The organism is Tautonia marina, from assembly GCF_009177065.1.
GTDB lineage: Bacteria > Planctomycetota > Planctomycetia > Isosphaerales > Isosphaeraceae > Tautonia > Tautonia marina.
On the sequence record NZ_WEZF01000011.1, the window covers coordinates 1 to 115,343 of the forward strand.

82 protein-coding genes, 2 tRNA genes and 2 pseudogenes (1 of these 86 running past the window's edge) are annotated in these 115,343 nt (G+C 64.5%); 45 read left to right on the plus strand and 41 right to left on the minus strand.

Going from position 1 to position 115,343, the window contains the following annotated elements:
* Window positions 1–158 precede the first annotated feature (158 nt).
* From GA615_RS28830 to GA615_RS14295, 3 genes and pseudogenes are all read right to left on the minus strand, one after another.
* Window positions 159–332 (minus strand): annotated as a pseudogene (locus GA615_RS28830) (IS3 family transposase); the annotation flags it as partial.
* Between the two features lie 8 nt (window positions 333–340).
* Window positions 341–1,231, minus strand: coding sequence for a tyrosine-type recombinase/integrase (locus GA615_RS14290; RefSeq protein WP_152051991.1), 891 nt, complete (start codon window positions 1,229–1,231; stop codon window positions 341–343).
* A gap of 219 nt (window positions 1,232–1,450) precedes the next feature.
* Window positions 1,451–1,523: transfer RNA gene (locus GA615_RS14295), tRNA-Phe, on the minus strand.
* Between the two features lie 519 nt (window positions 1,524–2,042).
* Here GA615_RS14295 and GA615_RS14300 point away from each other — a divergent pair.
* Window positions 2,043–2,116: transfer RNA gene (locus GA615_RS14300), tRNA-Ile, on the plus strand.
* A 205-nt stretch (window positions 2,117–2,321) separates the two neighbouring features.
* On the opposite strand, the gene GA615_RS14305 is transcribed toward GA615_RS14300, so the two are convergent.
* The 3 genes from GA615_RS14305 to GA615_RS27505 all read right to left on the minus strand — a co-directional run bounded on the left by GA615_RS14305 (window position 2,322) and on the right by GA615_RS27505 (window position 3,807).
* A complete protein-coding gene (locus GA615_RS14305; protein WP_152051992.1) occupies window positions 2,322–2,834 on the minus strand; it encodes a hypothetical protein in 513 nt (170 codons plus the stop codon).
* 153 nt (window positions 2,835–2,987) lie between these two features.
* Complete coding sequence (locus GA615_RS27500; RefSeq protein ID WP_161602337.1) at window positions 2,988–3,371, minus strand: response regulator; 384 nt, start codon at window positions 3,369–3,371, stop codon at window positions 2,988–2,990.
* A 136-nt stretch (window positions 3,372–3,507) separates the two neighbouring features.
* Window positions 3,508–3,807 carry a hypothetical protein gene (locus tag GA615_RS27505; RefSeq protein ID WP_161602338.1) on the minus strand — a complete coding sequence of 100 codons (300 nt, stop codon included), beginning with the start codon at window positions 3,805–3,807 and terminating at the stop codon, window positions 3,508–3,510.
* Window positions 3,808–4,226: 419 nt separating this feature from the next.
* On the opposite strand from GA615_RS27505, the pseudogene nuoB reads away from it, so the two are divergent.
* The 13 genes and pseudogenes from nuoB to GA615_RS14370 all read left to right on the plus strand — a co-directional run.
* Window positions 4,227–5,495: pseudogene (nuoB, locus tag GA615_RS28715) on the plus strand (NADH-quinone oxidoreductase subunit NuoB); the annotation flags it as partial.
* 240 nt (window positions 5,496–5,735) lie between these two features.
* Window positions 5,736–6,827: an NADH-quinone oxidoreductase subunit D gene (locus tag GA615_RS28720; protein ID WP_390622234.1), complete on the plus strand. Its 1,092-nt coding sequence runs from the start codon at window positions 5,736–5,738 to the stop codon at window positions 6,825–6,827.
* Window positions 6,828–6,834: 7 nt separating this feature from the next.
* Window positions 6,835–7,209 carry a hypothetical protein gene (locus GA615_RS14320; RefSeq protein ID WP_152051994.1) on the plus strand — a complete coding sequence of 125 codons (375 nt, stop codon included), beginning with the start codon at window positions 6,835–6,837 and terminating at the stop codon, window positions 7,207–7,209.
* 94 nt (window positions 7,210–7,303) lie between these two features.
* Window positions 7,304–8,038: a 4Fe-4S binding protein gene (locus tag GA615_RS14325; RefSeq protein ID WP_152051995.1), complete on the plus strand. Its 735-nt coding sequence runs from the start codon at window positions 7,304–7,306 to the stop codon at window positions 8,036–8,038.
* Between the two features lie 157 nt (window positions 8,039–8,195).
* On the plus strand, window positions 8,196–8,501 hold the full coding sequence (locus GA615_RS14330; RefSeq protein WP_152051996.1) for a hypothetical protein: 306 nt from the start codon (window positions 8,196–8,198) through the stop codon (window positions 8,499–8,501).
* Window positions 8,502–8,689: 188 nt separating this feature from the next.
* Complete coding sequence (locus tag GA615_RS14335) at window positions 8,690–9,061, plus strand: NADH-quinone oxidoreductase subunit A (protein ID WP_152051997.1); 372 nt, start codon at window positions 8,690–8,692, stop codon at window positions 9,059–9,061.
* A gap of 49 nt (window positions 9,062–9,110) precedes the next feature.
* Entirely contained in the window at window positions 9,111–10,424 is a 1,314-nt protein-coding gene (gene nuoH, locus GA615_RS14340) for an NADH-quinone oxidoreductase subunit NuoH (protein WP_235905431.1), read from the plus strand.
* A 28-nt stretch (window positions 10,425–10,452) separates the two neighbouring features.
* Window positions 10,453–12,240 carry an NADH-quinone oxidoreductase subunit J gene (locus GA615_RS14345; protein ID WP_152051999.1) on the plus strand — a complete coding sequence of 596 codons (1,788 nt, stop codon included), beginning with the start codon at window positions 10,453–10,455 and terminating at the stop codon, window positions 12,238–12,240.
* A complete protein-coding gene (nuoK, locus tag GA615_RS14350) occupies window positions 12,237–12,575 on the plus strand; it encodes an NADH-quinone oxidoreductase subunit NuoK (protein ID WP_152052000.1) in 339 nt (112 codons plus the stop codon). The genes GA615_RS14345 and nuoK overlap by 4 nt, the downstream gene beginning before the upstream one ends.
* Window positions 12,576–12,676: 101 nt before the next feature.
* Complete coding sequence (locus GA615_RS14355) at window positions 12,677–14,401, plus strand: NADH-quinone oxidoreductase subunit N (protein ID WP_152052001.1); 1,725 nt, start codon at window positions 12,677–12,679, stop codon at window positions 14,399–14,401.
* Window positions 14,402–14,437: 36 nt separating this feature from the next.
* Window positions 14,438–16,225: a rhomboid family intramembrane serine protease gene (locus tag GA615_RS14360; RefSeq protein WP_152052002.1), complete on the plus strand. Its 1,788-nt coding sequence runs from the start codon at window positions 14,438–14,440 to the stop codon at window positions 16,223–16,225.
* Window positions 16,226–16,327: 102 nt separating this feature from the next.
* Window positions 16,328–16,762, plus strand: a complete 435-nt coding sequence (locus GA615_RS14365) for a HEPN domain-containing protein (protein WP_152052003.1) — start codon at window positions 16,328–16,330, stop codon at window positions 16,760–16,762.
* Between the two features lie 138 nt (window positions 16,763–16,900).
* Complete coding sequence (locus GA615_RS14370; protein WP_235905434.1) at window positions 16,901–18,496, plus strand: NAD(P)/FAD-dependent oxidoreductase; 1,596 nt, start codon at window positions 16,901–16,903, stop codon at window positions 18,494–18,496.
* A gap of 221 nt (window positions 18,497–18,717) precedes the next feature.
* On the opposite strand, the gene GA615_RS14375 is transcribed toward GA615_RS14370, so the two are convergent.
* Complete coding sequence (locus tag GA615_RS14375) at window positions 18,718–21,699, minus strand: PVC-type heme-binding CxxCH protein (protein ID WP_152052004.1); 2,982 nt, start codon at window positions 21,697–21,699, stop codon at window positions 18,718–18,720.
* Window positions 21,700–21,705: 6 nt separating this feature from the next.
* On the minus strand, window positions 21,706–23,103 hold the full coding sequence (locus GA615_RS14380) for a hypothetical protein (protein WP_152052005.1): 1,398 nt from the start codon (window positions 23,101–23,103) through the stop codon (window positions 21,706–21,708).
* A 368-nt stretch (window positions 23,104–23,471) separates the two neighbouring features.
* Here GA615_RS14380 and GA615_RS14385 point away from each other — a divergent pair, with 368 nt between their 5' ends.
* The 5 genes from GA615_RS14385 to GA615_RS14405 all read left to right on the plus strand — a co-directional run bounded on the left by GA615_RS14385 (window position 23,472) and on the right by GA615_RS14405 (window position 29,250).
* A complete protein-coding gene (locus GA615_RS14385; RefSeq protein ID WP_152052006.1) occupies window positions 23,472–23,795 on the plus strand; it encodes a DUF6793 family protein in 324 nt (107 codons plus the stop codon).
* Window positions 23,796–24,029: 234 nt separating this feature from the next.
* On the plus strand, window positions 24,030–25,328 hold the full coding sequence (locus tag GA615_RS14390) for a glucose-1-phosphate adenylyltransferase (RefSeq protein WP_152052007.1): 1,299 nt from the start codon (window positions 24,030–24,032) through the stop codon (window positions 25,326–25,328).
* Window positions 25,329–25,499: 171 nt separating this feature from the next.
* Window positions 25,500–26,390, plus strand: a complete 891-nt coding sequence (locus tag GA615_RS14395) for a serine/threonine protein kinase (RefSeq protein ID WP_152052008.1) — start codon at window positions 25,500–25,502, stop codon at window positions 26,388–26,390.
* Between the two features lie 134 nt (window positions 26,391–26,524).
* Window positions 26,525–27,652, plus strand: a complete 1,128-nt coding sequence (locus GA615_RS14400) for an acetyl-CoA carboxylase carboxyltransferase subunit alpha (RefSeq protein WP_152052009.1) — start codon at window positions 26,525–26,527, stop codon at window positions 27,650–27,652.
* Window positions 27,653–28,887: 1,235 nt separating this feature from the next.
* A complete protein-coding gene (locus GA615_RS14405) occupies window positions 28,888–29,250 on the plus strand; it encodes a hypothetical protein (RefSeq protein ID WP_152052010.1) in 363 nt (120 codons plus the stop codon).
* Window positions 29,251–29,313: 63 nt separating this feature from the next.
* Here the strand turns inward: GA615_RS14405 and GA615_RS14410 are convergent, their stop codons facing one another.
* Entirely contained in the window at window positions 29,314–30,909 is a 1,596-nt protein-coding gene (locus GA615_RS14410; RefSeq protein ID WP_152052011.1) for a hybrid sensor histidine kinase/response regulator, read from the minus strand.
* 547 nt (window positions 30,910–31,456) lie between these two features.
* Here GA615_RS14410 and GA615_RS14415 point away from each other — a divergent pair.
* Window positions 31,457–33,547 carry a S46 family peptidase gene (locus GA615_RS14415; RefSeq protein WP_152052012.1) on the plus strand — a complete coding sequence of 697 codons (2,091 nt, stop codon included), beginning with the start codon at window positions 31,457–31,459 and terminating at the stop codon, window positions 33,545–33,547.
* Window positions 33,548–33,617: 70 nt separating this feature from the next.
* Here the strand turns inward: GA615_RS14415 and GA615_RS14420 are convergent, their stop codons facing one another.
* The gene (locus tag GA615_RS14420) at window positions 33,618–35,042 is read right to left on the minus strand and encodes an AAA family ATPase (RefSeq protein WP_161602339.1); all 1,425 of its coding nucleotides are present in this window, start codon (window positions 35,040–35,042) and stop codon (window positions 33,618–33,620) included.
* A 52-nt stretch (window positions 35,043–35,094) separates the two neighbouring features.
* Between GA615_RS14420 and GA615_RS14425 the strand changes: the two genes are divergently transcribed.
* Window positions 35,095–36,435 carry a Gfo/Idh/MocA family protein gene (locus GA615_RS14425; protein WP_152052014.1) on the plus strand — a complete coding sequence of 447 codons (1,341 nt, stop codon included), beginning with the start codon at window positions 35,095–35,097 and terminating at the stop codon, window positions 36,433–36,435.
* 88 nt (window positions 36,436–36,523) lie between these two features.
* Here GA615_RS14425 and GA615_RS14430 read toward each other — a convergent pair whose 3' ends face one another.
* From GA615_RS14430 to GA615_RS14455, 6 genes are all read right to left on the minus strand, one after another.
* On the minus strand, window positions 36,524–37,369 hold the full coding sequence (locus GA615_RS14430; protein ID WP_152052015.1) for an FkbM family methyltransferase: 846 nt from the start codon (window positions 37,367–37,369) through the stop codon (window positions 36,524–36,526).
* Window positions 37,360–38,601, minus strand: a complete 1,242-nt coding sequence (locus tag GA615_RS14435; protein WP_161602340.1) for a glycosyltransferase family 4 protein — start codon at window positions 38,599–38,601, stop codon at window positions 37,360–37,362. Before GA615_RS14435 ends, GA615_RS14430 begins: the two co-directional genes overlap by 10 nt.
* Window positions 38,602–38,759: 158 nt before the next feature.
* Window positions 38,760–39,188, minus strand: coding sequence for a hypothetical protein (locus GA615_RS14440; protein WP_152052017.1), 429 nt, complete (start codon window positions 39,186–39,188; stop codon window positions 38,760–38,762).
* 86 nt (window positions 39,189–39,274) lie between these two features.
* Window positions 39,275–40,549, minus strand: a complete 1,275-nt coding sequence (locus GA615_RS14445) for a glycosyltransferase family 4 protein (RefSeq protein WP_152052018.1) — start codon at window positions 40,547–40,549, stop codon at window positions 39,275–39,277.
* A complete protein-coding gene (locus GA615_RS14450; RefSeq protein ID WP_152052019.1) occupies window positions 40,546–41,670 on the minus strand; it encodes a glycosyltransferase family 4 protein in 1,125 nt (374 codons plus the stop codon). Before GA615_RS14450 ends, GA615_RS14445 begins: the two co-directional genes overlap by 4 nt.
* A 107-nt stretch (window positions 41,671–41,777) precedes the next feature.
* On the minus strand, window positions 41,778–42,497 hold the full coding sequence (locus tag GA615_RS14455) for an adenylate kinase family protein (RefSeq protein ID WP_152052020.1): 720 nt from the start codon (window positions 42,495–42,497) through the stop codon (window positions 41,778–41,780).
* Between the two features lie 168 nt (window positions 42,498–42,665).
* On the opposite strand from GA615_RS14455, the gene GA615_RS14460 reads away from it, so the two are divergent.
* Window positions 42,666–43,307, plus strand: a complete 642-nt coding sequence (locus GA615_RS14460) for a histidine phosphatase family protein (protein ID WP_152052021.1) — start codon at window positions 42,666–42,668, stop codon at window positions 43,305–43,307.
* Between the two features lie 67 nt (window positions 43,308–43,374).
* Here the strand turns inward: GA615_RS14460 and GA615_RS14465 are convergent, their stop codons facing one another.
* The 3 genes from GA615_RS14465 to GA615_RS14475 all read right to left on the minus strand — a co-directional run bounded on the left by GA615_RS14465 (window position 43,375) and on the right by GA615_RS14475 (window position 53,974).
* Window positions 43,375–44,442, minus strand: a complete 1,068-nt coding sequence (locus tag GA615_RS14465) for a hypothetical protein (RefSeq protein WP_152052022.1) — start codon at window positions 44,440–44,442, stop codon at window positions 43,375–43,377.
* A gap of 96 nt (window positions 44,443–44,538) precedes the next feature.
* The gene (locus GA615_RS14470; RefSeq protein ID WP_161602341.1) at window positions 44,539–45,735 is read right to left on the minus strand and encodes a M28 family metallopeptidase; all 1,197 of its coding nucleotides are present in this window, start codon (window positions 45,733–45,735) and stop codon (window positions 44,539–44,541) included.
* Window positions 45,736–45,889: 154 nt separating this feature from the next.
* The gene (locus GA615_RS14475) at window positions 45,890–53,974 is read right to left on the minus strand and encodes an MG2 domain-containing protein (protein ID WP_152052024.1); all 8,085 of its coding nucleotides are present in this window, start codon (window positions 53,972–53,974) and stop codon (window positions 45,890–45,892) included.
* Window positions 53,975–54,365: 391 nt separating this feature from the next.
* On the opposite strand from GA615_RS14475, the gene GA615_RS14480 reads away from it, so the two are divergent.
* A complete protein-coding gene (locus tag GA615_RS14480) occupies window positions 54,366–55,409 on the plus strand; it encodes an alpha/beta hydrolase family protein (protein ID WP_152052025.1) in 1,044 nt (347 codons plus the stop codon).
* Window positions 55,410–55,608: 199 nt separating this feature from the next.
* Entirely contained in the window at window positions 55,609–57,054 is a 1,446-nt protein-coding gene (locus GA615_RS14485) for a sigma-54-dependent transcriptional regulator (RefSeq protein ID WP_152052026.1), read from the plus strand.
* A 111-nt stretch (window positions 57,055–57,165) separates the two neighbouring features.
* Here GA615_RS14485 and GA615_RS14490 read toward each other — a convergent pair whose 3' ends face one another.
* The 14 genes from GA615_RS14490 to dnaK all read right to left on the minus strand — a co-directional run bounded on the left by GA615_RS14490 (window position 57,166) and on the right by dnaK (window position 75,090).
* The gene (locus tag GA615_RS14490; RefSeq protein WP_152052027.1) at window positions 57,166–58,056 is read right to left on the minus strand and encodes a DUF3179 domain-containing (seleno)protein; all 891 of its coding nucleotides are present in this window, start codon (window positions 58,054–58,056) and stop codon (window positions 57,166–57,168) included.
* Between the two features lie 39 nt (window positions 58,057–58,095).
* Window positions 58,096–59,868, minus strand: a complete 1,773-nt coding sequence (locus GA615_RS14495) for a CRTAC1 family protein (RefSeq protein ID WP_235905436.1) — start codon at window positions 59,866–59,868, stop codon at window positions 58,096–58,098.
* 32 nt (window positions 59,869–59,900) lie between these two features.
* Window positions 59,901–60,071, minus strand: coding sequence for a hypothetical protein (locus tag GA615_RS27510; protein WP_161602342.1), 171 nt, complete (start codon window positions 60,069–60,071; stop codon window positions 59,901–59,903).
* 184 nt (window positions 60,072–60,255) lie between these two features.
* Window positions 60,256–61,278, minus strand: coding sequence for a DUF1559 domain-containing protein (locus GA615_RS14500; protein WP_235905437.1), 1,023 nt, complete (start codon window positions 61,276–61,278; stop codon window positions 60,256–60,258).
* A gap of 522 nt (window positions 61,279–61,800) precedes the next feature.
* Window positions 61,801–64,251, minus strand: a complete 2,451-nt coding sequence (locus GA615_RS14505; RefSeq protein ID WP_152052028.1) for a spermine/spermidine synthase domain-containing protein — start codon at window positions 64,249–64,251, stop codon at window positions 61,801–61,803.
* Window positions 64,252–64,343: 92 nt separating this feature from the next.
* Window positions 64,344–65,357, minus strand: coding sequence for a DUF1559 domain-containing protein (locus GA615_RS14510; protein ID WP_152052029.1), 1,014 nt, complete (start codon window positions 65,355–65,357; stop codon window positions 64,344–64,346).
* 255 nt (window positions 65,358–65,612) lie between these two features.
* The gene (locus tag GA615_RS14515; protein WP_161602343.1) at window positions 65,613–66,416 is read right to left on the minus strand and encodes a choice-of-anchor M domain-containing protein; all 804 of its coding nucleotides are present in this window, start codon (window positions 66,414–66,416) and stop codon (window positions 65,613–65,615) included.
* Between the two features lie 141 nt (window positions 66,417–66,557).
* Window positions 66,558–67,370 (minus strand): DUF1559 family PulG-like putative transporter, encoded by an 813-nt coding sequence (locus tag GA615_RS14520; protein ID WP_152052157.1) that lies wholly within the window; start codon window positions 67,368–67,370, stop codon window positions 66,558–66,560.
* 267 nt (window positions 67,371–67,637) lie between these two features.
* Window positions 67,638–68,006 (minus strand): hypothetical protein, encoded by a 369-nt coding sequence (locus tag GA615_RS14525; RefSeq protein WP_152052030.1) that lies wholly within the window; start codon window positions 68,004–68,006, stop codon window positions 67,638–67,640.
* 301 nt (window positions 68,007–68,307) lie between these two features.
* Entirely contained in the window at window positions 68,308–70,968 is a 2,661-nt protein-coding gene (gene clpB / locus GA615_RS14530) for an ATP-dependent chaperone ClpB (RefSeq protein ID WP_152052031.1), read from the minus strand.
* Between the two features lie 139 nt (window positions 70,969–71,107).
* A complete protein-coding gene (locus tag GA615_RS14535; RefSeq protein ID WP_152052032.1) occupies window positions 71,108–71,461 on the minus strand; it encodes a hypothetical protein in 354 nt (117 codons plus the stop codon).
* Window positions 71,462–71,477: 16 nt separating this feature from the next.
* Window positions 71,478–72,179: a Uma2 family endonuclease gene (locus GA615_RS14540; protein ID WP_152052033.1), complete on the minus strand. Its 702-nt coding sequence runs from the start codon at window positions 72,177–72,179 to the stop codon at window positions 71,478–71,480.
* 340 nt (window positions 72,180–72,519) lie between these two features.
* Window positions 72,520–72,924: a hypothetical protein gene (locus GA615_RS14545; protein ID WP_152052034.1), complete on the minus strand. Its 405-nt coding sequence runs from the start codon at window positions 72,922–72,924 to the stop codon at window positions 72,520–72,522.
* A gap of 225 nt (window positions 72,925–73,149) precedes the next feature.
* Window positions 73,150–75,090, minus strand: coding sequence for a molecular chaperone DnaK (gene dnaK / locus GA615_RS14550; protein ID WP_152052035.1), 1,941 nt, complete (start codon window positions 75,088–75,090; stop codon window positions 73,150–73,152).
* 499 nt (window positions 75,091–75,589) lie between these two features.
* Between dnaK and pheA the strand changes: the two genes are divergently transcribed.
* From pheA to GA615_RS14610, 12 genes are all read left to right on the plus strand, one after another.
* Window positions 75,590–76,762 carry a prephenate dehydratase gene (pheA, locus tag GA615_RS14555; protein WP_152052036.1) on the plus strand — a complete coding sequence of 391 codons (1,173 nt, stop codon included), beginning with the start codon at window positions 75,590–75,592 and terminating at the stop codon, window positions 76,760–76,762.
* A 52-nt stretch (window positions 76,763–76,814) separates the two neighbouring features.
* Window positions 76,815–77,468 (plus strand): DUF4058 family protein, encoded by a 654-nt coding sequence (locus GA615_RS14560; protein ID WP_161602344.1) that lies wholly within the window; start codon window positions 76,815–76,817, stop codon window positions 77,466–77,468.
* A 143-nt stretch (window positions 77,469–77,611) separates the two neighbouring features.
* Complete coding sequence (locus GA615_RS14565) at window positions 77,612–78,490, plus strand: class I SAM-dependent methyltransferase (protein ID WP_152052038.1); 879 nt, start codon at window positions 77,612–77,614, stop codon at window positions 78,488–78,490.
* Between the two features lie 916 nt (window positions 78,491–79,406).
* The gene (gene aroF / locus GA615_RS14570; RefSeq protein WP_152052039.1) at window positions 79,407–80,444 is read left to right on the plus strand and encodes a 3-deoxy-7-phosphoheptulonate synthase; all 1,038 of its coding nucleotides are present in this window, start codon (window positions 79,407–79,409) and stop codon (window positions 80,442–80,444) included.
* A 157-nt stretch (window positions 80,445–80,601) separates the two neighbouring features.
* Window positions 80,602–81,384, plus strand: a complete 783-nt coding sequence (gene tpiA, locus GA615_RS14575) for a triose-phosphate isomerase (RefSeq protein WP_152052040.1) — start codon at window positions 80,602–80,604, stop codon at window positions 81,382–81,384.
* A 122-nt stretch (window positions 81,385–81,506) separates the two neighbouring features.
* Entirely contained in the window at window positions 81,507–82,043 is a 537-nt protein-coding gene (gene secG / locus GA615_RS27865; RefSeq protein WP_235905438.1) for a preprotein translocase subunit SecG, read from the plus strand.
* Between the two features lie 138 nt (window positions 82,044–82,181).
* Window positions 82,182–83,063 carry a YicC/YloC family endoribonuclease gene (locus GA615_RS14585; RefSeq protein WP_152052041.1) on the plus strand — a complete coding sequence of 294 codons (882 nt, stop codon included), beginning with the start codon at window positions 82,182–82,184 and terminating at the stop codon, window positions 83,061–83,063.
* Between the two features lie 172 nt (window positions 83,064–83,235).
* On the plus strand, window positions 83,236–83,838 hold the full coding sequence (gene gmk / locus GA615_RS14590) for a guanylate kinase (protein WP_152052042.1): 603 nt from the start codon (window positions 83,236–83,238) through the stop codon (window positions 83,836–83,838).
* Window positions 83,831–84,106, plus strand: a complete 276-nt coding sequence (locus GA615_RS14595; RefSeq protein WP_152052043.1) for a DNA-directed RNA polymerase subunit omega — start codon at window positions 83,831–83,833, stop codon at window positions 84,104–84,106. The genes gmk and GA615_RS14595 overlap by 8 nt, the downstream gene beginning before the upstream one ends.
* Before the next feature lie 187 nt (window positions 84,107–84,293).
* A complete protein-coding gene (locus tag GA615_RS14600; RefSeq protein ID WP_152052044.1) occupies window positions 84,294–86,567 on the plus strand; it encodes a DNA translocase FtsK in 2,274 nt (757 codons plus the stop codon).
* 85 nt (window positions 86,568–86,652) lie between these two features.
* Entirely contained in the window at window positions 86,653–87,363 is a 711-nt protein-coding gene (locus GA615_RS14605) for a DUF4058 family protein (RefSeq protein ID WP_152052045.1), read from the plus strand.
* A 140-nt stretch (window positions 87,364–87,503) separates the two neighbouring features.
* On the plus strand, window positions 87,504–89,390 hold the full coding sequence (locus GA615_RS14610; protein ID WP_152052046.1) for an esterase/lipase family protein: 1,887 nt from the start codon (window positions 87,504–87,506) through the stop codon (window positions 89,388–89,390).
* Here the strand turns inward: GA615_RS14610 and nadE are convergent.
* From nadE to GA615_RS27870, 6 genes are all read right to left on the minus strand, one after another.
* Window positions 89,311–91,383 carry an NAD(+) synthase gene (nadE, locus tag GA615_RS14615; RefSeq protein ID WP_161602345.1) on the minus strand — a complete coding sequence of 691 codons (2,073 nt, stop codon included), beginning with the start codon at window positions 91,381–91,383 and terminating at the stop codon, window positions 89,311–89,313. The two genes, GA615_RS14610 and nadE, sit on opposite strands and share 80 nt — an antisense overlap.
* A 119-nt stretch (window positions 91,384–91,502) precedes the next feature.
* Window positions 91,503–91,871, minus strand: a complete 369-nt coding sequence (locus GA615_RS27515; protein ID WP_161602346.1) for a hypothetical protein — start codon at window positions 91,869–91,871, stop codon at window positions 91,503–91,505.
* A 236-nt stretch (window positions 91,872–92,107) separates the two neighbouring features.
* Window positions 92,108–96,820 (minus strand): S8 family peptidase, encoded by a 4,713-nt coding sequence (locus tag GA615_RS14620; protein WP_152052048.1) that lies wholly within the window; start codon window positions 96,818–96,820, stop codon window positions 92,108–92,110.
* A 942-nt stretch (window positions 96,821–97,762) separates the two neighbouring features.
* A complete protein-coding gene (locus GA615_RS14630; RefSeq protein WP_152052050.1) occupies window positions 97,763–98,260 on the minus strand; it encodes a DUF427 domain-containing protein in 498 nt (165 codons plus the stop codon).
* Between the two features lie 118 nt (window positions 98,261–98,378).
* Window positions 98,379–98,786, minus strand: coding sequence for a thioesterase family protein (locus tag GA615_RS14635; RefSeq protein ID WP_152052051.1), 408 nt, complete (start codon window positions 98,784–98,786; stop codon window positions 98,379–98,381).
* A complete protein-coding gene (locus GA615_RS27870; RefSeq protein ID WP_201750193.1) occupies window positions 98,783–102,124 on the minus strand; it encodes a tetratricopeptide repeat protein in 3,342 nt (1,113 codons plus the stop codon). Before GA615_RS27870 ends, GA615_RS14635 begins: the two co-directional genes overlap by 4 nt.
* A gap of 237 nt (window positions 102,125–102,361) precedes the next feature.
* Here GA615_RS27870 and GA615_RS14645 point away from each other — a divergent pair, with 237 nt between their 5' ends.
* From GA615_RS14645 to GA615_RS14670, 6 genes are all read left to right on the plus strand, one after another.
* A complete protein-coding gene (locus GA615_RS14645; RefSeq protein ID WP_152052052.1) occupies window positions 102,362–103,165 on the plus strand; it encodes a DUF6498-containing protein in 804 nt (267 codons plus the stop codon).
* 53 nt (window positions 103,166–103,218) lie between these two features.
* Window positions 103,219–103,686: an SRPBCC family protein gene (locus GA615_RS14650; RefSeq protein WP_152052053.1), complete on the plus strand. Its 468-nt coding sequence runs from the start codon at window positions 103,219–103,221 to the stop codon at window positions 103,684–103,686.
* A gap of 1,462 nt (window positions 103,687–105,148) precedes the next feature.
* Window positions 105,149–106,324 (plus strand): MJ0042-type zinc finger domain-containing protein, encoded by a 1,176-nt coding sequence (locus GA615_RS14655; protein WP_161602347.1) that lies wholly within the window; start codon window positions 105,149–105,151, stop codon window positions 106,322–106,324.
* A gap of 66 nt (window positions 106,325–106,390) precedes the next feature.
* Window positions 106,391–107,818: an RHS repeat-associated core domain-containing protein gene (locus tag GA615_RS14660; RefSeq protein WP_152052055.1), complete on the plus strand. Its 1,428-nt coding sequence runs from the start codon at window positions 106,391–106,393 to the stop codon at window positions 107,816–107,818.
* Between the two features lie 8 nt (window positions 107,819–107,826).
* On the plus strand, window positions 107,827–108,528 hold the full coding sequence (locus GA615_RS14665; RefSeq protein WP_152052056.1) for a hypothetical protein: 702 nt from the start codon (window positions 107,827–107,829) through the stop codon (window positions 108,526–108,528).
* Window positions 108,529–108,972: 444 nt separating this feature from the next.
* Complete coding sequence (locus GA615_RS14670; protein ID WP_152052057.1) at window positions 108,973–109,470, plus strand: hypothetical protein; 498 nt, start codon at window positions 108,973–108,975, stop codon at window positions 109,468–109,470.
* Between the two features lie 727 nt (window positions 109,471–110,197).
* Here GA615_RS14670 and GA615_RS14675 read toward each other — a convergent pair.
* Together GA615_RS14675 and GA615_RS14680 are read right to left on the minus strand one after the other, a co-directional pair.
* Window positions 110,198–112,390 (minus strand): xanthine dehydrogenase family protein molybdopterin-binding subunit, encoded by a 2,193-nt coding sequence (locus GA615_RS14675; protein WP_152052058.1) that lies wholly within the window; start codon window positions 112,388–112,390, stop codon window positions 110,198–110,200.
* On the minus strand, window positions 112,387–112,869 hold the full coding sequence (locus tag GA615_RS14680; protein ID WP_152052059.1) for a (2Fe-2S)-binding protein: 483 nt from the start codon (window positions 112,867–112,869) through the stop codon (window positions 112,387–112,389). Before GA615_RS14680 ends, GA615_RS14675 begins: the two co-directional genes overlap by 4 nt.
* Window positions 112,870–113,228: 359 nt before the next feature.
* On the opposite strand from GA615_RS14680, the gene GA615_RS14685 reads away from it, so the two are divergent.
* The 3 genes from GA615_RS14685 to GA615_RS14695 form a co-directional block, all read left to right on the plus strand.
* Window positions 113,229–114,383, plus strand: a complete 1,155-nt coding sequence (locus GA615_RS14685) for a Gfo/Idh/MocA family protein (protein ID WP_152052060.1) — start codon at window positions 113,229–113,231, stop codon at window positions 114,381–114,383.
* Between the two features lie 16 nt (window positions 114,384–114,399).
* Window positions 114,400–114,921, plus strand: coding sequence for a hypothetical protein (locus GA615_RS14690; RefSeq protein ID WP_152052061.1), 522 nt, complete (start codon window positions 114,400–114,402; stop codon window positions 114,919–114,921).
* A gap of 269 nt (window positions 114,922–115,190) precedes the next feature.
* Window positions 115,191–115,343, plus strand: the 5' end (the start) of a protein-coding gene (locus GA615_RS14695) for a Gfo/Idh/MocA family protein (RefSeq protein WP_152052062.1). 1,359 nt of this gene lie beyond the right edge of the window; 153 of the gene's 1,512 nt are visible here — the first part of the coding sequence; it begins with the start codon at window positions 115,191–115,193; the stop codon falls past the right edge of the window.

Consider the following 115,343-nt stretch of genomic DNA (forward strand, 5'->3'; position numbering starts at 1 on the left):
TCTCCTCGGGACATCGAAGCAACGCCGAGCGGTGCAGACGCTGGACCGCCGCTTCGGCCGCAACCCGACGGCCTATCTCCAATCGCTTGAGGATTCCCTGATCAAACAGGCTTTACCACCCTAGTTTTTTAATTCCCCACGAATGGCAAGCGCGGAGTTCACGGTGATCCGGCCCGCTCGAACTCGTTGGGGGACTGATACCCCGAGGAAGAATGCCTTCGGATTCGGCAAGAGAACACTTCAATTTACTCAAAGACAATCACTTTTCCTTCCGTTCTCGTGGCGTCGTCCTCATGGTGGATCAGCTCCTTTTTCAACGAGGCGAAGAAGCTGGCAGTGGTCAAGCAATCCGGACCCGCCGGGCCGCCTTCCGGACGATCTCATCATGATCGTCCCAGTGCCCGTAAACCGGATCGACCATCCGGGCATCACGGTGCCCCATCAAGGCCGCCGTCTCCGACGACGTGTTTCCCGCCTTCAGGCTCGCCTTGCCGAAGAGGTTCCGGAGCCCGTAGCTGGTCACTCCCGGCGACGGACCGATCCCGTCACGGAGTCGCTTGAAGCGCCAGGCGATCGCGTGACGGGTCCTGGGGTTGCCGCCCCAGTTGCGGAAGATCGGCCCGGTGGGCCATTGCGTGCAGAGACGACGGCGAATCTCCGCGACGCGATCGTTGATCGGTACGCGTCGATCGCGGACCCCGGTCTTCCCCCGCGTCTTGTTCAGCACGAGCCAGACCATGGCGTCGAGGTCGACTCGATCCGCCTCAAGGGTCAACACCTCGTGGGGCCGACAACCGGTCTCCCAGAGCGCCATCAGCAGGTCGCGAAACGGTTGGTCGCCGGCGCCCGCGATGAGAGCACGCACCTCATCCTCGGTCGGCACCAACTCGCGCCGCAGGGGCGTTGGTCGTTCCATCCGCTCGATCGGATTGGTGCGCAGCAGGCCGGCCTTGCGGCCCCAGGAGAAGGCCGCCTTGACTGCGGTGATGGCGTTGAACCGCGTCGTGGCATTCCAGGACAGGCTCGGGGCCTCGGCCCAGCGCTGGACGTCAATCGGCCGAACTTCTTCCGGACGACGGGCCCCCAGGACCTTGGCGGCCGGCTTGAGGAAGCGGCGATAGCCGTCATAGGTCGATTGCGATCGCTCCCCGCGTTCGACGCGGCGGGCAACGTCTTCGAGGAACTCATTGAACAGTTCGCGGACACTGAGCGACCTGGCGATCGGCGCCATCCACGGTCGGCCAACCGTCGGTAAAGTTCACTCTGAGCCTCTGCCTTGCCTTGATCCTGGCTGCAGAGACGCACCTGGACGCCCGCAATTTGGGCGTAATAAGCCTTCCGGGCTTTCCAAAGCCACGGCTTCGGCTCCCTGGAAATCGAACACGGATTCCCCGGATAGCGTGTCGGGCTACCGTGTTGATTCTAGGGGATGATTTGACGTAAGTCCAAGTGGGCAGAGCCGGGATCGAACCGGCGACACCAGGATTTTCAGTCCTGTGCTCTACCAGCTGAGCTATCTGCCCTTGAGCGATTCAAGAGAAGTCATGGTACGAGGTTGAAGGAGGCCTGTCAATGGGCTGATTCCGTTGAGACGTAGTGATCGTGCTTCAGGTCATCATGGTTCTTAGGCATCGTCACCGTTGTGCGACCGAAACGATCGCTTGAGCATCGATCGAGCCCCGAAACGCTGACAAGGAACCGGCTGGAATGGCTGGCGAAAGGAACCGTGGTCAGTCGCATAACAGACGGACAGGGGAGACAACCAGAGGGTTCAGTGGAAACCAAAGGAGCGGTTCCAGCGCAGAAGATCCGCATAGACTCGAGTGACGGAACACCATGACACGGCTGGTCTAACTCAGCGGCCGAATGGGGTGAGTTAAAGCATTCCGCAATGAGCCTCTCGGGTCTGAAATGCCTTGAAAATGGAGCCATCCAGAAGGCATCAACGCACGTTGAGAGATGACGATCGAGGAAGCCGAAACCGCTGGATGGTTGACACTCGGCGAGGACTCGGTAGAATCGTGCCATCACACCCGCGAGTCGGGCGCATAGCTCAGTTGGTCAGAGCGCACCCCTGATAAGGGTGAGGTCCCAGGTTCGAATCCTGGTGCGCCCATTCAAGCCATTCACCAACTCATCATCCCTTAAACGGGATCTTCTCAAGCCCCACCTGGGGCTTTTTTCGTGGTTCAGCATTCGATCGATCGACGCGATCGTGCGAGAACCGCAGGCGATTGAGACCAGCGCAGCAAACAGGACCGAGCGTTCGTCACGAACGGTCGGCCCTGGCGTGGGATTGGATGGAGTTCGGCCGGAGCCGATCAGTCCTCATCCTCGTCGTCGTCGATCTCGTCCTCGTCGTCGATCTCGTCCTCGTCCTCGTCGGGCTCGGAGTCGACTTCAAGCTCGGCGTCGGGGACGGCCTTGGGGGGAGGAGGGGTGGTGCGGGTGATCGAAGCTCCGAGGCCGGGGGCGTCGTCGGGCATCGGTTCCTTGGCCTTCTGAACGAAGTAGGTGCCTTTGCCCTTGGCGTTCAGTTCCTCGGCCTTGGCTTCGGCTTCGGCTTTTTGAGAGAAGTCGAAGGTGGCGACAGTCTTGAAGGCGTCGCTGACGACGTTCCAGACAATGCGCATACGAGCGGCCGGCTTGGCGGCCTTGGTCGTCTTGGCCTTGCTCTTGGCGGGAGCCTTTTTCTTTTTCGGCTTCCGCTCAACCTCCTCGTCGTCATCCGTGTCATCGACGATGGCGGCGGCGTCATCCTCGACGGGGTCGAGGTCTTCGGCAGCCTCATACTGACGACGCAATTCCAAACGATTTTTCGGCTTGCCGGCCATGGGCATGATCCTTCGTCGGGGCGATGGCCACTACAGTCGGCGATCAGAAGGCGAGCGGCACGGATTCGGCGTCCGGATACCGTTGGCCAACACGTTTCAGCGGGCATTCTAACCAAGCAAGAGCGTGATTGCCTAGGCACCCCGACCGCCGGTTCAGGCGGCTCGACCCAGCCACCGACCGACGTGTTCCAGAAGCACTTCGGGATGATACGGTTTGGTCAGGTAGTGATCGATTCCCAGCAATCGCAAGGCGATTTCGTGTTCGTTCAGCACCGCGGCGCTGCAGATGATTACCGGATGCTGCGGCCATCGACCTCGCAGGCATCGGCAGACATCGACCCCTGAGAGCCGGGGTAAATTCAAATCGACCAGCGCGAGGTCGAACGGGCCATCCTCGTCGATTCGCCGCAGCGCCTCGGGGCCGTCGGCGGCCTCAACCACGGAAAAGCCCGAGCTTTGCAAGAACTGTGAGACGAGGGTACGCAACAGGTCCTCGTCTTCGACGAGCAGTAGCGTGCCGTCGCGATCCGTCGGCATCGGCGATCCCTCCTTGGAGCATCCTTGCCCCAGGCGGTACTCTAGCGACCGAAGCGATCCGCGCCCACTCGGGAATCTCAAAAGGGCGTGCGCCGACCATTGATCCGACCCGCTGCCACGGGTTTTCCCGCCCTGGTCACACCACCCTCGAATCGGCCCGGTGCGTGATCGAAACCGAGACCGCGAGGTGCCCCGGAGGACCTGGGAGGTTCGGGAAACGGTCCGGATGAAGCTCGTCTGCCTGATCCGAGGTCGTCCGAGGCCGACGATCGACCCCGAGAACCTGGCAGAGCCAGGCGATGACCACATGCTTCGTCACGCTCAGGCCGAGCAAGCCGGCCAGCGTGCCGAATCGAAAGAGCCAGAGATTCAGCGCGACACCCGCCACCACGATCAACAGGGCAGTCACGCTCAATTGAAACGGCAAGCGTTGCATGACTGTATTATGGGCCTCTCCGGGCCGACCGGAAAGGGAGCGACTGGAACGAGATCGGCCCTCAGACTACAATTCGTCGCGCATGGTCGGCCTCATCGTCCTTTGGTGTTTGCAGGCGCCGCGAACCTCGTGGGAACGAGCATCAAACCGAAGGCCGGGCCGCCATGCGATCCGAACCAAGACGCCTCGAATGGCGTCTGGTCAATCTGTTGACGTTGCCGTTTCCGTCCGATCCGCCGCCCGACGCGGCTCCGGGCCTCAACGCCCCCGTCCCTCGCCGAAGTCAGGGCAACCGACCCATGCCGACCCCACCACGCCCGACTCCCGATCGCCTCGAATGGTCGATCCCGATCGATCCGGTCTTGCAGCAAGAGCTGGAACGTCACGTCCTGGTCACGAGCTGGGACAAGCTGCTCGGCATGGTCGACACCGTCTATAACTGGGGGAGGCGATCGGCCCTTTGGCCCCTTGGCTTCGGCCTGGCCTGCTGCGCCATTGAGATGATCTGCACCGCCAGCAGCCGGTTCGACATCGCCCGGTTCGGAGCCGAGGTCTTCCGAGGCAGCCCCCGTCAGGCCGACGTGATGATCGTCTCCGGCACCGTCACCAAGACGATGATGCCGGTCATCGCCCGCCTCTACGACCAGATGCCCGAGCCGAAATACGTCATCAGCATGGGGGCCTGTGCCTCCGGCGGTGGGCCGTTCAAGGAAGGGTACAACGTCGTCTCGGGAATCGACAAGTATCTTCCCGTCGATGTCTATGTCCCCGGCTGCCCGCCGACTCCGCAGGCGCTCCTGAATGGCCTGATCACGCTCCAGAAGAAGATCGACGGCGAGCGCCTCGACATCCCCGCGATCGGTCGCAAGGGGAACACCCCCTGGTACGATCCCGAGGTCGAGCGTGACATCCCCGTGCCCGTCCTCGGCCCCGACCTGATCGACGTCCGCACCCTCGAACTGACGGCCGAGCGCACCGCCGCCGGTCTGATTGAGGCCCGGGAGGCGACCCTCGAACGCCCCTTGAAAATCCCCGCGCCTCAGCCCGAAGCTCCCGAGCCTGAGGCAGAACCTGAAGCCCCCGCCAAGCCCGACGCCTCCGCCCCCCGGCCGATGAGCAAGATCGATTTGATCCGCGCCAAAGCCCGCGGCGAGGCCATTCCCGAAGGAGCCGAGGCCGCCGCCGCTCCCGCCGCGAAGAAGCCCGCCGGCAAGCCCGCAAAGAAGGTCAAGGTGGCCGAGGCCCGCCCGAGCCTTGTCTGGCTCGGAGACTCGGCTTTGAAGGAGCTGGCCGACCGCCTCAATGCCGAATTCGGCGACGGCACCGCGACGATCATCCGCGCCGCCCTCCTGATTCCCGCCGAGAAACTGCTCGACGTGGCCAGATTCCTCCGCGACCGCAACCCGATCCGCTACGACTACCTCGCGAGCCTCCAGAGCGTCCACTACGACGACTGCATCGAGGTCGTCTACCAAGTCGACAGTATCGAAACCCCCGGCTCGTTGATCGCCCTCCGCGTGCGAACCAGCGAGGCCGAAGGGGCAGGGGAGGTCCCCTCGGTCGTCTCCGTCTGGCCCGGGGCCGATTTCCAGGAGCGCGAAGTCTACGACATGATGGGCGTCCGCTTCACCGGGCACCCGAACCTGACGCGCATCCTCATGTGGGAAGGCTTCGCCTATTACCCGCTCCGCAAGGATTACCTTGAACCGTACTACGAAGGCCCGGCCAAGGTCTTTCCGAGCCGCATCGAGGACGGCCAGGGGCACCACTTCCGCGCCGAGGAGTTCAACCCCCACGGCACGAACCTCAAGATTCCCCAGTCGTTCCGAAACTGGGACAGCTTCGACTCCGCCCTCGACCCCAAGGGGATCGGCCTGACCCCCCTGGGAGACGGGGTTGATCTGCAAGGGCTCGACACCGACCAGTTCATGCTCAGCATGGGGCCGCAGCACCCTTCGACCCACGGCGTCTTCCGGATGAACCTCCGGATCGACGGTGAGACGATCGTCGGCCTGAAGCCCGTCATGGGCTACATGCATCGCAACCATGAAAAGATCGGCGAACGCAACACGTTCCTGATGAACTTCCCGTTCACCGATCGGCTCGACTATCTCACCTCAATGGGCAACAACTTCGGCTATGCCCTGGCCATTGAGCAACTGATGGGAGACGACGCGAAGGTCCCCGAACGGGCCGAGTACCTCCGCGTCATCATGGCCGAGCTGACCCGGATCGCCAGCCACATGTGGTCGATCGGCTTCCTGCTCAACGACCTCGGCGCCTTCTTCACCCCGGCCCTCTACGCGATTGAGGAGCGCGAGTTGATCCTCGACCTGTTCGAGTGGGTCGCCGGCAGCCGAATGATGTGCAATTACTTCCGCTTCGGCGGCGTCGCCTTCGACCTGCCCCCCGGTTGGGCCGAGCGCTGCCGGGGGATCGTCAACGACCGGCTCGACAAGAAGATTGACGAGCTTGACCGCCTCCTGTCGGAGAATGAAATCCTCAAGGACCGCACCAGGGGGATCGGCGTCATCACCCAAGAGCAGGCCATCGCCTATTCCACGGCCGGGCCAGTTCTTCGGGCCTCCAACGTCCCTTACGACATCCGCCGCGCCGCGCCGTACTCCATCTACGACCGCTTCGACTTCAAGGTCATCAGCACGACCAATGGCGACGTTTATGACCGCTACCTGATCCGCCTACTCGAAATGCGCGAGAGCGTCCGCATCCTCAAGCAGGCCCTCCGCGACTTGCCCGACGGCCCGATCCTCCCCGGCAAAAAGAGCTATCAGATCAAGGTCCCCGTCGGCGAGGCCTACTCCCGCGTCGAGAACCCCAAGGGAGAGCTCGGCTACTATGTCGTCGCTGACGGCGGCCCGACCGCCTACCGCTACCACGTCCGCAGCCCGAGCTTCATCAACCTGACGGCGCTCGAAACCATGTGCCTCGGCCACACCGTCGCCGACGTGGTCGGCATCCTCGGCAGCCTCGACATTGTGCTGGGAGAGGTGGATCGGTGAGGATCACATGACGAAGCGGCGACGGCTCTTCCTGGCCCTGGTGTCGATCGGGGCGGTTGTGTCCTTGATCGTCACGTTCGAACGCGTGCGGATTCGTCGCGACGTGATCCAGGTACTGACCGTTCCCACGGAACCGACCTTGAGCGTAGCCTTCGTCCATCGCTACTCTCGGATCGACCCTCATGGCGATTATCGACTCGAATTCGACAATGACCTGCACTATTGGTTCTTCGATCTTCATCCCTGGCCCGATCCGGCCCGATCCTCTCCGGAGGTTTTCAGGGGCCGCTTGTCGACGAACTTCGACGGCAACAAACTTGAAATTCACGGCCCACACGATTTCATGTTCTGGACCTCAGGATTGGGACAAAAGCAACCCTGAGTAGACTTTCATTTTCAAGTCTCCCGAACTGCGGCCGCACACCGGATTCGCCGTGGCGTGAAAGGTTGGAACAATGAACGGGTTCAGGAGGATCATGGGGACATTCTTCGGGGCGATCGGCTCGATCATCTCGGCCGTGGTGGGGCTCTGGCCGTTCGGCAAGGGGATGATCACCGGCCACCTGGTGACAATGCGACGATTCCTCCGCACCTTCACCGTCGGCCACGGGGCAACCACCGCGAGGCACGGCGGCGGCGACCTGCCGATCGACCTCTGGTGGAAACGCCCTGAATACCGGCGCGGGCCGGTCGTCGATCAGGGGCCGGACACCGAAGGACTGTTCACCGTCGAGTACCCCGACGAACGCCTGCCGACCCGCGAACGCTTCCGCGTCTTGCCTGTGCTGATCTACGACGATGAGGACGGCAACGTCCGCTGCACCAGTTGCAATATCTGCGCGAAGGTCTGCCCGCCGCAGTGCATCTGGATGTCCCAGGCCAAGAACACCAAGGGGAACGTCGTCCCGCTCCCCGAGGAGTTTTACATCGACATGGACGTCTGCATGAACTGCGGTCTCTGCGCCGAGTATTGCCCATTCGACGCCATCAAGATGGACCAGAACTTCGAGCTGTCGAACTACGAACGGCACCAGTCGCACATCTACTCGCTTCAGGATCTGCTCGTCTCCAGCGCCTACTACGCCGAGACGCACCCCGAAGCCTGGGCCAGTCCCGAGGAAACCGCCGAGCGGGCCAAGGTTGAGAAGAAGAAGACCCAGCGCCTTCAGAAGGCGCTCACGGCTCCCCAACCTGCCGAAGCCGGAGCGTAACCGCCATCAAGCACCCTCCAGATCGCTTGCCCAAAGCCTTGGCCTACGCAACCACCGCCCCGGGTCGCTACAATGTTCGCCAAGCCGCCGGCCCCTTGTGTGGCCCCGCCGGCGCGGATACGATCGCCCCGCCATCCGCTAGGAGTCCGATTCGCCAATGTTTTTGAAACAGCCTGAACCCCAGTACGTGCCTGGAACCCGGGTGCGGGTCGTGCAGTTTGTCCGCGTCGGCCATCGCCGCTGGAAGACCGAAGCCATCGGCACCGTCGAAGGCGAGGGGCTGCGCCCGGTCGGCGGCATGGAGATGGGCGGCAAGGCCCTCTACTGCCACCAGCCGACCCTGCGTCTTCGCCGCGACGACGGCGAGATCACCGAGGTCGCGCTCGACGAGAACACTCGCGTCGAATCGCTCGACGACCCCGCCACCACCTCGGCCAGCGGACCCCCTCCGCAGTCGGTCTGAACCGTTCTCGTGGTGACGCCGTCCCGCGTCGTCGCTCGCCACCGAACCGATCGATCGGCCGGGGCCTCGCTTCGGGAATCGCCCCGGTCGTGGTGCGTGATCCCGCGTCCGAGCCACGCCTGGCCCGGCCGAAGGCCCCGGGTCGACTTCGGCTGATCCCCTTGTTTTGATGTGAAGGACCGCTCGCGATGATCCCGAACTACGGCTTCATCGGCCTCCTGCTGTTTGCGGCGATCGGCTTTGCCGTGGGTCCGCTCGTGCTGGTGGCGCTCATCGCCCCTCGCAAGCGGTCGGTCGAAAAGGGGGAGACCTACGAGTGCGGCGTCCGGACGACCGGCGAGACCTGGGTCCGCTTCCGCTTGCAGTATTACATCTACGCCATCCTGTTCGTCGTCTTCGACATCGAGACGGTGTTCCTCTACCCCTGGGCCGTCAGCTACCTCGGCCTGGCCGAAATGGGATTCGGGCTGTTCGTCCTGGTGGAAATGGTGATCTTCCTGGCCATGCTCGCCGTGGGCCTGGCCTATGCGTGGGCGTCCGGCGACCTTCGCTGGGTGTAACTCAACCGGGATCGCGACAGAGACTCCCGCCCGAAGGAGAGAAGGCTCCGTGATCGCCCCGCTGCTGGACCCGGTGTTCCTGCTGGCTTTTGCCGATGACGGTCTGCGACCGGCTGGGCTTGACGGGCCTGCCTGGCTTTACTGGCTCGGCTGGCTCCTGGTCTTCCTCGTCGTCTTCCCGGGGATTGTCGCCTACATCGTCCTGGCCGAGCGCAAGCTCGCCGGGCGGTTTCAGGACCGCATCGGCCCGAACCGGGTCGGTCCGTTCGGCCTCTTGCAGCCGATCGCCGATGCCATCAAGCTCGTGACCAAGGAGAACCTCGTCCCCCGATCAGCCGACGCCTTCGTTCACCTGCTCGCACCGGTCTTGCTGATGGTCTCCTCCTTCCTGGTGCTGGCGGTCATTCCGTTCGGAGTTCGATCGACCGCTCGGGACATGATCCCGTTCGGCATCGCCGAAGCCCCGGATGAAGCCTCCCGCTGGTATCCTGGCCTCGCGGCCGTCGATACGGCCTCAGGGCTGCTTTACCTGATCGCCGCGGCCAGCCTTTCGGTGCTCGGCATCTTCCTGGCCGGCTGGTCGAGCCGCAACAAGTTTGCCCTGATCGGCTCGATGCGGGGAGTGGCGCAGCTCGTCTCGTACGAGATTCCGCAGGTGCTTTCCCTCGTCCCGGTCATCCTCTGGACGGGGAGTTTGAGCCTCGTCGGCATCTTCAACGCCCAGCTCGACCAGGGGTGGTTCCTCTTCTCGCCGCCGGGGATCGCCGCCTTCGTGCTCCTGCTCATCGCCAGCATTGCCGAGGTCAATCGCGCTCCGTTCGACTTGCCCGAGGCCGAGTCGGAGATCATCGCCGGCTACCATACCGAGTATTCCGGCATGCGGTTCGGCCTCTTCTTCCTGGCCGAGTACCTGGCGATCTTCGGCATCTCGTGCGTGGCCGTCGCCCTCTTTCTCGGCGGCGGGACCTTGCCGGGAACGACCTGGCCGCTCGGGTCGATCGACTCGGTGATCCTGGCCAATGTCATCCTGATCGGCATCTTCGGCGTGAAGGTCGCCCTGATGATCTTCCTCGTCTTCTGGATCCGGGCCACCTTGCCCCGGATGCGAGTCGACCGCCTGATGAACTTCGCCTGGAAGGTCCTGATCCCGCTCTGCCTGGTCAACATCCTCGTGGCCGCCGCCTGGCTGGAGCTGGGCGTCCGGCGCGATCGGCCGTTGCTCGGCTGGCTCGTCACCCTGCCGGTCCTGATCGTCGCCATCGCCGGATTCGTCAGACTCTCCCGATCCGGAGGCCACGCGCCGGTCCTGGGCAAAACAACCCTGGCGCAACCGACTCCCACCCCCTCGGGCTCCCTGCGATGAGCCGAACCGCCACCGAGGACGCACGACCGTGAGCCCCCTTCAGCTCATCTTCCTGATCGTTTCGACCGTTGGCCTTTTGACGGCCCTGGGGACGGTGCTTGCCCGGAACCTCGTGCATGCGGCTCTGTTCCTGGTCGCCTTTTTCTTCACGGTCGCCTGTCAGTTCGTCCTGCTGGAGGCCGAGTTCCTCGCGGCGATGCAGGTGCTCATCTACATCGGGGCCGTTTCCATCCTCCTGCTGTTCGGGATCATGCTCACCCGGAACATCCAGGGAGACGAGACGACGGGCGGTCACTGGGGGTGGAAGCTCCCGGCCGGCATCGTCGCCTTCGGGGTGCTCGGTGTCTTGCTGTTCGGGATCACGGCCGAACGTGGCCGACCGGGTCAGGAGTCGTGGGTCCGCATTAACTCCCGTCCCGGCGGGGTGAACCCCCGGATCGGCGGGCCAGACTCGCTCGCCCTGGCTTACAGCCCCACAGGCCAGTTCATCGCCTCGGCCGACGCCGATGGACGTATCCGCCTCTGGACGATCGCCGGGCAACAACGATCAGTCCTGCACCTGGAGGGCCTCGCTCCCTCGGCCGTCACCTTCAGCCCCGACGCCTCACTGATCGCCGCGGCCGACGGCCAGGGTCGGGTCCGCGCCTGGCAAACCCTCAGCAACCGAACCATCCTCGACCGCTCCGGAGGCCTCCCCGGCTCCATCACGTCCGTGGCCGTCAGCCCCCCTCAATTCGAGGACGAAGGGGCGAACCTCATGGTCGCCACCGGCGGCGCTGACGGGATCGTCCGGGTCTGGGTCGGCCCTGATCCGGTCGAGATCGAGGCCCACAACGGCGCCGTGCTCGCCATGACCTTCACCTCCGAAGGGCACCTGGTCACCGCCGGGTCCGACCGCCGCGTCGTCACCTGGAACCTTCTGACCGGCGAATCGACCTCCATTCCTTCGTCCAGTGAAGGCCGGCCAATCGGCGCCCTGACGCTCGGCCTGGTGCCCCCTCCCGAGCCGGTTGCCTCCGATCCCCAGGGACCTCCACCGCCTCCGCCTCCTCCTCCGGCCGCGGGAGGGGTCTCTGGCCCCCTGGTGGCTGTCGCTTCGCTCGTCAGCGGCGAGCCGGGCCGATGGGATCTTCGGGTCCTGAACATTCCCGACCGCGCCGAGGTTACCCGTGTTGAGGGCCTGTCCGGCATTCCGATCGCCGTCTCCGTGGCCAGCGACGCCCGGCGGGTCGCCGCCCTCGTCTTGCCCGCTCCATCATCGGACAGCAACACCGACACCGAAGCCGACGAGAACGAGTCCCTCCCCACCGTCCAGGTCTGGCCGCTCGATCCCGAGGTCGCCCGTCGCGAACCGGTTGCGGTTGATTTGCCCGAGCCGGTTGGTCCCTTCTCGCAGATGGCCGCGGGTCCTCAAAGCGTTCGGCTGGCCCTGGCCCCCGAAGACGGCCCCATTCGCTTTTACGACGATCGGGACGGCGTCTGGACGGCATCCCGCAGTCCGACCAGCACCACGGCCACCGTCATCGCCGACATGCCCCGAGCCGTCGGCATGGAACTGATGACCCGATCGGTCGTCCCCTTCGAGGTCGCCGGCCTGATGCTGACGGCCGCCCTCGTTGGCGCCATCGTCCTGGCCCGCCAGGAACGCCGCGATGCGCCGAAGCTGCCCGACCCCCTGGCCGATCGCCTCGCATCGGGCCGGCCGATTCCCCCGAGCGGCCTAACCGGCGAGCCCGAACCGTCCCTGGCCGGTGCTTCCGAAGGTTCCCGAACCCCCGGCCGCTCCGAATCTCCCGGCGCAAGGTCCCCCCAATGATCAGCAGTGGCGACATCCCCCTGAGCTGGTTCCTGATCTTCGCGGCCGCCGCCTTCGCCATCGGCCTGTTCGGCGTGCTCTCTCGGCGCAACGCCATCGCCCTGTTGATGGCCGTCGAGATCATGCTCAACGCGGCCAATATCAACCTTGTCGCCTTCTGGCGGTTCAACGACGCGACCAGGCCCGAAGGCGGGCCGATCTCCGGCGTCATGCTGGCGATCTTCGTCATCACGCTCGCCGCGGCCGAGGTCGCTGTCGGCATCGCCCTGATCCTGCTCTGTTACCGCCGCTGGCTCGCCGCCGACGTGGACCGTTACGACAGCATGGCGGGTTAACCGCCGACTCGACGTTGACTCGAACCGATCGGCCGAGCCTTTCCTCGGCCGATCCTTCCCGAACGACCTTCCCCATTGTCCCCCGCGATCGGACCCCTCCCATGCCCGCTTTTGCCGCCGAGCCGGTGAACCTCGGCCAGCTCTGGTCCCTGGCGGCTCCGCTCTGGCTGACCTTCTGGGGACTCGTCGTTCTGCTACTCGACGTCGCCTTGATGCGAGGCGCGTCGAGCCCTTCCCGCCGCAAACGGCTTGGCCTACTGTCCCTGCTCGGGCCGATCGGTGTGCTCGTCCTTCTGCTCACCCCCTTGCTCGTGCCCTCGGAGGTGGTCTCCGACCCCGATCCGACCCTCTTTTACGGCACGATCGCTGGCGACCTGCTCACCCAGTCATTCCACGCCCTGATCGCTCTCTTGCTGGCGATGGTGCTCGGCCTTTCCCTGACCTGGGACTTCACCGAGCACTGGGGACCGTATTACGCCCTGATGCTCTGGGCAGGCGTCGGCATGATGATCCTCGTCTCGGCCGAGGAGTTGCTCATCCTCCTCATCAGCCTGGAGATGATGACGATCTGCCTCTACCTCGCCTCTGCCTTTGAAAAATCACGCCTGCGGTCGTCCGAAGCGGGGATGAAATACTTCGTCTACGGCTCGGTCTGCTCGGCCCTCTTCCTGTTCGGCCTGAGCCTGATCTACGGTCTGACGGGCACAACCCACCTCGACGGCATCCGCAAGGTCCTGCTCGACCGCGTCGGGGGTGAGGTGTCGCTCGGGCTCGCCGGAGATGTCCTTGGCGGCACGGCCGTCCTGCTCGTCCTCGTCGGCTTCGGCTTCAAGATCGCCGCCGTCCCGTTTCACCAGTGGGCCCCCGACACCTACGAAGGTGCCCCGGCCCCCGTCTCGGCCTGGATTGCCTCCGGGTCGAAGGTCGCCGGCTTCGTCGCCCTGATGAAAGTCTTCTTGCACGCCCTCGGCCCCTGGGCCGGCACCGCTGGAACCGAGGGCGCCGGTGGCTGGGTTTTGATCCTCGCCCTGATCGCGGCCATCACGATGACCTTCGGCAACCTCGCCGCCCTCGGGCAGCGGAACCTCAAGCGCTTGCTCGCCTATTCTTCGATCGCCCACGCCGGGTACATCCTGGTCGGTGTCGTGGCCGCGGCCGTGACGATTCGGGTCGGCTCAACTCGCGGAGAAACGGCCGGCTCGGTCCTGTTCTATCTGGTCATCTACAGCCTGACGACCGTCGGCGCCTTTGCCGTGGCCGCCTGGCTCGCCTCCGACAAGGGTCGAGACGACATCGACGATCTGAACGGTCTGGGCTTCTCCTCGCCCGGCCTGGCGGCCTGCATCGTCGTCTTGATGCTCTCGTTGATCGGCATGCCGCCAACGGCCGGTTTTTTTGCCAAGCTCTACCTCTTTCTGGAAGTGCTCAACGCCGATCCGACCGCCCGCCCGTTGCTGCTGACCCTGGTGGCTCTGGCCCTGGTCAACTCGGTGATCTCGGCCTTCTACTATGCCCGGGTCCTCCGCGCCATGTTCCTCCGCCAAGGAGACCGCGCCCCGAAGCCCGCGACGAGGGGGGTTGCCTGGCCGATCGGTCTGGCCACCCTGGTCGCCTTGGGCTTCGGCCTGGCCCCCACCCCCTTGCTCGACGCCATGCGAACGGCCGGTAGCTCGATGCTCGCCATCACCTTGCCCGCGACCGACCTCGACCGCGATCGTGAGCGTTCCGCCCCCGCTGCGATCCCCTCCGCGGCCACTGCCAATCCCGAGTCCGCCCCCACCTTCGCCCCCGCTCCCCGGATCGCGACCGCCCACCGCCGTCCGTGATCGCTCCCTCACACCATCCCTTCGAGGACCGGCACCGTGCACGACGACTCCGAGACCGGCCCCGAGGTCGACGCCTGGGAACTCTTCGCTCTGGCCGCCTGCCAGCCGCTCCGAGGCCATCCGAACTGCTTCGTCGCCCCGCAGCTCGACCCCTCCGCCGCCGTCCGGGCGCTCAAGACCTACCTCCGCCCGAGGCCCGACGAGCTCTTGCTGGCGATCATCGAGCAGCCGGGCCCGACCGGCCCCGTCCCCGCCTGCACGATCACCTCGCAACGCGTTTGCTGGCCCGGCGGCGACTCCCCCCGATCCGGTCACGCCCTTGCCTTCGACGAGCTTCCCGAATCGGTCCGGGTCGTCGGCAGCCTCGACACGACCCTCGACCTCGGCCACCGGCACTCCCTCCCCCTGCGATCCACCGAATCCAACGACGCGGCCGAGGCCCTGGCCGGTGTGCTCTCCACCCTCTCCCAGGCTCGACGCTCGGGCGATCTTGCCGGCTCGACCTCTCGCGACGCCCTGAACCGTGCCCGGGCCGAGATCGGCCACGTCGTCCGGCAAGCCGCCGCCTTGCATCAGGTGGATGGCGAGGTCCGCTCCTTCCAGGCCGACGTGCAGGCCGCCACGCCTCGGGTGGTGGTCACTCCCACGCTCATCGCCTCCTGCCTGATCGTCTTCGTGGCGATGGTCCTCTCGGGGATCTCGATCCTCAGCCCGAGCGTCCCGTCCCTGATTGCCTGGGGAGGCAACGTCGGCGCGGCCGTGGCGATCGACGGCCAGTTCTGGAGGCTCCTGACCTCCGTCTTCCTCCACGGCGGCATCATCCACCTGGCGGTCAACCTCTGGGTCCTCTCCCGAATCGGCCCGCTGGTGGAACGCCTGTACGGCAACGTCGGGTTTGCCTTGCTCTACCTGGCCGCCGGGCTGGGCGGGGCTCTGGCCAGTGCCTGGTGGCATCCGCTGGTCGTCAGTGTTGGGGCCTCGGGGGCGATCTTCGGCCTGATCGGCGGTCTTGGGGCCTTCCTGCTCTCACACCGGGCGGCCATCCCGGCGCCGGTCGTCGCCAGTGTGCGGGGAGGGGTGATCGCCTTCGTTGTCTACAACACCCTGTTCGGTCTGGCGATCCCGGGCATCGACAACGCCGCGCACCTCGGCGGCCTGGCCTCCGGATTCGTCGCCGGCCTGCTCCTCCAGCGCCCCTGGCCGGTCGCTCGCCCCACGGCCGGTCTGATCCGGCAACTGCTCGGCGGGCTGGCGGTCGCCTCGGCCTTGCTGCTGCTGGGTCAGTTCGTTAATGCTCAGGTCCGTCGCAATCCGGAAATCCTCGCACTGCTCGATCAGGAACTCCGCAAACCGTTGCGCGACTACCAAAACCTGGCCGAGGCCATGCGCCCGTCGCTCCAGCGTTTCGACACGATCAATACCGAACTCGACGACCTGCTCAATCGGATGCGCCAGACTCCCACCATCGAACCCACCGATCGCGCCCAGATCGACTCCTTGCTTGCCGAGGGAGACGCCAACCAGGCCGCTCTCTCTCAGATCGAGGCCGACGACCCCGACCTCCTCGCCATGCGAGACGCCATCCTCGCCGCCCAGGAGGCCCTGAACCGCTCGCTCCAGGCCCTCGCTCGTCACCTCGACCAGCCAGCCGAACACCCCGCGCTCGATGCCCCCGACGGCTTCCTCACCCTGCGCAACGAGAGCATCGAACAGGTCAACCGGTTCCAGCGACGCCGTCAAAACTACCTGAAAACGCACGGCCTCGTCGAAGTGCCCCCAGACGCCGCCGACGACGACGAAGCCCCGGATCCCCCGGCTCCGTGATCCCCCCTTGGCAACCGATCACCCCCAACGCGACAATGAACCCGGCGATCTCGTTTCACCAGGGTTCTCTTTCTTCCCCACCTTCGCCCGAAACCCAAGACCATGGCCATCGTCCAGACGTTCGAGGCGTGCCTGCAAAGCCCCTATCTTCGCCGGGATGACTCGGCCGCCGATCGCGTCGGTGAGCTGCTCAACCGCGCCGCCGACCGGCTCGATGCCGCCGCCAACATCCAGGCCAATCCCAAAGGGGACCCGACCGACCTCTGCCTGATGAGCTACGAGGCCATGTTCTGCTGCCTCCGCGCCCTCGTCTATCAAAAAGGCTACCGAGAGGCCGGGCTCCGCTGCCTGATCCTCGCCTGCGAAGGACTCTACGTTCGTCCCGGCCTGCTCGATGCCCAGCACCTCCGCACCTTCGAACGGGCCCAGGCCCTCCGGTTGGCCCCCGACGAGGCCCTCGACGCCGCTTCGGCCTTCGTCAAGCAGACCCTGGAGTTACTCCGCTCCGACGAACCATCCGACGCCGTCCGGCCTTGACCATCCGGCCCGGATCTGACAGAACACCCCTTCCACCCCGTGCCGAGCGAACCGCCCTCGCCACCCCTTTCGAAGGCGATCGACGGTTCGCAACGCCCGGGGGCGGGACGGAATCGCGGTGAACACCGCTGAGTCCTCATGGATGGGGAGTCCGGCATGGGCAGCCAGGAGTCGAGGCCCGCGACCACGCGGAGCAATCTTCCGCCGCATCGCTGGCATCGCGTCGAGGATCCGGATCGGGAGGCCGTCGTCGGGGCGTACGAGGCGGTCATCGCCGGCGCCGGCCCGGCGGGCCTGACCGCCGCCCTCGAACTGACCCGGCACGGCCGCCGTTGCGTCGTGGTCGAGGCCGATCCGCACCTCGTCGGCGGCATCAGTCGTACCGATGTTTATAAAGGCTACCGCTTCGACATCGGCGGCCACCGCTTCTTTTCCAAAAGTCCCGAGGTCAACGCCTTCTGGGACGAGGTCCTCGGCGACCAGTTCCTCCGCCGTCCTCGCCTGAGCCGCATCTACTACGATCGCAAATTCTTTCACTACCCGCTCCGCCCGGTCGACGCCCTTCGCAAGCTCGGCCCCATCCGGTCGGCCCGCATCCTCGCCAGCTACCTCAAGGCCCGGATGAAGCCGATCGAGCCCGAACGCAGCTTCGAAGACTGGATCGTCAACCGCTTCGGCCGCACCCTCTTCGACATTTTCTTCAAGACCTACACCGAAAAGGTCTGGGGGATGCCCACCTCCGCCATCTCGGCCGACTGGGCCGCCCAGCGCATCAAGGGGCTCAGCCTCATCAAGGCCGCGCTCAGTGCCCTCCGCATCGGCCTGCCCAGCCGGGGCGGCGAGGTCGTCAAGACACTCATCGAGGAATTCAAATATCCCCGCCTCGGCCCCGGCCAGATGTGGGAAGCCGTCCGCGACCGTGTCCAGGACGGCGGCGGTTCCGTCCAGCTCGGCCGTCGCGTCGACCGCATCGAGCACGACGGCCGCTCGATCAACGCCTTCGTCAGCGTCGATCCCGAGGGCCGCACCACCCGCTATCTCGGTCGGCACTTCCTCTCGACCATGCCGATCCGCCACCTCATCAACGCCATGAGCCCCGCCGCCCCCGACGAGGTCCGCGAGGCCGCTTCCGGGCTCCGCTATCGCGACTTCCTCACCGTCGTCCTCATTGTTAACCGCGCCGAGACATTCCCTGATACGTGGATCTATGTCCATGATCCTTGCGTCCGACTCGGCCGCGTCCAGAACTTCAAGAACTGGTCGCCCGAGATGGTGCCCGACCCGAACACCTCGAGCCTCGGCCTCGAATACTTCTGCTTCGAAGGGGATGACCTCTGGGGCATGAGTGACACCGACCTGATCGACCTCGGCCGCCGCGAGATCGACACCATCGGCCTCGTCCCGGCCTCCTCCGTCATCGACGGCTGCGTCGTCCGGATGCCCAAGGCCTACCCCGTCTACGACGACTCCTACCGCGACCGCGTGGCCATCATCCGCCGCTGGCTCTCCCGGTTCGACAACCTCGAACTCGCCGGCCGCAACGGAATGCACAAGTACAACAATCAAGACCACTCGATGATGACTGCCCTCCTGGCCGCGCGGAACATCCTCGGCCTCGGCTCGTACGACACCTGGAAGGTCAACACCGACGCCGAATACCACGAGGAAGGCGGTGACGACGCCTCCGCCGACCTCGCCGGTCGCGCCGTCCCCCGCCGGGTCGAGGCCGCCTGAACCCGGCCTCGGTTCCCTCGCTCCTGACTCATTCCCGATCGAGCGCGATGCAGAACACAGAAAGCCTCTTGAGCCACGAATGACGCACAGATGAAACACGGATCAGAATCAAGGCATAGAAAAGGGGTGGCCTTGGTGGTCCGGTCGTGTCAATGAAGCAAGAACCATTGACCGCCATCCGTGTTTCATCCGTGGCTCATTGTTCTGCGATCTGTTTCACGTCACTCCTGTTCGGTCAGGGGCACCACCCCATCCATGTACCTCCAGTTCTTCAAGTAATCCAGCAAGTCGGCCATTTCCTGAACCGTGAGATCCTGCTCGATCCCCTCGGGCATCAGCGAAACGCCGTCCGATTGAATCTCGTCGATCTCCTGTTTCAGGATCGTCTCGGTCTGCCCTTCCGCCCTCAGAAGTGTGAGGGCCGAGGCCGTTTCCGACGCGATCAGGCCGCCAAGCACCTGGCCATCTACCGTGGCCACCGTGTAGCTCACATAATTCGCATCAATTGCCTCATTCGGGTTCAAGATATCCGAAAGCAAGGCCGCCTTGGTCCGGGTTCTGGTATCGCCGATGTCCGGGCCGACGACCACCCCTTGATCTTCCAACCGGTGACAGGTCGTGCAAAGCCTTCGGAACACCTCGCGTCCCCGATGCGGATCAGCGGGCATCTCAATCGCCGCTCGATAGTTCTCCAGCACTGCCGCCCGTTCCGCGGGCAGGCTCGACGCCAGCAACGATCGCGCCCGGTCGCGCACCTCGGGCGTCGGATGATCGCGCAGGCGGCGGCTCTGATTCGCATCCAGATCTCTGGGAGCAAGTATTCCTTGCTCCATCGCATCCAGCAGCGCACCGGCCCGATCCGATCGCGCCACCATCCCCTGGGCCACTTCACGACGCACCGCCGGAGTCAGACTCCGCCACGGTTCCAGCAAGCGATCGGCCACCTCCGGCTCAACCCGAGCCGCCAGCGCCTGGGCCGCGGCGATCCGCAAGACTTGATCCGGTTCCTCCACCAAGAGCCGCGAAAGCGAATCGGCGGCCACCTCCCAGGGGGCGTGGGCCAGTAACCGGATCGCATCGCGCCGCGCGGCTGGATCGGCGTCGGCATCCTCGGCCGTCTCGGCAAACCCGGCCAGGGCCTGGGCGGTGCGATCGGCAACCGCTTCCGGCAACTGATCAAGGATGCTCCCGAGCCGCGTTCCTCGTCGCCCCAACCCTTCGGCCAGACCATTCAGGCCGGCCATTCGCCAACGCTCGGCATCCTGGTCAATCTGCCAGAGGGCCTCCAGCACCTCGGCACACTCCGCCGGATCACGATGGGTGCCCACGAGTGCCGTCAGCTCCTGGAGCAGCGTCAACCGCCCTTCGTCCGTCTCCTCGGCCTGATTGTGAGGCGCGTCGAGCAGGGTCAGCAGCAACGCCCCGGCCCGGCCCGGCACCGCGCTGCCCACGGCGGCCCGCGTCCAGCGATCTCCAGCCCCAAGCCGGGCAATGGTCGCCAGTGGATCGAGAATCACATCATCATCTACAAACCCGAGCCCCAGCGCGGCCTGAAACCGGACCCGAGCATCATCATCGTTGGCCAGGTCGATCACCGCATCGAGCAGCTTGCGTTCCTCGGAGAGTCGACGCTCAGCCAGCAATGCCCCTTGCTCACGGAGCCTTGCGTCATCGTCGCGGAGCAACCCGAGTAGCGTTTCCTTGTCCAGTTCCCCGGCATGCTCCAGCAGCCAGGCGGCCTGGGCGCGGCCTTGGGGGGTCTTCGACGCTCGCGCCAGGTCCCGAAGTGGGGCGATCGCCGCCGGGTCCTGCCGTTGGAGAAGCAAGCGCTCGGCTGTCGTGCGCCACCAGCCGTCGGGGTGGTCGAGCAACGCGACCAGTTCCGCGGTCGAGGCGTCCCCGAGCTTCGGCGTCTCCGGCCGATCGACCCGCGATTCCGGGACGATCCTCCAGATCCGGCCGCGATCCTTCCCGTCGAGCAGGTCCGGGCGTTCCCTCAATTCGGGGGGCATCCATTGAGGATGCTCAATGACGGCCCGGTACATATCAACAACATACAGCGCTCCATCGGGGCCATGCGCCATGGAGACGGGTCGGCACCAGAGGTCGGTACTGGCGAAGAACTCGACTCCCTTGCGCGGCGGTGACCACGAGAACGCCGCCCCCTCCGGCGTAAGCACTTCCTGATGCACCAGGCTCCCCGTCGGCTCACAGGTGAACACTGATCCCTGATACGACTCGGGCAGCAGATCACCGCGATAGACCGTCACGCCGCAGGCTGCACTGAAACTGCCGATGTGTAACGACGAGGTGGTAAACTGCTCAACCAGGGGGAACACCTCGGCGGCTCCTCCGGCCGTCTGATCGTCAGAGGCTCGACCGGGGGCGGGGAGATCGGGGTTTCGTCGCGCGTAGCGGTCTTCCAGGATGATCGGCACCAGATGGTTCCGGTTGGTGCAGACGAATCGCCGGCCCCAGTCGTCGAAGGTCAGGCCGTACTGCCCCATGCCCGCGATCGGCTCGGCTCGATCGTGTACCAGATCGAAGCGGAAATCCCGACCGCTCAAATCGATCGGTTCGGCGTCGTCATCCCCGGCGCGACGGACCTGACCGCCTCGCAAGCCGTTTGCCACATAAATCCAACCGTCGATCCCGAGGGTCGGATGACTGACACGAAGCTGGGGATTCTCAACCGCGAACCCCTCGTACAGAACCTCGCGGACATCAGCCTGCCCGTCGCCGTTCGTATCTCGAAGCCAGACCACATGAGGGGCTGCCGTCACAATGGCTCCGTCCTTCCAGGGCAAGACTCCGTTGGCAAAGAGCAGCTCATCGGCAAACACTCGAGACGTTTCGAAGAATCCATCACCGTCTCGGTCTTCGAGAATCTTGAGTTGCCCCTCTGGCGGTTCCCCGGGGGCCGGCCCGTTTGGGTAGTCGCGCATCTCGACGACCCAGAGTCGCCCGTCCTCGTCGAAGGCCATCGCCACGGGGCTGGTGATCTGAGGCTCGGCCGCAACCAGTTCGACCCGAAGGCCGGGATCGACGTGGATCGTCTTCCGGGCTTCCTCCGGTTCAAGCGGCCCCTTGCGCGAATCCTCTTGCTGGGCAAGGGCCGCAGCTCCAGCCACGACCACAAGCAACCCAAGCGACCCCGCAAAGCACGGCCCCACAGCTCGACGTCCAGTAAATGGAATTTTCATGATCGTTTACTCCTTGATTGCTTTGCCATGCAATGTTTTGAGCAATTGAACCGCGGTATCGACCAGCATCTCGCCCGATCCTTCCGCACAACGAGCGCTCACGACCTCGTAATTTCCCTGGTTGTATGCCCTGCGAGACGGGATATAACCGATCGACCCGTTCGCAAGCTCGGCAATGATCGTATGCTGAAACGGCGAATCCTGCTTGATCTCCAGCCCCAGCTCGACAAAAATTTCGCCTGGCAACGACACCCAGGCAATCACGTCGCCGAGCGCAATCACCTGAACCTCGACCGAGTTCGGCTTGCCGTCCCGAGCGGCCACGTCAAGCACCTTGTAGGCGTTGACCGTTTCCAGAAAACTCGGCTGGGGAGTCGAGCCCGAGCGGTGCCGCTCGACCACGGCTTCCGCCGCCGGCACATCTTCCGGAGAGATCTCCGGCAAGGGAAGCGCCACCATCTCCCGATCGACCCGAAGCGTCACCTCGTCTACCGTTTCCAGCTTCGGCCAGTTCCGAAGGACCTCGGCAGCCAGTATGATTCCCATGCGGGCGGCGTTCTCGAATCCCTTCTGCGGCTCGGCCCAGAAAACATCGATATGATTAATATCTCCGCAACACCCCGCCGTGAAGACCGTCACCACGTCCGGCCCCTTGAATTCGGCAATCAGCTTCGACAGGGTGTACGGCAGGTCGGCCGAGATGGCCGGGCCTCCCACGTTGTCCAGGTGCACGGCATAGTTCACGTAGACCGCGAGCGGGTCACCATCGAGCGACTCGAAGTAAACGATCGGCACGCCGGGGTCGATCACGCCCGCCGGCTTCACGATTCTCGGATTTCGCTTGCCCGGGTTCCAGCCGACGGTTCCGTCAATCATATGAAAACGTCGATTGAAGGCAATCGACGACTCGCTCCCCCGAGCGGCCCGAGCCGTCGCGGGCACCTTCGCCTTGTCGGCCCGGCGCACGGCCTCGGCAATCTTCGCCGGCAGGCTCTCTCGGTAGCTGCGTGACAGATCCGAACCGCCCCCAAGCGATTGCGAGCGGCGGGATTGATCGGCGATGACCGGCCCGGTGTGGGCATGGGTCGCACTGATCATCACATGAGCACCCGGAATCCCGGTTGCTTCCTCAATCGCTTGCCGGGCATCGGCAACCAGGTCGCGCGTCGTCGTAATGACATCCAGCGCGACGAGCGCGGCTCTCATGTCGCCCGACTCGACGACGATCGCCTTGGCGTAAAGGTCGTCGTGCACATCCTCTGCGGCTCGTTCGAAATAGTAACCCGCCATCGGCGTCCCAGGAGGGGGGGTAATCACCTCCTGCGCGGCACCGACCCGAAGCTCCTCGGCCGAGGCCAACCCTGTGATCCCCAGCATCAGGGCCGCCAGAAGCAACCGCGTCATCAAAGCATCCTCCGAACCTGTTCAGACGTTTGAATCCGAGAACCTGCCGAACCGTCCACGACCACGACGAGCCGGGGGTCCGCTCCATGCGCCATCGTAAACCGTCGAGCGTTGGGGAGGTAGGCGCTGCCGATGGCGAGGCCGTTCGGATCGAGTGGGTACTCTGTCCATCACCGGCCGATTGGACCGAGTGCGGTGGTTTGATTTCGGCTCAAAAGGTTTGACCAGGGTGGGTGCGGCGACTTAGGATTCCCGATGGCGGAACCCATCTCTCTTTCTCACAACTCGATGAGCCTCGCGGGCCCGACCGACATCATCGTGATCGACGGCCGGCCGCTCGACTCGTAGAAAAAAAAGGGGGCATCATCATGCCTCTGTTCGAGGTGGAAACGACATCGCACATCATGATCGCGTGCGTCGACGGTGACTCGGCCGCGCGAGCCTTCGCCGAGGAAAACTATCCGGGTGAGGAGGTGCTGCGCGTCACGCACCGTCCGCGTGACGCCTGGGTGATCTCCAAGCGGTTGCTGGGGATCGAGGGAGGGATCGACCCGTGTACGAAGGCACGCGAGTGCCTGGCCAACGCGCGGGGAGACAAGTTGCACGCCGTCCGGCTGTACATGCAGCAAACGGGCACCGATCTGGATGAAGCCCGCAAGGTGATCGAGTCGAACATGTCCCTCGGCTGGTAAGCGACCAAACCGTTCATGGACCTGATTGGGGCGGGTCCTGGCCGCGTGCGCCGCGCACCCATCCAGACCCGCCTCAAGGGACGATCGACTCCTGAAGATCCGGGCGCTTTTGGCTCCCACCGGTCGAGCCTGATCCCGCCTTCGGGTAGACTGGAGGTACGGTACGTCGGATGCTCGGGTCGGTCCTCTTGGCGAGATACCGCGCCGATCCGACTCGCCTGGGGATTTCCTGTCATGACTCGCAATAATGTGACCTGCCTGATTCTGGGGGGAGGCCGAGGCACCCGGCTCTTTCCGCTGACCGCCCTGCGGAGCAAGCCCGCCGTGCCGATCGCCGGCAAGTACCGGCTGATCGACATCCCCATCTCCAACTGCATCTATTCTGGCCTGAACCGGATGTATGTGCTGACGCAGTTCAATTCGTTGAGCTTGCATCGACACATCACCAATACGTACAAGTTTGATGGCTTCGGCGGCGGCTTTGTCGAGATTCTGGCCGCGCAGCAGACGATGGAGAACCAGGAGTGGTATCAAGGAACGGCCGACGCGGTGCGTCAGAACCTTGAGCTGCTCAAGGACGAGTTGAGCGATCTGGTCCTGATTCTCTCCGGAGACCAGCTTTACCGCATGGACTTCCAGGAGATGATCCGCCTGCACCACGAAACCAGGTCGGTGGCCACCATCGCCGCCTTGCCCGTCGATGAGCAGGAGGCGACCGCCTGCGGCATCATGCAGATTCAGCCGGATGGCCAGGTGCATAACTTCCTCGAAAAACCGAAGACCCGCGACGCACTCGACTCGGTTCGCACCGACCCGAAGTGGCTGGAAGGCCAGGGCATCCGGGCCGGCAATCGCTCGTATCTGGCGAGCATGGGCATTTACCTCTTTAACCGTGACGTGCTGGTCGACTTGCTCAACCGCATGGACGTGGACGACTTCGGCAAGGGGGTCTTCCCCGCCGCCATCGCCGACCCCAACATGCGGGTTCAGATCTTCCCCTTCGACGGCTACTGGGAAGACATCGGGACCATCGGTGCCTTCCACAAGGCGAACATCGACCTGACCCGCGTGGACGCTCCGTTCGACTTCGCGGCCGACAACAAGACGATCTTCACCCGGCCGCGGTTCATGGCCCCCTCGAAGGTCAACGGCGCGACCCTGACGCGCTGCCTGATCGCCGACGGGGCAGCCATCGGCAAGGGGTCGGTCCTGGAGCACTCGATCGTCGGCCTCCGGACCCAGATTGGCGAGAACGTCACAATCCGCAACTCCTACGTCATGGGGGCCGACGTCTTCGAAGGCCAGCGAGGCATCGAGAAAAACCAGAAGGAAGGCCGGCCGAACATCGGCGTGGGTGACGATTCGATCATCGAGGATGCGATCATCGACAAGAACGCCCGGGTCGGCCGGGGGGTTCGCATCCGCAAGCAGCCGAGGGATCAGGAAGTCGATCATGAGGGCCTGTACTATGTTCGAGACGGGATCGTGGTGGTGCCCAAGTTCGCCGTGATCCCCGACGGGACGGAGATCTGATTTCCTTCCTGGCCGATCGAACCGAACCGAGCCGACCCGCGTTGTACCAGGCGGCGGGTTTGGTAAGATCGACAGACGCTCAACGTTTCGACCTGCCCCGGGCCGCCCCGCTTCCTGACGTTCAGGAGCCCTTGCGAAGGCGGCCCGCGGCCTCGCCGCCGAGGAGGGCCCGTGGCCACCGGAACCACCACGACCGGCGAAGACCGGATCGGTAACTATCGGATCGTCCGGGTCCTCCAGATGGGACAGAACTCCGTCATCATGGAGGTCGTCCAGGAAGGTTCCGGCCGACGCTTCGCCCTGAAAGAACTGCTCGAAAGCCGATCGAGCGACCCGGCCGAACGGCGAGCCCTGGCCTTCGAGGCCAAGCTCGGCCAGATGTTCACCCACCCGAACCTCATCCGGGTGCACGAGTTCGTCAACGCCAAGCCCTCGCCGTACTTCGTCATGGACTACTTCCCGGGCATGACCCTTCGCCTGGTCATCGGCAAGCCCCAGGAGTACTCCCTGCCGCCCGGTCGGCCCCACTCGGTGCTGCGTCAAGCGGCCGAGGCGCTGGCCTACATGCACGAACAAGGCTGGGCCCACCGCGACGTCAAGCCCGAGAACATCCTCATCAACCGCTCGGGCGAGGTTCGGGTCATCGACTACGCCCTGGCCAAGAAGATCCCGACCGGACTCGCCAAGCTCTTTTCCGGAAAGCCTCCCAGGGAAGGAACTTACAGCTACATCTCTCCCGATGTGATCCGCCGGCTTCCTCCTTCGGCCGCGGCCGACATCTACAGCTTCGGCATCACCTGTTACGAGGTGGCGACCGGTCGGCAGCCCTTCCGGGCCAACTCGCCGATGGAGCTGCTCAACAAGCACATGAAGGAGAAGCCCATCCCGCCGATCGCTCACAACAAGAACGTCACCAAAGAATTCTCCGACTTGGTCTTGAAGATGCTCGCCAAAAAACCCGACGATCGTCTCAAAGATTTGCGGGAATTCCTGGCCGCCTTCAACCGCATGAGGATCTTCAAGGACGACCCTGACCCCATGGCCGACCGCTTCTCCATGTGATCGCCGGGGAATTCCGCCGACTGCGCTCGCTTCGCCTCGGAATCCGATCCGACTCGAACCCAATTGAACCGACCCAGACCAGACCCCGCCGGCCCCCCCGGCGAACGGCCCGCGCCAGGAGGAGGCGGCCGACCATGCCCCCCGTGACCAACCCGAACACCAATACCCAGGCCCCCAATCAGTACCGCCTCCCCTTCGAGGCCCCCATCTTCGAGATGGAGGCCCGACTGGCCGAGCTTGAAGCCCGGCAATCCCAGGGAGACGGTTCCGGCCTGTCCGATCAGATTCGCACGATCCGGCGCGAGCTGATCGGCCTGAAACGGGCGATCTTCGCCAACCTGACCCCCTGGGAGACGGTCCAGGTCTCTCGGCACCAGCTCCGGCCCCAGTCGCGTGATTACCTGGAGCTGATCTTCGACCAGTTCCTGGAGCTCCACGGCGATCGCGCCGTGGGAGACGACCCGGCCATGGTCACCGGCTTCGCCCACCTCGGCGAGAAGAAGCTGATGTTCGTCGGCCACCAGAAAGGCCGCGACCTGGCCGAGCGAACCGCCTGCAACTTCGGCTGTGCCCATCCCGAAGGCTACCGCAAAGCCTTGCGAGCCATGAGGTTGGCCGAACGGCACCAGTTGCCGATCGTCTGCCTGATCGACACGCCCGGAGCCTATCCCGGCATCCAGGCCGAGGAGCGAGGGCAGGCCGCCATCATCGCCGAGAACCTGATGGCGATGAGCCAGATCGACACGCCGATCGTCTGTGTCGTCATCGGCGAAGGGGGCTCTGGAGGCGCCCTGGGCATCGGCATCGGCGACCGGGTGGGCATGATGGAGCACTCGTACTACTCCGTCATCAGCCCCGAAGGCTGCGCCACAATCCTCTGGAAGACCGCCGAGCGGAAGGACCGCGCCGCCGAGGCCCTGAAGATGACCGGCCGCGACCTCTTGCGGTTTGGAATCATCGACGAGGTGGTCGAGGAACCCCCCGGCGGTGCCCACCGCGACCCCCGAGGGGCCGCCATTGCCCTGAAAGGGTTCCTGACCCGGTCACTCCGCAAGATCGCCGAGATCCCCCGCGATCAACTGCTCGAACACCGTTACCAGAAGTTCCGCCGCATTGGCGAGTTCTTCGAGGACGTTCCCGAGCCGATCGCCTCCGAGGCTGAAGCCAAAGCCACGGCTGGGGCAGAGGGGGAACCTCCTCAGGCAACCGCCCCCCCCTCGTCCGTCAACGGAACCTCGGTCCCCCCGCCGACTTCGTCCTGAGACGTTGAGGAACCGGGGTCTTTGGGCTCGCCTTCCGAGGTGATTCGTGTGGGTGGAGGTGGCGGGGGATTGCGCCGCCCCCGTCGCGCTGCGACCACCTCCTGTCTGTCCCCCAGGGGCACAAAGATGGCAGCCCCCCAAACCGTTGCGGGTGCGCGGGTGGTGCGCGGCTCGGTGCGCTCAAGGCAGATTTCGGAACGGGTTCCCAATCCACGAGTTCGGGAAATATCTCCCGTTCGTTTCGGGAATTCGCCCGGCGTCATCCGAGCGAGGAAGGAACCGAGAAGGGTGAGCCGCGATCGTCCGGTCATCGGCCTTCCGACACTCGCCGGTCGGGCGGGGACGATGCGGTGTCTCGGGCGGTTCCCAACGAGGGCTTGGTTCCGTGATCGATCACCCGATCGCTCGCTCGGGGGGCGTGGTGCGCACGCGGTGCGCCTGGTGGTGCGCGATCGGTGCGCCAGAGCCAAACAACGCAACTGCTTGTCAAAGAACAGATTCAGCCGATTGACACCGTTCGTTTCGGGAAATCAAGGGTGCGGATCGTCGGGGCGGTCAGGAGAGGGCTACGACACACACACTCTCTCATCCAACAAGAGAAAGACGCGGCATCGTGGGCTCTTCTTTAATGATCAGGAAATCGGGCCAGGCCAAGCACAGAAAACCGGGACGATCGGGGAAGGAACACAAATCCTTGATCGCATGAAGCGACGCAACAGATCACGGAGGAGCTGGCGTGCCCTGGGACCGAGGGACCAGGGCCTTTCGTCGGCGAGTGGCTCGGGTGAACGCAAGGGCTCGGGGGCCGGACCTGGAACCGGTTTTGGGGAAGGACGAGGGGAGCGCGTTCGCAATCGGAATTACGAACTAGAGTGCTTGGAGAGTGAGGCTCGATGACCCGGTGCGGTTCGTCTGCCATGCGTGGATTCACCCGGCTTGTTCCCGAGAGCGATCGGGACGCGGGTAAAGCGAGCCGGGGGAATCGAGCGCCGCTCGAAGCCGTGGACAGGGGGAGCGAGACGCGGTGAAGTCGATCGATCGTTCGACGGCTCGCTCACCCGACCTCCGGCCGAACGCTGCTCCTTGAATCGGATCGGCAGTCGCGGACGACGGTTTCGCATCCTCGCTCGGCTTGCGGTGAGCGGGCCAGAGTGATCGGGCGAGCCCTCCTCGCTCAGCCGGAACTGCAAGGGCAGTGCGATCATCGGGCCGAGGGGAGTTGGAGTTGAGCAGACATGGCAGAGCGCCTGGGCCGTGACCAAGAACCTGAGGTCTTTGAGCGACTGCAACGGCTCGCCCTGCACGAGCGTCGTCGTCGCTGGGACAGCACACGCAACGCACTGGCGGCCGGCTCCGGTGATCTGGAGGAGAAGGGCCAGGCTCCCTCGATGCCTTCGGACATGCTCATCGAGCGGTTTGAATGGATCGAATGTCAGATGACCATGCTGGCGAAGGAGCTGAGACGGGTCGAGCATCGCTCGAAGATGATCGCCTTGCGGGCTCGGATCGCGGTGTTGCTCGGGTTGGTGACGGCGATTGCCTGCATGGGGCTTTGGAGCGGCACCCTCCACGCCTGGTTCATGAGCTTGCCGGAATAGGGCAACGCTCGATCGAAGCTCGATGGCTCGGCGAGGGGGTGGGGCTGAAGGCGGCTCGTACCGTCAGACCGGGTCGGAGGGGGGGGCATCCTCCCGGTGACGAAGGGCGAGCACGCGCTCCAGGCTCTCGGCCTCAACCGGCTTGGTCAGGAACAGGTCGAAGCGCGTGTCCTGCTCGGGAGGGGTCTCTCCCGATCGCTGACCAGGGCTGAAGCCGGTCAGGGCAACGATCAAGGGTCGTGCCGCCCCTGCGGAGGCGATCAGACGCTGCGCCACGTCTCGGCCATCGAAATCCGGGAGGCCGAGATCGAGCAAGACCAGATCGGGACGCATGGATTCCGCCTCGGTCAGGGCCGAGGCGCCGTCGAACGCCACGCGGACCTCGTGCCCATCCTGTTCAAGCAAGAGGGCCAGCAACCGGGCGGCGTCTCGTTCGTCGTCCACGATAAGAATGCGTCTGGGTGACGAGGGCAGGGCGGCCCCGCCCGCGGCGGTCGGCTCGGAGGCTGGGGAGCCTGGCGTTTCGGAGGCTTGCCGAACGAGCGGGAGGCGAATGGTGAAGGTGCTTCCCTGGCCGATTCCATCGCTCTGAGCGGAGATGGTGCCGCCGTGGCGTTCGACCAGATTACGGACCAGTGCCAGCCCGATTCCGAGCCCCCGGCCGTTGTGTTCCGGAGCCTGGGCGAACAGATCGAACAGATGCGGCAGAAAGTCGGGAGCGATTCCCGCCCCGTTGTCCCGAACCTGGATGACCGCCTGGTCCTGCTCTCGATCGGCGATCACCTCGATCAAGGCGCCGGGCTCGGAGTACTTCACGGCGTTGGTGATGAGGTTGACCAGGATCTGCTCCAGGCGGGTCGGATCGGCCTCGACGGTCATCGGGTCGGGAGGGAGCGACAGGGCCAGACGGTGCCGCGACTCGTCGACCAGCGACCGGGTTGAGGAGACCGCGGAGGTGATGACCTCGGTCAACGAGACGAAGGATCGACGGATCTCCAGGTCTCCGCGGGTGACGCGGGCCACGTCGAGCATGTCGTCCATCAACCGGGTCATGGTCAGGACCCCCCGGCTGATGCCATCGACCGCATCGGAAAGATCGCCCTGAGGGGGAGCGCAGAGCTTGGCCAGTTGCAGGCCGACGGCGATCGTGCCGAGCGGGTTGCGCAGCTCGTGGCCGAGCACGCCGAGAAATTCGTTGAGCCGCTGGTGGGCCTGCTGAAGCTGGACGGCCTGATGCTCGACATAGGCGACCACGGCCTGAGCGATGGCATCATCGATATGGACACCGATGGCGACGACCTGCTCGAACGAGGGATTGTGCCCGAGCTGCTGTTGCAGACGTTCGAGAATGACGATCCGGAGGAGCTGATAGTCGATGACGACATCCTGAAGCTCCCAGCCGTCTTTCCAGCGAAACCGCCCGTGTTCGATGGCCTCGTGACGCGGCGAGTCGTCGTCGCCGGTGAGATCGTCACCCAGGGCGATGAGGAACTCGGGCAAGTGGTCGCGCAGCTCCTCCCGATGAGCACCGGGGCGACCGTGTCCCTGGGCGATGGCACGCTCGGCCCAGGTGTCGAGAATCGCCTCGGCATCTCGGCGAAGAATCGCGCCGAGATCGGCGTGATTTCGATCTCGGATCGCATGCGTCGAAGGGGTCATCGAGTCACGAACCTCGTCGAGAGGGAGGGAGGAATCCTCCAGAGGGCAATCCGCACCATAAGGATCATCGAGCGCATGGCGCGAGGATCGTCAACCAGTGATCCGAGCAACCCAAATCCGCCACAAGCCCAAGGAAATCACCGTGGCGGCACCAAGCAGGGTAACGACTCATCATACCCCCATCCGTAAGGCTTTGGGAATCCCCCCCGCGGCGAGGTCCGGACGATTGCAACGTCCCGAGACAGGCCTTGGTGCAAAGACACTCTGCCGTGCTTGAGCGGGTCGGGCAGAGACCTTGCGGTTCGAGCGGGCGGTGTACCCCTCACCTGGCCTTCGGCCACCCTCTCCCCCGCAAAGCGAGGGAGAGGGAGGATCTGCATTGCTCGCCCTCGCGTTCACACGCTCGCCCTTTTTTCAGCAAGCGAACAGGTTGATCGTGTCCCTCTTCCCGACACGGGGCCGAACCTGAGACAATCGGCAGAGAGCCGCAACCGCCCGCGGCACAGGGCTTGACCACCAACCCACCGCCAAGGAGTGGACCCGAACGATGACTCTGAGACGAAGGATGGCCCTGATCGGGCTGCTGACGATCATGACGACGGCTTCGCAATCCCCGGCCGACGAGGGGATGTGGGTGTTCAACAACCTGCCGCTCAACCAGTTGAAGGCGAAGTACGGCTTCGAACCAACGGAGGAGTGGATCACCCGCATTCGATCGTCGGCCGTACGCTTCAACAACGGCGGGTCGGGATCGTTCGTCTCGGCCGACGGCCTGGTGATGACCAACCACCACGTTGCCGCCGACACGCTTCAAAAGCTGAGCACGGCGGAGAATGATTACTACCGGGTCGGGTTCCTCGCCGAAACGCGCGAGGCCGAGCTTCCCGCGCCCGACCTTGAGCTGAACGTCACCGTGGCCATCGAGGACGTGACCGACCGGGTCAACGCGGCCGTGACCGCGTCGATGTCGGACGCCGAGGCCGCCGCGGCCCGTCGCTCGGCGATGGCGAACATCGAGCAGGAAGCGTCGAAGGCCAACGGCCTGCGGAACGATGTGGTCACCCTGTACCAAGGAGGACAATATCATCTTTACACATACAAGAAGTACACCGACGTTCGGCTCGTGTTCGCCCCGGAATTCGACGTAGCCTTCTTCGGTGGGGATGAAGACAACTTCGAATATCCCCGCTATTGCCTCGACGTGGCCTTTGTGCGGGCCTACGAGGATGGCAAGCCGGCCCAGCCCGAGCACTACCTGCGCTGGAGCGAGAAGGGATCAGAGGCAGGGGACCTCGTCTTCGTGGCCGGCCACCCCGGCCGGACGAGCCGGTTGAACACGGTGGCGCACCTGGAATACTTCCGCGACACCGGCTTCCCGTTCCTGCTCGACCTGATCCGCAACCGCGAGGCGTCTCTCTCATCCTTTAGCGAGCGCGGCGAGGAAGAAGCACGGCAGGCCAAGGAAGACCTGTTCGGCTACCAGAACAGCCGCAAGGCCCGGCTGGGAGGGTATCAGGGGTTGCGCGACGAAACCTTCATGCGTCGCAAGCAAGAGGCCGAACAGGCACTCCGCGATCAGATTGCGTCTGATCCGAAATCGGCCGAAGCGTACGCAGATGCCTGGGACAAGATCGCCGCGTCTCGGCGCGTGGCCGCCGAGAATCTGGTGACGTACAACATGCTGGAACGGGCTCAGGCATTCGAGTCTCGCCTGTTTCAGATTGCTCGGACCCTCGTCCGCCTGGCCGCCGAGCAAGAAAAACCGAACGAGGATCGCCTGCAGGAGTACCGCGAGACGGCCTTGCCGTCGCTGTTCCTCGGCCTTTATTCCGAGGCGCCGATTTACCCCGAGTACGAAATCTTCCGCCTAACCAACGCCTTGACGTACTGGCGAGACACCGTCGGCGCGGACGATCCGGTGGTTCAGCGCGTGCTCGGCAATCGCGAACCGGAGGAGGTCGCCCGGACCCTGGTCGAAGGGACCAAGGTTGGCGATGTGAAGGCTCGCAAGGCCCTTGCCAAAGGAGGCTCGGAGGCGATCGCCGCCAGCGACGACCCGATGATCGCGCTGGCCGTGGCCGTTGATCCCGAGTCAAGGGCCGTGCGGAAGGTGTGGGAAGACGAGGTCGAGGGGGTCGAGTCGGCCCAGTACGGCCGGATCGCCAAGGCGTTGTTTGAGAGCCTCGGCGACGCGATCTACCCGGATGCCACCTTCACCCTTCGCCTGGCCTACGGCACCGTGGTCGGATGGGAGGAAGACGGCGAGACCATCCCGCCGTTCACGCAGGTCGAGGGTCTGTTTGAGAAGGCGGAGGCCAAGGGGAACGTCGAGCCGTACCACGTGCCCGAATCGTGGGTCGAAGCGAAGGATTCGGGACGGCTTGACCTGTCGACGCCGATGAATTTCGTCTCGACGGCCGACATCATCGGCGGCAATTCCGGGAGCCCGGTCGTGGATCGCGAGGGAAATGTTGTCGGATTGATCTTCGATGGCAATATCCACTCGTTGATTCTTGACTTCGGCTACGACGACACGCTCGCCCGGGCCGTTTCGGTCGATTCTCGGGTGATTGCCGAGGCGTTGAAGTCGGTCTATCAGGCGAATGCCCTGCTTGACGAACTGACCGGCGGCAAGTGATCGATTCCGAGCGCCGGCCCCCCTGGGCGGATGAGGCGGGGGCCGGCGCCGGTCTGGTCGCGATGAAGGATTACGAAGACGGTTCGGTCGGGAGCGAATCGGGATCGACGGGGCGACGGCTGGTCCGGAAGGGACGTTTCGACACGCAATACTCGCGAGCGGCTGGAACGGAGACGGCCTCCAGCTCGGGGTAGCGCAGGGCGGTCAGGTGACCACCGAAGACGCAACCCGTGTCGATGTTGACCGATTGTCGAATCCACTCCGGCTCGGGGACCGGCGTGTGGCCGTACACCACCAGGGCTCGGCCGTGGTAGTTCTTCGCCCATTTCAGGCGAACGGGCAGACCGTACTGATCGACCTCGCCCGTCGTTTCGCCGTAGAGAGCGAAGCCGCGAACGCCCGGAGATTCTCGGCCGTGCATCGGTTTCGGTAATCCGGCATGAGCGACGATGAGGCGGCCTCGATCAAGCACATAATGGTGCGTCATGCCACCGAAGAAATCGATCAAACCCTCGACGGTCGTTTCCCGGATGCCCCAAGGGAGCAGTTCAATCTCGGCCAGGGTCTGCTCCAGACCGTGGGCGACCCGGACGTTCCGCCCACGCAGCTTGCGCAAAAGTTTATCGTCGTGATTGCCCACCACGCACAGGCCCGAGCCGTAGGCGACCATGTTGCGAACGATGCGAACGGTGTCGAGAATCCGAGGGCCCCGATCGACCAGGTCCCCCACGAAGACGGCGATCCGGCCGTCTGGGTGCTTGTAGATGGGGCCGGGCCAGGCGGGCTCAATGGATTGCGAAGCGACCTCGTAGCCGAGCCGGTCGAGCAGTTGCTCCAATTCATCGGCACAGCCGTGCACGTCGCCGAACAGGTCGAACGGTCCACGATCGTCCCGGCGGTCGCTTGGAAGGGGAACGCGTCGGATCGAAACCGATTCGATCTGATCCACGCTCGAAAGCGTGAGGATTCGATCGAACCCTTCGCGCGAAAGATCGGCAATCGACCGCGACAGTTGTTCGCGATGGCGGTGGACGATTTCGGCTTCGATCCGCCGATCGGTCCGCGATTGGGCCCGATCGAGCAGAAGGGTTTCGGGCAGATCGAAGACCAGAGCAATCGGCTCGACGTGGTGAGTACGGGCCAATCGAACCAACGACGATCGGGCCGATGCGCGGACGTTCGTGGCATCGACGACGGTCAGGCGTCCCCGAGCCAGGCGGCGGTCGACGATCAGGTGAAGCAGGTCGAAGGCATCGGCCGTGGCGAGCTGGTTATTCGGGTCGTCGGACACCAGGGCTCGGCAATCGTCGGACGAGACGACCTCGGTCGGTCGGAAATGACGGCGAGCGAAGGTGCTCTTCCCGGAACCAGTTGGTCCCACCAGGACGACGAGGCAACGTCTCGGAATCGTCAGGATCACAACAATGTCCCGCTCGAAACGATGAGTGATCGACCCGGCTCCATGCTTGACGAGGCCGCGCCGGGAGGTTCTCATGAAGGCATCGGGCCCTCCCATTTTCCCGAGATTTTCTCTGGAGTCCAACACGATGCGATCGATTCAGCGCCGAGATTTCCTCCAGGCGTCGGCCGCCAGCCTGGCCGCCCTGACCGCCTCGAACGCCTCACGAGCTTCTGCCGAGCCCCGATCTGCTCCGAGGAGAACCAGCGCGAACGATTCGCTGAACGTGGCCGTCGTTGGGGTCCGAGGTCGGGGGATGGACCACGTCCGAGGGTTCCTGAACCAGAAAGATCAGGGCGTGCGCGTGACCACGGTCTGCGACGTTGACGAGAACGTCGTTGGCAACGCCATGAAGGCGATCGAGGCCGCGAACGGATCGGCACCATCGCTCGTGAAGGATGTTCGCGCAGTCCTCGACGACCCGGCGATTGACATCATCTCCGTCGCCACGCCGAACCACTGGCACAGCCTCATGGGCATCTGGGCCTGTCAGGCCGGAAAAGATGCTTATGTCGAGAAGCCGGTGAGCCACAATGTGTGGGAAGGCCGAAAACTGGTCGAGGCGGCAAGGAAATATGACCGAATCGTCCAGTGCGGCACCCAGTGCCGGAGCCATAAGGGGATTCAGGACGCGATCAAGTTCCTGCGCGAGGGGGGCATCGGTAAGGTCTACATGGCCAAGGGGCTCTGCTACAAGCCCCGCGGCTCGATCGGCCACGGCTCATTCCAACCGGTGCCGAAAGAACTCGACTACGACCTCTGGACCGGCCCGGCCGAATTCCACAAGCCTGGCGATCCGAGCGTCTACAACCCGAACATTCTGCACTACAACTGGCACTGGGTCTGGAACACCGGCAACGGCGACCTGGGGAACCAGGGCATCCACCAGATGGACCTGGCCCGCTGGGGCATCGGCAAGAACGAATTCCCGAAGACCGTAATGTCGGCAGGCGGCCGATACGGCTACGAAGATGACGGCGAAACCGCCAACACTCAGACCGTCAACTTTGAATATGACGATGTTTTGCTGCAATTTGAGGTGCGCGGCCTGCCCACCAACGACGAGCAAGGGGTGAAGGTCGGCGACATCTTCTACGGGACCGAGGGGATTCTGACGCTCGACAGCTACACCTCGTGGCAAACGTTCTTCGGCCACAAGATGGAGCCGGGCCCGAAGGGGACGGGCGGCGGCGACCACTACGCCAACTTCATCGAAGCTGTTCGCACCCGAGACCGATCGATCCTCAATGCCGAGATCGAGGAAGGCCACCTGTCGAGTGCCTTCTGCCACCTCGGCAACATCGCGCTGCGACTCGGCCGCAAGCTGCACATCGACGTCGAGAATGAGGCGTTCCTCGACGATCCGGAAGCCAACGCGATGCTCACCCGAGAGTACCGGGCGCCGTATGTCGTGCCCGATCAGGTCTGATCGGTCAACGACTCCGACCTCTGCCTGAACCGACGGGATTCCAGGTCATTATTGATCTGGAATCCCGATTCGTTTTGGGACGAGACGACTATCCCACCTTGGGCAGCATTCGACGCACGACCGACGGCACGATCGGCACGTGCCGGGCAACCCGACGAAGCTGGCGGGCAACGGTCAGACTCGTGGTCCCCAGATCCTCGTACAGAGAAAGCCGGGCGAGTGCCTCGTCTCGCTCGCGCCGAAGGGTTTCAAGCTCGACCACATGCTCAAACGAGATGTAATCGTCGAGCACATTGACCGGCGATCGGAAATGCGAAAGCAAGTGCCGATCTTCCAGCCGCAGATAATACCGATTCAGCCCATCGAAAGCGGCCCGAACGTAATCGACCGCAAGCAAGATCGGCTCCCACAGCTCGGGCTGGATGGTGGCTTCGATGACGAGCACCCGAGGACGCCAGCGCCGCCAGTCGGCCCCTCGAATGACGGCAAGTTCGTGCCCTTCCACATCAATTTTAAGAAAGTCGATGGTTCGATCACCCACATAACGCTTGCAAAGGGTTGCAAGGGTGATCACCTCAACCGATCGTTCGACATAGGCATAGCCGTGCAATCTCAGCCCGGCAGCGAAGTCGACATCAAGCGTTGACATGCCGAGGGAATCGGCCGGCTCGTGCAGGGTCATCGTCCCTTCATGATCGGAGATCGCAAGGGAGAGATTGACGTCGTTCGGACGCTCGGCCTGGAGCATTTCCCAGACGCGAGCGACCGGTTCGACATTGACGCCCGTCCATCCACGATCCGAGAAATGCCTTGTGACCGAATGCAGCGTGGGATGATTCGCTCCCACATCGACATAAAAGCCCCGGTCCGTGTCAGGGAAGACGCGTCGAAGGAGAACGTCTTCCGCATTTTGCGCGTAAGAGATCATGGGCATGGGACGCTCTCGGGAGTTGAAGACCGGGACCGAGGATCGACCGAGAATCCGCTTGCGGCTCGATCGTACGAACGCCGTGAACGGGGAGGTTCGTTCCAGGCCCAGGCATTACGCCGAGCCCAGGCAGACGTGAGCAACTGCCACTTGCGATCGGCGAGTGCGTTCCAATCGAACAGCGACTCTAACCGTGGGCGATCCGCGCGAGCGGTGGCAATCGCGGCGGAAGGGTGAGTCAGAACCCGGTGAACGACTTTCATCGTCCCTTCGGGATCATCGAGCGGGCAGAAGTGCGCCCCAGGACAGTCGCCGAATAGACTTTCGGTCGTGTCCAGACGCCCCAGCACCACCGGGGTTCCGCTGGCAAGCGCTTCGAGAATGGGCAGGCCGAAGGCTTCTACATCGGAAAGCAATAGGAGCGCCCTGCTCGATCGATAGGCAGCCCGCAACTCCGCCTCGCTGACATAGCCGCGTAGTTCGACGAAGGGGCGAAGGGAAGCGGGAATCCGATCTGCCGATGCCTCACTCCGATTGCCAATCACAACAAGGCGATACTCAGGCCACCGGTGGATGACCTGCTCAAACACTCGAATGACACGATCAAAACGTTTGCGAATCTCGGCCAGATCACCCACAAAGAGCAATTGGGGAGGGCGATCAGACGGACCAAGGTCGAACGTCTCGAAGTCGCACCCGAGGGGCAAGGCCACGCAATTGACACGTCCGGGGGCGAGCCGTTGCAAGGCTCGGCATTCGGACGGCGAATCGGCCAGGACCAGATCGGATCGTTCGATCACGCGGCGATGAATCGCGGCGACAGTCGCCTCTTGCTCGGGCGTCATGGGAACCGTCCAGAGCGGCTGATCATGGGGTGTATAACACAGCACGGTCCGGTCGTCGATGTGATTCAGGACTGCTCGCCCGGTGGCCGCGTTGGCGAAACCGACCAGTTCGATCGCGTCCCATCGGGAGGTTCTGATAACCTCTGGCAAGTGCTCGTTGAGCGGTTCCACGCAATCCGATTCAAACCGGTGAGGTCCGACACACAAGGGAATCCCAAGCGGAGAGGCGAACTCCCAAACGCGACGCAGGGAGTTGGGATCCCGGTCATCCATCGCGAACGTCACGTCCACCCAATCCTGCAACCGCCTCACCAGTTCGAAAATGGCCCGACCGATGCCAGAATACATCTGGTTCGTCGTGGGAATGGCAATCAGAACGCGGAAGCGTTCCATCGATGAGGGGGTTCGACCCGCCATGTCAGTATCGGTCGGTTCGCGCCTAGAGACGGAACCAGCAAAGGGCTTCGCAACACGTGGGCACAGGGTCGTGGACATGAGCGATCGACCGAGGTTCGAGAATGGGGTTGCGTGTCATCGGAGCGAGTCAAAGCTCACATGGAACGACCATCATCAACCGAGGAATTCTCAGAGATGCGCCTGTTCGAGTATTCTTTGAACGTACTGACATGAGGCGCCGAGAGATTATTGGCCGTGTCAACCCGGCAGCCCGGCGCGGGAACGGCTCGCCCGGCAGCGTCTGGGGTTTGGATCCGGGCGAGATGATCTTCAATACTCGCGAGCCGACGAGCCATAGCCACGGCATCCCAGCGAAACGCATCGGCTGCGGCCGATCGTTGGCTGAGTGCCTCGACCTGGCCAGTCAGGTGATCAATCTGGGTCTGGAGGTCGCGATACAGCGCTTCTTGATGAAAGAACATGGGGCGAAGAAGCCTGCGCACCAGGCGACGGGCAAGACCAAGCACGCGCTTCGGTCCCTTCGCATCGTCGATACCCGCGTTGTAAAAGGCGAAGTCTCGCACGAGGAATCGGGCCTCCCTGATCAGGACCAAAGAATGTTGGGAAACGCTCAGGATTCTCCGACATTCCGAAGGAGAACCTGTCAGATTCAGGCCGCTTCGGCCACGAGCGATTCGGCCAGACCTTCCGCGAGCCGAGCGAGACGGACCGCATCGGCCGGGGTTCCAGGCGAGGACTCAGATCTGGTCCTGGCGGAATCTTCAAGCAATTGCACGAGGCGAGGCGCCAGACCATCGACATGAAAATCGCGCCAGGTCGATGCTCGGGAACGCTCGGCAATGGTCTGGGAGTCGATACGGCGCTCCAGCACGTCGAGAAACACCTGGGCAAGGGCGGAGGCGGTGGGTTCGACCTTCAGACAGTGGACCCCGTGAACGAGCCACTCGGCCAGGCCACAACTCTGGGAGATGAGGGGGAGGCACGCGCCGTGAGCCGCGGCCTCGATCGGGCCGATGCCGAATGGTTCTCGCTCCCAGGTCGGAAAAGCGAAGATCTCGTACTCACGGTATCGAGCGATCAGATCACCGTGATCGAGCGGCCCGAGGAATCGGACACGGTCCTCGACGCCGTGCTGCTGCACCAGGGCCGGGTAGTGGTTTTCATCAACATCGGCGATGGCTCCAATCAGATCGAGTTCGACCGACCAGCGCTCCTTCCGGACAAGGCCGACCGCTTCGATCAGCAGGTCGATTCCTTTGTATGGGGTCAATCGTCCGGCCGATACGACCTTCAGTGGACCGTTCCGTACCCTACGACGGGGCAGGGGGTTCGGATGACCGTCGATCCAGTAGGGAAGCAATTCGACACGCCCGTTGAGTGGAACCCCCTGGCCTTCGATTTCCTCAACCAGTCGGGAGCTGACCGCGATAAACGTTCCTCGCATCTCTGCGCCGAAGCGATCGGCCAGGGCAGGAACGACCTTGCCCCAAACCGAGCAGCAATACGAGGGAACCGCATCGCCCAGTTGCCAGGCCCAGGGCACACCCAGATGGTTCAGGGTCGCCATCAATCCAAGCCCGCCAAGACCAGTCAGGTTATGCACATAGGCAACATCGGGCTGAAACCGTCCGACCGTATCAGCGAGCACATGCACATTCGCGGAGTTGATCAGCCGCGATTGCACGTCCATCAACCGCTGAACCACGGGGGGTCGGCGATTCATGGTGTGTTGGTTCCAGATGTCCGTGATCGTGAACCCTCGGCGCACCCCTTCCTGTGGTGGAACAAAGGAGCGGCCCGAAGCGGTCAGGACAAGGACCTCATGCCCAAGCCGACGCAAGGCCTCGACGGCCTGAGCGCAGGCCACCTCGTAGCCGCCGACGACCTCGGGAGGATAAAAGTTTGAAAGAACGAGAATCTTCACGATGCCCGCTCCTTCCGCACCGACCGGGTTTCGAGCAGTTCGTCATAGAGCGCGGCGAGCTTCGCACCGGCAACGGTGAGGTCAAAGGCTCGCAGGACCTCGCGCCGGGCTTCCCGACCAATCCGGGCGACGGTTTCGGGCTCGTTCGCCAGGCGACGCAGGAGCGTGGTCAGTTCGTCTGGGGTGTCGAACAGGTAGCCGCTTTGATAGGGCTTGATGAATTCGGGCATGGCCGCGACCCGCGAGGCGATGGGGACGGTCTCGCAGCTCATCGCTTCCAGCAAGGTCAGGCCCATCAACTCAGGGGCTCGGTAGCGACGATTGTAACAATCGACATAGACCGACGGGAGGACATTACACCAGGCCCTCGCGTAGAGGTCGCGGACGGTCGAGTCGTCGGCATCGGTGACGAAGGTCACGTCCTTACCCACGGACAGGCGACGGAGCAAGGCGAAGTAGTCGGGATCGTAGGGTCGCCCGCAAACGGTCAGGGGCAATTCGGGGGGAAGGGCCGCGATGAGTCGATCGATTCCCTTGTGAGCGAGCAACCGGCCCACGTAAAGGACCCGATCGCGGGGGGGACGAGGTTCAGGAGGAGCGAATCGGGCGGCATCCACACCGCCTCGGATGACGACGACGGGGGTCGGCGTGCGGAACAGGGATGCACCAAAAGACGAGTACGCAACGATTCGATCGGCCAGTTCCAGGCTTCCGAGCGATGCCCCCAGCCAACTGGAATGGCCACCGTGGTCGGAGGCACAGGTGGGTTTGTGCTGCTGCTGGGCCGCAAGCAGGCCGAACTCGCCAGATCGGCTGAAGGCCATATGCACATGCACGAGATCGGCCTCGGCAATTGCGGCAGGCAGTTCCCACGAGACGGCGTCGAGCGGATCGACGGGCCGCCGGGAGACGGGAAGGACGCGGAGGGTCACGCCGGGGCGGAGTTCGCGCCGGGCGGGAGCCACGCCGTAGGAGATGAGATCGACCTCGTAGCGCCCGCCGGTGGCTTCGACCAGTCCGGCGGCCATGTTGGTCGCGTAGCGCTCACCACCGCCAAGGCATGAGGCCTCGTCGAAGTAAAGCGGGGTCAGAAAGGCGACCTTCCGTGTCGCGTGAGCCATCGCGCGGCGGTCCCTCTGCGCGGTGGGGAGGATTCAAGTCGTTCCGGGACGATCCGGGGCGGTCGCGGCGAGCGGATCGGGCTCGCCGCGCAGGAGAACCCAGGAGGCTAGCCAACCGTTGAGGGGGTTCTATCCGGATCGGTCGTGTCGGTCAAGCCGGATCGTTGGCCGTTCTCGTGGCTCGATTCGGCGGGCGATCCCACGTCTAGCGGGGTGGAAAACTGGCGGATCTTCTCCATCTCGCAGAGCCGCTGAATGATGTCCATATGAACCTTCAGGGGTGACTGCGAGGCATTAATTTCGTAGATGATCGACGGGTCGTAGAACTGGAGGGTCTGAAACGTCTCTTCGTGGTAGACCTGAAGCCGACGTTGAACGACCTCTTCGTTAATGTCGTCGAGCCGGTTTTCGCGGAGGGCTCGGGCGGCAAGGCGATCCTTGGCCTTGTCGATGTCGGAGATCATCAGGTGGAAAATCTGGATAACGTCGAGAACATCGTCGAGCATCCCGGCCTGCTCAAAGTTACGCGGCAAGCCATCGAGCACCAGGGTGGTGCATCCGGGGGTCACCTCGTCCTGAAGCATGAGAATCTGGAGGTGACGTTTCCAGATGCGGATGGTCAAATCGTCTGGCACAAGCAAGCCGCGCGAGGTGTACGAGACGACCTCTCGACCCAGATCGCCATGCTTGGGGAGCCTGCGGAACAGGTCGCCGCTGGAAATGTGTACGACCCCGGGCAGGTGGCCGAGCACAACGCCTTGCGTTCCCTTGCCGCTGCCTGGCATACCGAAGAGAAGGATGGTCCGGAACTTGTCGGGCAGGGCCATGAGACGACCTCACGCGATCGGAGAAGCGGCGAGGGGTCGGCAAGACGGCTGAGTCACGAGCCCGACGAAAACTCCGGCCGATCTTCCGGGGTTAGGCCGTCGTCGGGGCTTGCCAACCCGAACGTTCCCCTGCAAGTTTACACCATTTGACCGAGAAACCCAACCGTGATGACCACCGGTTTACCCTCCTCCGCACCCACCCGGATCTTGCTGCTTCGCCACGCGATGACCGCCGCCCCCGATCGCTTTCACGGGGCCGAATCCGATATCGGACTCGGCCCCGAAGGGCACCGGCAGGCTCTGACCGCCGCCGAAGCCCTCGCTCGGCTGCGCCCTCATGCCGTGTACAGCTCGGGAATGAGGCGGGCTCGCGAAACGGCCGAACCCATTGCCCAGCGGTGCGGATTGGCTCCGGGAATCATTGCCGAGTTGCATGAGCGACGGATGGGCTCGATGTCGAACGCAACGATCGCCGAGGTCCGTGCCGAGGTCGATCAGTTTATTCAGCGATGGGGCGCAGGAGACATCGACGCCGCCCACCCCGGAGCCGAATCGTACCGGGAACTGCGCGATCGGGTTGTGCCGCCGTTTCAGGCCCTGGCCGAGCGTCATCGGGGCGAAACCATCATCACTGTGCTTCATGGCGTGGTGATTCGTGTCCTGATTACTTCACTTGTCGAATCGTTCTCGCCGGCCGACTACCACCGCATTGCCATTCGTCACGTTGCGGTGAACGATCTCCGCTACAACGACCAGGGTTGGAGGATTGCCGGGATGGACCGCGATGCCGGGGCCCTCGTCTTCCCCTGACCCGCCGTGCCGTCCGTGGCACGGCGTGACGTGATGACCGCGTAACGGGAATCGCCCGCGGTTCGGTTCACTTCGCGGCGGCCTTGTCGATGTCGTCCCAGCTCAGGTTCGCGAACACTTCCTTCGCCGAGTCGCCGACCAGCTTGCTGCTCTCGACGAGGGGCTTCGTGGCGACGGACGGATCGGCGGCCTGGGCGACGGGGATGGGGGTCAGCATGGCATCAAACTGCCGATAGATCTCCTTCTGTCGTTCGGTCTTGGCGCGGCCGAAGCGCAGGTTGTAGGCGTGCATAAAGCCGACCAGATCCGCCATTGTCCCTTGCTCATACGACTGAATCATGCGGTAGACGGCCCCCCCTTGCGGGTCTTCGAGCAATCGAATCATCCCGGCGAGGGTGCGGAGGAACTGGTCGGCATCGTCGGCCCCAACCACGGGGAACCCTTTTTGCTCGTTCTTGAGCACGGTGCGGAGCGTGTTCAGCGCGGCGTCGATCTCTGATCGGGTCGTGTCGGAGATGGAGCCGTCGAGGTCTTCGGCCAGAGCGGCGGTCACGGCCTTCGAGAACGCTTCTCGGGGTTGTTCAAACTCCTCTTCCCGGAGCAACGGAGGCCACCCGTCTTCCTGCGTCAGAATCGACAAACAGGCGGTGATGGGTTCCGAGGCATTTTCAAACGGGAGATCGCGGAGAACGTCGGCACCAAGCGGAATGGCCGCAAGGGCATCGTGTGTGGCGTCGGTCGGGAAATCGAGGATCTGATCAACTGTTTGATTGAGCAAAATCCCAGCCTCGACCAGCCCCTCTCGGTTGAGGATTGCGGATTCCACCGCCTGACGATCGCGCTGCTGGGCGTCTCGAATCTCCTTGGCCTTGCGGGCTTCAGAGATTGTCTGGTTCCATTTGGCATAGGCTTCGGCCCGGAGCTTGCTGGCCTCGGCCGCCTTGACCTGGTAATCCGCCTGGGCTCGCATGTAATAGCCACTTCCGCGAAGGTAATCGGCTCCGGGGTCTCGCCCCCCCGTTCCAAAACCACCCCAACCTCCGCGCATCATCGCACCAGGATAGATCTGGGCGGAAACCGGAGCGGAAACGCTTGTGAGAAGTACCAACATCACGAAACCACGCACGAGCGACATACGACTCTCCCTGGGATCACGCAACACCGATCTCGAACGCGATTCCAACATGGAACGCTCCTCCCTGTACCTTAAGACATAATCCGCACGCCGTGGTCATCCTTCCTGAGCCGATTGAAGCGGCATTGGAAGCGGTGGATCACCCGAAGGGTGAAGCCGAACGGCCCAGGTCCAGGCAAGATGCGAGGCCAACCGTGCCGATCGCATCAAGGAATCGCGACAAATCAAATGCAACCCGTCGTGTCGCGTATGCAGTGATGCGGAGGTGCCAACCACATCGCCGAGCAGACTGACGGCAGCGAGCCCGGCCGCGGCAAACGGTTCGTGGTCCATGCCCGCGCCCAGAACTCGGAACCGGGAGGTGGGAATCTGCTGGGCCTCGGCCACGGTTTCGGCCAGGGTCACGGCGATCGGCGATCCGGCAAGCCAGACTCGGTCGCCCGCCCCCACGCTTTCCAGGTTGATCAGCAGCGTCGGTCGTTCCCGGAGCCACCACTCATGGCGCTGGAGGAAGGCGCGGGCACCGTCGAGCCCGACTTCCTCGGCCCCCGTGGCCAGAAAAACGGCATCGACTGGGGCATCGGCCCTGGGCTCCCACGATCGAGCTAGCTCCAGCAAGACCGCCAGGCCCGACCCGTTATCCAGCGCCCCCGGGCTGCGATTCCCCGAAGCATTACACATCAAGGCGATCAGACAACCGTTGATAAATCCCCCCAGGAGAATAAGGGGCGTGAACCCGATCGCCTCCCCCCCCAGCAACATCCTTGCGAGAGAAGCACCCGCCAGAATCAAACATCCCACCGTCGACGACACAACCAGGGCAACCCGGAAACCGGTCGGCAAGCGCTGCGACTTCGAATCGTAATGTGCCAAAAAGACGACCCGAGCCGGAGCGGCTTCGGCGTCGTTGTCCCTCGACGGCCAGACCACCAGATTGTCCGACCAGACCCGGGCCCGCAACCGATCGGCGAGGGATCGGGTCACGATCCAGGGAGCGTTGACGAGGTATCCGGCGGCCAGAGCACACAGTCCGGTGATCAGCGGCCATCGGGTCGCCAGGATCACGCCGATCGTCACCAGCACACTCGCGCCGGAGAATGCCAGCACGCTCCCGACCCTTCGAGCGGTCGTGCCGACCGGGAAGCGCTCACGGACGACCGGACGGCCGGATCGAGCCAGGGCACGCTCGACCAACCGCGCGGCCAGTCGCTCTCCTTGCGAACCGACCGCGCGAGGGAACGCAAGCCGATGGATCAGCCGAAGGGCACGATCGGGCTGGAACGGGCAAACCATCGCCCTATCCGTCACATCGGACACAGAAACTGTCACCAACGGCGAGGTTTTTCGAGAGGGATTCATAACCAATCATGCCATGTCGATCCGACCCGGGCAACTCCAGGCCGGATCGACGTGGCGACTTCCGTTCCCTCCGATCGACATTGCCCAATCAGTAGGCCTTGTCGACCTGCACTCCCTTGCCTCCTCCTTCCTGGAATCGCTGTTCGAGGCGTTCCATTTGCCGGAGCTGATTCGAGCGATTTTGCAGGCGAAGGTTTTCTTCGAGCGAGGCTTCCGCCGGCTCGGTCGGTTCAGGAGTTGGGACCGGGGTTTCGGGAGGCCCAACCGGGGAAACACCTCGGTAGAAGGCGTATTGATCGCCGTCACGACGGGCAACTGCCGTGACCTGACCGCGAACCCCTTCGGCCACGAAAACACCGCGCAGATCGGTTTCTCCACTGAAGAACCGCTCATTGCCCGATCCGATCACGCGAACCTGCACGCCTGGCAGAAATTCGCCGGTCTTGGCGAGACGAACGGTCACGCGAACACGACCGGCCTCTCGTTCTTCCAGCACGTCCAGCTCCAGGGGACTGACCAGCGCGATGCCCGAGGCATAGCGATCGTCTCCTCGAATCATGACCAGATACGCCCCCTCCGATTCGACCGGCAAGGCAATGTCGGTCGATCGGGCATCGAAGTCGATCCCCTCCGAGAGGGGAACGGTCGTCTCAACCAGGGGGGTAATCCCCGCCAGGTCGATCCCGGCGATGTCGTCGAGGCTGCGGCGGGTCAGGTACAACCGCATCAGGTCCACCGGATAGACCGTGACCGCGGCCTCCTTGATGTTGCGCGAGTGGAGTGAGACAGACGGCTCGTCCGCCGGGTTGTCGTCGTCGAGGAAGGCACGAACGACCCCATCGCCACCGGCCGCGGCCTCGGGAGCCCCGGACGGATGAATCTCGGTGATCTCGGGAAGTTCCAGCTCCTCTCGGGTCAGTTGTCGGATGGACCCGGCGGCGTCGGTGAAGCGGTCGGCGACCTGCTCGTAGTAGGAAACGGCCTTCGAGGCGTCGCGGCGGGCGTGGAAGATCTGGCCGAGGATATAAAGCGCCTGCCATTTGTTCGGGCTGGGAATCTCGGCCCCGCGGTCGTCCCGATAGGTGGCGGCGGCAATCGTCTCGGCCACAGCGATGGCGCGGTCGTATTGACCGAGGCGGAAGCGGCCGAGGGCCTCGGAATAGCGGAAGCTATCGAGATAGTTGCTTTTCTGGAAGCGATCGGCGAACCGCTCGGCCAGCGTCACCACGGTTTCATGATCGTTCAGGTCGAGATACGTGTTGACCAGGGCCAGGCTCGCCTCGTCGGCCATTGGGCTGTCGGGAGTCTGGGCGAGGAAGGTTCGCACCAGGCGAATTGACTGCAAGAGCAACTGCGGCGGGGCCACCTCGGCGTCGAGCAGGGTTTGACGAAGGCTCGGATCCTCGCCGGCCCGGATCGCCAGATCCGCCACGACCTGAGAGAGTGCGAAGAAATCACTCTCGATCGACGCGGTCTTCGGCGAGGTTCGCCAGAGGTCGAGTAAATACGCAACCGATTCCAACGGGCGGTCGCGCTGGCGAAGCACCTCACCCACGCGAGCGTCTTCGAGGTAGCTCGCCTCGGCCGTGGCTCGCCAGACGAGATAGGCACGTTCCGACTCACCGATCGCTCGATACGAGCGACCCACGGCGGCGATCTCCTCAAAGGGGATCACGATCTCGGGGGCCTTTTCGCGGAGAATCTCGAAGAACTGGACGATTGGCCGGGGTTGGTCGAGCCGAATGTGCGCGGTCAGGAGCATCCGGGCGGCCTGTCGGGCGATGTCGTCGCGGAGCGTGTATCCGGACCAGAGCGTCCCCAGCGCCTCGGCCGCCTCGGCGAACCGATCATCCTCAAACAGGGCCGAGCCCCGGGCGAACAGCTCATCCGGGGTTGGTCGGTAGGGATCGGTCGAGGATCGGCCGGGTTCCAGCACGGTCAGATTCGTCGGTTCGCCCAGGTGAGCACGGCCCGGATCGTAGGCGCTCCGGATCGAAGGGGGCAGGGCACGGAACGTCCCCGAAAGGTTGCCGAAGACGTCGTACGAGGTCGTCCCCGGGTATTGATCGGGGGCGAAGAAGAGGGTCAACAGACCGTCGTTCACTTCATAATGCGAGGCACTGGTCTGGATCGAATCTTCGACCAGCATCACGCCGGCGGGCAAAGGTTCCTCGATCACGAGGAACTCGCGTTCCCAGGTCGGCTGGCCCGATCGGGTGTACCGGCTAGCCGACAGTTCCACACGAGCCCGACCGCCGAGGGCCACTTGCGACACCTCGTTGCGGAAGGTCTGCGGGTTGACCGCCACCGAGAACCCCGTGGGCAGCGGCTTGCCCTCGAACTCCGGCGCCGCGGCCAGCACCACGCGGCGATCGATCACGAAGGAACGATTGCGCCGATCTTGATCCGGCCCGAACTCTCGGGTGAAACCGGTGAGGGTCACGGCATAGCCGAACGTTCCTCGTCCCTCCAGGTTGAAGCGGACGCGATTGCGAGCGGCAGGGTCGATCGCCTTGCGAGGAACGCGAATCGCCTGGCCTTCGGAACGTCCGGAGACTTCGACGCGGTGGACTTCTTCGTCATTGACGGTGATCACCAGGCGATAATTGTCTCCCGCGGCGTCGGCCTCGCCGAAGACTCGGCTCAGCGCGGCGATCGCCGGTCCTTTCGCCTTGTACGGGTTCCAGCCGAACCCGACCCGCTGCGCCAGGAGCCAGGCGGCGGCCTGATCGACCTCTGCGGCATCCGGTCGCACGCGAGCATAGGCCAGCGTGACCAAGGCCGTGACCTCGGTGGTGGCCTGATGGAAGGGGTGGCGGGTGTCTGCCTCCCAGTAGCGTTGCAGCGGGGCACCGGGTTCGGGCGCGGTCGTCTTCGATCGGGGGCCGAGCACGCCGAGCACCTCGGCGGCGAGACTCGATCGATCGAGGTTTGCAAACGTCAACGCTAAAAACGCCAGCGCACTGTTGGAGAGATCCTGGCGATCGCGGTTCAGGCGGTTGGCCTGCTCGAAGCCGCCGCGTCCTCGGGTGCTCAGGGCGTGGAGCAGGGCGGCCCGCGTCTCGCGATCGCCCGCATCGAGCTGCGCGAACTGCTGTTCCAGCCAGACGACCGCCCGATCCGCCACCGAGCGATCGCTGAGCAAGCCCACCGACTCCGCCATCGAGAGCGACCAGAGGACCGAGCTTGACGTGAGCCGATCGCTCGCAGCGGGCGATTCCGGCCGTGACGGCACCCACGGCCAGCCGCCGTCGTCGTTTTGCAGACCGACCAGCTCGGCCACCAGCCCCCGGATGCGACCAGCCAGCCGGGCGGCCTCGGGCGCATCGGTCCCGCCGACCTTGCGGAGATACACCAGGGCCTCGGTTGCGGCCATCAGATCCGACGCCCGGTCGGCCACCGAGCTCGACGGCGGCAAGCAAATGCGGGCCAGGTCGGGGTCCATGCGGCCCGATCGGAGCCAGAACTGCTGGCCGAGGGCCACTTCAATCAACAGCCGTTGAACCGAAGGCGAGAGGGTAATGAGCATCTCGGGAGCGTCGTAGCGGCGTCCCTTCGGCAGTTCGAGGAAGACGGTGGCATCGTCTCGGCTCGATCCCGAGGCCGAGGCAATCGCCTGCACGCCCCAGGGACGAACGGGAACGGTGGTCGCAATCTCGTCGGCCCGGTCGCCGGCCCGAGCGGTCAGGGTCAGCTCGATTGATGTCGCATCGGGAATCGGGATCGGGTCGAACAGGACCTCAGTCACGCCATCGCCGTCCACCTCGATCGTTTTCGGATCCACGCGATCCTGGCCGGTCGCATACGAGGCCAGTTGCAGCTCGACTCGCCCCTTCACCCCCGAGTGATGCACCCGGGCGAGGAACCGAGGTTGGTCCCCTTCGGTCAGGATGCTCGGCACACTCAGCTCAACGAAGAAATCCTGAGCCACCTGTACGTCGGCCGTCGTTTGCCCGGCGAGCGTGTCGGCTCCGGTCACACCGCGCGCCGAGAACTCGTAGCGCGAGAGGGCCGTCGGCGCGGTGAGAGTCACTCGGGCCGTGCCGTCGTCGCCGGTGACGATGCTCGGGTTCCAGTAGGCGGTTTCGACGAACTGCTGACGGGTGACGGGCGCGGCTCCGTCGAGACGCCCCGCACCCCGGGTCGCAGCCTTTTCCAGACCGAGGTATCCCAACTCGTAACGAGCAGGGGCGTTCTCGCGTAACCGGCGCCCCAGGACTATCCCCTCCTCTCCCATCATGGGAGCTGCGGCATCCGCCGCGACCGCACCGAAGTTTTCGGCCGCAATCCCGGGCATGGCAGGAGCCGCAGCAGGAGCGGCAAACATGCCATCTGGACCTGGCATGCCTCCCATGCCTCCCATTCCTCCTCCCATGCCCATCATCTGACCGGCCTGCTGACGGGCGCTTTCCGCCTCGCGATCTGCGAGGGCTGCGAGTTCCAGCCGCTGCTGTTCTTCAAGCAGGGCATCGGCGATCGGCTCCGTCTGAGGCGCGTAGCGGAAGGTGTTGGTCGCCTCGGTCGCAAACGCTCCGGTGCGAACCTGATCATAGAAGAACGGGCCGATCGGCGGGTGCGGGTCGTCGAACAGCCGCAACAAGGCCCGATCGACGAGCGCGAGCGACAGCTCCGCCTTCACGGGATTGCCCAGCTGGTCGGTCGCGGTCACAACGACCTCAAAGTCTTCACCGGGTCCGACACGCTCTTTCGCCGGCTCGATCGTCACCCGGAGATCCCGCTGTAGAGTGATCTCGGTCTGCGTGGTGTGGAAGGCCGACTCGGCCATGCGGGCCGCGGCCAATGTGACGTTCGGGAACTGGGCATTGTTCGCCTCCCAGGAAACGACGTTCTCACCGTCGTCGAGGGTGACGATGCGATAGTCGAGGATGCGATCGGCCTCCCAGGTCACGAGCGCAGGGCCGGTGCCCGATCGATTATTCAAATTCACCTCGGCCCGCTCACCCACCTTGAAGGTCAGGCGATCGGCCAGGATGCGAAGCTTCTCGGAATCTTCCGAGCCGGAAATCGTCAACGCCCGTTCGGCAACGATCGGGTTCCCGAAGCGGTCGGTTCCCGAAGCTCGAAGGACGTACGAACCGCCTTTGGGATCGTTGATAACCAGGTCAACCGAGGCGGCCCCGGTGGATTCATCGGTGACGAATTTCCGGATCTCAACCCGCCGCTCGGCCATCACCCCCCGCTCACCGACCCGCTTGAGAATCGCCAGCTCCAGCGCGGTCTCGATCGGATCGCCGAGGGCATCGATCGTGCGGACGTTAAGCGGGAACGATTCGCCGTCGAGGTAAACATCGCGGGTGGTAGACAGGTCGATCCGGAAGCCTCGGACGGCCAGCATGGCCGATCCGGTCACAGCCACTCCTTCCTCGGGCAACCGGCCGATGATCACCAACGGCTGTTCCTCGCCGAATCCGGTCGTCTCAAACGAAAATTCATATTCGCCGTTCTCGTCGGTTTCACCCGAGAGTGTGCGGCCGTCGGGCAATTCCACCAGGATCGATCGGCCCGCCAGGGGGGTGCCATACTGATAGCGGGCGACCGCCTTCCCCTCGACCGTCTCGCCACGGAAGTAAACCGAGCGCGGCAGATCGATGGTGAGATCGACCTTGCGCAGCTGATACGCCTGCACCTGAAACGCGCCGGAGAAACTGCTCTTGCCCGGCTGTTCCAGCTTCACCTGATACGAACCGACCGGGGCCGACGAATCGATCGGGATCGACTCGTGGAAGGTGCCAAAGTCGGAAAGCGTCACCTCCTTCTCGATGATCCGCCGCCCTCGGCTGTCGATCACCTCCAGGCGATAGCTCGCTCCCGGCACGTGATCATACTGGCCGTCCTTCACCTCCCGGACCACCCCGCGCAGCTCGACCTGCTGACCGGGTCGGTAAGCCGGCCGATCGGTGTAGAGGAACGCCCTCGGGCTGAGGCCGCGTGCCACCTGCTGCGGCACGCCGAGGCCAGTTCCAGCCACGTGCGGGCCGTCGATCACAAGGTAAGAGAGCGGCGCGCCCGGGTCCCTCGGCTGCGGCCAGTCGGCCAGAACCACGCCATCGTCGCCGGTCGTCTCCTCGACGATGACCTGGCCCCCTTGCGACACCAGGACGCGAGCCCCAGATCGCCCCGACCCCTCGACCATATCCTGCACGAATACAAGCAATTGATCACGCGAGGTCTTGACGATCGCATCCAGGTCGCTGCCGATCACCAGGGTCGTCGCCTGGAGCTTCTCCTCGTCGCTGACCTTGATGACGTGGACGCCCGGGACCTCGACCTTGTCGAGCGTGAACTCATGCTTGATCGGCGCATATTTGGTGAACTCAGGGACCTCGACCGTCCACTCGGCATCAGGAGCAACCAGCCCCACGTCGAGCGATTCGACCCCCTTCAAGGCGTGCTTCTTGCGGAAGTACGACTCGGGGTTCAGCGTAAAGGCTCGGAAGGTGAGGGATTCGATATTCCTGGTCGTGATCTCCAGGAACGGCACCTCTCCCGACCGGAACGTCCGAGGGGTGACGACCGTCAGCTCGGTCGATTCCATGGTAAGAATGCGTTGCCTGGCCCGCGACTGCCAGGGCTCGACGGCCACGCGTTTGTAGCGTTCGATGGCCTGTTCGGGCTGTCGGCGTTCGACTTCCAGCACCTCACCGATGCGATACTGAGCGTGGCCACTCGGCTCGGTGCCGGGAAACTTGCCGATGAGCGTCTCCCAGGCGGCAATCGCCTCGTCAAACCGCTCTTGCTGGGCGAAGCTCTCACCAATCTGCCACAGGAGATCCGGCACCCTCGGATCAAGCGGATACTGATTCACAAACTGCCGGAACGAGGCCCGGGCGTCGTCAAACTGTTCCTTGCGCAACTGATCGTTGGCGATCATGAGTTGCGTGTTGACGATCTCGCGCTGGGCGTCGGCCGATTGCGGACCATCGGGGTACTGGGCCAGATAGCCCCGGAAGGCGTCGATCGCCTCGGGATAGCGTTCTTGCTGCCGAAGGACCTGAGCCACCTGAAAGGCGACGGTCATCCGAAGCTCGGCCAGGTCGTCGCGCGCGGCGTCGGTCGTCACGCGGAACGCTTCCTCGGTGAGGAAGGCGCGGAAGGCGTCGAGCGCCCGCTGGCTCTGGCCGCGAAACTGGGCCGAGGTCCCGATCCAGGCCGCGGCCTTCACGGCTTGCTCGTGCTCCGGGAAGGCGTCGAGATAGCGTTTCAGGGCGGCAATGCCGAGGTCGAGGCTCGTGTCGTCGGGCGGCTGAGGAATGCCGTAGGTCCGGGCGATCTGGAACAGGGCGTCGGCCCGCACATCGACGGCGCTCTGATCTCCCTCCAGATCGCGGGCAAGGTCGGTCCAGGTCAGACGGGCCGGAAGGGTCTGCCCCAGGGCAAGCTGGGCCTCTCCCAGATGGAACCGGGCTCGGGCGAGGTCGTCACCTTCGGGAAAGGATTCAATGTAATCTTGAAATTCTTCCACGGCGCGTCCGTGGTTCCCGCTTTGCTGGCTGGCCAGACCCATACGGAAGCGAATCCGGGCACGCAGCTCGGCCCCTTTCGCCAGCGATCGGGCCTGATCGAGCAGGGCGTGCGCGGCCTCGGGATCGGGCGTGGCGGAAGGTTGCTCGGGCTTGAGCAGGCGATCGGCGAAGGCCACGTACACGCCGGCCAGACTGTCCTTCCGCGCCGGGTCGAGCAAGGTTTCGACCTGGGCTCGGGCCAGAGCCTCGGCCTGTTCGGGGCGATTGGCGGCCAGTTCGGTGGAGGCCAGTTCCGAGCGGAGCTTGGCCGACCATCGGCCGTCGGGGTCGGCGTCAAGGGCGGCCGTCAAGACATCTCGGGCCTGATCCGGCTGTTGGTTGAGTCGGAGCGCCACCCCTCGAATCCAGGCGGCATAGGCGCGACGGTCGGCGTCAGCGTCGTCGGCCGATCCCCAATCGTCGAGTAAGGCGGCGGCCTCGGCGTACTGGCCTTCTTGCAGGCGATCGACAATCGCGCCGGGCAAATCGGGAGCGATCGGTTCGATCACCTGCCGGGCGTCTGGCACCCGCAGGGCCTCGGCGTTCGAGGCGTCCTTCAGGGCTTCCCCTCCCTGTCGCGCGGAGACGGCAATGGCTCCCGACAACACCAGGGTCATCGAGACGACGGCTCGGCCGTGCCAGTTCCTCATGGCTGACGCTCCTTGTTGTGTCCAGCCTTGATGGTTTGCGATGCCTCATCGCAAACCGGTTCGATCGACCGCGCCGGTTGGGACCGGCACCCCGAGGACGTGGCCTTCAGTGTACCACGCCACGCCCCTTTGATCTCACAACGCATGACCACGGGGATGTCTTAGGTCACACTCCGAAGGGATTCGATCGGGAGCGCATTCGACCAGCCACCGGGGCAGGGGACCGGAACGCCTCGGAGGCGCCGCGAGCCGATCGGCCGTTGCCTCGAATTCCGCCAGACCGTACAACAAGGACGATGAACCGGCCGAGATCTGCGGAAAACCCTCCAAAGAATCGTTCGACCGAGCCAAGCTGAGCCAAGCAAGCGTCCCGCCCCGGAGCCGCACCACGATGTACCGTCAGCCCGATTCTTCGCTCAAGGCACCGACTTACGACGACCACACGGACCTCACTGTGGTGATCGATGGCCAGGGGGAATCCCACCCCGTCGCCTCGCCGAGCGATTGGGACGTGAGGCGGGCACACATCCTGTTTCACCTTCAGGAGGTCATGGGCCCGATGCCCGGAGGCGAGCGCCGCGTCCCCCTGGCTCCTGAGTACGGTGAGAAGGTTGCCGAAGACGGCTATACGCGCATTCACGTTACCTATGCCAGCGAGCCGGGCGACCGCGTGCCGGCCTGGCTGTCCATCCCCAACGGCGAGGCCCCCGAGGGAGGCTTCCCGGCCATGATCTGCCTGCACCAGACGGTCCGGTCGGGCAAGGACGAGCCGGTCGGGGTCGATGCGCGGCCCAATCGCTCGTCGGCCAAGGAACTGGCCGAGCGCGGTTACGTCGTTCTGACCCCCGACTACCCGAACTTCGGCGAGTACACGGTCGATCCCTACGCCCTCGGCTACGCCAGCGCCTCGATGAAGGGGATCTGGAACCACATGCGGGGGATCGACCTTTTGGCCAGCCGTCCCGAGGTCGCGTCTGACCGCATCGGCGCCATCGGCCACTCGCTCGGCGGGCACAACTCGATCTTCCTGGCCGTCTTCGACGACCGCGTGAAGGCGATTGTCTCCTCCTGCGGCTACAACAGCTTCCCCTATTATTATGAAGGGAAGATCGCCGGCTGGTCGCACAAGGGGTACATGCCGCGGATCGTCTCGAAATTCGGCACCGACCCGGCGCGGATGCCGTTTGATTTTCCCGAACTGATTGGCGCGCTGGCTCCCCGGCCGTTCTTCTCGAATTCGCCGCTGCGGGATGCGAACTTCGAGGTCAAGGGGGTCCGCGTCTGCATCGCGGCGGCCACGCCGATCTACGAGCTGCTCGGGGCTCCCGATCACCTGGTCGTCGAATACCCGGACGACGAGCACGACTTCCCGCCCGACGTCCGAGAGCGGTCGTACCAGTTCCTCGACCATCACCTGGGCAACCCCCGGGCGTGATCGCATGAGCACGCGAAGGGGGTCAAACGTCTTGACAGGGGGCCTCCGACGCACGATAGTCAGGTACAACGTATCGCATGATGCGCCACCGGGCGGGGTCTTCCCGCCCGTCGCCGGATCGGGGCCGGAGTGCCCCGAGTGGCGAAGCCGGGCCTGCCCAGGAGGGGCCCGGGGGCCTGCTCAACCGGGATGAAGCGCCATGGATCGACGCATCCTCGTGGTCGATGATAGCGAGCTGACCTGCCAGCAGCTCTCGTTGCTGCTCAGCCGACCCGATCGCCGGATCAAGGTCGTCACGAACGGCACCGAGGCCCTCGAACGGATCGTCGACGGCAAGTTCTCGCTCGTGCTCACCGACCTGCGGATGGACGGCCGGGGGATTGACGGGCTCGACCTGATCCGCGAGATCCGCCAGCGCGATCTCCCCGTCACGGTCATCGTCATGACCGCCTTCGCCTCGATCGACGTGGCCGTCGAGGCCATGAAGCTCGGCGCCTACGACTTCCTCACCAAACCGATCGACCCGGATCAGGTCCAGGTTCTCGTCGAGCGCGCCCTGGCCGACCGGAGTCTGCTCGACGAGGTGAACGACGCCCGCGACCGGCTCCGCCAGCGGTTCGGCTTTCACAACCTGCTCGGCACCAGCCCCGGCATGCGCGATGTGTTCGAGCGGGTCGAGCGCGTCGCCTCGGCCCACTGCAACGTCCTGATCACGGGAGAGACCGGCACCGGCAAGGAGCTGGTCGCCCAGGCCCTGCACCTGGCCGACGCCACCCGATCCGGCCCGCTCGTCGCCGTCAACTGCGCGGCCCTGCCCGAGCCGTTGCTCGAAAGCGAGCTGTTCGGCCACGAGAAAGGGGCCTTCACCGGGGCCGACCGCCGCAAGCAAGGCCGGTTCGAGCTGGCCGAAGGGGGAACCCTCTTTCTCGACGAGATCGGCGAGCTGCCCCTTGGCGTGCAGGCGAAGCTCCTGCGCGTCCTGCAGGACGGCACCTTCGAGCGCGTCGGCGGCACCGAGACGTTGCAGGTCAACACCCGCATCCTCGCCGCGACCAACGTGGACCTGAAACGGGCCGTGTCCGAGGGAACCTTCCGCGAGGATCTTTTCTTCCGGCTCAACGTCGTCACCGTCAGCTTGCCGCCGCTCCGCGATCGCCCGGAAGACATCCCGCTATTGGTCGATCACTTCCTCGACCTGCTCCGCGAGCGCGGGTATCCGAAAAAGAGCTTCGCCCGAGAAACCCTGAGCCGGATGGCCCGATACGACTGGCCGGGCAATGTCCGGGAGCTGGAGCATCTGGTCGAGCAACTGGCGATCACCGCCCCGGGCGAGGTCGTTCGCGTCGAGCACCTGCCCCCTTACCTCGCCGAAGGCCCCGACGAGGGCGCGCTCGACCTCAGCTTCGACGTCCGCCGCCCGTTGCACGAGATTACCCGAGAGCTGACCGAACGGATCGAACGCTCCTACCTCTGCGGCGTCCTCGAACGCTACCGAGGCCGCATCGACCGCTCGGCCGCCCACAGCGGCCTCTCGCGCCGGAGCATCAGCGAAAAGCTTCGCATCCACGCCATCGACAAGGCCGACTTCAAGCCCCGCTCCTCGTCCTCGTCCTCGGCACGCCGAAGCGTCGCAGTCGGAGACTAACCGGAGCCTCCGCCCGATTCGCTGACCGATCCGTTCCGGCCCCTCTCCCCGCGAGCGGGGAGAGGGTTGGGGTGAGGGGTCCCTGGCGGCTCCGACCCGGTCCCCGAACGATCACTCCTCCGGAATCGGCTGCGAACGATCGTTGCCGATCAGAACATCCGTATCCGGATACTGCCCGACCCACTCACCCCAGGTGAGCCGTTCCAGGGTTTTGTGCGCCGGCAGCCGGGTGCCGACGTATTCACCATTGACGCAGGTCAGGGCCGAGCCGTCGGGCTCCTCCAGCCAGAGACTCTTGGTTTTCCGATCGTAGAACAACGGAACCTTGTCATCGGTCGCGTACCCGGTGGTGCCGAGCGTTACGGGTGTTCCCTCGATGTCGCGCCGGTAGATGCGGACAGTGTCTGGTCCTCGGGCATAGACAATTGCGATGGGAGTCTCGCCGTCGACATCGTTGACGATCTCAACCTTCGTCAAGGCCCCCATCGGATAGGCTCTCGGGCCAGACTCCAGCACCACGCCCACCACCTCATTCCGATCGCCGATGTTCTGGGCAATCTCCCCATCGGGAGCTTGGAGGATCGGGTAATCGACGCCCGGAATCGAGTCGCGCCCGAAGCCTCCCTGGAGGATCATCGGGTCGAACTGCGCGTCGGTCACATCATAAAACTCGGGAGTTTCGCCGTCGCCGATCGAGGCAAAGAGCAGTTTTTTCCCGTCTTCCTCGAAGTGAAATTGAGGTGGTCGGGAATTGTATTCCTTCCGGTAATTCAGGCCGAGGTATCCGACCGGCGCCGACAGGTCGCGGTCTTCCACCGCAAGCTGATATTCCTTCACCTGTTCATACAGGTCGGCCCCGACCAATTTCCAGAACAGGAATCCCCCCAGACCGATGACCGCCAGGCCGATCACGCTTCGTCGCAGCAGTGACGAGGAACGAGAAGGCGCCGGAGGCGTGGCGGGAGGAGGTGTCGGCGTCGGTTCGACAGGTTGTTGGCTCATCACAGTTCGCCTTCGGAACGGGAATCGAAGGAAATCGGATCAGTCCTGAAACGGACGACTCGTCATGGTCGGGCCGTCCTGATGGATCGTCAAGCACGTCTTGACGTCAAGGTTGTCGAAGCGGTCTTCCGAGCCGTCGGGCCATCGGACCCGCAGCCGGTCGATGGTCGAGGCGTTGCCCAGCCCGAAATGCAACCGAACATCCGACGCGGCCAGAATACTCCCACCGCGGCGAACCGTCCCTTTGAACGTGCGGCCCCCGGCCTCCAACTCGACCCGGGCCCCAATCGCCTCCAGGTTCGGCCGGCGGCCGACCAGCCGGAGCATCACTGCCGACCCTTCGGATGATCCTTCGTTGATCAGCATGCGCAAGGGGCCGTCGATGGTCGAGATCACCAGGTCGAGATCACCGTCGTTGTCCAGATCGCCGACGGCCACCGCTCGACCCGACCGAATGGAGTCCAGGTCGGGCCCCCACGAGGCTGTCACCTCTTCCAGCGTTCTCCCCTCTCGATTGCGCAGGAAGATCGCCGGCATGTCGTAGTGGGCATCGGGCACGTTGGGATAGACGTGCCCGTTGGCCTGAAACAGGTCGGGCCAACCGTCGGCATCGAAATCGGCCAGTACCAGCCCCCAGCCGACGAACCCGCCCGTCAGCCCCCAGAGCGAGAAATCGCTCGCACGATCCGCGTAGAGATGATCGCCGAGGTTCGCGTACACGCGGCTCCCTTCCTGCCGGAAGTTGCTCAGGGCCAGGTCGAGCCGTCCATCGCCGTCGAGGTCGGCCACATCGACGGCCATGCTCCCTTCGGCAATTCCATAGGTGTTGTACGCGACTCCGGCCGGAACGCCGATCTCCTCGAAGCGCCCCTCGCCCAGGCCTCGGAACAGCTCATTGGCATGGGTATCGTTGGTCACGTACAAATCCAGATGCCCGTCTTCGTTCAGATCGACCAGCAGGGCCGACATCCCCTTGTTCGGCGCCCGAAGCAGCCCGGCCCGCTCGGTCCAGTCCTCAAACGTACCGTCCCCCCGGTTCCGCCAGAGCCGGTCGGTCTGGCCCGGCAAGGTCGCCGGTCCCTGGAAGACCGGCACACCGGGCAAATAATCGTTCAGGGCAGGGGGGTGAAGGGGATCGACCTCCAGGTAGTTCGTTACATAAAGGTCAACCCATCCATCTTCGTCCACATCTCCCCAGGTGGCCGAAACGCCCCAGCTCGGGTCGTCGATCCCGGCGGCTCGGGTCACATCCTCGAACGTGCCGTCTCCCCGGTTCCGCCAGAGCGTGTCGGGACCATGCTGCACCACGATCAGGTCCGGGAAGCCGTCGGCGTCGAAATCGGCCACGGCCACCCCCTGGGCCCATCCGGTGTGCCGAAGACCCGAAATTTGGGTCGTGTCCGACCATTGTCCGGGGCCGTCGTTGCGGAACAGCCAGGGACCACCGGCCGACCGCACCGCTCCCTCCCGAACCTCGCTCCCACCGGCGACAAAGAGATCGAGATCGCCGTCGGTGTCCATGTCGAACAGGGCGACTCCCGTCCCGATCGCGTCGAGTACGCAATGCTTTCGCGGGTCGCCGGATCGCGTCACCACGTCGATCCCGAACTCAGGGGCACGGTCCACGAACCAGGGGCCGACCTCAGGCTTCGAAATCGGAGCCCGAGCCGGTCTTGCTCCGCTCCGATCACCAACAGCGCCATCGGTCGCCTTGCGACACCCGAGCATCGTCAGCAGAACCGCCCCGACCCCGAACACCAAAAAACGATGGAGGAAGGCCCGAGTCGGCCTTCCCCCTGGGAGCAAACCCATACAATGACACTCCCTCGATCTCATGCGAGATCTTACATCTCACCCCCGTATTCCTTGGTCGCCTCCTTCTCGGCTTCCTCGAAATCAATCTCATCAATCTCGACCGGCGGCGGCGGCTTCTCACCACAACCGGGAAGGCTCAGGACCGCCATCAGGGAGGCACCAATCATGAAACCGAGCGCGTTTCGTCGGAAAAATTGCATCGCGACGTGAACCTTTCAAGGAATTTCGAACGAGGAAAATCTCCGAGCAATGCATGACAACCCTGCCTGATTGCACCAATCAGAGCTGAGCCATGCATGGGACGACCCTCCCCACCCCGAGCGATCGGGATGGGAATGGGTCGTGAACCAATCGCTGCGCGTGCGTGGGCCAATCCGCTCGCAATCAGAACTGATCGGAGCTGACCACCTCACCGCCAACCCGGGTGCTCAGGGCCATCCAGGTCGGCAGCGCGACCGTTTCTTTGAAGAACTTCACACTGCCGTCGGCCATCACCGCGTTGGCGCCGCCCGGGTGATACGACGAGGCAGGCTTCATGATGAACCACCAGTCCGACGGACGGCAGCAGGTCTGATTCGGGGTCCGAATCGAGTTGAACCAGTTGCGCCAGATCGAACCTTCGACCCAGGCGTAACCTTTGTATCGCCACGATCCGCCCCAGGGAATCTCCCCAGAGCCCCAGTCAATCTGATTGCACGCTGTCACCGCCTCTTGAACCGTCGAGGTATTGCTCAGACCAACCGCCTGGTAGCAGTCCGAGACCTTCGTCCGGGCCGCTCCCACCACCAGCGGGCCATTGGCCACCTCGGCGCACAGCAGGGTGTTGCTGGTGCCGTCCTTGATCGATGCGAAGTTGACCAGGCTCAAGGCGTTGTTCGGCAGACCGCCGATGGTCGCCTCGGTACTATTGTTCCGCCCGTACGATCGGCCGAACAGGCCGTCCCACTGCTGGGTGCGAGGATACCACGTTCCCGAGTTCCAGGCGTAATTCGAGGCCCAGAACTGAAATGCGTCACTGGCGTACTCGGTGTAAATTTCTGAGGGGCACACGTAGGCACTGATCTTGGTCCGGCCCACGGTAATGGTCGCCGGGTCGGTCCAGATCCAGCGCACGCCCAGGTTGAAGTTGAACGAGTCGTACACCTGGGTCTGCTCCAGGAACGGCAGCAACCCCACCTGAGGCGACAGCCCGCCGGGCATCTCGCCCATCGGGAACGCTCCCCAGGTGTCATGATAGTTGTGCACCGCCAACCCGATCTGCTTCAGGTTATTCGTGCACTGGGCCCGGCGAGCCGCTTCACGCGCACTCTGCACGGCCGGCAACAGCAAGGCGATCAAGACACCGATAATGGCGATGACCACCAATAACTCGATCAACGTGAAGCCGCGACGTTCTCGATGATACAAGGTCGCTCTCCTGTCAAAAGGGACTCCGAGACAACAGCACGCCTGACGCATGAAGCCAGGAGCATGCCTGACATCACCCATGCGCAACCTACGGACATACTGGCGGAAACGAGCAGGGAGAGGAAACGACAGACTGTCACCGACAATCGAAACCAGGAGAAATGATTCCGATCGCAAGAACCGGATTCGGGAGAAATGCTGACCGCTGATGGCCATTCCTTGCCAGATCGAAACCGGTTCAGTTCCAAAAGCGCCTCAAACAATAGCTTCACTGCGTCACGAACGCAAAAGATTTTTTGATCCCCCCGAATTCTTAAACCACATCACCCGAACACACACACTCGCCCCCGACTTCAATCCCAAACCCAGGAACCTCCCCACCCACACCCCGATCTCAGGAGGACAGCGCCCCGGCGCAGTCCGCAAACCCTTCGCAAAGCTCAATGTCGCCGCTCAAGAAACTCGCACACGTTCAGGTGTTCAACGAAATCACCATTCAACACAAATCATCATCCCTCAGACTCACAACGCTCCGCTTGTCAGTTGCTCCCGCTGCCAGACCCGACGCCGATACATCACGATCCCCTGGTCGCGCGGTTTCGGCTCATCCAGAATTTGGTGGAACGGGAGGCGCCGGAACCGCTGATCGAACAGGTCGAGCAACCGCTCACCCGACAGAAGGCGGTCGTTGCGTTGTCGGATCGGCGCCAGGAACTCCACGCGAGGGTGTTCGTCCGTATTGAGCCGGGTTCCCGGGGCAGGGCGCGGCCAGTCTCCCCCATAAAGGCGGGCCAACGTCTCGGCCGAGTCGAGATACCGCTCGGGATCGTTCCGCGTATCGGTCAGCAACGGCAGAGTGGCATCGACCCGATTCGGGTCAATCGTCAGCGGTGCCTCGGACCCGATCAACGCCAGCATCGCTCGGTCCGACGCAAGCTGACCCCACCAAATCGAGGTGCTGGGAAACACCGAGGCGAAGCTATCCGCAATCATCGTCAGCTCGGTCGCCCCAAGCTGGTAGAGCGGCAACCACAGGCAGAACAGCCCTCCCGGATTGAGCCGCGATCGGGCCAGCCGGAACTGTTCCACCGTGTAGAGATACCCCGCGCGGCTTTCCCAGGGCACGAACAGGTCAGAGATGATCGCGTCGTAGGTCTTCCCCGAGGCAAGCAGGTCGTGCCGGGCGTCGTCGATTCGAATGGTCACCTTTGGATGACCGACCACGCCGAGATTTTCCGGCTCGAAGAAGCGGGCCGTCTCGACCACTTCCGGAATCAACTCGACGATCTCGATCCGATCCACCTGCGGGTGAATCGTCGCCGCCCCCGAGGTCAGCCCCGTTCCCAGCCCCAGAAACAGGACCTCGCGCGGGTCGGGATGCAACAAGAGCGGCAGGTGCCCCTGCCGCAATTCTCTGACGGTCGATCGGCCGGTCGACCCCAGCCCGTAATGCAGGTTTTGCCGCAGAATTCGATTCCCGGAGGCCACCTGAACTACCTCGACCAATCCGTACGCCCCCTCCCAGCCGGCGAGAATCCTGATCCTCGGGTCCGGAGGTAAGGTCCGAACCCGTCCCGGAGCCGTAATCGCAACCCCCCCGAGCCCCACAAGCACCAGAACCACCCCGACGGCGGCCAGCCTCCTCCCCGATCGCACCAGAAGCACAACCGGAATCAGCCCAAAAATCAGCGAAAAGACCACGATCGACGGCCACAGCCCCACGCTCGGCAGAAAGACGACGCTCGCCAGCAACGCTCCCAGCGCCGCGGCCAGCGCGTTGCCGGCCGTCAGCCAACCCACCACCGCACCGCCTCCCATCCCCGAGGCTCCGGCCGCCTTCCAGATCCCCGGCAGGACCGCGCCCAGAACGCTCACCGGCGGCAAGACCACCAGAGCCACCAGCCCGAACACCCCGACCAAATACGCGGTGAATGTTGATCCAAATGTGAACGAGTCCAGATTTGTTAACCCAAGAAACACCGGCACCGAGAGCGAAACGCCCGCCGCTCCCAGCCCGGCCGCGATTCCCAGCAACCGCTCGGCTGACATCCGTCGATGCAACCGAGCCACCGCGGCCGACCCGATCGCCAGACCCGCCAGAAACACCGTCAACACCGCGCCAAACGTATAGGTACTGTTATGAAAAACCAGGGAGAACATCCGGGTGTAAAGAACCTGCAATCCCAGCGTTCCAAACCCCGAAAGCGCTGCCAGAGCCAACCAGAACCCAACCGATCCTTTGGAATCCGTGACGCTTTGCCCAGTCAACACCTCCCGTGCTTCCGACTTCGACTCCACCCCCGATTTCGATTCCTGACCACCCGCGCGCCCCCTGATCGCCATGAGACAGGCGACGATCCCACACCCTCCCGACAGCGCCGCCGCAATCCAGCCACTGCCCCGAACGCCGACGGCGAGCATCAAGACCGCGGTCGTCAACACCACCCCGACCAGTGCTCCGGCCGTGTTCAGCGCATACGCCAGAGCCACCCGCCCCGGCGCCAGGCGCCGATCGGGCGAAAGATGCTCGGCCATGAAGGGCAAGCTCGCCCCCAGGCCCACCGTCGCCGGGAGCAGCAAGCCAAACGCCAGCCCCCATCGAATCAACACTTGTACGACCGGCTCAGGATGAGACAGCCAGGCCGCCCACGAGGATTGCTCGACCGCATCCAGCAGCCTCGGCACCCACGGCACCCATCCCGCCACCACCAGTTCCGCCACGCCGTAACCCAGCAGCGGAATCACCCGCCCCACCCACCGCGCCGCCAGGACCGAACCAATCGCCATCCCCACAAAATAGCACGTCAGCACCACTGCCGCCGAATGCACCGTGTGCCCGAACAAGAGGCCGATCTGCCGCGACCACGACACCTCGTAAATCAGGGCCGCGGCTCCCGAGGTGAACAACAGGGCCAGGACCACGCGGCGATCCGACGCCGATCGTTGCTCCTCAGGCTCGTTTGGCTCGATCATCGGTCTTCGAACACTCCGGGCCGGATTGGGGTCGATGGCGGGCAACGACCGCGGCGTTCCCCATCCGGCTCGGTCGCGGAACGGTCTCGAACTCAGTACTGGTCGGCCGAGACAACCTCGGCACCCTTTCGGGTCGCCAGCGACAGGAAGACGGACTGCGAGATCGAGTCACGAATGAAGTGAACCGATCCGTCGGCGAACAGGAAATTCACACCACCGGGATGCCGGCTCCAGTAATCCTCCGGGTGCGCCCGAGGATGATTCGGCGTCCGGGGAGGGTCCGAAATCCCGACCGTCCCAATCACCATCGAGAAGGCCGGGTGCGGGTACGAGAGGAATCGAGCGTCTCCCCCCTGGCTCGGCGGCGTCTTGTAATTCCAGCCGTGCGGCGTTCGAGCCGTCCAGGTCACCGGCGCGAGGTTGAAGCTCCGCTCGCCCACGGCAATCGTCTGGCTCGTTCCGTCTCGGATGTCCGAGATCCGCGTCCGGCTGTTCATGTAAAAGATCCCCTGACCGTCTTCAGGGCCGATCTCGCCGATTCCATTGCTCCCGATGTAATTCCCCGTGCTCACCTCGGTCAACGTCAGCGAATCGCCCTCGTCCCGAACCGGCACCAGGGCCACCTCGTTGTCCGACGGGCAGATGAACGACGCGACCCGCGCGAGCCGAATCGTCACGTTCGACGGCAAATCGACCGACAGATCGAAATTGATCGCGTCGTAAAGCGGGCCCTGTTCGACCTGATTCAAGATCATACTTCCCCAGGCCCACCCCGGCCAGCCGGCCAGTTCGTCATCCCCGTCCTTGAATCGGGTTCCTGAGAATCCGTGGCCGTCGTGGTCGTCATCATGATCATCGTCGTGGTGATGTTCTTCCTCGAAGTAGGCCGTCCAACCCGGTGGAAACGTGCTGTGATTGGTCTCGTAATTGTGCAACGCGAGCCCGATCTGCTTCAGGTTATTCAGGCACTGCGCCTTCCGTGCCGCCTCTCGTGCCGCCTGCACCGCCGGCAGCAGCAGAGCGATCAGCACCCCGATAATCGCGATGACCACAAGAAGTTCGATCAGAGTAAAGCCGTTTCGTCGAACGGCGAAGGTTTGACTCATCGGGGTTCTCCCGCGCTGATGGAAAGAAACCGCCCGCCTGGGAAGCGATTCACAGGGAACCGGCTGAACTGGTCGTTCCCAACGAACGCTCAGTCTCAACCGGCCCCCTAGCCCGAGGGAGCAGGAAGGTCATAGAATGAGGAAACCGCAGAGCGGTTTGCCGACCGCTCCGCGGCCCCTCGCGTCACTGAGAAATCACACGCGGAGGGAACCGCGGTGTAGAGGGCGTTGTGCGAGTGCCACCTCCCACGCCCTTTACACCGTCTTCGATTCGAACCCCTCGCGGCGCCTTCGCAGCAACGCTGCCCCACCAACGGCGAGCACCCCCATCCCCAGCATCACCAGGCTCGCCGGTTCAGGAATGACTCCGGGTTGACCGGGGAACGAATTCACTCCGACACCGAAGTAGAACGTCGTCGGCGTGCTTCGGATCACTCGACCGTCCAGAAGCGTTCCCGAAGCCTCAAACGTCAGACCGTACAGGCCAAGTTCGCTGAAGGCCCAGTTCGCATGACGATGGCTTCCAAGAGTTAGGTTGATGGCATCACCGCTACTCAGCCCATCCGAGGTCGCCATGAAGACGTTCGGATTGCCGAAAGAATCGGTTGTGAAGAGCGAGAATTCTCCCGGGCCACTAAAACCGACCAGGCTTAGGGTGATGTTGTTGGGATTGAACGTTCCGGTCGGAATCTCCTCGGCCGAGAGTCCAAGCCAGACCAGGCTCGACAGATCGGCCGGTTCATCAAATGGAAGGATATAGACCAGATCGCCGGCCCCAGTTCCGAGGAAATCCCACTGCGCCCCACCAGGCCGGGTCAGTGCCGTATTCGATGGATCGAGATAAAGCAACGCCTCGTCCGTTTCGATCACCGTATCCGTGCCATGAAGATGCCAGTGAAGCTCGAATTCCTCATTCGCGCCATCGTACTCGACATCAACGTCCCAGTGACCGCCGGAGATGATCGTATCGGCGATTGCCACATCCCCAAGGCCCATTGAGAACGCGAAGGCAAGGAGCCCACCTCCCACAACACGAGAAAAAAATCGATGAAAACTCATACGCATCACTCTCCTTTTGGCATTCGTGAGGCTTGACGCTCAAATTCCCGCCGACAACCGTTGCCGGCGGCCGTTCCGACTCACAGGCCGGTCCGGACATCCCCCCGATGCGCCGAGGGGCGTACGGAAGCCGAAGGGCAATCAGCCCTTGCCGGGCTCCGCAAATCGATCTCCTCGCTCAACCCGCTCCTTCAACCGTGATTCCTCGATCGTTTCGACGTGACCATCGGCGTACAGATAATTTGCTGTACCACGATGACGTGAAGGGGCAATCTCGCTTGTCACGTTGGTCCAGTACGTCTGGGGCGGAGTGGGTTGGTGCCAGGTCCCGGAATGGGTATGGTCGCCATAGAGGGTCGTCGCAACTCGACCTTCAAACATTAGAATCGTCCGAGCGGGCGACTTGAGTTCCGCAAGTTGACGGACCCTGAGTCGATCGGCTGGGGTCGATGGCATGGGTCTTCCAAACGCATCGCGCCTCCCCCGCCAGCCCCCATCGAGGTAGTCGTTGTAGGCATAGCTCGTCGAGGTCTTTGGCAGCACCGCGCTGACCATCGTATTGGTCACAGGGTCCAGCACCTGGATCGTCGGATCCTCGGCATCTTGACCCTTGAGCCGCGCCATGCGGTCCGGATCGGACGGGCAGATCCGAATCTCGGAAAGGTTTTGCAGGTACGGCTCAAGCTTGAACACCCAGGATTTGTGGATGTCCCCCGGTGCCGTGTTGTAATGACTCGTCTCGGGGAACCGGCCCTGATTCTTCTCGACAAACATCAACCAGGCCGCTCCAAGCTGTCTCATGTTGTTCTGGCACTGGGCCCTCCGTGCCGACTCGCGCGACCAGACCAGCGCCGGCAGGAGCAACCCCACCAGAATCCCGATAATTGCAATCACCACGAGGAGTTCGACCAGCGTAAACGCCTGGCGACAATCCTCGCGACGAGAAATACGCATAAATGACTCTCCGTAAGATGTCTGGACGCACCCTCAACGCCCGTGTCGAGACAGCCCGCGATGGGGTGTTGCGGTCGGCGCTGGGGCGGATGTGGCGATGGATGCCGAGAAACCCGCGCCCCGAGACGGATGATCGGCTCGGAAGCGGAGGTCGATGGCGTGGGCTTCGGATGCGGCGACGTGAAGCGCAACGCGCACCGAGGCCAAAACCGGTCAGATCGCGCCTTCGCAGAGATGTGGGGCGCGCAGACGCGGTCGGTCAATCTCTCAGGCGAGAGGAGGAGCCCGGTTCCGGGCGAGGGCGGAGGAGAGGCGGGGGAGTGCCGGTGTCAAACAGACCAGATCAGCACCGTGCGCTGCACGCACGACCTCGGTCTGGTCGGCCAGGAGGGCCTGATGGTTCAGGAGGAACGTGCATGAGGGACAATCGCTCACACAAGGAGCAACACCAGCAACATCCCAGGACGATTGATCGTTGCCGTTCTCGTGGTGATCATCCCCGCAGGTCTCTGCGGAAGTGTGCCCGCCGACCGCTGGCAATTCCCCATGCGGGGCGTGGATTCCCTGCGCCAACACCACCGCGAGGCAGTAGAGGCAGGCGACCCACCAGCGTTGTCGAATCAGGCGATCACTCATGAAGAAGATTCGAGCCCGACGATCCGATGTTCAGGAAGATGTCCCAGTCACACGTTGCGGAATGGACCTATAGTGTTCCGATGCAACAGACCCTGTCAAGCGTTTTTCCCATCATGTTGCGTCGATCGTGCGGCCCACGCAACGGGTCCGCCGTCTCGCCATCGGCAACGAGCAACGGCCGGTCATCCACCACCCGCGAAGCGGTCTGACCGCTCGCTCCCTCCGCGCGCGGCTTGACCCGGACGACCGGCGAGCCGTCCGGGCCGAGCACTTATTTCGCGGAATTCTTCCGCAACGTGGCTCAGGCTTCCGCCGGAGCCTCGGTGGCGGCGGGGCTGAAGGTGAAGCGTTCACCGGCCTCGTCCCAGTCGATCTGAAGGGTCGACCCCTTGGCGATCGAACCGTCGAGCAGACCGGTGGCAATCGGGTTCGCCAGGCGGCTCTGGATCACCCGCTTGAGCGGTCGAGCGCCGAAGGTCGGGTCGAAGCCTTCCTCGGCCAGTTGCCACTTCGCCTTGGGCGTGACCTTCAACGACAAGCCTGCCTCGGTCAACAGGTGTTCAAGCCTTCGAAGCTGGATGTCGACGATCTGCGTCAGCTCGCTCATGCCGAGCGGGTGGAAGATCACCGTCTCGTCGATCCGGTTGAGGAACTCCGGCAGGAACTCGCGGCGAAGGACCTCACGGACGGCGGCCTTCATCTCGTCCTCGCGGTCGGCCCCGGCCAGCTCGGCAATCGCCTGGCTGCCAAGGTTACTGGTCATGATGATGACCGTGTTCCGGAAGTCGACCGTCCGCCCGTGGCCGTCGGTCAGGCGGCCATCGTCGAGGACCTGGAGCAAGACGTTAAACACGTCTCGATGCGCCTTCTCGACCTCATCGAGCAGGATCACCGAGTACGGCCGTCGACGGATCGCCTCGGTCAACCGGCCCCCTTCCTCATAGCCGACATAGCCGGGAGGGGCACCGATCAGACGGGCGACGTTGTGCCGCTCGCCGTATTCACTCATATCAATGCGCACCATCGCCTGCTCGCTGTCGAACAGGAACTCGGCCAGTGCCTTGGCCAGTTCGGTCTTGCCCACGCCGGTCGGGCCGAGGAACAGGAACGAGCCGATCGGCCGGTTCGGGTCCTGCAACCCGGCCCGGGCGCGTCGCACGGCCTCGGAGACAGCGTGTACGGCCTGCTCCTGATTCACCAAACGCTGGTGGATATGATCCTCCAGCTTCAAGAGCTTTTCCCGCTCGGTGGCGAGCATCCGGCTCACCGGAATGCCGGTCCACTGGCTGACGACCTCGGCGATCTCCTCGGCATCGACCTCGTCCTTGAGCAATCGGCGGCCCTCCTGGGCCTGGCCGTCGGCCTCGGCGTTCGCCTCGCTCTCGCCGATCCGGCGCTCCAGTTCCTTGCGTTCGGCGTCGAGCTGGGCCAATGCCCGGTAGCGGTCCTCTCCGGGGAGCTCGCCCCGCTGCTGCATCTGGCGGAGTTCGTCGTAGGCGCGGCCGAACTCGATCTGGATCTGCGCCAGCCGCTCCCGCATGCCGTGGATGTCGCCGAGCCCCGACTTCTCCAGCTCCCACTGGCGGCGGAGGTCCTGGAGCTGCCGCTCGATGTCGGCGATCTGGTCCTCGATCTCGGCCAGGCGTTCCTGGGCGTGTTCTTCGTGTTCTCCCTGGAGCATCCGCTCGGCCAGTTGCAGTTGCAAGAGTTTTCGCTGGAGCATGTCGATCTCGGTCGGCACCGACTGCTGCTCCATCGACAACCGGCTCGCCGCCTCGTCCACCAGGTCGATCGCCTTATCCGGCAAGAACCGATCGGTGATGTATCGGTCCGACAGCTTCGCCGCCGCCACAAGTGCCGAATCCTTGATCTTGACTTTGTGGTGAACTTCGTAACGTTCTTTCAACCCTCGGAGGATCGAAATCGTGTCCTCGACCGTCGGCTCACCCACGAACACAGGCTGGAATCGGCGTTCCAGGGCCGGGTCCTTCTCGATGTGCTGGCGGTACTCATCGAGCGTCGTCGCCCCCACGCAGCGCAGCTCGCCGCGGGCGAGTGCCGGCTTGAGCAGGTTCGCGGCGTCCATCGCGCCGTCGGCCTTGCCGGCCCCGACGACCAGGTGCAGCTCGTCGATGAACAGGATGACCTTCCCCTCGGAGCTGGTCACCTCCTTCAGGACAGCCTTGAGCCGGTCCTCGAACTCTCCTCGGTACTTCGTCCCGGCGATCAAGGCCCCCATGTCCAGGGCGATGAGCTTGCGGTCTTTCAAGGTTTCCGGCACGTCTCCCGAGACGATTCGCTGCGCAAGCCCTTCGATGATCGCCGTCTTGCCCACGCCCGGCTCACCGATCAACACCGGGTTGTTTTTTGTCCGACGGCTCAACACCTGAACCACGCGGCGGATCTCGGAATCGCGGCCGATGACCGGGTCGATCTTCCCTTGCCGGGCCAGCTCGACGAGGTCCCGGCCGTAGCGTTCGAGTGCCTGATATTTGTCTTCCGGGTTCGGATCGGTCACGGCCTGCCCTCCTCGAACGTTTTGCAAGGCTTTCAGCACATCTTGCTCGGTCACTCCCAGGGCCGCTAGCACCTCGTGGGCGCGGCTCTTGACCTTGCAAAGCCCAATCAAGAGATGCTCGACCGAGACATACTGATCTTTCATCCGGTCGGCTTCGGCCTGCGCGGCGTCGAAGACCTGGGCCAGTTCGGGGCTCAGGGTCTGGTCGCCTCCAGAGACCTTGGGCAGGGCGTCGAGCCCCTGATCGACCGCTTTTTTCAGTTGCGCCGGATTGACCCCGAGGTGCTGCAGGATCGACTTGACCACCACTTGATCCGGGTCGAGCAGGGCAGCCAGCAGGTGCATCGGCACCAGCCGCTGATGCCCTTGCTCGCGGGCGATCCCCTGAGCTTGCTGCACCGCCTCCTGGCTCTTGAGGGTCAGTTTCTCAAATCGCATCGCCATGATCGTCCTCCCTTCCCCCACCTTCGGGCCGGCATCGGCCCGAGCGTCATATGGAATTCTCTCGAACCATCAGTTCGTTCATGACACTACGACGCCAACCACCGAATCGTTCGCCTTCAATGCCCCTGAAATGGGTGATTCAACCGTCGGATTCCAGCAATCCGGCCGGCACGTCGCGCGGCCAGTCGAAGCGCAAGCATTGCTCCAGCGCCTCGGCCCACGCGCGGTCGGGATCGGCCTCGGGATACGGCACATGCCAGCCGCCGCCGGGCATGCCGGTATCTTTGCGAACAACCAGGGCCGCCAGGTCGGGCAAGCCCGCTCGTCGGCAACGTTCGGACAGGGGAATGAGCAACTGCCGATGCAGGTGCCTCCGGTTCAACGGCGGCCCCACCCGCCCCGCCAGCTCGGTATAGGTGACCGTCCTGCCCATCTGCACCGCCTCCCTCAGGACCGGCCAGGAGCGTCGGATCAAGGCGTCGAGGTCGGTCATGGCCTGGTCTCGATGCTCAGCCGGCCGGGTTCCCGAGGATCGGATTGATCAGTCGATGCGGGCTCGGCAACGGGTCTTCCCAGAGCCACGAGACGTCGAGCCAGAAGCCCGGCACCGCCGAGGACTCCCACCGGTCCGACCTGAGCCGAACCGTCTCGTACTCCTCTCCGGCCAACCGCTCGACGATCAGGACCTTGTCCCGATCGTCGACAAAGACGATCTCCGGGAGCCTTGCCTCACGGTAAATCTGCGCCTTGCGCTTCAGGTCGTGCGAGCGGTTGCCGGGCGAGAGAATCTCGACGACCAGGACGGCCGCCCCCATCGCCAACCCTTGAGGGGGAAGCGGTTCCACACCGACCGGCGCGACGAAAACGTCCGGCTCAAGATCACGCCCTGGCGCGACCCGTAGTACCGCCGGCCCCATCCCGACCTTACCGAGGTCGCGTGCGTCACAGAAGCACGACAGAAGCACATACCAGAACCCGACAAAGTCCTGATGACGCCAGGTCACGGGAGAGGGCATGTACACGACCCCATCAATGAGTTCGCAATAGCGATTCTCGGGGGCGAACCGGAAGAAGTCTTCCTCGGTCTGGTCCTCGATCGTGACCATCGCGTCCGCCGAGATCGACGAGCGGTCGTACCAGCATTCCGGGAGCGTGGGCTCCACCTCCGGATGCCTCAGGCGATCGACGTCCGTTTCGGTTCGGGATGCCATCACCCTGTCCTCCCGGTCACTTGGGGTCGATCTCTCGGACAGACCGAATCGGCGGGTCAGGGGCCGGCTTCGTCCTCGACCTCGTCTTGCAGGCCCCGGATGAAGGACGTGAAGTCCTCCACGATGATCGTGATCGTGTCATCACCCTCCTGATCAACCTGCACGACCTTCAGCTCGCTGCCCGGTCCGAACCAGCCGATCCTCTGACGAATCGGCCCTGGTCCTGCTGCCGGGCGTCGTGGTCATTCCTCCGGAACAGGTCGATCCGAGGTCGAAGCCATTGAAGAACGTGCTCATCAACGAAGCTCCTCGCACGACGCCGACCCAAACCGACCTTCGTTCAGAAGAACGGCTCATCCGGCCAGTCGAAATCGCGGGCGATCCGGTAGCGCTCGAACCAGAACCGCACGTCTTCCGCCTCGGCCTCGGAGCGGGTCACGTAGATCTCCCACCAGGCGGCTGAGGGGCGGAGCAGCTCTCCCGAGTCGCTCCGCTTGGGCTTCTGGATGACCAGGGCCGCCAGGTCGGGCTTGTCGTGTTCGATGCAGGCGGCCTGGATCGGCTTGAGCCGGCGGGCGAACACGGTGCGGGGCGATTCCTTGATCGACAGTTCCTCGCCGCAGCGTCGGCAGAGGTCATCGTAGGTGATCCAGCCGCCTCGCTTGCCGTTGCGAGCATCTTCGGCCAACTCGCGAGCCATTTTCACGAGCAAGGGGTAAACCGGCCGGGCATCGTCAAGAACCATCGCCATCCTCCCGGAATCGGGGCAACGAAGCTCGGCTCCAGGGTCTCGGGTGGAGCCGGGCAGGGGGGTGGGTGCGGTCAAGCCTTGCAAGCCCATTGAGCCGGGCGGCGTCGGCGGCGCCCCGATGGCCGCCGAATGGCTCCGGGGTCGCCGCGTCCGTCCCCCGGCCATGCCAGGGCGATCGGATCGGCGACCCCGCCGGGGTCAGTGTCACGGAACCTTCCGTCACTTCTTCTCTTCGAACTCGACGTCGATGACGTCTTCGCCCTGGCCGCCCGCATGGGCGCCGTCACCGCCAGGGGCCTGGCCGGCGTCGCCACCGGCCGCGCCGGCGGCTCCGGCCTCGGCCCCGGTGGCTCCCGAGGCGGCGTACAGGTGCTCGGACATCGCCCGGCTGGCCTGCATCAGGTTATCAATGGCCGACCGGATCGTCGCCGGGTCGTCCGAGCCTTTCACCTCGTTGACCTTGGCGATGGCCGCCTGCACGGCCGAGACGTCGGCCTCGGAGAGCTTCTCCTTGTTCTCGGAGATGAGCTTCTCCATGCGGTAGACGTGCTGCTCGGCCTCGTTGCGGGCCTCGGCCAGCTCGCGACGGCGCTTGTCGTCGGCAGCGTGGCTTTCGGCGTCGCGGCGCATCTTTTCGATCTCGTCCTGGCTCAGGCCGCCGGACGACTGGATCGTGATCTTCTGCTCCTTGTTCGTCCCTTTGTCTCGGGCCGAAACATTGAGGATGCCGTTGGCGTCGATGTTGAACGTCACCTCGATCTGAGGCACGCCCATCGGCGCCGGCGGAATGCCGTCGAGGTTGAACTCGCCGAGCAGGCGGTTGTCGCCCGCCATCGGCCGTTCCCCCTGGTAGACCTTGATCGTCACGGCCGACTGGTTGTCGTCGGCGGTGGTGAAGGTCTCTTTCTTCTCGGTCGGAATGGTCGTGTTCCGGGGGACCAACACGGTCATCACGCCCCCCTTCGTTTCCAGGCCGAGCGACAGCGGGGTCACGTCCAGCAAGAGCAGATCCTTGACGTCTCCGGTCAGGACCGCACCCTGGATGGCCGCGCCGATGGCCACGACCTCGTCGGGGTTGACCCCCTTGTGCGGTTCCTTGCCGAAGATGTCCTGAACGATCTGCTGGATGCGGGGCATCCGGGTCGAGCCGCCGACGAGCACCACCTCGTCAATGTCGCTGGCCTTCAAGCCGGCGTCTTGCATGGCCTTGTTGACCGGCCCCTTGCAGCGCTCGAACAGCTTGTCGGTGAGCTTCTCGAACTCGGCCCGGCTGATGCTCATCGTCAGGTGCTTCGGCCCGGTCTGATCGGCCGTGATGAACGGCAGGTTGATGTCGGCCTGCGCCTGGAACGAGAGGTCTTTCTTGGCCTTCTCGGCCGCCTCCTTCAGGCGTTGCAGGGCCATCTGGTCCTTGCGGAGGTCGATGCCTTGCTCGCGCTGGAACTGATCGGCGATGTGGTGGATGAGCGCCTCGTCCCAGTCGTCGCCGCCGAGGTGCGTGTCGCCGTTGGTCGAGAGGACCTCAAACACGCCGTCGCCGACGTCCAGAATCGAGATGTCGAACGTGCCGCCGCCGAGGTCGAAGACGGCGATCTTTTCATTCTTCTTCTTGTCGAGCCCATAGGCCAATGCCGCGGCCGTCGGCTCGTTGATGATTCGCGCCACTTCGAGGCCGGCGATCTGCCCGGCGTCCTTGGTCGCCTGGCGCTGGCTGTCGTTGAAGTAGGCCGGCACGGTGATCACGGCCTTGCGAACCTTGTGGCCCAGATAGCTTTCGGCCGCTTCCTTCAGCTTGCGAAGGATCAACGCCGAGATTTCCGGAGGCGTCTGGTCCTTGCCGCCCGACTGAACCCGGACGTAATCGCTCTCGCCGCCGGTGATCTCGTAGGGGACCATCCGCTCCTCGCCCTTGACCTCGCTATGGCGACGGCCCATGAAGCGCTTGATGGAGTAGATCGTCCCCTTCGGATTGGTGATCGCCTGCCGCTTGGCCGGCTCGCCCACAAGGGTTTCGCCCTTGGTGGTAAATGCGACGACCGACGGGGTGATCCGGCTGCCTTCCTGATTGGCGATCACCGTCACGTCGCCGCCTTCCATCACGGCGACGACGCTGTTGGTCGTGCCCAGGTCGATCCCGATAATCTTTTCACCTTCTGCCACGTCGCTGCTCCTTTCCCGAGTGATCCGCCCCAAGGCTCCGGCCGGACCTCAAAACAGTCCGCCCGCTCCCCCGTCCTTCCGCCCCAGAGTCACATCCCGGGCGCTCAGGCGGGCAATATGTTCGGATTCCTAACGCAAGCGGTGTACCATTGCTTCGAGCAACTCGACGGCGGAGCAACGCAAGCTCCTGAAAGCAAAGATGTTCCGGCGAGGTTTACCATCCGGAACCCACCAGAAACTCGTCCGACAAGCGCCGAAATGGCAGGCTCGATTCCGGGCCCCATCTCCAGGACCTGCCGATTTGGCAGAACCCCTCCGACGACCCGACCGCGACCTTGACCAGCTCGATTGTATTCGAAGACGCTCGGGGGCGAAAGCGGCCGGAGAGAATTCGCTTGACATCCCCCCGACCCCCTTGTAATCACTTGCAATCCATTCGAGTGAAGTCCCCGCCTCCCCGCCCCTCCTCGGGGCCGACCGCTCGCCGACGAGACTCCCGATGCCGACGAAGCCCAAAGGCGACCCGTCCCCCGACGCCACCCAACGCCGGGGGAAAGGACGTGTCGACGCCCGACGCGCCCCCACTCTGGCCAGCCTGCGAGCCGAGATTGATCGGATCGACAAGGAACTCGTGGGCCTCCTGAACCGTCGCGCCGAGATCGCCGCGCAGATCGGCCAGGTCAAGGAACGTGACGGCCTCGAAGTCTGGTCCCCCGCCCGTGAGGAAGAGGTCATCGCCAGGGCCCTGGCTCACAGCAATGGACCCTTGCCCGCCCAGACCATCCGCCTCATCTTCCGAGAGTTGATGAGCGGTTCTCGGTCCATTCAGCGCAGTCTCCGCGTGGCCTGCCTCGGCCCCAAATATAGTTACAGCCACATCGCCTCGATCGCCAAGTTCGGCAACGCTGTCGAGCATGTCCCCGTCGGCTCGATCGCCGCCGTCTTCGAGGAGGTCAACCGCCGTCACGTTCAGTTCGGCCTCGTCCCCCTGGAGAACTCGACCGACGGCCGCATCTCCGACACCCTGGAGATGTTCACCCGCCACGCGGGTTTGAAGATCCGCGCCGAGGTCAAGCTGCGGATTCACCACTGCCTGCTCGGCAAGACCCCCTGGGCCGACGTCCGCCGCGTCTACTCGAAGGCCCAGGCCCTGTCGCAGTGCCGCCACTGGCTGAGCAAGAACTTGCCCCAGGCGTCGCTCGTCGAGGTCGTCTCCACCGCCCACGCCGCCGAGATCGCCCAGCGCGAGCAGTTTTCCGCCGCCATCGCCAGCCGAACCGCCGCCGACGCCTACGACCTCGACGTCCTGGCCGAAAACATCGAAGACCAGCTCTACAACGTCACTCGCTTCGCCGTCATCGCCGAGCAGTCCGAGGCCCCCACCGGCCGCGACAAGACCACCCTCTTGCTCCGCATCTCCAACCAGGCCGGTGCCCTCTCCAAGGTCCTCTCACCGTTCGAAAAAGGCGGCCTGAACCTGACGATGATCGAGTCCTTCCCCGTCTCCGCCGAGAGCATCCCCGGCGCCGACCCTTCGTATCTCTTCTTCCTCGATGTCGAAGGCCACGCCGACGACCCGAACGTCTCCAAGGTCCTCGACACCGTCCGCAAGCGCTGCGAACGCCTCTCCATCCTCGGCTCCTACCCCCGCGGCGACTGCGTCGAGAGCTGACGCTGGCAATGCCAGGGGGCAACCCCCTCTCGCCCCCGGAAGCTTCCGACTCATGAAACGCCCCTTCCCCGGCATGGACCCGTACCTGGAGACCTGCTGGGGAGACGTGCGAGCGTCCGTGCTCGTCTATGGAAGCGACGCGCTCAACACCGGATTGCCGGACGATCTCCGAGCCCGGATCGATCATCGCGAGTGGATCGGCGACGACGAGATCCATCGGAGTCGTTACCTGAAAATCTTCCAGGACGACGGCCGCGTGATCACAACGGTCGAGTTCTTCGGCCCTCAGGACAAACAGCCCGGTCCCCTCCGCGATTGGCTCCGCCGCGATCAGGCCGAACGATTTGCGCTCGGGATCAATCAGCTCCAGATCGACTTGCGACGGGAGGGCGATCGAGGCCCTCTGTTCGATCGCTTCGTTCCCGACCCGGATCGCTCGGTCTACCTGGCAAGCATCTGGAGAGCCAGCGTACCCTCCTCTCCCGTGCTTCTCCGCCTTTCACTCCAAGAACGCCTCCCCATCCTCCCCATCCCCCTCCGTGAACACGATCCCGACGTCCCGCTCGGCCTCCAGGCCCTCATCGATCAGGTCTACGAGAACGCCGAGTACGACGACATCGACTACCGCGCCGAACCCGTCCCCCCCCTCTCCGGCGAAGACGCCGCCTGGGCCGACGGCCTCCTCCGCGGCCGAGGGCTCCGCTAGACAAGACGGGCCCAATCGACGATAGAACACAGAGCAAACGCGAGCAGACCGGCCGAGACGCCCAGGAGGGCTTCGGTGCCCGGCCGATCCGATCCAAGCCGCGATCGCTCCTCTACCATCGCCTTCGGGAAGGAACCCGCCTTATGGCCGACGTCCTGGAGTCGTCTCCCCGTTCCTCCGCCACCCGTCCCTCGGCCGTTCACTCGCGCGAGGCTCCCGCCCCCCAGCCCCCCCGATGGGACCACGACGCCGAGATCCAGCAGATCCGCGTCCTCTGGGAGCGTCAAAAACGCGAGGACACCATCTCCGGCGTCCTTGGCACCGACTTCGCCTACTCCGCCGCCCACATCGAACAGGATGTCCCCCTCCGCCGCCGCCTCCGAGTGCTCGACCAGATCACCCCGCTCCTGCACGGCCGCGTCTTCGAGTGGGGATGCCAGCACGCGATCGACTCCTGCGTCTACCGCCTCCGCCTCGGCGACGCCCTGGAGCTGCACGGCGCCGACCTCTACCCGCCCGGCCCCTTCCACGTCCTGCACCAGTTTAGCGGCTTGCAGTACCGGCAGCTCGAACACCCCGTCTTCATGCCCTATCCCGACGGGTTCTTCGACGTCATCACCTCCAACGGCGTCCTCGAACACGTCGCCGACGACGCCACCTCGCTGTTCGAAATCGCCCGCATCCTCCGGCCCGGCGGCACCTTCGTCATCACCTGCCTACCGCACCGCTTCAGCTACACCGAGGCCCTCCAGCGCACTCTGAGGCACAACGCCCACGACCGCCTGTATACCATCCCATCGACCACCACCATCCTCCAGGCCGCCGGCTTCCAGGTCGTCGACGCCGGCTTCGCCTTCGTCCTGCCGACGATGCTCTACGGCTTCCCCCGCTGGCTCCAGACCGCTTTCAACCGCCTCGACCGCCCCCTCTACCGGCTCAACGCCCTGCTCGAACAGGTCTGGCCCCTGAAACTCCTCGCCAGCAACCTCTGGCTCGTCGCCCGTAAAACATCCCCCGCCTAACTCGCCCCCTTTTTGGCCGCCCTTTCCCCTCGATTTCGTGTGACCAAAATTCCTCGATTTCCCGATGATTTCGTCGGCCGATCTTCCTGTGGCACTCAGCCCTGGAGCCATCCCCAGCACTCGTTCCTCGATGTTTTCCCCGTTGTGCAACCACCACTCGGCGGTTTCCGAACGATCCCGAACGTCCCTGGCTTCCTCCGTGTGTTCCTCGCACCAAATGATCGCCCCTCTGCACCAACCCAACACCGAAACACCCACCACGATTGACACCACCCACCATTCCATGCCGCCAATCCCCTCGCGCTCACCAACGCAACATCCCCTCCGCCCAACTCCCTGGGTGCGCCTTCGCCCTCCCTCCGATTCCCGAAACGAACCTCCCCTCCTCACCGCAACTTCTTTCCTCACAAGAACTTTCCACCAAACCCCCGTCCCATTTCCAGCGCACCCGACGGCGCACCAGGCCGCGCACCCGACAGCGCACCGCCGCATCCCCTCCCATCCTTATCCCTCCTCTCCACCTCCCCATCCTCCCCTCTCATCCGTGTTCCATCCGTGTTTCATCCGTGGCTCCAATCCCTCCCCCCCGATTCCCGAAACGAACCGAACCCGCTCGCCACAACTGATTTCCCCGCAACACAAAACCACTCCCTCCCCGGGGCGCCAAATTGCGCACCCAGGGGCGCACCCAACAGCGCACCGCGACCGGTGGGGCATGCGCGGCTCACACCCTTGTCCCGATCCAACCGTTTCCAGGCTCGGCTTTGCACTTCCGTTGCCCGAATCGGTCCGGTACACTGTGACGTTTCCACACCCGAGTCGGGGAGGGTGCGCCACGCACCCAGGTCCATCGGCTCAACCGACCGTGCCGCAGCCACCACGAGTCCGCATCGATCGAGCCGGAGATCCGAGGCCGATGATCATTGTCCTGAAGCCGCAGCCGACCCCCGACCAGATTCAGCATGTCCTGGAGCGGATCGAAGAACTCGGATTCCAACCTCATCTCAGCCAAGGGGTCTCCCGCACCATCATCGGCGTCATCGGCGACGAGCGGAAACTCGAAGCCACCCCCTTGCAGGCGATCGACGGCGTCGAGCAGGTCATCCCCGTCCTCAAGCCGTTCAAGCTCGCCAGCCGAGAGTTCCGGCCCGAGCCCTCAGTGATCGAGGTCAAGGGAATTCGGATCGGTGGCGGCCACCTTGGCATCATCGCCGGCCCCTGTGCCATCGAGTGCGAGGAATCGCTGTTCGGCATCGCCGAGGCCGTCCGCAACGCCGGGGCCAACATCCTCCGCGGCGGCGCCTTCAAGCCCCGCACCAGCCCCTACAGCTTCCAGGGGATGGGCGAAGACGGCCTGAAGCTCTTGAAGGCCGCTGGCGAGCGGTTCGGCATGCCCACCATCACCGAGGTGATGGACCCCCGCCAGATCGACCTCGTCTGCGAATACGCCGACATGCTCCAGATCGGCGCCCGCAACATGCAGAACTTCGACCTGCTCAAGGAGATCGGCCGTACCGACAAGCCGGTCATGCTCAAGCGAGGCATGAGCGCCACCGTCAAAGATCTGCTCATGTCGGCCGAGTACATCATGTCGCAAGGGAACCACAAGGTCATCCTCTGCGAACGCGGCGTCCGCAGCTTCGAGGACTCGACCCGCAACATGATGGACCTCTCGGCCATCCCCAACGCCCAGGGCCAGAGCCACCTGCCGATCATCGCCGACCCGAGCCACGCGACCGGCCGGCCCGACCTGATTCCGGCCATGGCCCGCGCCTCGGTCGCCGCCGGGGCTGACGGCGTCCACATCGAGGTCCACACCTGCCCCGAAAAGGCCCTCTCCGACGGCCCGCAGGCCCTCTTGCCCGACCAGTTCGCCGCCCTCGTCGACGACCTCCGCCGCCTGGCCGACGTCCTCGGCCGCACGGTCGATTCGTGCGAGAGCCTGGCCGTCTGATCCGATTCGAAACGCCAGGGTGGCTGGGGTCATCTTGACCCCAGGCTCCCACCCGCCCAGGACGCCGACGCTGGGGTCGGGACGACCCCAGCCACCCCGAAACAAATCACCCGCAACGTCTTTCACCGCAACCCCTTAACGCCCGGGACTCCGCCTGATGCGACCCTTGTTCATCGCCGGCAACTGGAAGATGAACCCCTCGACCGAGGCCGACGCCGTCGCCCTGGCCGAAGCCGTCAAGGAAGGCGTCGGCCAGGACCACGCCGTCCGCGTCGCCGTCTGCCCCCCCTCGGTTTTCCTGCACCGGATCGACGCCGCCCTGGCCAACTCCCCCATCGGCCTCGGCGGTCAGAACATGCACCCGGAGCCCTCGGGGGCCTACACCGGCGAGCTCTCCGGCGCCATGCTCAACGACGTCGGCTGCACCCACGTCATCCTCGGCCATAGCGAGCGACGGCATGGTCTCGGAGAAACCGACGCCTTCATCAACCAGAAGCTCCACGCCGCCCTGAAGATCGGCCTCATCCCCATTGTCTGCATCGGCGAGACCCTCGACGAACGGGAAGGGGACCGCACCGAGGCCGTCGTGGCCGAACAGCTCGACGGCTCGCTTGCCGGGTTGGAACCCGAGCAGATGGCCGGCGTCGTCCTGGCGTATGAGCCCGTCTGGGCCATCGGCACCGGCAAGACCGCCAGCCCCGAACAGGCCCAGGACGTCCACGCCTTCATCCGGGCTCGACTGACCGACCGCTTCGGCGAAGCGATCGCCGCCCGGGTCGTCATCCAATACGGGGGGAGCGTCAAGCCCGACAACGCCGCCGACCTGCTCATCCGTCCCGACATCGACGGCGCCCTGGTCGGTGGGGCCAGCCTCAAGGCCGCCGACTTCCTCGGCATCATCGAGGCCGCCCGCACCGTCACCCAGGCCGGCAAGGCGTGACCTGAGCGAACCATTCATTCCCCCTCCCGTCGGACTCGGCCCGGCCGGGTCCAACGGGGCCACCGATTGCTTGCTGCTCGTCGCCGATCGTCCCGATCGATCCCTTTGCGAGGTCCCCGACTGTGGAAATCCTGCCTTATGTGATCAGCAGCCTCATCGCGCTGGTCGTCTGCACCTTCCTCGGCTACCTGTTGCCGCAGTGGCTGACCTACATCCTGATCGGCCTCGTCTCAGCCCTCATGATCGGCCTGGTCCTGATCCAGCGCGGTCGAGGGGGCGGACTGGCCGGGGCCTTCGGCGGCGTCGGCGGATCGAGCGCCTTCGGCACCCGGGCGGGCGACGTCTTTACCCGCATCACCATTGTCACCGCCTCGGTCTGGATCGCCCTGAACATGGGCCTGGTCGTCAACGCCAACGTCTCCCGAACCACCCAGCAGCAGCCCGGCGGCCAGTTCCTACCGGAAGGTGTTCTCGACACCACCACCGACAGCACCCCGGTCCCCGATTTTGATGCCGACGCCGACGCCGACACCGACCCGCTCGGCCTCGACCTGGGCACGTCCGACTTGCCCCCGACCCCCGGCGCCGCCGACAGCGAACCGGCCACGCCGACGCCGACCCCGGCTCCCGCTCCGACTCCGGCCCCCGAGTCGAACTGACGTGACGGACATGACGCCCCTCGCGCCGCCTTCGGCCCGTCGGTTCCTCGGCACCGGACGGGTCTCGGTGTTGCGTCTCGCTCTGGTCCTGGTTGGTCTCGTCTGGTTCCCCCCGATCACGACCCTGGAGGGCTCGCCGTGCTCCTGAGCATGACCGGATTCGGCGAAGCCCGTCGGCAAGACGAGGCCCGCACCATCAGCGTCGAGGTTCGCAGCGTCAACGGGCGGCACCTGAAGCTCTCGACCCGCATCAGCGAGCCCTTCTCGGCCCTGGAGCCGGACATCGAGCGCCTCGTCCGCCACCGCCTGAAACGCGGGACGGTCCAGCTCAACCTCCGGGTCGAATCGCTCCGCCGCCCCGAAGACTACCGCTTGAACCTCGCCGCCCTGGAAGGCTATCGCGCCCAGTTGCTCACCTTCCTCGGTGGCGGTCAGACGCCCCCCGACTTCTTCTCGGCCCTGCTCTCCCTGCCGGGCGTCGTCGATTCGACCCGACCGGCCCTCGACGACCCCAGGGAACACTGGCCGACTCTCGAACCGATCGTCGTCGAGGCCCTCGATCAGCTCCACCAGAGCCGACTCGAAGAAGGCCGGTCGATGGATCAGGAACTCCGCTCGCTGGCCCTCGACATCACCGGCCATCTCGACCGCATCGCCTCCCGAGTGCCCGAGGTCGTCTCGGCCTACCGCGATCGTCTGATCGAACGGGTCGGCTCCTTGATCCAGGACCGCGGCCTGACCATCGAGCCCGAGCACCTGATCCGAGAGGTCGCCATCTTCGCCGAACGCTCCGACATCGCCGAGGAGATTACCCGGCTCCGCGCCCACCTCGACCAGTTCGACGCCGTCCTCTCCTCCGACGACGCCCCCGGCCGCAAGCTGGAATTCGTCGTCCAGGAAATGGGCCGCGAGACCAACACCATCGGCTCGAAGGCCAACGACGTTGAGATCAGCCGCTCCGTCGTCGAAATCAAAGGCTCCCTCGAAAAGATCCGCGAACTCATCCAGAACGTCGAATGAGTCCGTCCCCCCCCCCGACGGTACGATTCCCCCGGACGCTCCATCGACCCAGGCCCTGCGACCCCGTCCCTCGGCTTCAAGCTCGCTTCGACCTTCTCGTTCGGTCGGCCCCCTGGACGCTCTCGATCCTCCGATTTCTGCTCGCTGCCCGCTGCCTACAGCCTACTGCCCCATGACTTACGACTGGACCCACCTTCCTGGCCGCTTGCTCGTCGTCTCCGGACCCTCCGGATGCGGCAAGAGTACGATCTTGCGCAGGGTGCTGCAGAAGCCCGGCGTCGGGGCCCGTCTCTCGGTCTCGGCAACGAGCCGCCCGGCCCGCCCCGGTGAGGTGGAGGGGAGCGACTATCACTTCGTCTCCCGAGGCAACTTCGAGGCCGCCCGCGACCGGGGCGAGTTCCTCGAATGGGCCGAGGTCCACGGCAACCTCTACGGCACGCCAATCAAGCCGGTCATCGCCTCGCTGGAAGCGGGCCAGTGCGTCATCCTCGAAATCGACGTTCAGGGAGCCATGCAGGTCCTCCGCGCCGTGCCGTCGGCCGAGACGATCTTCATCACCGTCCCCAACTTCGAGATCCTCGAAGCCCGCCTCCGAGGCCGCGGCACCGAACCCGAGCCCGTCGTCCGCCGTCGGCTCGATAACGCCCGGCGCGAACTCGAATCCCAGCATCTGTACACCCATACCATTATCAACGACGACCTCGACCGCGCCGTGGCCGAACTGGACACCTTGCTGGCCGAGTCGGGTTGCGGAGGAGACGCCCGCGATGCATGAGGAACTGAAGGAAGAAGAGATCGTCAACCGCGTCGGCGGCCGGTTCAAGCTCTCCACCTTGATCCAGAAGCGCATGATCGCCCTGAACCAGGGGGCCCGCCCACTGGTTGACATGCGAACACCTGACAAGATGGCCATTGTGATCCAGGAGATCATGCAGGACAAGATTTTCCTCGACCTGGCCGGTAATGTCCGCTCTCGGGATGAGGCCGAAGACATCGGCGGGCCGCTCGGCGAGACGGTCGACCTTACCCAGCCGGAAGACTGAGCGCCGATTGCCACAGATCGGGCCGACGAGGAGCAAAGCTCGCCGCCCGGATCTGCCGATGATCGCCTAACGGATCGATCGGGCCCGGGTTCGCACCAGGGGTCGCGAGCAGGCCGACCCCGGAGGGTCGCGCCTGGCGGCCTTCGATGGTGGTTCCGGGCCTCGTCGGATGGCCCGGGGGGCGTTCATGCTCGATCGTCAGCGACTTTGGCGCAACGGACGGGGCCTGGCCCTGCTCGTGGGCGGCCTGTTCCTGGCATTGAGCCTGCTCGGGTACGACCCGGCCGATGCTCCCGGTACGGCCATCTACCCGCCGAATCAAGGGGACGCCCTGGCCAACCCTTGCGGCCCCATCGGCGCGGCGCTCGCCCACCTTTTGTACACCTGCTTCGGCTACGGGGCGCTACTGGTCCTGCCGGCCTGGTTGATCGTGGCGGTTCGGGTCTTGATGGCCCGGCCGATCACCGACCCGCCCGCCCGGTTGCTCGGCCTGGGCGTGCTGATCGGGGTAACCTCGGCGGCCTTGCAGCAACTTCGCCCCGACCTGCCCGGCGCGGCTCCGGTCGGCTCGGGAGGCTACCTCGGGGTCCTGATCGGTGAGGGGCTCCGCGGCCAGGTCGGGCCGATCGGCCTGTCGCTGGTACTGACCTCGGCGGCGGTCGTCGGTCTGGCGCTCTGCCACGATCTGATCTTCATCCTCCCTCGACGCCGGTCGAGCCTGCTCGGGTCGGCGGGTGAGCCGATGCCCGCGCACCCCGGGGCCTCGGTCCCGGCGATTGCCCGACCAAGGGGAGCCGATCTGCCCGCCCCGGTTTCCCCCCACGCGGGAGTCCCGCCCGCCGGGGTTCCGGCTCCGACCCGGCCGACCCCAGCCGCCGCCCCGCCGCCGACACCGGGAGTGCCTGCCGTGCGCCCCCCGTCGTCGCCGCAGCGGTCGGCCTCGGGCTACCAGGGTCCGCCGATGGACATGCTGGAGCCCTCGTCGGCCGTCCCGGTGCAGGAACGCGAGGCCTCCATCCAGGCCCGCGCCCTGATGCTGGAGAAGACCCTGCTGGAGCACGGCTGCCAGGTCCGGGTGGTCCAGATCGACACCGGGCCGGTCATCACCCAGTTCGAGATCGAGCTGGAGGCCGGCCTGCGCGTCTCGAAGATCGTCGGCCTGGCCAACGACCTGGCGATTGCCCTGGCCGTGCCGAGCGTCCGGATCGTCGCGCCGATCCCAGGCAAGACGACCGTTGGCATCGAGGTCCCCAACGAGCGGCGGTCGATGGTCCGGCTCCGCGAGGTCATCGAGGGGGTCGCGGCCGGCGACAGCCTGAAGCGGGCCTTCATCCCCCTGTTCCTGGGCAAGGACGTGAAGGGCTCTCCCCTGGCGTTCGACCTGGCCGAGATGCCCCACCTGCTCATCGCCGGCCGAACCGGCACAGGCAAGTCGGTCTGCCTGAACGCGATGATCACCTCGATCCTCATGACCCGTCGGCCCGACGAGTGCAAGCTTATCCTCATCGACCCGAAGATGGTGGAGCTATCGCAATATAAGCAAGTTCCCCACCTGATGCACCCGGTCGTCACCGACATGAAGAAGGCCGAGTCGCTGCTGGCGTGGGCCTGCGAGAAGATGGACGAGCGCTACACGTACCTCGCCCGGGCCGGTGTGCGCAGTTTGCACTCGTACAATCAACTCGGCCCCGACGAGATCTACGCCCGGCTCCAGCCCGAGGATGAGGAGGAAGCCCAGCGCATCCCGACCTTCATGCCGCACATCGTCATCGTGGTTGATGAAATGAGCGACATGATGATGACTGCCGCCAAGGAGGTCGAGGCCCACATCGTCCGCCTCGCCCAGAAGGCGCGAGCGGTGGGGATGCACCTGATCGTCGCCACCCAGAAGCCGACCGTGGACGTCATTACCGGCCTGATCAAGGGAAACCTGCCCGCTCGAATCGCCTTCCAGGTCTCCAGCCGGGGGGATAGCCGCGTCGTCCTCGACGAGATGGGGGCCGACAAGCTGCTGGGCAACGGCGACATGCTGTTCCTCATCCCCGGCACCTCGCACCTGGTGCGGGCACAGGGCACGTATGTGTCGGACCTGGAAGTGGAACGCATCTGCAACTATTTGAGCCAGTATCCTCAGGAGTTTAGCAAGGAGTTGATGCAGCTTCGTGTCGGCGGCGGGGTCGGCGGCAAGGACGGCGCGGCCCTGAAGGACCGCGACGAACTGTACGAGACGGCCATCGAGGTGATCATCCGCGAGCAGCGCGGCAGTTGCTCCCTCTTGCAGCGAGCCCTCGGCATCGGCTACGGCCGCGCCGCCCGCCTCATCGACTTCATGGCCGAGGACGGCATTGTCGGCGAGTACAAATCCGGCTCCGCCCGCGAGGTCCTCTACTCCTGGGAGGAATGGGAAGCCCTCAAGGCCGGCGACGATCCCCCCGAGGGCCTCGGCGAGGCCGCAGCCTGATTGACGCGTCGTCGAGTGCATTGACCGCGGTGAACGGTCCGAGGGATGATGGGCAAGACGAAGTGCCACTCCCGAGGAGGCTGTGATGCCGCTGCACGACTGGAACCGCGTCGAGAACTGGGACGGGGTCCATCTGCTCTGGATTGCCGAGCTTCTCCGATGGATCAAGCCCCGACTTCCGGAAGGATACCGGGCCTACGTCGGCACTTCGCCGCGCATGTCGATCGGGGCTCCTACAAGCAAGGCAGACGTTTCGATCCGGGCCTGGCCCAGGGCGGCTCACCCCGGCGACCGCCCCAGCGAGGAGGTCGGCACGCTGCCCGAGGGGCTCAGGCCAGACATCGAGGTCATCGTCGATACGATTGAATCCGACGCGGCGTTGTTCGTCGAACATGGCGGCTGGCTGGTGGCAGTCATCGAACGCGTCTCGCCACGCAACAAGGACCGCCCCAGCTCCCGAGAAATCTACCTCACCCGGTATCTCGCGTATCTGCACGACGGCGTCAACCTGCTGCTGATTGATGTCCTGCCCCATCCCTACGGATTCTCGTTTGCGGATACGATTGCCGCCGAGATCGGTCTGGAACAACCGCCCACGCCCACCCCGTTTGCCGTCTCCTATCGCGTCGGCGAGCCTGTCCCAGGGGAAGGCCGATTCTTCGCGGCCTGGCGACGTCCAATGACCGTCGGCCAACCCTTGCCGACCATCACTCTCCCCCTGACGGTCAATGAAGCCGTCGCCGTTGACCTGGAGGCAACCTACGCCTCAGCGGCATCGGACGCCTATCTCGACTGAGCGACGGTTTGTCTCTCCGAGCACGGCTCGGCAGCCGCAAGCAGGCTTCGTCTGATTGAATCACGGCGAAAATGCCGATCTGAGGAATGTGTGCGAGAGGATGACAGTTCCGCGAGCACGGCTGCAAGGAGCGCGAGGCGATGGTGGCTCGCGGAGGATGGAATCGAGCGTGGGTGCTCGTTCACCTGGTTCTGGTCTGCGCAATCGTCATCGCTGCCTGCCAATCCCCGAAGATCCGGGAACGACCGTTTTCGAATCATCCGGCGATCCGATCGGCGGGAGCGGGGCATGGTGCGTCGAGGGATGCGTTTGGGCCGAGTGACGAAGCCTCCTATCAACGGCTCGTCGCTGAGGTGGAGCGACCGGGAGGAGCCTCGGCAAGCCGTTTGCTTGCGTTGGCGGATTTTGCAGACCGGCAGGGGCGTCGGCAGATTGGGCGAGAACCGGTCGCGGCGCTCTCGTGGTTCCGAGACGCAGCAGTCTACGCGTCATTCGCGCTGGAAAATGCCGATGAACCACTGATACAGGCCCGTGCCGTCGATCGCCATAACCGCGCGGTCGAGGAGCTGCTCCGTTGCTCGGGGACCGGCCCCCGGAATGTCGATCCCGCGTGGCGAGACCGACTCGATGCGGAAGGCATTCGTGTTGTCACCACCCATCCGAACCGCGCCGGCTTGCCGATTGACGAACTCTGGATCGCCGGGGATTTCCGGGTCCGGAACCTGGAGCACTTCGGCCAGGATGGACTCGGTGTGCCGCTGGTGGCCGCCGGTGTGCTGAGCAATCGAGACGCGGTCCCCGATCGCTTCCTTCCCAGCCAGCTCAAGCTGCCCGCAACAGCGGTCTTGCAACCGACGGGGCCGCTCGACCATGGTTTGTGGCGGCAGCAGCCGGTCTTGCTCGCGCTTCACGATCCGATCCAGGAATCGGTGGTCGTCATTGGGAACGGTGTGGGTACGATCGCGCTTGCAAGCGACCTGACGACCCCAATCGCCTACCAGTTCCTGAAAGCCCCCGGGCAGGAAATCGGTTACGGCGGGTTGTTCCAGCCCGATCGGCTCTCGACGCTCCCGGGCATTTTCATGCAGGGGCCTTATAAGCCCGGGAAAATCCCCGTCCTGTTCGTTCATGGGCTCTCGTCAAGTCCGGTCATGTGGCTGGAGACGGCCAATGCGCTTCAGGGAGACCCCGAGATCCGGGACCGTTACCAATTCTGGTATGCTTATTACCCGACCGGAGCAGCCCTGGCGTTTTCGGCAGCTCGTGTCCGCTCGGAACTGGCCGCGATCCACCAGGCGATCGACCCGGATCGCGTTGACCCCGCGCTCGATCAGATGGTTGTCGTGGGTCATAGCCTGGGAGGTGTCCTGTGCCGGCAAATGCTCCAGTCAAGCGGCCGGAGAGTTGAACAGGGCATGTTCACGCGACCATTCGAAAAGGTCATGATGTCTTCCCAGACCCGGCAACGGCTGGAGCAACTGCTCTACTTCGAGCCGGTTCCGTCGATTCGGCGCGCGGTGTTCATCATGGCACCGCACCGGGGGAGCAATGTTGCGAGTGGTTTGATCGGACGGGTCACGACTGCTCTGGTGCAACGAACGCGAGAAATCGAGCTGTATCGAGATGAGATCATCGGCTTGAATGGTCCGGAGGTCTTCAGCCCGGTGTTCCAGAGGCGTCCGCCAAGCAGTATTGATAATCTGGAACCTGAGAGCCCGATCTTAAACGTTCTTGCGGAACTGCCGACGGCTCCCGGCGTGCCGTATCATTCGGTGATCGGGAACCTCTTTCCGGAAGGTCCCCCCTCGCGCTGGTCGGATGGAGTTGTTCCCGTCGCGAGTGCCCAGCTCGATGGTGCCGTCTCGGAACTGGTGGTCCGTAAGAGCCACTTCGGCGCGAATTCTCCCGAGGTGGTCGCGGAAGTTCGACGCATTCTCCACCTTCATCTCAACGATCAGGTGTCTCCGACCGCGCAGAATGGCACAGTTGCTCGACATACCGATCCAGCTCGGCCAGTTCGTCGGTGAAGGGGGTCTGGACGGGGGGGAAGCGGAAGCCGGTCTTGGGGTCGAGGTCGAAGGCGGTGACGCGGAAGCTGATGGCGAAGCGTTCACGCTTCCACTGGGCGAAGCAGAAGAGGCGAACAAATTTGCGAATGTGAGCGGCGAAGGCGCGGGGGTTGTTTTCGTAGTGGTCGGCGAAGGCGGGCCAGAGGCGGCGGAAGATGGAAACGGGGTCGAGCGAGAGCTGGACGAAGGCGTACATCAGTTGATCGAGGACCGGGAATGGCATCAAATCTGCTTCATCCGTTTGTGCCTTGTCAGGCGGGCGAAGCTCGGCGGTGGCGTCCATCACGTTGATGAGGTCGAAGCCTTTGAGGCCGTGGAACTCGGCGGCCCAGGCGAGGTAAAGCTTCACGAGGCTCTTGGGCACGTCGGCAATCGGGGCCAAGCCGCCGGAGCTGTCGCCGTCCATCGTCGTGTAGCCGACGGCGGCCTCGCTCTTGTTGCTGGTGACAAGTAACAACGATCCGTGCAGGTTGGCCAACGTCCAGATCAAGGTTCCACGCAGGCGGGCCTGGATATTTTGAAGCGGCAGATCGTGCGCGGGGTTCTCCCAGGAGAGGGTTTCCCCGGTGAGGCGAGAAACGGTGGCCTCGCACGAATCGAGCGACGATTGAATGTTCGTTTCATAATAGGTCGCGCCCACCTCCTCAGCCACGGCTCGGGCAGCGTTGCGGGTGGCCTCGCCTGAATTTTCCGTGGCAAGGTAGGCGCAGAAGAAGCGTTCGGAGACGAGGCGGCGGACCTCGTCGATCGACAACGTCGGGTTCGCGTAGCGGTACATCCGATGCACAAGGAGTGCGACCATCCCGCTATCCCGGCCTCCCGAAAGGGCGAGGCAGCAGGAGGGGATCCCCGTCTTGGCGACGTAGTCGCGCAAGGCGAGGCAGAGGGCGAGTTCCAGTTCCAGATAGTCGAGGTCGCGCCCGGTGATTACCCGACCGTTCAGGACGCTGGTTTCGAGGTCCTGGAGCGAAGGGTCCGGATGTTCCGGCTCCGGAGGCTCGTAATAGGGAGGAGGAGGGGGGGGCACGCGGTCGGTCTGGAAGTCGCCGGCGAGGTGGATTGTCTGCGGGATGGCATCGACGCCGACCCGGGCCAACTGGCCGCGCCAGGAACCTTCCTCCATCCGGGAGTGGCGAATTTCTCCCAGGTCGACGACCCGGTGCACCAGTTCCCACTCGCGGTCGAAGACGAAGCGACGCCCCTCGGTCTCGATCCGGCCGTTGACGCCGATGAACAGGCTGCCGTCGAAGATCAACCGCGTTGCGTCGCAGCCAAGCAAGGACGCATACAGATACACGCAATGATCTTCGAGGCTGATCTGCCGCACCAACCGCCGGCGCATCCGGTGCTTGCCGATCGAGAACCACGAGGCCGACGGATTCATCAAAATCTCGGCCCCCGACAACGCATAGGCCGATCCCGGCCGGATGCCTTGCCAGGCGTCCTCGCAAATTTCAAAGGCCACCACCCCCAGGCCCGGCAGGTCGAACATCTGCGTGCCGAGCGGCGCGGTGGTGCCGTCTGGCCCCCGAAGCTCGACGACCCGCCCCCGGGGCCAGGGGTTGAAGTAGCGGTTCTCGTACTCGACGTCGCCGGTCGCCAGGTTTTCCTTCGCGGCCAGGCCGGCGAGTTTCCCATCGGCCAGCAGGGCCATTGCGTTGTAGATCACCCCCTCGAACAGGACCGGAAGGCCGACGGCCACGGCGATTCCCTCGGTCGCGTTGGTCAGGGCGAGCATCCGGTCCCACGAGCGTTCCATCGTGCCGGAGCGCAGGAGGCGATCTCCCAGGCTGTAGCCGGGAATGCACATCTCGGGCAGGCAGAGCAGGCGAACCCCCTCGTCCCTGGCCGCGGCGATGACTTCCCGGATTCGACGATCGTTGCCGCTCCAGTCGCCGACCGTCTGGTTCAGCGACGCGACCGCCACGTGTGCCTGATGCCGAGCGAGCACGGCGAATCTCTCCGTTGGCCGGGGAAGGGGGGTCCCGTCTTGGGCTCGTCCTTTCCGACAGTGTAGGACGAACCGTTCCCCAAGCCCAGTCATCGCCGCCCGCGTGGGCGTGGATTGGTTCAGAGGTACTCGTCGACCGGCTCGACCATCTTCTCGGGAGCCAGAATGGCGACCAGTTCTCGGGCGGCGTCGCGGTCGCCACGAGACACCTGAAGGCGGGCGCGGCCGTCGGGAGCCCCGTTGAAGTCGCCCCAGGCGCGAAGCGAAGCGGTCTGGATCGTCAACTGGTCGCTGAACCACCCCTCGCGCAGGCCAACGGCCGACACCACCTCTCGAGGAATGCGGACCTCGTGAACCTTCGCCTTCGAGTAGCATCCCCAGTAGTTGACCCGGTATTCGAGCACAACCTCGTCGTCTTCCAGACGAATCAGGCCCTTGAGTTCGTGGAACGAGGACCAGTCGGTGCAGGCAAAGGGAATGGCGATCATGATGGTCGGCCCTCTCGTCGATCCGTGCGCAGGACGAAACGCAACAGGGGTGATTCGCCCGGCCGCTCCGATTCTTTTCGGAATTTTTTTCAGCCCGCCCGCTCGTCGATCGAGGGGAACGGGCGAAGGGGTCCGCCCGGTCCCGGCGTTGACGGTGGAGCAAGGGCCCCCGGCACCCCTCCCAAAGGGTGAGTACCGGGGGCTCAGAGGATCGACCCAGGCCGAAGCGCGGTCGATCAGGAGACGATGCGGGCCAGGCGACGGAGGCCGGGAACGATCTCCGAGCGGTCAAGCGTTTCCAAGGCCATGTCAATCACGGCGTCGTCTCCGAGCGAGTCGGCTCGATCGTCATCGGCAACCGGGATCGTCGTCAGCGCGATCGGCGAGACCGAGGGGCCGGCGTCGATCGGCCAGCCGCGGTCGGTCGCCGGAGTGGCATCAGCCTCGACCGACTCCGCCGGGCGGATCGTGTTGCCAGGGACGACGGGGCGGATCACCGGATCGGGTACGGTCAGGGCCGCGATCGCCACCGAGGCCCCTCGACCGCGTCCACGCCCCGGAGTGGCCGGGGCGGCCTCGGGGTCAGCGCTGCTCGGCGAGGAGGCGCCATTGATGCTCAGGACGTACTCGCCCTGGGTGTCCTCAAGGCCCTCGACCTTGATCGCGTAGAGCCCGCCGCCATTCTTCGGAACCTTGTACTTCAGGCCGACCTGGCGGTTGGAGGCGGTCCCCTGGACCTCGGCTACGATGTTCCCCGAGGGATCGTAGAGGCGGACGACCGGGATCAAACCGTTCTCAAACGCCCCAGGGCCCCGGGCTGGGAGCAGAAGGTCGACCTGAAGCATCCGGTTGCCGGCGACCTCGACGAGCGACACATCGCGGTCGGAACCGGAGCGGAAACTCAGGTTATCAAACGCGAAGGCGCCCGCCACCGAGGAATTCGGGGCGATCTCCGCTCGCGAGACTGGCGTGCCCTCGTACTGGAACTGGCCTTCTGCGAAGAAGAAACCCTGCGGGCTCACGGCCACCTGGAAGGTGCCGATGAGGCTGTTGGTGGCGTCGAACAGCGTGACGGTGGCACCGTCGGGTATCGAGAGGTTGGCCGAAAGCGCCAGGCCGAACTCCAGGGAGGAGACCGGCTGGTCGAAGTCGAGCGTCAGGACCCCTGCGGCCGAACCGACCAGGCTCGGGTCGCTGATGAAGGTCGTTGTGCCAGGCCCGAGGGTGTTGAACGTGGCCGCGGTCGAAGGGACCCCGCCGATCGTGTAGCCGAAGGTGACCCCGGCCAGGCTGACGCCGTTGGCCGGCTGCGAGGGCAGTTCATCAAAGGCAATCGTCGCCTCCTGCCCCTGGCCGACATGGCCAAGCGTCCACAGGCGACCGGCGGCCGAGGGAGACAGGACCGGCTGGGCCGAGGCCAGATCGTCGTTGCCTTCCAGGTCGAACGTCAGGCTGCGGGTCGCCACCAGGCTGTAGTCGGTGTTGGAATCACCGGACACGCGGACGTAATAGGTTCCCGATTCCGGGGCGACGAACTGGATCAGGTCATCGACGTTGGTGGGAAGGCCTTCGAGTCCGAGGTCGATGCTGATGGCATCGAATTCGGCCTGTCCGGGTCCGGTCGCCGACTGCGGGATCATCTCACGGAACAGCAGGCGGACGGTCGAACCGGCGAAGGCGGAGAGGTCGGCCGAGTGCGATTGCCAGCCGGTGTCTCCGGTCGGGTTTTCGGCCTGGGTTCCGGTTGAAAAGACCGAAACCTCCTGAAGCACGACGTTGGTGGCCGGATCGACGATCAGGACCTCGCGGGTCCTCGGCAGACTGGCAAAGGAGCCGAGGGTGAAGTTCCACTGAATCCGATCCTTCCAGGAGAGGGTCGGGCTGGTGTCGGCCGGAATCGTAACATCCTGGAACATCAAGAATTCCATCGGACCGCTGCCGTCGAAGCCGTTCCAGGCCACGAAGGTGCCGTCCTGAGGCTCGGTCAGGGCCATGTCAAAGCCGCCGCCGACTCCAGCACCGCTGACCGCCCAGGGTCGGAAGGGACCGCCGGTGGTCTGCACGGTCCAGCCGGAGAAGTCGCCCGTTTCGAAGCTGCCGTTGACGATCAGTTCGTTTTGCTGCTGGAAGGAAAGCCCCTCGGCCAGAACCTGGCCGTTGGCGTCGAGCAGTTCCAGTTGCACCGCGCCGGCAGAGAGGGCCTTGGCCGCCAGGGTCAACGACTGGCCGGCGTCGAGCGTGACGGCGTGCAGGTCGGTGTCGGCAAAGCCGAACTGCGTGACCAGCCCATAGGGTTGGGGAGCGGCCTGCGTAAAGCCGACAATCCCGAGCTCGGCATTGACGTTGCCCGGGAACGAGTAAATGCGCGTCGTCGAGGATTGCTGGAACGAGCCCGAGGCATCGATAAAGTTCGAGACGGGGGAATTGCGCATCTCGATGTCGAGCAGCAGATCGCCCTGGCTGGGGTCGTAGTCGAACAGCGCGGCCACATCGAGCACGATGTCAAAGGGATTGGGGGACCCGGTGCCCGTGCTGGAGAGGGTCATCTGGCCATCGAAGACCGTCACGAATCCGTCGCCAATGTTCTCGGCGAAAACGGGAGACGCGGTGGCCACGCTCGTCGCGGCGTAACCCAGGCGGATCCTCGCGTCGATGACCACGTTGGAGAACGGCCCGGCTCCCACGTTGCGGCGGAAGCGAACCTCGTCAATCAGCCCTCCTTCGGCGAACTCCGAGGCCGAGTAGATTTGTTGATAGCGCATGCTCGGCTGACCGAACTGGCCAATGTGGAACGGCCAGGCATTGCCCGTGTCTCCCTCGACATCCTCCAGGGCCGCAGGGACGGTCGCCTGATTGCCCGCGTCGATGCGCCCGAGCACCGCGGCCCGTGCCGGACGGCTCGAAACCGGGTCGTCGTAACCGCCAAGCATCGAGAGAAAGGCCGGGTCGAGCGACTGGGCCGAACCGATCGTGTCGTTCGCTTCCCCGCCTCGACCTTCGGCCTCCAGCGCCGCGTTGAGCAAGACGCGCAGATCGTAACCGCCTCCGGAACCGTCTTCCCCTCGGACCGTGATGACGAACGACCGGGCCGACGGCGCGTTGCGGCCAGGCGAATTCAAAGGCCCTCCGACCGGCTCGGTCTGGATCATGGCCACACCGTCCGACGCCACCGCCGAGGCAACGATCTGCAAATTGCCCTCGTCGTCGGCCATTGCCAGTTCGACAATCGGCTGCAATCCGCTTCTCGCCGCGACCTCGATGGTCAGCGTCTGGCCGGGATCGACGAGCAGCTCGTAGCGATCGGCCGCCTCGGAAGAGAACGTCGCGAGGAACCCGTTCGCGGTGGCTTCGTAGACGAGCGAGCCCAGCGGTTCGACCGCCTCGAACGGCGGCAAGACGCGTAGCTCGTCGCTCCCCTGGAGCAGTTGCAGGGTGGAGAAGGCGTTGAGTCGACCGCCGGTGATGGTGATCCCCTGCAGCGAGGGCACGGGATCGACCCCGGCCAGGATCGCCTCCTTGATCAAGGATGCGCCAACACCCGGCGCGATGGAGGCCGCCAGCGCCGCCACGCCGGTCACGTGAGGTGAGGCCATCGACGTGCCGTTGAAAAAGGCGTAGTTGCTGTTGGGGAGCGTACTCAAGACATTGACCCCTGGCGCCCCCAGGTGAACCGTGTTCGGGCCGAAGCTGGAGAAGCTCGCCCGCTGGTCTCGGTTGTCCGTGGCCGCGACCGAGATCACGTTCGGCAAAGCGAGGTTGGCCGGGAAGGCGGGGGACAGGTCGTTGTTGCTATTGCTGTTGCCAGCAGAGGCAACCAGCAAGATGTCGTTCTCGGCCTTGCGCTGGGCCGCATCGAACAGCAACGGGCTGAAAGGGATGCCGTAGCTATTGTTCGTGGCGACCACGTCGACGCCGAAGTCTCCCTTCATTGTCGCCACGTAGTTGTATGCCTGGATTGCTCCGGCAAGCGTGGGGCCGGCGGTGCCGATGTTCAGGGGCATGAGCTGGACATCCCAGTTCACCCCAGCCACCCCGACCCCGTTGTTCCCGACGGCGCCGACGGTCCCCGAGACGTGCGTGCCGTGGCTGTTGAAGTCAAAGGGGTTGTTCGTGTTCGTGACGAAGTTCCAGCCGATCAGGTCGTCGACGTAGCCGTTGCCCGCGGTGTCAACACCGTCGGCCCAGGCCGGATTGTTCAGCAGGTCGAAGCCGTCGATGTAACCGTTGCCGTTGAGGTCGGAGACGAACGCCGCATTGGCCGGGTGGTTCAGGTCGCGGAACAGGATCATCCCGTCGCCGGTAACGTCCGTCAGAGCCCCCCGCAGGGCGGCCGGAATCTCGGCCTGGTTCATCCAGACGTTCAGGTACAGGTCGGGGTGGGTATAGTCCATGCCGCTGTCGATGATGCCGACGGCGACGTGGCTGCTGCCGGTCGAGATGTCCCAGGCACCTGGCGCGCCGATATCGGCCCCGGGAATCCCGGCCTGGGCGCCGATGACCTGGCCGGTGTTCTCCAGGCCCCAGAGAGCGCCGAAGGACGGGTCGTTCGGGATGGCGGTCCACTCCCCCACGAAGTTTGGTTCGAGGGCATGTGTATGCCCCGTTCGCGTCAATGCGGCGGCCACGGAGTCGGGATCGACGCCGGCATCGACCCGCACCAGGAACGTGCCATCCATCCCCAGGTGCTCAACCCTTGAAACCAACCCTGCATCATCGAGCAGTTGCCGGACCGAATCGGCCTGGGTCGTCGCCTCGCCAGTGACGTCGTCCAGGCGAACGATGTATTCATCGGGCCTGGCCAGCGCCTCGACATCGTTCCAACGGACCAGCACCGCTCCCTCAGCCACCTGCTGCTGGCCGGCATAGGCCGAAAGCAACACGCGTTCTTCCAGGGATTCCAGGGTTCGCAAGCGTCGGACGTTTCGGGAGATGGATCGCGAATGACGCATCACGGGGAAGCTCCTTTGGCGGTCGGATCAATGCAGACAACTCACATGCACACACCAGCGCGCAATCGCCCTCGGACGGACATCGCATCGACGCGACCCGCAGCCATTTGGGGGGAAGTGAGGAACGACTCATCTGTTCCATCGTCGAGCCTGTGCATCCGATGAACAGGCGCGGACGACGATCATCACCGTTCGAGACGTCCGACCGGATTCAAGCCACCGACCGACCGCCTCAGCAAACGCGGATCAGAAAACCGCTGACGACGAACTCGGAGAAATCCATCCTGGTGACCCGATGGCCGTGGCGCGGTGAACCCGAACCGAGCATCATGATGATGCCTGGCCATCCTCTGCGGTGGTCATCCTGAGGCGTCAAGCAGTCAGATGCAAGAATTATTTTCGAAGAATTGTCAGGAGGTTGACACGCGGCAACGCATGCACGCACAAACTCACCTTGTTTTCGATTCACCCAACACCCGCCGTGCATACCCGGTTTGGGCCGCGCCCAGCGACCACAACACATCAAGAATTTATCACAATCAAATCAAAAAGATAGCCGAATGCAACCCACGAGACAGGAATCAGCCCGGACCTCCTTCGCAGCAGGTCTCGCAGATTGTCCGGCAGCGCGAGCAGATGAGCTTGGCCTTGATCTCGACGAGCGTCCCCCCGCAGACCGGGCAGGAGGGGCGGCACGAGGCGTTCGACCCCTCATCGCGGGGCGGGGCAGGGTTTGGGAGGGGCGGGCGGGATTCTGAGGAGTCCATGCTGACCTCTTTCTTGATCAATCATGTCACGGAGCGGGAGTACGGGCCGTCGAGTCGTGCCGGCGCATCCTGATTATCGTCGGTCAGGCCCGTCGCTCCTCGCCAGCCGGATTCAGACCGAAGCCACTCCAAAAGGCCGCACGATCGGGACGATTCCACCCGCCGAACCGCGACCTCACCACCCCCAGGAGCCGGGGCCTCCCTTGAACGGGCCGACAAGGTCGGAGGTGATCCAGCCGCCGTAAAAGCCGCCTTCCTGCGGCGTGACCTGCTCGTCGTCGAGGAAACAGGCGTCGACGCGACCGGGGTAGAAAGTGACGTAATCCCGGATCGCGGCGAACGCGGGGACCGGATCGGGATAGCTCCAGGCGGCATCGTCGGCGCGGCGGTCGCCGACGACGACGTGGTGATAGACCGCCCGGCCTTTCCATTCGCAAAAGCTCGACCGGGTGGAGGGGCGAAGAAACGCGGCCCGAACATCCTCCGGCGGCAGGTAGATGCCGGGCGGGTGACTCGTTTCCAGGACACGAAGGGCGCGATGCGACTCGGCGATGACCTCGCCATTGAAGATGACCCGGACGCGGCGATGGACCGGCTCGACCCGGGGGGGCCTGGGGTAATCCCAGACCGATTCCTGCCCTGAACCCGGTTTGATGGGTTTCGGCCTCGGCATGACAATCAGACTCCCGATGGCGGGCCGATCGCTCAAACGGGGGGCGAGTCCCATTGCGAGCGCGGCCCGTCTTCGGGGTGTTGTAGACACACCGGCGATCCGGGGGCGTGGCGGTCCGTCAGCCTTCCAGTCGAGATCGCTTTCGGGCGAGGCGGCGGGCGAAGCGATCGACGTCGATGACCCGGCGGCGGTGGATCCCTCGGGCGATCAGCTCGACCTCGTCGCGGGCCTCGACCTGAAACGTCACGCTCGGGCCGTCGACATGAATCACCCGAGCCCGACAAACCACCGTGGCCCCTTCCGGAGTCGCCCCGAGGTGCTCGACCTCGATGAACGTGCCGACCGACCGCTCATGCTCCTCCAGGCACGGGGCAATCGCGTGCCTGGCGGCGTATTCAAGGTGCGCAACCAGCCAGGGAGTCGCCAGCACGGCCGGCATCCGATCGTCGGCGAAGACGATCCGGTTCGACTCATTGACCGTGATCCGCTCCTCGCCGGTCATGCCGGATCGAGGGGTCGTTTTCATCGCTCGAAGGCCCCCGAGTCGCTCGGTTCGGGTGCCGGCTCAGGTGCCGGCTCGGGAGCCGGTTCCGATTCCGGTTCCGTCGGCTCAGGCTCTGAAGGAGCAGGCTCCGGTTCGGTGGGTGCCGGTTCGGTCGGCTCGGGCTCCGCGGCGGGCTCGGGCTCGGATGCAGGCTCGGCCTCGGTCGTCGCCGGGTCGGCGGGTTCCTCGTCGGCGGGGGGTTCGGGAACGTCGAGGCCGAGGCGTTCCAGGTAATAGGCGGCGATCGGGCCGCCGGGAAGCTCGGGATCGAGTTCGAGGCACGAGCGAAGCGGTTCGCCCGCCTCGCTCGGAACGCCCCCTTCGAGCAGGTTCAGACCGAGCGCGAATTCCCATTCGGCCTGCTGGCGAAGCTGATTGGGCACGCTCAGCGCGGCCTGAACGGCGGCCATCGGCTGGCCGGTGGTCATCAGGGTGGCCGTTTGAATGGCCTCTTGCGATCGGGAGGCACGTAGCTGCGGGATCGCAAGGTTCCGCCACAGTTCCGAAGACGTCCGCGAGTCTCCCATCAGGAAGTAGACTCGCCCCTGGCGGAAGGGAACCGTGCCGGGGCCGGTGGAGAGGCTGACCTCGTCGCCACCGCCGAGGTACGGAATCGCCTGGTCGGGGCGGCCGATGTCGCAGAGCAAATCGACCAGTTGCATGCGGACGGTCGCCAGGCCGATCCCCGATTTTTCGGCCTGCGTCAGATAGCTGAGGGCCAGCTCGGCAAGCCCCTGGTTCAGGGCCGCGCCTCCGAGCTGTGCCAGGTCGGCCTGGCCTTCCAGCTCGGCCTCTTCCAGCTGCGCTCGGATTTGCTCGATCTGCTCGGTCAGGCTTTCATAACCGCGTCGGATGCCTTCGACGAAGGCCAGATCCTCATCGGTCATCGCCTCCTCCGAGTCGAACAGGTCGAGCGTCGCGCCAAGCTGGTCGCGGGTCAGGTCGAGGAAACCGGACGATTCGTACAGGCCGGCCAGTTCCAGGTGAGCCCCGCGCAGGGCGATTTTCGCCTCGGCGTTGGCCGGAGGCTTGGGCACGGTCTGGATGAAGCTGTTCAAGGCCGTAATGCGCTGCAACTGGCGGAGCCGAAGGGGCGAGGGGGTCGTCCCCGCCATCATGGCCGGGTCTTCGGCATTGGCCAGAAGCTGGGCCTCTTGCTGGGCAAGGTAGCGGTAGGCGATGCTCAGGACGAAAAAGGCATCGGGGTCGTCTGGCCGAACGGCCAGAGCGTCCCGGCATTCCTGAATCGCCAGCAGGCAGACGGCGATGCTCGGCAGGGCGTCGGGATCACCCCCGGCGGCCCGGAGTCCGCGATCGAGCCAGCGGCGGGCGGCCAGCACGTGGGGCTGGATCGGCGCCAGGGCTCGAATGTTGGAGAAGCGGTCGAGCACGTCGGTCGGTCGGGGCGGTCGATCGAACGGTCGAGGGGGGTTGCCCCGGCCGAAGACGATCGCCTCGGCATCGAGCCGGCGCTCGCCGAAGAAGTCACGATCGGCCTGACTGACGACCGGGCTCTGGTCGAGGCGGCCGTAAAGCAAGACCTGGCCGTCGTCGTAGAAGCCGATCCAGTCGGGGCTGGCGTCGAGGGCGTCGGTCAGGCGCGATCGCAGCTCGCCGGCGCCGGGAAGATCGACCATCAAGACACTCACGCCGTAGCGGTCGAGGATCTCTCGCCAGGTGTCCGTTTCGCCGTCGGCGATCGCGCGGCGAACGTATTCGTAATCCTCAAGCACGTCGGAGACGACCGACCGCGGCAGACGGCTATCGGCGAAGACCTGACGGTTCGGATAGGCCCGCCAGTTCATCGCATCGCCGAGCGAGAGCCGAAGGTTCATCACCCGGCCTTCAATCGGGGCATCGCGGAGATAATCGGCCGCTTCAAATGCGAAACGGTCGGCCTCCAGACCGAAGCCGAAGGGGGGCTCGCCGAAGCGCTTGCCGTAGCCGGTCAGACCGGCCAGAGTCACCACGGTGATCATCCCGATCGTCGCCAGACGGCCCCCGACCGACCAGACTCGCCAGCCGGCTCCCATGCGGCCCTCGGTGCCGAACGTTTCCTGGAACCACTCCTGCCCGTTGAGCGCCAGGCAGACGGCCAGCACCACGCCCATCACGTCCTGATACCGCCAGAGCAAACCGGCGATCGCCATGGCAACCAGGAACATCAGGAATCGGCCCAGGTCGAACCGCTTCCGGTTGAGTACGAAGGAGATCAGGCCCAGGAAGATCAGCGAGAAGTAGTAACTGAGAATCGAGCTGTACTCGACGCCGAAGAACAGCTCTCGGCTCCGCTCACCGCGAGAACCGAAGGGCAAGAGCGTTACCTGCTCCTGCATCAGGGCTTCGGGAGCCGGGCGGAAGACGTCGAGCAGCGGCGAGAACCCGGACGAGAAGGCAAGGACCGTCGACGGGTTGGCCAGACAGGCCAGAGCGCTGAGACCAAGAACCGCCAGCCCCGGGACCAGTCCCGGAGCATTGGCCTCGACCCGGTCCGATCGGCCCGACTTCAGCCCGGAACCGATCACGACGGCGGCCAGCAGCAACAGGCCCACAGCGAACGACAGATCGACGTTGACCCACAGCGCGAAGAGCGGGATCACCGCGAACAGTGCCCCCCGACGCCCCAGGTTGTACGTCCAGTGCAGCAGCAGAAGCATGATGACCAGCAACAGCAGGCCCCAGGTCGAAGGGGACACCACCCCTCCCATGCCGACCATGCCGCCGAGCGAAATCCGCAACGGCTGTCCGCCCAGCGGCGTCACGATCGCTCCTAGGGCCAGCACGGTCGTCACCGCGACCCACCAGAGGCCCGGCCCCGGCCTTCGAATCATCAGTAGCATCAGGGCCGCCAGCACGCGGAGCGTTGCATTGACCGCCACCAAAGCCGCCGCGCCGAATCGCTCTCGTTGTTCGGGAGGACGCTCCAACGTGTCGGCCAGGCTCTGGCCCAGCTCGTAAACGTGGTACGAAGCCCACTGAAAGAGCCAGGGAATGTTGACCCAGCGGGTTCCTTCGGGAACGGCGTACGAGAACGGTTCGGTCGTGATGGGACCGCCGGTCTGGTCAATCAACTGACCGACCCGCAAGTGGCTCCAGAGCACGGAGTTATCAATAATGGTCGCCGAGGCGACGAAACACAGTAAGAGCGCGAAGCCGGCCACGAACAGGTCGTAGTAGGCGTTCCACTCCTGGACACGCTGGGGAGTCATCGGCTCGGGAGGCGGGGTCGAGGCTTCGGCCACGGCGGCTTCGGTCCCGGCCTCCGGCTCCGGTTCTCCCGGTGCTCCGGCGGTTCGGTCGGACGGCTTCGGTGTCTTCATCTCGGGATGAGCAAATGAGTTCGGAAAATGGAGGCGGACCGAGATCCCGGACCGCTTTTGAGATGCATCTTATGCTAGGTCGCGCCCCCGAGCCCGGTCAAGGGGGCGGAACCTTCCCGGCATCGATCCGAAGGGGGTCACGGCGGGCCTTCACCCTCGGCGAACGATCGGCTCCTCGAACGCGTTCGGGAGTCTCGTCCGTCCGTCCTTTTTTTTCTCAATCGGGGAGTCTCGTTCATGGCTGCCGCTGCCTCGAAACCACATCCCGCGGCCATTCTGATCGAAAACGGCGCCCCCCTGGTCGGTGTGCTGTTCTTCGGCTGGTCGGTCGCGCCGGTGATGGTGGTTTACTGGATCGAGAACGGTCTGCGAGGGCTCGAAACCGCCGTCCGAATGCTGTTGGCGTCTGGTCCGGTCACCTCGATGACCGGCTTGCTGCCCGGCCTCCTTCAGCACCGGCTGGAGAGCATCGCCCGGCAGGCCCGCGCCGCGAACCCCGAGGGTGACGCCTCCCTCTCGCCCGCCGAGCCCGCCGAGCCCGCCGAGCCCGTCTCAAGACCACCAATCGCCTCGCTCCCGGCGATTGGACTGGCTGGGCGGGTCGGCATGGTGCTGTTCTTCCTCGTCCATTACGGCCTGTTCTGGGTGGTGCATGGGGTCTTCGTGTTCGTCCTGTTCGTCAATTGGGGACCGGCGGGAGGCTTCGGCGGATTCTCCGGCATGGGGGGCGGAGCCGCGGCTTCGGGGTTGCCGACGGGGCAGATTGCCCTGGCCGGAGTCTTGATCGGCGTCACGCTGGGCGCCTCGGTCCTCCGCGATCTGCTCCAGCGCGACACCGATCGGCCGCAGCCCTCGCCGATCAGTCTCATGATCCGGGCCTACGGTCGGGTGATGCTGCTGCATGTGGTTTTGATCTTCGGCGGGTTCGCCATCATGCTCCTCGGATCACCGACCCCGGCGCTGGTCTTGCTCATCGGCTTGAAGACCGCCGCCGAGCTGCTGGCCGCCAATCGGCTCGACGCTCCGCCCTCTTCGGCCTAAACCGAACGTGGTACGCTCCAACCGTCTCCCCCTTGCCGACGAGCCCTCCGCCCATGACCTTCGTCAAAGAAACCCGGATCGCCGCGTCTCCCGAAGCCGTCTTCGCGTTCCACGAAAGCCCGGGAGCGTTGCAACGCCTCATTCCTCCCTGGGAACACGTCCACGTCGAGCAGCAGGCCGACTCGATCAAGCCGGGGGCTCGGGTCGTTCTGGTGTCGAAGGTCGGCCCCGTCCCCATGCGATGGGTCGCCGAGCATACCGAGTACGAGCCTCCGCACCGCTTTGCCGACCGCCAGGTTTCCGGCCCCTTCGCCCGCTGGTACCACGTTCACTCGTTTCTTGACGACGGGCAGGGGGGCACGATCCTCCGCGACGAGGTCGAGTACGAGCCTCCGATGGGCCTGCTCGGCCGTTTGTTCGGCGACAACATCATCCGCCACAAACTTCAAAAAATGTTTGACTACCGGCACGACGTCACCAAGCGCATCGTCGAATCCGGCGAGTTCAACCCGACCGGCTGAAGCCGGACTCCTGACCGCAAGACGAATGCGATCGAAAGAGGATCGCCTGAGTGGCCCGTCGTTACGAGTCGACTCAGGCGTCCTCCGAAGCACCAGGGCTAGCGTCACGCAAAAGGCGTCGCGTCAATTGGCGAGGGGCACAAGCTGCCGGGCGTGCCAGATCAGCGGGCTGGACAGGCTGGGAACAGCCGCGGCGCTGTTCATGGCGGCCTGGCTGAGAATCCTCTGCGCCCGGGCACTGTTCGGGCCGTTGCCGGCCGCGACCTGTTCGAGCAGCGACCGATGCGCCCACGAGATCGGCAGCGCCGGCGGCCTCGGCACGGTCGAGCCCCGTGAGGCGGGGCCAGACCGATCCGCACCGCCTCTCGCCCGAAGGTCGTCACGTACGAACCATCCGGACTGTTCCCCACGATCGGGTTGCCACAGATGTCCTCGACTCCCGAGATCACCAGCTGGTAGCGGTCATGCACGTTCAAGAGCCGAGTGGGGAAGAGCGTGACCGTCTGGGTGAACGGGTCGTAAACCACCTCCTTGAGGCTCAGCGGGATCAGCACCCCCGGACGGTGGGGCGCGAACATCGACAATTGATAGTTCGCCGCGTTGCTGGCCGTTGCCGGGTCAAGGGCTCCGTTGAAGGAGACGACAATCCGAGTCGGCTCGTGGTGGACCCCCTCCCGCACAAGGCCCGTGACACCGAGAGGTCACCAATGGGCAGAAACCCCCTCTCTCGGCCGATTCCGCCCCTCGTCGCGGCCGTGATCCCGATTGATGGAGGTCTTTCCAAACCGATTCTTCAAACCATTGAGGCGAAACATGGTGACGTAACTCCATCTACGCTCGGGTGTCGAACAAGAAGGAACGAACGCACCTCTTTTGGAGGACGACCCAGCATCGGATCTCCCCGCTCACCAGGCCATCATTGCATTCAACGTGTCGCGAGGCTCTTGCCCGGCCCCAGAACTTCGATTCGGGCCTCGTCGCCCGACGAAAAGAATATGCGGCCGTCCCTCCGCACTTACCTCTTTTATTCAACACCAAGGAACCGAGTCGAGATCCTCCTGGCCTGTGAATTCAAAATATCAAGAGAATCCGCGGAGCAAGTTTGAGGCCGATCGGCCCCGTCTTGATTCAGGACAGTTCCCTCAGCGCTGGCTGCCTCGAACCGTCGGCCTGCGTCGTGTGTCCGAACCCTTTGCAGTCCTGACCCCGATCAAGGGAGCCCCAACCGCATGCCCTTGCGAGAACTCGACCTCAATTTTTCCCCGTGGAACGCGAAGATCATCTCAAGTCCGGGTGTGCCGGGGATCGATTGGTGAAATTTGTGGTCTTCGATGTTCGGTCGAAGCAGGGTACAATGAGTTGGACCCAGGCAGAACGATCGGCAATGCGGCGGCCAGGCGTCTCGAATCGGATCGAACGCGACTCCGTCGATGACCGGCGAGTCCAGAGCGGATCGCAACCTATGCCTGCGAGGACACAATGCCCCCGGTGCGAGACGGTGCTGAACGTTCCCGTCGGCGCCGAGGGGAAAAAATTGAAGTGTCCCCGATGCACCACGACCTTCCGGGTCGGCGATGCCGGGTCAACGGCCAGACCCTCTCAACCGAGCGTGGACACGGCGACAGCGGTTTCTTCCCCCTCCTCGAACCACGTTCCCCGTCGGCCCCCGTCCGACTCGGACGCTCCAGGGCGGCCCGCCGTCCCTCCCGTCTCCTCGCGCCGCCCCCCTTCAGACGACGACGAGCCGGATCTGCCCGTCATCTCCGGAGACCTGCGCGACCAGTTCAACCTGCCGCTCCTGTTTGAGGAAGACGAGGACCGTCCGGCCAGCCCGCCGAAACCGTCTCCTCCGAAGCCGAAACCGGCTGAGCCCCCCGCGCAGCCCCCCTCCTCGGGAGTCTTCCCGACCGCTCCGGCCGAGGGGCCTTCTCCCTACGCCGAGGCCGACGCCGCCGGCCTGATCGAGGATGACGAGCCCGTACGCCCCCGCCGCAAGACCGGGGCCGAGGCCCGCTTCACCACCCGACGCTGCTCCTGCGGCGGCGTCGTCCCGGCCGGCATGTCGATCTGCCCCCGATGCCACACCGACATCGAAACCGGGCAACGCGACGAGGAGTTCGACCTGCTCGACGAACCCCCGCCGCTTCCTCCCCCGCCGACCCCGTTCGGCGTCCTGATCGTCGGCTTCACCTCCGCCCTCGTCGGCGCCGGCCTGGCGATCGCCTCGATCGCGCTTTATTTCGTGCAAAGTGGGCTCCCCTATCGGTGGGGGTTCCTCTTGCTGGCGGCCGTCAGTGCCTTCGGGGTGTTCGCCGCCGTTCGACTGATCCGCAACCGATCGGCCCGGTTCCTGATCGCCGCCCTGATCCTCGGCGGCCTGGTCGATGTCGTCGCCCTGATCGTCATGCCGATCGCCCTGGCCTCGTCGGCTCCCGTCGATTCGTTCCAGGTCGCCCGCCCCTCCTCCGACGATTCCGCCCCGGTCGTCGACACCGTCCTCGTCCCCCGAATCGTCCCCCTGACCGAGCGGATCGCCTGGGACAAGGTCAACCTTGGCCTGGCCATCCTCGCCGTCACCGTCACCGTCTCCATCTACCTCACCTCTCCCACCGTCCGCCGCTACACCCAGCGCCGCTAGCGAGACCTTGACCGCACCGGCGGGTTCACCACCTTCGCCTACGACCACCGCAACCGCCTGACCGGCGTGGTCCGCACCGACGCCTCGGGCGCCGAGACCGCCCGCGTCAGCTACTCCTACGACGCCCTGGACCGCCGCATCCGCGTCCAGGCCGACGCCGACGGGGCCGGCCCCGGGGCGCCCGCGACCACCTGGACGGTCTACGACGACCCGCACGCCTATGCCGACTTCGACGGCTCCGGCACGCTGCAAACCCGCTACCTGCACGGGCCGGCCGTGGACATGCTCCTGGCCCGCACCTCGGCGGCCGGCACCTCCGCCTGGTACCTGACCGACCGCCTCGGCAGCGTCCGCGACCTGGCCAGCACCTCGGGCACGGTGATCAACCACGTCGCCTACGACGGCTTCGGGAAGGTGCTCAGCGAGTCCAGCCCAGCCCACGGCGACCGCTTCAAGTTCACCGGCCGCGAGCAGGACGCCGTCACCGGCCTGCAGTACAACCGCGCCCGCTACTACGACGCGGCGATCGGCCGCTGGACGCAGGAGGACCCCATCGGCTTCGCCGCGGGCGACGCCAACCTGTATCGCTACGTCGGCAACGGCCCGACGAACTTCGTCGATCCCGACGGGTTGCAGAAGCGCTACTGGGGGCAATCGCTCGTCGAGGCGGGCCGGTGGTCCTGGGATGTCGGGTCCGCCGGCGCCTTGGGGGCGCTCCAGGGCGTGGCCAACCTCGCCAATGGGGTGACAGATGTCGCCGCCGAAACGGGCAACATGCTCATCGACCATTCAGTGCCGGGAAGGCACATTATCTCGCGATGGGTACCCTGCGTGGGATATGATATACCCTCGCCCGACTGGAGCCGGGACCTCATCGTCCACGAGAGCGAGACGTGCCACAACATCAGTAAATTCTCCGGTGGAACGGGTTTGACGTTTCTCGTCTCCGCTCCGAACGGGGTCCGGAGCGTCGCGGGTCGTATCGTTCCCTGGGCGGGAAAAGCAAGGCATTCCCTCGCTCCAACCAGAAATTTCGCAAAATACGGTAGTGCCCAACAACGCCAGACAGTGTTAAATCAGGCAAGGGCCACAGGAACGCTTAGTGAAGCTAAAGGGGTTGTAAATTCGTTCCGAGAGATGAAGCGGCTCGGTTACGAATTGCAGGATGTTTCCTTGCGATACAGAGGCAATCAAGGCTTGGATTTAATTTTCCACAACGGCAGTCGCCATGCAGTCGTTGAGGCAAAGCACGGCAAATCTTTGTCACTCCTGAAAACGGACAAAGGTTGCTTGCGTCAAGGAAGTCTCGATTATAACATTAGTCGACTTGAACGTTACATTCAATACGGTGACGGAACCCACAACCACTTGGCCAACCAACTGCTTAACGAAGCGTACATCGGGCAGTTGGAGAGCTTCGGAACCTTCTACCGTAGCGGTCGAGTGCTGGAGCTGCCAATTGGCTGGCCGAATGTTCCTCCAATTCGTAGGTGACTTGAATCATGGCATTGAAACCGTCTGAAATGGTTAGCTTCTTCGGGGAGCAGACCAAACGCACAAGACTAGGCATGGCGGCAGCACAGTCGTCGGGAAACTACCAATTGGCTGCAATGAATTGCCGCCAAGCGTTTAAATGTCGCTTAATGAAAAGTCTCATTGAATGGCGAATGGGAATTGATCCATCAGATTCGCTATCTGAGGTCGTAGAGGGTTTTGTTGAGGACTGGGCGATAGTATTGGCAGTCGGTGCTGATGATGCCGATTCTGGTGATGTGCCTGCTGAACGAGTGGCATTTGTTGCATATTTGGTTGGCAAGCCGCGTTCCATTGACGTATTAAGTGCCAATTTTGAATGTGATCGCCTGTTGGACCTCGTTCTAGGAAATTGGCTATTCAGTTCTTGGGATTGTGAGTTATGGGAGAAGGGGATGAAACAACTTCGTCAGGCAGGCAGTGATTTGGCAGTGCGAACATATGAGCTATACAAAGCCATTACCAATGCGGCGGCGTCAGACTTGCCAGCACTGTCGCAAGAAGGCGAAAGTCTCTTTGCAAAGAGAAAGGCTGATGGTTTCTTCAGGGGCGGCGATCAGACCGAAGGCGGTGGTGATGACAACAATATTACCATTGATTACCGTCTCGCAGCCATATTGAAGCGTTCAGGCTTCGTAGATGAAGAACGTGTTCATGTTTGGAAATGGTAAATTCCTTAGCGTCTAATTTTAATTTATATGCTTGAATGAGATAATTACAAGTAATTGATGATTCGTCCTGACCCCAGTTCATGATTCGAGAGCCTTCTGCCCGACCGCCGGGGTCAGGATGATCCTAGCCACCGCAACCTCCTGCCAGGCGCCGAGACCGCCCGCGTCAGCTACTCCTACGACGCCCTGGACCGCCGCATCCGCGTCCAGGCCGACGCCGACGGGGCCGGCCCCGGGGCGCCCGCGACCACCTGGACGGTCTACGACGGCCCGCACGCCTATGCCGACTTCGACGGCTCCGGCACGCTGCAAACCCGCGACCTGCACGGGCCGGCCGTGGACATGCTCCTGGCCCGCACCTCCGCGGCCGGCACCTCACGGTTCAGGTAGCCCAACTCAAACGGTCTTTCCAACGCCGTTGCCACGAAATTAGGAGAACGGACGATGTACGAACATCTTGAATCTTTGCGGCCGGAACATGGCCAACTGTTTGCATCACTCACACCCCGTAGCGATTCTGAAGTTCAAGCCGTGAGCGATGCTCACCCTTCCTGCCCCGACGAGTACCTTCGATTCCTTCGTGAGCGCGGCACAGGACCGTTGATTGACAAGGGAGAGCATTTTGTTTTTGAAGATCGATTGGTAAGTGCGGAACATGACTACTTCCAAGATCGGCAAATCTACGATCAAGGAGCCAAAGGAGACATACTGATTTTTGGTTGGGAAAGCATGGGTACGGCTTACGGCTTCGATACCGGCGACGACTGGCAGCTTGTCGAGATTGACGAATACCGAACCGTCACAAAGTTAGGCCTTACCTTCAAGCAGTTCGTGGAAGGGATGTCGGTCTGTTATCCACAAATTCCGATGAAGTACGATTCGGGAAAGTGGGAAGACGGCGTAAAACGACAATATGCGGCGGGGTGGCTAGGGTCATCCTGACCCCAGTCCGTGAGTCGAGAGCCTTCCGCACGCCCGCCGGGGTCAGGATGATCCCAGCCACCGCGGGGTGGCCCGGACAACGGCACGTTGAGGGTGTCCGATAATTCATTGACATAAGGGCTTGAAACTTCTTCGGTTGAGGTTGTCGTCCCCACGACAAACCGGCCCGAAGGAGGTCCAAGCCCAGGGGGCCGAAAACGGGGACATTCTGAATATCGTCATTTGTCGTAGGCCAAAGCCCGCCTCATCCCCACCTGCGGCCTCGGCCTGAGCAGGGCCCGCCGCGGCGGCGACCACCTGGACGGTCTACGACGGCCCGCACGCCTATGCCGACTTCGACGGCTCCGGCACGCTGCAAACCCGCTACCTGCACGGCCCGGCCGTGGACATGCTCCTGGCACGCACCTCGGCGGCCGGCACCTCGGCCTGGTACCTGACCGACCGCCTCGGCAGCGTCCGCGACCTGGCCAGCACCTCCGGCTCCGTGATCAACCACGTCGCCTACGACGGCTTCGGCCGGGTGCTCAGCGAGTCCAACCCGGCCCACGGCGATCGCTTCAAGTTCACCGGACGCGAGCATGATGCCGTCACCGGCCTGCAATCCAACCGCGCGGGGTGGCCCGGCCGGAACACGACAATCGCGGTTCAGCGCGGGAGCATTGCGGGGCGAGGGGAGTGCCATGCCCTCGCCGCCCCAGGCCAGGCACCCGCAGCGATCCCGAGCGACTCAGCCCGCCGACGCCTCCGGCAATCGCCCTCCGGGGGCGAGCGGAAGTGCTCGAATCCGCCGGCCGGTGGCGGCGAAGATCGCGTTGCCGAGGGCCGGGGCGATGGCCACGATCGGCGTCTCGCCACCACCGGCGGAGGGAAGGTCGGGCCGATCGACGAGGACAACCTCGACGCGATCGAAGACGTCGCTGAGGCGGGGGACTCGGTAGCGGGAGAAGCGGTCGTTGAGAATTCGACCGTCCTCGAACGTAATCGCCTCGAACAGGGCACCGCCAATGCCCTGGACCACCGACCCGCTGACCTGGTTGGTCAGGTGCAGCGGGTTGACAATCGCGCCGCACTCAAACGCGGTCAGGGTTCGGACGATCTCGACCCGGCCCGAATCGTCGACAGCCACCTCGGCGCACGAGGCGACATGCCCCCCTTTCTCCATTCCGCAGGCCAGGCCGATGCCGTGGCCAGGCTCGGGACGAGATCCTTCCCAGCCGAACCGCTCGGCGGCGGCGTCGAGCACGGCCCGGACCCGATCCTGATTCAGGTTCTTCCGGCGGAAGTCCAGCGGGTCCATGCCGAGGGCGTGGGCCAGCTCGTCGATGATCGACTCGCGGGCGAAGTGGTTCGCCGTCGCCGCGAGCGCCCGATACGACCCCTGCCGCAGCGGTGAATCGGCCCGAATGAAGGCGATGTCACGCTCGGCGATCGCATAAGGCGGCTCGATCCCCGAGCCTCCCGAGTTGTAATTCGTGAATTCCCAGGCGGAGAGGGTTCCGTCCTTTGTGGCCCCGGCTCGCGCCTCGATCAATCCGGCCGGGCGGAAGTAGGCCCAGGTGAATTCCTCGGATCGGGTCCAGACAAGCTTGACCGGCCTGCCAACCGCTCGGGCCAGGCGAGCGGCCTCGACCGCCGCGTCTCCGGTGTGCTTGCCGCCGTAGCCGCTGCCGGTGTCGGGCACGATCACGCGGACCTGATCTTCGGCCAGGCCGAAGGCGGCCATCAGTTCCTCACGCACCCCGAACGGCCGCTGCGTGCCGGTCCAGACGGTCAGGCGGTCGCCGTCCCACTCGGCCACCGCGGCTCGGGGCTCCAGCGGGGCGTGGGCGATGGGAGCGATCGTGTAGCTTGCTTCGATCACCACGTCGGCCTTGCTGAGCGCCTGGGCGAGCGGGCCGGAATCGTCCCTCCCGCGCCTGTCTTCGGCCGTACGCTTGAAATGATCATAAAGCGTCTGATGGGTCAGCAGATCCCCTTGCGGCATCGTCCACTCGGCCCTGATGGCCTCCAGGGCTCGCTCGGCCATCGGTTCGTCGGGAGCGACGACGCCAATGAAATCCCCATCACGGACGACCGTTACGCCGTCGATCGCTTCGGCATTCGAAGCGTCGACGCCCGGCTTCAACGAGGCGCCGAAGGCCGGCGGTCGGAGGACCTTGCCGCGGAGCATCCCCGGCCGCTCAATGTCCGACGCATACCGATGCCGTCCCGTAACGAAGTCGCGGCCGTTGGCTTTCGGGGCGTCTTGCCCGGCGACCTCCCAGCGATCGCGGGGCCTCGGCGTGTCGTCCTCCTCGATCGCCTCGACGAGCCGCCTCCCGTGCGTCAACTCACCAAAACCGATCGACCGGCCCGACGGCGGATGCGTCAGCGCTCCCTCGGCCAGTTCGATCTCCGAGCGATCCACCCCCCACTGTTCGGCCGCCAGACCGACGAGAATCGACCGCGCCGCCGACGCGGCCCGGCGTAGTTGCGGGGCCATTGTCGGCGTCGTCCGGCTGCCGAAGGTCCCGCGATCATACGGCACGCGGTCGGTGTCTCCCATGACCATCGCCACGGCCCCAACCGGCACGCGAAGCTCATCAGCGACGGCCTGTGCCAGCGACGTCCGGGCGTTCTGGCCCACCTCGACCTTGCCCGTGAAGGCGGTGATGCCGCCGTCCTCGCCAATCTTGAGCCAGGCGCCGATCTCTCTCGGCTCGGCTCCCGATCCGCCGCCGCTCTGCCCTCGACCTCGGCGAGCCTCTTGCGCCTCGGCCCGGCCCAGCAAGCAGAGCACCACCAGACCGCCGCCGAGCGACCGGAGAAAATCGCGCCGATCCAGCTCAATCGACGCCAGCCCCGACAGCAGCTCGTAACGTTCCGGCTCCAGTTCGAATTCCAACTCGCCAAACGTCGGATGATCGGTGTTCCTGTTCATTGGTCATCTCCCTTCATCCGATCGGCGGCCTGGCGAACCGCGGCGAGAATCTGCGGATACGTCCCGCACCGGCAGAGGTTGCGGTCGAGCCCCCTGGCAATCGTCTCCGGGGTCGGGTTCGGGTCGTTCTGCAACATGACCGTTGCGGCCATGATCATCCCCGACGTGCAGTAGCCGCATTGCAGGGCATCGCAATCGAGAAACGCCTGCTGGACCGGGTGCAGCGTGCCATCATCGCCTTCCAGCCCTTCGATGGTCGTGATCTCCCGATCGGCCACCGCGCGGAGCCGAACCACACACGACCGCGCGGCCATGCCGTCGATGATGACCGAGCACGCGCCGCATTGCCCTTCGCCGCAGCCGTACTTGCTGCCGGTCAGGCCCAGCTCGTCCCGCAGCACGCCGAGCAACGGGCGATCCGGCTCGGCCGCGACGCTGCGCAGCTGGCCATTGATGCGAAGTTCCAAGGTGGGGGGCATCGGGGCCTCCTCAACGGTTTGCGGCTGGCAATCCGATGGAACCGACCGGGCAAGCGACTGCTCAGAACCGGCCGAGGGGACGACTTTCCGATCGTAACGCCCCGAAGACATTCCGGTCGAGCAACCTTCTGATCCGTTGCCCGTTTTCGTCGGGTGCCGTCGAGTCCTCGAAGACACCCGACCGGAGTGACTTCGCAATCCTTCCTGCCCGATTCATCCCGGCCGTTGCCCGAGCAGGTGAACGGATGGTAAACTGTATGACATCGCTTCCAAAGGGCGTGCTTCGGCCTGCCCTCGGGGACCGTGCGGAACGGTCGCCCGGCATCGCTCACCACGAAGTCGAAGAGGAGGATCTCAAGATGCCCCCGATCCGACTGAATCGCCGTCACTTCCTCGGTTGCTCGGCCGCCGCCGGCTGGGCGATCTCGCAAGGCAAGGACGTCGAGGGAGCGATGAACCTGCCCCCCGTCCGCCTCGGCCTGATCGGCCTCGGCAACCGCGGCACGAACCTCCTGCGGTCGGCCCTCGACCTCCCCGAGGCCGAAATCATCGCCCTGGCCGACGTCGAGGAACGCCACCGCCGCCGCGCCCAGGGAATTGCCGAAAAAGCCCGCAACCGTCGTCCCGACGCCTACGCCGATCCGCTCGAACTCCTCGCCCGAGACGACCTCGACGCCGTCCTCATCGCCGTGCCCAACGACCGGCACGCGACCTTGAACCGCGCCGCTCTCGACGCCGGCAAGCACCTGTATGCGGAGAAACCCCTCGGCCTCGATCTGCCCGAGTGCGACGCCCTCATCGCCGCCTCGGCCTCCCGGCCCGATCAAATCGTCCACGTCGGCTTCCAGCGCCGCTCGAACCCACGATTCCGCGAGGGGGTGGACCTGATCCGATCCGGCGACCTCGGCACCCCTCTTGAAGCCCGAAGCTCCTGGACCAGCAGCAACGGCCCGGTCGACGGCCACGACAACTGGCTCTCGCACCGTGAGCGCTCTGGCGACTGGATGATCGAGCAGGGGGTGCACATCTGGGACTGGCTCCACTGGGTCGCCGACGGCCCCCCGGCCCGCGCCTGCGGCTTCGGCCGCCGCGACGTCTTCGCCGAGCTTCAGCCCGACCGCGACGTGACCGACCACTATTCCGTCACCCTCGAATGGCCGAACGGCTTCCACGCCTCGTTCGTGCATAGCTGGGTCGATCCGGCCGACGACGCCTTCACCGGCATCTCCCAACGCATCGTCGGCACCGCCGGCGGCTTCGACTTCGGCACCGGCACCGCCACTTTCCGCGATCGCTCCCTCCCCCGCCGCTCGATCCACCCCGGCAACCTCCCCGACACCCGCTTCGCCCTCTCCGCCTTCCTCGTCGCCATCCGCTCCCCCGAGCCGATCGCCCCCCCCGTCACCTTGCACGATGCCCGCCTCGCCACCCTGACCGGCCTTCTGGTTCGGCAGGCGGTCGACGAGCGACGGGTCGTCACGCTTGATGAGATCGAGGCCCCCTCGATCGCCTGACCTCGGGGCCTCGCCCATGGCACACAACGATCCTCCGTCGTGGCCCTGGTATCTCTGGCCGCTGGCGCCGATCGTCCTTCTCCTCTTGCCCCTGGCGGTCCTCCTTTCCATTCCCTTCGCTTATGCATTGATGGTCCTCAATGCGATGATCGAGCGGCGCTTTCGCCGCAAGATGAACGCGCAAGGCCGTTTCCTCTCCTGGGACGACCTGACCCCGGCCCTGAACGACGGCTCCGGCACCCTGATCATCGAGCAGGCGAACAAATTGCCGGTGCGCGTCTGGTGGACCCCCGACGACGTCCTGGCAATCGCCCCGTGCCCGCCCCCGGAAGACGAGCAACTTCAATGCGACGCCATCTCGCCCCCGACGACTCCCCACCCGTTCGTCTCCTGGTGCCATCAGCACTACACGCATGAAAAAACAGGCACGGCCCTGCTGACGCTCCCGACCCTCGAATTGCCCCCCGGCCTGTTCTTCGCCCCGTTCTTCCGGGAGCAATTCCCCCGCCTTTCGGTCCTCGACACCGTCTTTTGTTGAGAACCACCCCCCAACCAGCCGATCCCAACCCGGTTGCCAACCCCTTCCCCTTTCCCCTCATCCGTGTTCAATCCGTGTTTCATCCGTGGCTGAAATTCCCTCCCGTCTCTTGCCCCCTCCCCCTCGCCCCTCCCTCTCCCGATCGGTTAACATGATCCGTTGGCAGTCTCGTTCGTTCGACGGGCTCCCTGGGCCGCGCCGCGGCCGATCGTGCCTGGCGAGCGACCGATCCACCTGAACCAATCCGCCACGTCCGGAGTGATTTCTCGATGACCGACAAGAAAACGACGGTAAACCGCCGCGGCTTCCTTCAGACCTCCGGCCTGGCCGCCGGCGCCGCCACGGCCGTGGGAGCCTTCCCGCACCCGGCGATCGGTGAAGTCAAGGGGGCCAACGAGCGCCTGAACGTCGCCATCATCGGC

Coding starts and splice junctions, on each gene's coding strand:
- GA615_RS14290 (WP_152051991.1), bottom strand. CDS start 1,231: ATGGCGCCGATCGCCAGGTCGCTCAGTGTCCGCGAACTGTTCAATGAG.
- GA615_RS14305 (WP_152051992.1), bottom strand. CDS start 2,834: ATGGCCGGCAAGCCGAAAAATCGTTTGGAATTGCGTCGTCAGTATGAG.
- GA615_RS27500 (WP_161602337.1), bottom strand. CDS start 3,371: ATGCCGACGGATCGCGACGGCACGCTACTGCTCGTCGAAGACGAGGAC.
- GA615_RS27505 (WP_161602338.1), bottom strand. CDS start 3,807: ATGCAACGCTTGCCGTTTCAATTGAGCGTGACTGCCCTGTTGATCGTG.
- GA615_RS28720 (WP_390622234.1), top strand. CDS start 5,736: ATGCTCAGCATGGGGCCGCAGCACCCTTCGACCCACGGCGTCTTCCGG.
- GA615_RS14320 (WP_152051994.1), top strand. CDS start 6,835: ATGACGAAGCGGCGACGGCTCTTCCTGGCCCTGGTGTCGATCGGGGCG.
- GA615_RS14325 (WP_152051995.1), top strand. CDS start 7,304: ATGGGGACATTCTTCGGGGCGATCGGCTCGATCATCTCGGCCGTGGTG.
- GA615_RS14330 (WP_152051996.1), top strand. CDS start 8,196: ATGTTTTTGAAACAGCCTGAACCCCAGTACGTGCCTGGAACCCGGGTG.
- GA615_RS14335 (WP_152051997.1), top strand. CDS start 8,690: ATGATCCCGAACTACGGCTTCATCGGCCTCCTGCTGTTTGCGGCGATC.
- nuoK (WP_152052000.1), top strand. CDS start 12,237: ATGATCAGCAGTGGCGACATCCCCCTGAGCTGGTTCCTGATCTTCGCG.
- GA615_RS14355 (WP_152052001.1), top strand. CDS start 12,677: ATGCCCGCTTTTGCCGCCGAGCCGGTGAACCTCGGCCAGCTCTGGTCC.
- GA615_RS14365 (WP_152052003.1), top strand. CDS start 16,328: ATGGCCATCGTCCAGACGTTCGAGGCGTGCCTGCAAAGCCCCTATCTT.
- GA615_RS14370 (WP_235905434.1), top strand. CDS start 16,901: ATGGATGGGGAGTCCGGCATGGGCAGCCAGGAGTCGAGGCCCGCGACC.
- GA615_RS14375 (WP_152052004.1), bottom strand. CDS start 21,699: ATGAAAATTCCATTTACTGGACGTCGAGCTGTGGGGCCGTGCTTTGCG.
- GA615_RS14380 (WP_152052005.1), bottom strand. CDS start 23,103: ATGACGCGGTTGCTTCTGGCGGCCCTGATGCTGGGGATCACAGGGTTG.
- GA615_RS14385 (WP_152052006.1), top strand. CDS start 23,472: ATGCCTCTGTTCGAGGTGGAAACGACATCGCACATCATGATCGCGTGC.
- GA615_RS14390 (WP_152052007.1), top strand. CDS start 24,030: ATGACTCGCAATAATGTGACCTGCCTGATTCTGGGGGGAGGCCGAGGC.
- GA615_RS14400 (WP_152052009.1), top strand. CDS start 26,525: ATGCCCCCCGTGACCAACCCGAACACCAATACCCAGGCCCCCAATCAG.
- GA615_RS14405 (WP_152052010.1), top strand. CDS start 28,888: ATGGCAGAGCGCCTGGGCCGTGACCAAGAACCTGAGGTCTTTGAGCGA.
- GA615_RS14410 (WP_152052011.1), bottom strand. CDS start 30,909: ATGACCCCTTCGACGCATGCGATCCGAGATCGAAATCACGCCGATCTC.
- GA615_RS14415 (WP_152052012.1), top strand. CDS start 31,457: ATGACTCTGAGACGAAGGATGGCCCTGATCGGGCTGCTGACGATCATG.
- GA615_RS14420 (WP_161602339.1), bottom strand. CDS start 35,042: ATGAGAACCTCCCGGCGCGGCCTCGTCAAGCATGGAGCCGGGTCGATC.
- GA615_RS14425 (WP_152052014.1), top strand. CDS start 35,095: ATGCGATCGATTCAGCGCCGAGATTTCCTCCAGGCGTCGGCCGCCAGC.
- GA615_RS14430 (WP_152052015.1), bottom strand. CDS start 37,369: ATGCCCATGATCTCTTACGCGCAAAATGCGGAAGACGTTCTCCTTCGA.
- GA615_RS14435 (WP_161602340.1), bottom strand. CDS start 38,601: ATGGAACGCTTCCGCGTTCTGATTGCCATTCCCACGACGAACCAGATG.
- GA615_RS14450 (WP_152052019.1), bottom strand. CDS start 41,670: ATGGCTCACGCGACACGGAAGGTCGCCTTTCTGACCCCGCTTTACTTC.
- GA615_RS14455 (WP_152052020.1), bottom strand. CDS start 42,497: ATGGCCCTGCCCGACAAGTTCCGGACCATCCTTCTCTTCGGTATGCCA.
- GA615_RS14460 (WP_152052021.1), top strand. CDS start 42,666: ATGACCACCGGTTTACCCTCCTCCGCACCCACCCGGATCTTGCTGCTT.
- GA615_RS14465 (WP_152052022.1), bottom strand. CDS start 44,442: ATGTCGCTCGTGCGTGGTTTCGTGATGTTGGTACTTCTCACAAGCGTT.
- GA615_RS14470 (WP_161602341.1), bottom strand. CDS start 45,735: ATGGTTTGCCCGTTCCAGCCCGATCGTGCCCTTCGGCTGATCCATCGG.
- GA615_RS14475 (WP_152052024.1), bottom strand. CDS start 53,974: ATGAGGAACTGGCACGGCCGAGCCGTCGTCTCGATGACCCTGGTGTTG.
- GA615_RS14480 (WP_152052025.1), top strand. CDS start 54,366: ATGTACCGTCAGCCCGATTCTTCGCTCAAGGCACCGACTTACGACGAC.
- GA615_RS14485 (WP_152052026.1), top strand. CDS start 55,609: ATGGATCGACGCATCCTCGTGGTCGATGATAGCGAGCTGACCTGCCAG.
- GA615_RS14490 (WP_152052027.1), bottom strand. CDS start 58,056: ATGAGCCAACAACCTGTCGAACCGACGCCGACACCTCCTCCCGCCACG.
- GA615_RS14495 (WP_235905436.1), bottom strand. CDS start 59,868: ATGGGTTTGCTCCCAGGGGGAAGGCCGACTCGGGCCTTCCTCCATCGT.
- GA615_RS27510 (WP_161602342.1), bottom strand. CDS start 60,071: ATGCAATTTTTCCGACGAAACGCGCTCGGTTTCATGATTGGTGCCTCC.
- GA615_RS14505 (WP_152052028.1), bottom strand. CDS start 64,251: ATGATCGAGCCAAACGAGCCTGAGGAGCAACGATCGGCGTCGGATCGC.
- GA615_RS14510 (WP_152052029.1), bottom strand. CDS start 65,357: ATGAGTCAAACCTTCGCCGTTCGACGAAACGGCTTTACTCTGATCGAA.
- GA615_RS14515 (WP_161602343.1), bottom strand. CDS start 66,416: ATGAGTTTTCATCGATTTTTTTCTCGTGTTGTGGGAGGTGGGCTCCTT.
- GA615_RS14520 (WP_152052157.1), bottom strand. CDS start 67,370: ATGCGTATTTCTCGTCGCGAGGATTGTCGCCAGGCGTTTACGCTGGTC.
- GA615_RS14525 (WP_152052030.1), bottom strand. CDS start 68,006: ATGAGTGATCGCCTGATTCGACAACGCTGGTGGGTCGCCTGCCTCTAC.
- clpB (WP_152052031.1), bottom strand. CDS start 70,968: ATGGCGATGCGATTTGAGAAACTGACCCTCAAGAGCCAGGAGGCGGTG.
- GA615_RS14535 (WP_152052032.1), bottom strand. CDS start 71,461: ATGACCGACCTCGACGCCTTGATCCGACGCTCCTGGCCGGTCCTGAGG.
- GA615_RS14540 (WP_152052033.1), bottom strand. CDS start 72,179: ATGGCATCCCGAACCGAAACGGACGTCGATCGCCTGAGGCATCCGGAG.
- GA615_RS14545 (WP_152052034.1), bottom strand. CDS start 72,924: ATGGTTCTTGACGATGCCCGGCCGGTTTACCCCTTGCTCGTGAAAATG.
- pheA (WP_152052036.1), top strand. CDS start 75,590: ATGCCGACGAAGCCCAAAGGCGACCCGTCCCCCGACGCCACCCAACGC.
- GA615_RS14560 (WP_161602344.1), top strand. CDS start 76,815: ATGAAACGCCCCTTCCCCGGCATGGACCCGTACCTGGAGACCTGCTGG.
- GA615_RS14565 (WP_152052038.1), top strand. CDS start 77,612: ATGGCCGACGTCCTGGAGTCGTCTCCCCGTTCCTCCGCCACCCGTCCC.
- aroF (WP_152052039.1), top strand. CDS start 79,407: ATGATCATTGTCCTGAAGCCGCAGCCGACCCCCGACCAGATTCAGCAT.
- tpiA (WP_152052040.1), top strand. CDS start 80,602: ATGCGACCCTTGTTCATCGCCGGCAACTGGAAGATGAACCCCTCGACC.
- gmk (WP_152052042.1), top strand. CDS start 83,236: ATGACTTACGACTGGACCCACCTTCCTGGCCGCTTGCTCGTCGTCTCC.
- GA615_RS14595 (WP_152052043.1), top strand. CDS start 83,831: ATGCATGAGGAACTGAAGGAAGAAGAGATCGTCAACCGCGTCGGCGGC.
- GA615_RS14600 (WP_152052044.1), top strand. CDS start 84,294: ATGCTCGATCGTCAGCGACTTTGGCGCAACGGACGGGGCCTGGCCCTG.
- GA615_RS14605 (WP_152052045.1), top strand. CDS start 86,653: ATGCCGCTGCACGACTGGAACCGCGTCGAGAACTGGGACGGGGTCCAT.
- GA615_RS14610 (WP_152052046.1), top strand. CDS start 87,504: ATGGTGGCTCGCGGAGGATGGAATCGAGCGTGGGTGCTCGTTCACCTG.
- GA615_RS27515 (WP_161602346.1), bottom strand. CDS start 91,871: ATGATCGCCATTCCCTTTGCCTGCACCGACTGGTCCTCGTTCCACGAA.
- GA615_RS14620 (WP_152052048.1), bottom strand. CDS start 96,820: ATGCGTCATTCGCGATCCATCTCCCGAAACGTCCGACGCTTGCGAACC.
- GA615_RS14630 (WP_152052050.1), bottom strand. CDS start 98,260: ATGCCGAGGCCGAAACCCATCAAACCGGGTTCAGGGCAGGAATCGGTC.
- GA615_RS14635 (WP_152052051.1), bottom strand. CDS start 98,786: ATGAAAACGACCCCTCGATCCGGCATGACCGGCGAGGAGCGGATCACG.
- GA615_RS27870 (WP_201750193.1), bottom strand. CDS start 102,124: ATGAAGACACCGAAGCCGTCCGACCGAACCGCCGGAGCACCGGGAGAA.
- GA615_RS14645 (WP_152052052.1), top strand. CDS start 102,362: ATGGCTGCCGCTGCCTCGAAACCACATCCCGCGGCCATTCTGATCGAA.
- GA615_RS14650 (WP_152052053.1), top strand. CDS start 103,219: ATGACCTTCGTCAAAGAAACCCGGATCGCCGCGTCTCCCGAAGCCGTC.
- GA615_RS14655 (WP_161602347.1), top strand. CDS start 105,149: ATGCCTGCGAGGACACAATGCCCCCGGTGCGAGACGGTGCTGAACGTT.
- GA615_RS14665 (WP_152052056.1), top strand. CDS start 107,827: ATGGCATTGAAACCGTCTGAAATGGTTAGCTTCTTCGGGGAGCAGACC.
- GA615_RS14670 (WP_152052057.1), top strand. CDS start 108,973: ATGTACGAACATCTTGAATCTTTGCGGCCGGAACATGGCCAACTGTTT.
- GA615_RS14675 (WP_152052058.1), bottom strand. CDS start 112,390: ATGAACAGGAACACCGATCATCCGACGTTTGGCGAGTTGGAATTCGAA.
- GA615_RS14680 (WP_152052059.1), bottom strand. CDS start 112,869: ATGCCCCCCACCTTGGAACTTCGCATCAATGGCCAGCTGCGCAGCGTC.
- GA615_RS14685 (WP_152052060.1), top strand. CDS start 113,229: ATGCCCCCGATCCGACTGAATCGCCGTCACTTCCTCGGTTGCTCGGCC.
- GA615_RS14690 (WP_152052061.1), top strand. CDS start 114,400: ATGGCACACAACGATCCTCCGTCGTGGCCCTGGTATCTCTGGCCGCTG.